Genomic DNA, 112,425 nt, shown 5'->3' with positions numbered 1-112,425 from the left:
GTTGCCGCGAGCATGCGGCCTTCGAGGCTCGGGCTTCGCCCTCGCAGCGGGGGATGGGGCAGGTCGCGCGCCGTGACGATGATGAGCCGCCGCGCGGCCGCCTCGGCGGGGCGCAGGAGCCGCAGAATGACGCGGTGGAGATGGCGGGGGAGCGTCGGGCGTTCCTCGGTGCGCTTCCCCGCCGGGTCCCCGCTGGCTGCGGCAGCGTCCCGGCCTTCTTCGCCTGTTGCGGTACCACCGGCAGGACAGCCTTGCGCCTCCGATGCAAACCGGCCGCGAAGCCCGGCCATGGCCACGAGCGTCGTCAGGATGCGCCGCAGCGCCTCCCGGTTCGTCTCGATCGCCGCACTCCAGTCCATCGCCGCCTTCTCCGGTTCACTCGGCGCGATTGTCGGGCGAGGTTTGGAGGGGGTGGACAAGTTTGGGGGGAAATGCGTGGGCACTCTGCCAAACGTTCTTGCGGTTCCTCGCGCCACTGGCCGTGCCGTTGTCTGCGTCAATTCTGCGAACCTGAACACCCCCTCCACCGCCTTCGGCGGTCCCCCTCCCCCATATATGGGGGAGGATCCAAGGTCGCGGACGGCCGCAACGCGGTTCCTCCCCTGCGAAGCGGGGGAGGGGGACCACGAAGTGGTGGAGGGGGCGTTTGTCCTCTCGGCCTTCTTTGGAAATCGGCGGCCGGCATTCACCCGCCGCTAACCACGATGCGGCAGAATGGCCTTTATGGAAGAATTCCTCGTATCCGCCCGTCCCGACCTGCAGAAGGCGCGGCAGGACTGGCTCGCCTCGCTTGTCGCGGAGCGGCGGCTTTCGGCGTTGACGGTCGATGCCTATGAGCGCGATACGCGCCAGCTTCTGCAGTTCCTGACAGGGCATTGCGGCGGGGCGCCGGGCATTGCCGACATCGCCGAACTGAAGCCCTTCGACCTGCGCGCCTTCCTGGCGCATCGCCGCAACGGCGGCGCGGGCGCGCGATCGCTGGGCCGGGGGCTGGCGGGTATCCGGTCCTTCCTGCGCTTCCTCGAAAGGCGCGGGCTGGCCAATGCCGCCGGCGCGGCCGCCATGCGGGCGCCGAAACAGCCGAAATCCTTGCCCAAACCGCTGACGGCGGTCGACGCCAAGCGGGTGGTTTCAGCCGGCGAGCAACTGGCGGAGGAGCCGTGGATCGCCGCGCGCAACGCGGCGGTGCTGACGCTGCTCTACGGGTGCGGACTGCGCATCTCCGAAGCGCTCGGACTGCCGGGCGCAGCCCTTGCCGACAGCGGGGAGACGGTGCTGCGCGTCACCGGCAAGGGCGGCAAGACGCGGCTCGTGCCGGTGCTGCCGGTGGCGCACAGGGCCGTTGCCGAATACCGGCGGCTATGCCCTTATCATCTAGGGCCGGACGGGCCGCTGTTTCGTGGCGCACGCGGCGGCGCGCTGCAGCCGGCGATCATCCAGCGCGAGATGCAGAAGCTGCGCTCCGCGCTGAACCTGCCGGACACGGCGACGCCACACGCACTGCGCCATTCGTTTGCGACGCATCTGCTTGCACGGGGCGGCGATCTGCGCACCATCCAGGAACTGCTCGGCCACGCCAGTCTGTCGACGACGCAGATCTATACCGGGGTCGACACGGCGCGACTGCTCGACATCTACGATTCGGCCCATCCCCGGGCGTAGAAGATGTGGCGCCATTTTTTTGGGTGCGTCCTTCGAGGCTCGCTCCGCTCGCACCTCAGGATGAGCGGCGTGGGTTGATCGAGCCAGCAACGCGGGGGCTCGATGTACTTCAGGAGAACAACCCCGGAACTCACCGGCTTGCGGGAGAGATGCACGACGATCCTCATCCTGAGGTGCGAGCAAAGCGAGCCTCGAAGGACGCACGGCAGCAATTTTTCCGATTGGCTTAACGGTTTGGCCGCACTTGTCTGCGAGATTCCGGCCATGAAGCCCGCCACTGCCATAACCGAGCGCGCCGCCGATCTTTCGTTGAGGCTGATCGCGGCGTTCAATCTTTTTTTCCTTATCGCGTTCATCGCGACGCTGCTGTTTGCCGCAACGCAGGCGCGGGCGGAGGACGATGCGACGGCCTGCACCGGGAGCGACATGCTCGCGGCGATGAAGCGCGACGACCCGGAAAAGCTGGAGCAGATAAGAACCGAAGCCGCTAGCGTGGCGAATGGCGACGCGGTGTTGTGGCGGATCGAGAAGGATGGCGTCGAGCCCTCCTATCTGTTCGGTACGATGCACATGTCGGACCCGCGGGTGGTTCGGTTGAGCGACGATGCGGAGGCTGCGCTCGAGGCCTCCAGGACTGTGGTCATCGAAACCACCGAAATCCTCGATCAGTCGAAGATGATGGCGGCGATGGCCGCACAGCCGGAACTGATGATGTTCACCGACGAGACGACGCTGTTTTCGCTGTTGTCGGAGGAAGACCGGGCAACGGCGGAAGCGGCGCTGAATCAGCGGGGCATACCGCCGGCCAGCGTGCAGAAAATGAAGCCCTGGATGATTGCCTCGATGGTTGCGCTGCCGGCTTGCGAGCTTGCGCGCAAGGCATCCGGCGCGAAAGTGCTCGACATCGAGCTCGCCGAGCGCGCTCAGGCCGACGGCAAGGCGCTGGAGGGACTTGAGACGATCGTCGACCAGCTCGGCGCAATGGCCTCGCTGCCGATGGAGTTCCACATGCGCGGGCTGGTGGATACGCTGGCGCTGGGAGAGCGGATCGACGACGTCATCGAAACGATGATCGTGCTCTATCTTGACGGCGAGACCGGCATGTTCTGGCCGTTCTTCCGGGCGGTGCTGCCTTCGGACGAACAGTCCACCGCAGGCTTCGCGGCGTTCGAGGAAGCCATGATAACCGCCCGCAACGACACGATGGCCGCACGCGCCGCGCCGTTCATCGATGCCGGCGGCGCATTCATCGCCGTGGGCGCGCTGCACCTGCCCGGCGACGAGGGCCTCGTCTCGCTCCTGCGCGAGGCCGGCTACGCGGTCAGCGCGGTGCAGTGATCACGGCAATCGTGATTTGGCGGCAACCGGGTCGCCTTGCTAGCCTGTGGGCGTATCGAAGCAGAGGATACGCACAATGAAGACAGCCTTGACGCTCGCAGCCGTTCTTGGACTTTCCGTTTCGGTCGCGGCCGCCTGCCCGATGAAGCGCGATACAACCGCTTCGACGGACACCAAGCTGACAGTCGCCAGCATCTCGTCGGGATCGATGTCGACCCCGGCGGACGCAACGACGGTCAAGAAAGAGAAGTAGGCCGGGGAGGCCTCTTTCTCGAAACCCTGTGAATGTTCCTTTTGCCCGCTCCGCAGCCTGCGGGGCGGGTTTTCACATATCAGGTGCCGCGGCGCACATATGTGATATCGGGCAGCCCTTCCTCATTTCCGAAGCCGTCGCCGAAGGCTTCGGCCCGAAAACCGTGCCGCTCGTAGAAGCGGCGCGCGCCGTCATTGGCCTGAAAGCAGTGAAGCCTGGAGACCGGCATGTTAGCCGTCGCGAGGGCAAGAAGGCGGCTGCCGATGCCGCGCCCGGTCCAGTCCGGATCGAGATAAAGCTGCTCGATCCATTCGCCTTCGACGGCAATGAAGCCGACGATACGGCCCTCGGCCTCGGCGACCGTCACGGTCTGGTTGGGGAGTACGCGGCCGCTGATGAAGGCCAGGTCTTCATCGGGCGTGTGCAGCATGGGCATCCATGGGAACGAGCCGAGGCTTGCCCGCATGACTCTGGCTATGTTGTCCGCGTCCGGCGTGACCGCCGGGCGCAGGACAACATTGGCCGACGTCAATTCAGGCGGCCTGCTTCTTCGGCTGGATCAAACCGCGCGCGACCAGCAGCTCGGCGATCTGCACGGTGTTGAGCGCAGCACCCTTGCGCAGATTGTCGGAGACGACCCACATGTTGAGGCCGTTCTCGACGGTCTGGTCCTCGCGGATGCGGGAGATGTAGGTCGCATCCTCGCCTGCCGATTCGAGCGGGGTGATGTAGCCGCCGTCCTCGCGCTTGTCGATGACCAGACAGCCGGGAGCTTCGCGCAGGATCTCACGCGCCTCGTCCGCCGTGATCGGGTTCTCGAACTCGATGTTGACGGCCTCGGAATGGCCGATGAAGACCGGCACGCGCACGGCCGTGCAGGTGACCTTGATCTTGGGGTCGAGCATCTTCTTGGTCTCGGCGGTGACCTTCCACTCTTCCTTGGTCTGGCCGTCTTCCATGAAGACGTCGATGTGGGGAATGACGTTGAAGGCGATGCGCTTGGTGAACTTCTTGGCCTCGACCGGGTCGGCAACGAAGACGGCGCGCGTCTGGGTGAAGAGCTCGTCCATGCCTTCCTTGCCGGCACCGGAAACCGACTGATAGGTGGCGACCACGACACGGCGGATCTTCGCGTGATCGTGGAGCGGCTTCAGCGCAACGACGAGCTGGGCGGTCGAGCAGTTCGGGTTGGCGATGATGTTCTTCTTCGAAAAGCTCTCGATCGCATCCGGGTTCACTTCCGGCACAATCAGCGGCACTTCCGCGTCGTAGCGCCAGGCGGACGAGTTGTCGATGACGACGCAGCCCTGCCGGCCGATCTTCGGAGACCACTCCTTGGAGACGTTGCCGCCTGCCGACATCAGGCAGATGTCCGTGTCGGAGAAGTCGTAGGTGGAGAGGTCCTTCACCTTCAGCGTGCGGTCGCCATAGGAGACTTCGGTGCCGACCGAGCGGCGCGAGGCGAGCGCCACGACCTCATCGGCGGGGAAGCCGCGCTCCTCCAGGATGTTGAGCATTTCACGCCCGACATTGCCCGTGGCGCCGGCGACTGCAATCTTGAAACCCATTCCCGTTGCTCCTGTTCAGCGCATGGTCCTGCAAGAAAAGCGGATTTCATCCGCAGGATCGTGCTCAAGCTCTCCGCTGGTTTTGGAAAGAACCCACCGTCGGCGGGTCGCCCCTCGGGCCGGACCCGGGGAGAGAGGGCGAGCAGGCCGAGAGACGTCAGACCGTTTTTGCGGTCGTCGTTTTGGCCATGGTTTTGGTGAAACGCGCGCGTGCGGCGACGCCGCCCGAAGCGGAAAGAAACCCGCCATGGGAGAAGAATGCCAGATATGCCGTCAAAAGGCCGCGCATCGCGTTTGTCCCGGTTCGCGCCCGCCTTTTACGCGCTTCCGGTCAAGAGTCAATGACGCCGATTGCGGGCGATCAGGCGCACGTGATTTGACCCGGCGGCTTAGCGCCATAGGGTCTTCATCATGATTGCGCGCCATTCATGAGGTCTCTTATGTCCATCCAGACATCCATCCGCCGCGCCTGCATTGCCCTGGCGCTTCTGCTGCCTGCTTCCGCCGCAGTCGCCCATCACGGCTGGTCTTGGACCGAGGACGGCTTCTTCGAACTGGAGGGGGTGGTTGCCGCGATCTATCTCGGCAACCCGCACGCCACCATGGACGTCGACGTCGAGGGCGAGACATGGCGCGTCGAACTGGCGCCGCCGCGACAGACCGAACGCTCCGGCTTCACAGAGGAATCGGCTGCGGTGGGCGACGAGGTGAAGGCGATCGGCAACCGCTCGCGCGACGAGACAGAACCGCGGATGAAGGCCGTACGCATCATCGTCAACGATATGACTTATGACATCTATCCGAACCGGGTGCCGACAAACTGACCGAGACGCTGTTCGATATACTGGCCGGCGTGGAGCGGCTGCGGGCCGTCAATGCGCTGAAGGGCTCCTATTACGCCTATCCGCTGGTCAACGCACTGCATATCCTCGCCATCGGCACGCTGGTCGGAGCCGTGCTGCTGATGGATTTGCGCATACTCGGCGTCGTGCGCTCCGTCGCACGGGAGCCGCTGCTGCATCTGCTGCGCGAGGCCGTGGCGCTGATCTTTCCGGTGGCGGTGGTTACGGGGTTGGCGATGTTCTCGATCCGGGCGCAGGAATATGCGACGAACCCCGCCTTTATCGCAAAGATGGCACTTCTGGTGCTGGCGGGCGTGAACTTCTGGGCCTTCCAGCGGTTCGCCGACTCCGGGTCTGACGCCGACGCGTATTCCACTGCCGCGCGGCTTTCGGCGGCGCTTTCGATCGTTCTGTGGGTTTCGGTGCTGGTCGCAGGCCGCTTCATCGGCTTCATCTGAGCGCCAGCGCCGCGGAACTTTCGGCGCGGCATGCCGGTTATCAGCATAAAGGAGCCGACCAATGTCAGAGCTCAAGCGGCAGAAGGAGTTTTCGGGCCGCAACGCACGTCAGGGCGAGATCATCCTGCGAACGCCGGTGCGCAAGGCGATTTTCATCGCCGGGCTTGCCGGCTGCGTGCTGCTTATGGTGGTGCTTGCGGTGGCGGGTTGCGTGCCGACGCCGTAGTCAGCGGTGCTGGTGATCGATCCGTGCAATCTCGAGCACGATTGCCAAGCGCTTTGCCGAACCACCCCTCGCCGTCCGCATGTAGTCGGCGAGGGTATCGAGTTTGATTCCCCCAACAGCGTGGGTTTCTCGATCGACCTCACAATGGAAGATCGCGCTTGGCCAGACGAAGAGCGTCAAGCAGTCTTCGCTCTGATCGATAATCACATCGACCAGATAAAGATCGAGGTCGTTGACCTTGAATTGCCGGCATGCCGCATCGCGGCCAGAAGCGTAGGCGTCCGCCTGACGAAAGGCACTTTGGTGATTGCGCTCGGCCTCAAGCTGTCTTGCTATTGCCTGACGGACGCTATCCATCGCTTATGCTGCAAGCGCCCTGAACTTCTCCACGATCGCATCGCCCATGGCGACGGTTCCGACTTCGGTCATGCCGTCCGACATGATGTCCTTCGTGCGTAGGCCATCGTCGAGCACGGCCGAGATGGCGGCTTCGAGGCGGTCGGCCTCGGCGACCATGTTGAAGGAATAGCGCAGGCACATGGCGAACGACGCGATCATGGCGATCGGGTTGGCGATTCCTTTCCCGGCGATGTCAGGCGCGGATCCGTGAACGGGCTCGTAGAGCGCCTTGCGCGAGCCGGTTTTCGCGTCCGGCGCGCCGAGCGAGGCCGACGGCAGCATGCCGAGCGAACCGGTCAGCATGGCGGCCACGTCGGACAGCATGTCGCCGAACAGATTGTCGGTGACGATCACGTCGAACTGCTTGGGCCAGCGTACGAGCTGCATGCCGCCGGCGTCCGCCAGCATGTGGGTGAGTTCAACGTCGGAATATTTCGCCTTGTGGGTGGCCGTGACGACCTCGTTCCACAACACGCCGGACTTCATGACGTTGCGCTTTTCCATCGAACAGACCTTGTTGCGGCGGGTCCGCGCCAGCTCGAAGGCGACGCCCGAGATGCGCTCGATCTCGAACGTGTCGTAGACCTGCGTGTCGATGCCGCGCTTCTGGCCGTTGCCGAGATCGATGATCTCCTTCGGCTCGCCGAAATAGACGCCGCCGGTCAGTTCGCGCAGGATGAGGATGTCGAGACCCTCGACCACCTCCGGCTTGAGCGACGAGGACGATGCAAGGGCGGGATAGCAGATCGCCGGGCGCAGATTGGCGAAGAGCTCCATCTCCTTGCGAAGGCGCAGAAGGCCAGCCTCGGGGCGCGCCTCGTAGGGAACGCCGTCCCACTTCGGCCCGCCAACGGCGCCGAACAGCACGGCATCGGCCGCCATCGCCTTGTCCATGTCGGCGTCGGAAATCGACGCGCCGTGCGTGTCATAGGCGCAGCCGCCGACGAGGCCTTCCTCGGTCTCGAAGCCGGCATTCATGTCGGCGTTCATCACCGCGATCAGTTTCCTGACCTCCGCCATCGCCTCGGGGCCGATGCCGTCGCCGGGAAGAAGGAGGAGTTTGCGCGATGCCATGGGGAAAGCCTTTCAGAAAGAGTGTTCAGCCGGCGTCTTGCTAGCCGTAGCGGAAGCTCGGTGCAAGGGGCGGAAGGCAAGGTATGGGGCCAGTATGGAGCGGAGCGTTGTCGACGATGAAGGATGCGACCACTTGCGCCCCCGGCTATTCCGCGCCTTGTGCTTTCGGCCGGAGAGAGGTTCAACCGTTGCGCGGCCCCTCATCGCCCTGCCGGGCACTTCTCCCCGTAAACGGGGAGAAGACCGCTTCCAATTCTGCTTTCGCCAATCACCGGCGTCGGGCAAGCAGCAGACTCTCCTCTCCCCGTTCACGGGGAGAAGAATGCCGGCAGGCAGGTGAGGGGCGGCTTCAGCGATCGAAGCCGGGACTCTTTGGATCGAATAAAACGCAATATGCGATAACTCCTCCCTCTTGTGGAGAGAGTGGCAGTCTAACGGTCGCGCCGGAGCGCCGTCACCTCGATCTCGATCTTCATCTCCGGCTCGTTGAGCTCGCAGACGACCATGGTCGCGGCGGGGCGGATGTCGCCGAAATGCTCGCCCAGGATCGGAAACACCTTCTGCACGAAGGCGCGGTCGGTGACGTAGTAGCGGGCGCGGACCACGTCGGCGAGGGTGAAGCCGCCTTCCCGAAGTGCCGCAGCGATGGTCGCCATGCAGTTGCGCGTCTGCGCCTCGACGGTTTCGGGCATGGTCATGGAGGCGTAGTCGTAGCCGGTGGTGCCGGCAACGAAACACCAATCGCCGTCAACCACGGCGCGCGAATAGCCCGCCGTCTTCTCGAAGGGGGAGCCAGTTGAAATGAGGCGGCGTGTCATCGGTTGCTCAGAAATCGGAGGGGATGAGGGAAGCGGCGCCCTGTGGCCACTGGTCCCGCGCCGGCCAGAAGCGCGTCTCCTCGCCCTGCTGGGCGAAATAAAGCGTCTTTTCGTTTCGGTCGACGACCATGAAGGTGTCGGAGACACCGCAGGCGTGCGGCACGCAACCGCGCGCGCTGAGCAGCCCGTCCGCTTCCTCCGGTGCGCTGGATGTGCCGAGGCCCGTGGCGACGTCGCTCAACGCGTTGCCAAGCAGTGACTGCGCTGCGGCGTAGATGGACGCGTTGCGGAACAGGTCGAGCGGATGAGGGGCGGCGGCCAGGTCGAGGCTGTCCCAATCGGTGCCGGGTTCGGGCGCGTAGGTGATGACGCCTTGCAGCCGGAAGCCGTCGTCCGGATTCCACGCGCGGACATCGGCCGTGTCGCCCGGCAGAAGGTAGGGAACGAAAAAGACGTCGTAGTCGGAGACCGCGGCAGCCGGTGTGTTGCACTCTTCGTCGAGTTTCGCGGTGGTCATCTCCGCGTCCCGCGGCTTCCAGATCATCACGGTTGCCGGAGCGCAGGCGTTGCCTCCCGGACCGACGCTGAAGAAGGCGACGGGGGTGCCGCGAACATCAGCGATCTTGTCGAGCATGACGAAATAGTCACGCGCAAGCTCGCGGCCGTCGAAGGCCAGCACCTTCTCGTAGTCGTCGTTTTCCGTGATCGTGAATTCGCCGCCGGCGAAGGGGACGGTTTCGGGCGCATCGTCCTGCGCGGCAACCGGCGACGCGGCGAGCGCGATCAGGGCTGCGGAAAGAATGGTCTTGAACGCGAAGGACATGACGGCTCCCGTGCTGTTTCGGCGGGCACCTTATCCGGCCCAAGCCGGTCGCGAAACAGGGATCGTGTGGGTCAGGTTTCCCGCACGATATGGCGCAGGATGCGGCGGACGAAGGGCGCCACCACCAAAACGGCCGGAAAGGCGAGCGCCCATGACGGCAGCCATGCCGCGAGCCAGACGGACGGCAGGCTGGCGTCGACGCCGCGCGCAATCACCGTGGACAGGCCCGAGACCAGAAACGACATCAGGCCAGACAGGAGAAGCCCGAACACGATGTGCTCGAAGCGCCGGGGAATGAAGGGCTGCATTCGTCAGCTCAGGCCCAGGGGCGGCTTTCGGTGTTGCGCTTTTCGAAGACGTCGATGGAGCCGGCCTTTTCCATGGTCAGGCCGATGTCGTCGAGGCCGTTGAGCAGGCAGTGACGCTTGAAGTCGTCAAGGTCGAAGGCGACCACGCCGCCGTCGGGGCCGCGGATTTCCTTTGCCTCGAGGTCGACGGTCAGCGTGGCGTTGGCGCCGCGGCTGGCGTCGTCCATCAGCTTGTCGAGGTCTTCCTGGCTGACGGTGATCGGCAGGATGCCGTTCTTGAAGCAGTTGTTGTAGAAGATGTCGGCGAACGAGGTAGAGATCACGCAGCGGATGCCGAAATCGAGCAGTGCCCATGGCGCGTGCTCGCGCGAGGAGCCGCAGCCGAAATTGTCGCCGGTGACGAGAATCTGCGCGCTCCGGTAGGCCGGCTTGTTGAGCACGAAATCGGGGTTCTCCGAACCATCCTCGTTGAAACGCATCTCGGCAAAAAGGCCCTTGCTGAGCCCGGTGCGCTCGATGGTCTTGAGGTAATCCTTCGGGATGATCATGTCGGTGTCGACATTGACGATCGGAAGGGGAGCGGCGACGCCTGTCAGCTTGGTGAACTTGTCCATGGTTCTGCCTGTCTTTCGGCCTTCGGATTTTCTTCCCGCCCGCTTTACACACAAAGCCCGAAAATTCAAAGCGGGCGTTGTACCGCCGCTTCCATCGGTTTCAACCCTTCTTGGCAGCCGGGCGCCAGCCTGCCGTGTATGGCAGCACGAATATGTAGACGCCGGTAACCGCGAGAAAGGCGAGCGGCAGCAACGGCATCAGGTAGAGCCACTCGGCGGGCTCCTGCCCGAGACCGAGCGCGGCGAACAGGGCCACAACGATGGCGACGAAGACAACCGAGACCCAGCGGTGGGTCTGGCGGATCCATTTGTTCCAGTTCATGAAAATCTTCCCTAGCGCTTTTTCTTCTTCGATACGTTCAGCGACACCGCGGCGTGGACGAGCGTCTTGAGTGCGTCGGCATCGACGGCCTGGCCTTCGCTGAAATCGATGGCGCGGCGGACATTGCCGTCGAGGCTGGAGTTGAAGAGGCCAGACGGATCATCGATCGCCGCGCCGTGGGCGAAGGTGAGCTTCACCTTGTCCTTGTAGGTCTCGCCGGTGCAGATGATGCCGTCGCGCTCCCAGGTCGGCACGCCGAGCGGGTTCGAGGGCTTGCGCCACTTCACCGTCTCGATGATGTCGGGGTCGGCCTGCCTGATGATGTCCCGGAGACGGCCAAGCATTGTGCCTCGCCAGTCGGTCACCTGTTCGATCCGGGCGTCGATCATCCGGGAAGGGTTCGTTTCCTCGTTCATGTGATTCACTCGTCGTTGCCTTTTCGTTTGGTTGCCGGGCGGGCGGCTACATCTTTTCGCCGGGCAGCCGGCTTGCCTGCCTCACCCAGTCGGCGAACAGGACTTCATCGAACCGGCCGTCCTCGTGGATGTGGAGGTAGCGCACATCCTTCTGCTTCGAGCCGACCGGCGGCAGCGGATAAAGCGATGCGCCCTTGAAGAAGGCGACCTTGATGTATTTCGTCATGCAGTGGAAACCGAGGAACCAGCCCTGGTTCTCGCCGCCTGCGCCATAGAAGGGCGAGTTCCATTTGACCGCCTTGCGCACATCCGGAACCGTCCGCGTGACGAGCGCGTCGAGGCGGCGGCCGACATCGCTCTTCCAGTCCGGCATGGCCGCGATATAGGCCTGTACCGGGGCGTCGCCGTAGCCCTTGGCGATCTGCGGATTGCCGCCGGAGAGAAGCACGACCTCGCCGGGCTTCGCCTTCGGCAGCGGCTTGCGGTCCTTGCCTGTCGATGGGTTTGCCATTGTGTTTGCTCCTTTGCGGGGCCTTCAATCCATCCGCGCCAGCACCTGTTCCAGCCCATCGAGGAAACGCGGCCAGCCAACGGTCGCGCCGCGGTAATAGGGCTGCTGGTCCTGACGGAAGCCGGACTGCTCCATGCGCAGGAGGGTGCCGCGGCTGGTGGGCGTTAGCGTCCAGACGACGACGCTTCTCAAGTCCTTGGTGTCCCAGGTGTAAGAAAGCGTGCGGTTCACCTCGACCGACTGCACCTGGCAGTCGACGGTGCCCCAATCGGCGCTGAGGTTGAAGCGGTGGTCGACGACCGGCTTGAACTGGTTCTTCATCAGCCACTCCTCGAGGAGGTGCGGTTGGGTGAGGGCGCGCCAGATCTTCTCCGGCGGATGGGCGATGTCGCGCTCGACGACGACGGACAGGGTTTCGGAGGACGTTTCGTTCATTGATCCATTCTTTCGAGCAGGTCTTCGAGATCGTCGAACCGGTGATGCCAGAACTGGGACATGCGGTGGGTCCAGTCGATCAGCGGGGCGAGTGCGCCGAGATGGGCGCTGTAGTGGGTCTGCCGGCCCTGGTGGCGGTCGCGCACGAGGCCGGCCCGCTTGAGCACGCCGAGATGCTTGGAGACGGCCGGCTGCGAGATGCCGGCGCGCGCGGTGAGCGCCCCGACCGTCTGTTCCCCCTCGCGACAGAGCCGCTCGAAGATGGCTCGCCGGCTCGGGTCGGCCAGCGTCCGGAAGAGGATTTCATGCGGCTGTTCGGTCACTATTCATAACCCAGTGGCTATGGTTTGGACCCATAACTGGAGAGATATGGATGTGTCAACCCGGGGGTGGGAGCGCGAACTTGAGGTTCTTCAAGAGATTCAACCGGTGCTGGAAAGGCCTTGTTCGGACGGGTAGAAATGGTGGCATGCGAATGGAGGTGGCGATGAAGATCGAGGCGTTCGGGGTCGAGATATGGATGAACCGGCATGAAAACCACTGCCGCTACAATCTCGCCGAGACATGCGTGGAATCGCTGACGGTGGCCGAGCTGCTGTCGCTGGCCGGCAAGCCGAATTCCGTGCTCGACGATCTCCTGCCGATGAAGCTGACCTATGGCGCGATCGAGGGCTCGGCGCGGTTGCGCGACGCGATCGCCGGGCTCTATGAACACCGCAGCGCGGACGAGGTGCTTGTCGCCCACGGTGCGATCGGCGCCAATGCGCTGGTCTATGCGGCGCTGGTGGAGCCGGGTGACCGTGTCGTCTCCATCGTGCCGACCTATCAGCAGCACGTCTCGATCCCCGAAAGCCTGGGCGCGGAAGTGCTGACGCTGCCGTTGCGGGCGGAAGACGGCTACGCGCCCGACCTCGACGCGCTGCGGCGGCTGGCGGGCGACAAGGCGAAGCTGATCGTGCTCGCCAATCCCAACAACCCGACCGGTGCGCTGATGGACCGGGTGGCGCTGGAGGAGGTGGTGCGCATCGCGGAAGGCTGTGGCGCCTGGGTGCTGGCCGACGAGGTCTATCGCGGGCTCGATCAGCAGGGCGAAGGCAGCACGATCTCGGTCGCCGATCTCTACGACAAGGGCATTTCCACCGGTTCGATGTCCAAGGCGTTTTCGCTTGCCGGGCTGAGGCTGGGGTGGATCGCGGCGCGGCGCGACCTGCTGGAGGCCGTTTCGATCCACCGCGACTACAACACGATCAGCGTCGGCATGATCGACGATTTGCTTGCGGCCATCGCGCTGGAGAGCCGCGACGCGGTGCTGGCGCGCAACCGCGCCATCGTGCGCGAAAACCTGGCGGTGCTCGACGCATGGGTCGCCGGCGAGCCGTCGATGTCGTGGGTGAAGCCGCGTTCAGGCACGACGGCGCTGCTGCGCTATGCGCACGACATGGGTTCGGGAGCGTTCTGCACCCGGCTGCTGGAAGAGGCCGGCGTGCTGTTCACGCCGGGGGCGGCGCTCGGTGCGGAGGGCATGGTGCGTATCGGCTATGCGAACAATGCGCGGGTTCTGCGCGAGGGGCTTGCGGCGGTGTCGGGGTTTCTCCGATCTTTCAGCTCTCGCTGAACGCCCTCCACCGCCTTCGGGTTGGCGATTTCAGCCATTCGGAAAACACGAAAGCCGCGGCGAACCGCGGCTTTTCGATGTTAGATGATTTGGAGCGGGTGAAGCGATTCGAACGCTCGACCCCAACCTTGGCAAGGTTGTGCTCTACCCCTGAGCTACACCCGCTCACGCGGCTCTCACCGCAAGCCGCGCCTATATGACCGAACTCGCTTGCGATTGCAACAAGGAAAGCTGCGAATTTCTGCAGCCTCCTTTCGTGCGGCCGAAACGCACGGAAAGTCACGGGCTGGACGGCTCGCCGCCGCCTCGGTTAAGCAGGGAAGCTACGTTTTACAGGCCTCTCCCGACCATGCCCAAGACCCCTGACGAACTGCTCGCCTTTCTCTCCGAACTCGGCATCGCCGTGAAGACGGCAACCCACCCGCCTCTGTTCACCGTCGCCGATTCCCAGGCCCTGCGCGGTCAGATACCGGGTGGCCACACGAAGAACCTGTTCCTCAGGGACAAGAAGGAGCGGTATTTCCTGCTCACGGTCGAGGAGGATGCCGAAGTCGATCTGAAAACCATCCACCAGGTCATCGGTGCATCGGGCCGCGTATCCTTCGGAAAGCCGGAGAAGCTGCTCGACTATCTCGGTGTTACCCCCGGTGCCGTGACGGCTTTCGGCATCGTCAACGATACGGAAAACAAGGTGACGATCGTACTCGACGAGGCGCTGATGCGCCATGACACGATCAACGCGCATCCCCTCACCAACGAAGCCACGACCTCGATCGGCCGTGACGATCTGCTGCGCTTCATAAAGGCCACCGGACACGAACCGCTCGTCTTGAAACTGTCGGCCTAGACGCCACATTTCAGGTCATCGCCCCTCGACCCGCGGCAAGCTTGGGTTTACAGCGTTGACGGAAAGGCGGCAAAGCAAGGATTTTCGATGAGCGTTCAGGATAATCCCTTCGGTGGCGGCTATGCCGTGCAGTACGGCAATGGCGGCGCGGAAAACGTCGACAGTCAGGGCGCGGCCGGTTTCGAAGTGAAGGACACCACGACGGCGCAGTTCACGGTCGATGTGATCCAGGAGTCGCGCCAGCAGCCCGTGCTCGTCGATTTCTGGGCACCCTGGTGCGGACCCTGCAAACAGCTTGCGCCTGCGCTCGAAAAAGCGGTGCGCGAGTCTGGCGGCCGCGTCAAACTCGTCAAGATGAACATCGACGAACACCCGTCCATCGCCGGACAGCTCGGCATCCAGTCGATCCCCGCCGTGATCGCGTTCCGCGACGGCCAGCCGGTCGACGGCTTCATGGGCGCGATCCCCGAAAGCAAGATCCGCGAGTTCATCGACAAGGTCGCCGGCGCCGATGCCGGCCAGGCGACCGCAGACGCGCTGGCTGCCGCGGCCGAGCTGCGCGCGGAAGGCGACGCTGAGGGCGCAACCCAGATTTATGCGGCAATCCTCCAGCAGGAACCCGAGAACCTCGACGCCATCGGCGGTCTCGCGGAAATGCTGTTCGACAGTGGCGACGCCGATATGGCTCGCGAGGTTCTCGCGCGCGCACCGGAAGCGGCGGCCGACGCACCGGAGCTTGCAGGCGTGCGGGCAAAGCTGGCGCTCGCCGAGCAGGTGGCCGCACTTGGCGACGCCGCGGCGCTGGAACAGCGCCTGGCGGCCGACCCGAATGATCATCAGGCACGCTTCGATCTCGCGCTGATCCACAATGCGCATGATCGACGCGAAGAGGCTGCCGACGCGCTGCTGGCGATCATGAAGGCGGATCGCGGCTGGAACGACGACGGCGCCCGCCTGCAATTGCTGAAGTTCTTCGAGGCATGGGGCATGGCGGACGAAGCGACGCTTGCAGCGCGGCGCAAGCTTTCATCGCTGCTGTTTTCCTGAGCGGCGACCGGCTGCGCCGCATATGCGGGGCGGCAAGGCAGGGAGAATCGTAAAGTGCAGGCCGGAAACGCGCGATACCGAACGGCGCGGGATCTTCCCGAAACGGTCCCCGTGTTCCCGCTCGAAGCCGCGCTGCTGCTGCCCGGCGGCCGCATGCCGCTCAACATCTTCGAGCCGCGCTATCTTGAGATGATCGATCACGCGTTGTCGCACCAGCGCCTGATCGGCATGGTTCAGCCTCGGCTCGACGGAGCGGTGCGCGGCGACGGCGAACCCGAACTGTGCGAAGTCGGATGCCTCGGTCGCCTGACGTCCTTTGCCGAGACCGGCGACGGGCGTTATCTGATTTCGCTTCAGGGCGTATGCCGCTTCCGCGTCGTTTCCGAGGTGGGCACAAAGACGCCGTTCAGGCAATGCCGGATCAAGTCCTTCATCGCGGATCTCGACATAGAGGCCGGCGCGGCGGAGATCGACCGGCCGGCCCTGCTCAAGGCGTTTCGCGCCTATCTGAAGGCGAACGATCTTGATGCCGACTGGGAAAGTGTCAGCCGCGCGGAAAACGCGATGCTGGTCAATGCGCTGTCGATGATGGCGCCCTACGGCGCGGCCGAAAAGCAGGCCTTGCTGGAGGCGCCCGACTTGAAGACGCGCGCCGAAACACTGATCGCCATCACCGAGATCGCGCTTGCGCGCGACGACGAGGATTTCGGATCGAGCCTGCAATGAGCGGAACCGGGGACCAGCGCAAGCCGATGGGCAGGGATATGGCGACCCGCACGGTCGACCCCAAGCTGCTCGAGATGCTCGCCTGCCCGCTGACCAAGGCGCCGCTGCGATGGAATGCGGAGAAGGGTGAACTGATCTCGCCGGGAGCAAGGCTCGCCTATCCGGTGCGCGACGGCGTGCCGATCATGCTGCCATCGGAGGCGCGTCAGCTCGGCGACGACGAAACTGGCCGGTGAGCAGGCGGGGCGTCGTAGCCGCTGGATCGGCTGGAAATGCCAGGCATGAACGGGCGCGCCGGCGCAAGGGCGACGCCAACCGCGAGGCGATCGCGGCGGCGGCGGCAAGCCTCTTCTGGCGCGAGGGATATGCGGCCAGCACCCTTGCCGGCATCGCGACCGCGGCCGATGTCCCGCCCGGCAATCTCTTTTATTACTTCCGCAGCAAGGCAGACATTGCCCATGCCGTCGCCGACGTGTTCTGCGCGGAGACCGAGGCAATGCTTCAGGCGACCGCCGAGGATGAGACCGAGCCGCGCCGTCGTTTGGGCGCACTGGTGTCGCGGCTTTCACGAAGCGCACCGAGCCGTGTCGCTCATGGCTGTCCGATCGCGCTGTGCGTGCGCGACTTTCGCGGCGATGCGCCCGTGGCCTCGGACCGCGCGGCAGAATCCTTCACCATGCTGATCGGCTTCATGGCGCGCGAGCTTGGCCGCACCGGTCAGCGCCCATCTCTGGCATTGGCGCAGGCGCGCGCGGCCCTTGTCGAATGGCAGGGCGGCATCATGCTCGCCCATGCGCTGAAGGACGCGACGGTGCTCTCGGAAAGCTTCCGCCGCATGGAGCGCCTGCTTGGCGCCCAGTGACGGCTCAGGCCAACCGACGGCATCTGTATGCCCCACGCAGGATTCCGGTAACCCGGCGGCTGGCCCGTGTCACGGCATTCGACACAGGATTGCGCATGTTTCGCCGACCTCTACCTCGACTGCTTCGCAGCCATATCGCTCATGTGCGAGACGGGAGAGATTGCGCCGACCGAGCCGCTTGGCCCCTTCCTCTCCCTCAAATTGGGCGCAAGACGGAGCAGGGGCTTTTCGCACGACGCTGACCTGAGTTCAGCGCCATGTTGCTGCGTCCGGCCATTCTCATCGGCACATGATGCAGCCGCTTGCGAGCGAGGTCCGGCCGATATCCGCCGCGGCAGCTGGGTGGGTTGCATGCGCGGCGCGATGCAGCGAACTCAGCCGCATGAGGGTACAGACAGCTCGACTGATCGGTTGTTGGTGACTGGCATTCTCCTGATTATCGATACCCGGGTCAGTGAAAGTTGCGCCCCTTGGGCATCAGCTTCTTCACATTGGCGGCGGGCTCGCCGCCATAGTGCCCGGCCGGCTCTCGCAGGGCTTCTCGATCGACCCCCCGCCTGTTCGGGCGGACCCGGCTGTCGTGGTCGATAGCCCGCTTGATCTCGTCCGGCGGTGAACGGAAATCGACGGTCTGGGCCGCTTCCGAAAGCGCCTCCAGCCGATGGCTCAGATCCTCGATCCGCTCGGCGACGATATGGATGACGCCCGACTCCGATTGCAGCTTCCCCGTCACCCGCACCAGCCGCCCGCCGAGGATGACCGGGCGATAGCGATCGAACACGCGGGGCCAGATGATGACGTTGGCGATCGAATTCTCGTCTTCCAGCGTCAGGAAGATCGCGTTGCCCTTGCCGGGGCGTTGGCGCACCAGCACCAGCCCCGCGACCGAGATCCGGCGCCCACCGCGAATATCGGGCAGCATCGCATTGGGTGTGACCCCGTCCCGCTCCAGCCCGGCGCGCAGAAAAGAGACCGGATGCGCCTTGAGCGAAAGCCGAAGCAGGCGGTAGTCGTGGATGACATGCTCGCCGAGCGGCATGGCGGGAAGTGTCGTCTCGGGTTCGTTGTCGGGCAGGCGGACCTCCGGCCGGTCGAACAACGGCAGGCGCTCGGCGGCACTCCTGCCGTCAAGCGCGCGTACCGCCCACAGCGCCGCGCGCCGGTCGAGGCCGATGGAGCGGAACGCGTCGGCCTCCGCCAGCTTTCTGATCGCGTCGACATGGAGGCGCGATCGCAGCCACACGTCGCGCACGGATTCGTAGCCGGCGTCGCGCTGTTGCACGAATGTCGTCATCTCCGCCTCGGACAAGCCCTTGATCTGCCGGAACCCCAGCCGCACCGCATGGCGTGTGCGAATGACACCATGCATCTCCCTGTGCCGGTGTGCGACCTTCGCGGGATCGAATGGCGCTTCCTCGAGCGTACAGTCCCAGGCGGAATGGTTGATGTCGACCGGCCTGACTTCCACGCCGTGGTCGGCCGCGTCGCGGACGAGCTGCGCCGGCGCGTAGAAGCCCATCGGCTGCGAATTGAGGATCGCCGCGCAAAAGACGTCCGGATAGAAAGTCTTGAACCAGCAGGACGCATAGACCAGCAGCGCAAACGAGGCTGCATGGCTTTCCGGAAAGCCGTAATCGCCGAACCCCTCGATCTGCTTGAAGACACGCTGCGCGAATTCCTCGGGATAGCCTTTCGCCGTCATCCCCGAGATCATCCGCTTCTTATAATCCTTTATGGTTCCAAGGCGCTTGAAGGTTGCCATCGCTCGGCGCAGTTCATCGGCCTCGCTTGGCGAGAAGCCGCCGGCTACGATGGCGATTTTCATCGCCTGTTCCTGGAACAGCGGGACACCGAGCGTCTTCCCCAGGATCGTCTCAAGCTCGGGCATCACATAGTCGGGCTTTTCCTTCTTCTCGCGACGCCGAAGATAGGGATGAACCATATCACCCTGTATCGGACCAGGCCGCACGATCGCCACCTCTATGACGAGGTCGTAGAATTCGCGGGGCTTCAGCCGCGGCAGCATCGACATCTGCGCGCGGCTCTCGATCTGGAACACGCCGAGCGTGTCAGCCCGACAGATCATGTCGTAGACCCGCTCGTCTTCCTTTTTTATGCTGTCGAGCGTCAGATTTAGCCCATAGTGCTCGTCCAGCAGGACGAAGGCGCGCTTCAGGCAGGTCAGCATGCCTAACGCCAGCACATCGACCTTGAGCATTTTCACCGCATCCAGGTCGTCCTTGTCCCATTCGACCATCTTGCGCTCGTCCATCGCCGTCTTGACGATTGGCACCATCTCGTCGAGCCGGTCCCTGGTGATGACGAACCCGCCGACATGCTGCGAGAGGTGGCGAGGAAAACCCATGATTTCGTTGGCGCGCTGCATGACTCGCACCGCAATGGGATCGCTTTCGGCAAGGCCTCCGGCCTTGGCTTCCTTCACGCCGACCTCGGACGAGGACCACCCCCAGATCGACCCGGAAAGGGCCGACTGGACGTCGTCCGAAAGCCCCATCGCCTTGGCCACCTCGCGCATCGCCGATCGTCCACGATAGGTGACGACCGAAGCCGCCAGCGCCGTATGTTTTTCACTATATTTCTCATAGATGTAGGCCATGACCTCGTCGCGTCGCTCGTGCTCGAAATCGACGTCGATATCCGGCGGCTCGCCGCGCTTTTCGGAGATGAACCGCTCGAAAAGGCAGTCGATGATGTCTGGGCCGACCTCAGTGATTCCGATGCAGTAGCAAACCACGGAGTTGGCGGCCGAACCCCGCCCCTGACAAAGGATGCCTCTCGACCGGGCAAACTTCACGATGTCGTGGACAGTGAGAAAGTAGCGCGCGTAGTTGAGCGTCGCGATGATGTCGAGTTCCTTGCGGATGAATTCCTTCACCCTTTCCGGCACGCACTCCGGGTAACGGTGCGTCGCGCCTTCCCATGCCAAGCGCTCCAGTTCCTGCTGCGGCGCCAGCCCAGATTCCGTCGGCTCGTCCGGGTAGTTGTATTCCAGCTCGCTCAGCGAGAATTTCAATGTTTCCGCAAACCGGATCGTTTCGGCAAGGGCACCGGGATACCGCTTGAACAGCCGCGCCATTTCCGCCGGCGGTTTCAGATGGCGCTCGCCATTGGCCTGCAGTGCGTAGCCTGCCCTGGCGACGGGCGTGTTGAAGCGGATCGCGGTAAGCACGTCCTGCAATGGCCGTCGTTCGGCGGCATGAAAAAGCACGTCGTTGATCGCCATCAGCCGCAGACCGGCTTCCGAGGCCATCGCCGCCGCCTGCTCGATGCGAAAGCGGTCATTGCCGTCGTACAGGGTTGCAACGGCGAGCCACACCGCATGCCGGCCGAAATGCTCCCGCAACTGCCTCAGAAGATCGCGCTCCTTTGTTACCTCTGTCGAAAGTGCCGGGATCACGGCCAGCGACATGTGCCCGCCCCATTCCAGCAGGTCGGCGAGATAGACCCTCGGGTCGCCTTTCGGGCTCTCGTCGCGAAAATTCGCCTGGGTGAGCAGGCGGCACAGGTTCCCCCAGCCCTTTCGGTCGCGCGGATAGGCAAGCACATCGGGCGTGCCGTCGGCAAAGACGAGGCGGCAGCCGGGATGGTAGGGCAGGCTCGATGCCGCCCCCTTTTCTTCCGGAAGTATCTGCTTCGACTGGCTCCAGGCGCGTACCACGCCTGCAACCGTGTTGCGGTCAGCAAGTCCCATGGCCGCGTGACCCAGCATGTAAGCGGCAACCACCAGCTCCTCCGGCCTCGACGCCCCGCGCAGGAACGAAAAGTTCGATTGCGTGGCGAACTCGATGTAGGGAACGGTCGCAGCACTCATGCGAAGACCCCTTGCATGAACCAGCGCGGCGGCGTTTCGCCCTTGTCGTAGAAGCCTTCGCGATAAAGCCAGTAGCGCCGACCGCTATCGTCCTCGACCCGGTAATAGTCCCGCGTTTCGCCCGCTTCCTTTTCCTGCCACCATTCCGGGGTGATGCGTTCGGGGCCTTCCGCCCCTGCAACGCGATAGGACGCGCGCCGCCAGCGGAAACGGGCCGGCGGCCCCTCGGGAATTTCAGCCATCACCTCGACCGGTTCAGGATGCGGGAAAAGCCTGACCGGCCGCTCTCTGGAAAGGAAATACGCTTCCCCTTTCGAAGGAGCGCCTTCCGCAGAGCCTGCAAATGGAACAAACGCAACGGCGCGTTCGGGGATGTGGCTTTGGACCATGACGGGCTGCAGGATCGAACGGTCGCCCAGCCGGGCGCGGACACGATCGGCAAAAAGCGCCAGCCCCACCTCATCCGCCTTGCTTTCGCCGGCCAAGTCGACCTGTTCCGCCGCGAAGGGTGCGGCTTCCAGTGCCGAAAGCCGCACCATTTCGAACCCGTAATCGGCATCGACGCCGCCAAGAGCCTTGAGCTTTTCGCGGAAGAGCTTGAGGATCAGCGCCGGCTCGCGCAGCGGCCGCGACGCGCCAATGGTCAGGCGATGCACGGCCCCGTCCACCCGGAAAAGGGCGAGTTGCAGCAGGCGCGCACCTTCGTCACGCCGCTCCAGATCGGCTTTCAGCGTCGCCGACAGGAGAAGCAGCAGCCGTTCGATATCCTCCTCAAGCACTACGGGCTCTGCGAGGCGGCGCTCCACCGAGAGTGGCGCGACGGGCAGGCGCGGCGACACCGCCTCCTCCAGCCGGCCGAGCGCCTGATCGAGCCGCATGACCGGTAGCCTGCCGAAACGGCGCACGAGCGGCCCGCGCGGCGTATCCATCAGCGCGCCGACGGTGCGCAGGCCCAGGCTTTCCAGCCCCTTGCATGCGGGAGGCTCAAGCCGCAGCGCCGCCGGCGGCAGGCCGGCGAGCGCCGGTGCCTCCGCGCCCGGCTCGATCGGCACAGGCCGCAGGAAACGGGCGGCCGCCCATGCCATGCCCGGCGTGGAGGCGAGCCCCGCACGGGCGCGAAAGCCCTGGCTGTAAAGCCGCTCCAGCACCTCGTCGAGCATCGCCTGTTCGCCGCCGAAGAGGTGGACGCAACCGGTGATGTCGAGGAAGAGCCCGTCCTCTCCGCACAGCGCGACCAGCGGCGTATAGCGATCGCACCAGTCGGCAAGGCTTTCCAGAAGCCTGCGGTCGGCCTCCGGCTCCGCCTCGATCACGTCCAGCCCGGGATGCATGGCGCGCGCATCGGCGACCCCCATGCCCGGCCGCAGCCCGAGGGCCGCGGCCGTCTCGTCGAGGGCGGCGATGCGTTGCGTATTGTTCTCGCGGCGGCTGATGGCAAGCGGCCGGCGGGCACCCTTGACCTCACGCCGCGCCTCTGAGCGCCAGGCCCGCCCCAGCCGCGCTCTCAGGATACGTTCCGTCGGCAGCAGCGGAAACCACAGCGCCATGATCCTGCGCCCCGCCGGGGTTGGATCGTCTCTCGTCAAAGGCGCGTTCATCGTCGTTCCATTCCAGTGTGAAGGTTGCAGGCATGCCCAGGCGGCTTCGGGAAACCGCGACGGTGAAAGCGGGCGGACCGATCGATCCGGCAAGCGCACCCGAAAGGATCTGCCGCTTCGCCGCGGGCGCGGCCGACACGACAAGCCGCACCGGAGCTGCCGTCGGCGCCGGCTCGCCGGCATGGCGCAGGAGATAGAGCGGGCGGCCCGCGGCCTGGGTGCGCCGATGCAGGCGGCGCGTGGCGGTCAGGTCGAGCTTCGGCGTGTGCCCCCGCACCTCGAGCAGCACCGCCGAAAGCGCGCCAAGCGCAGCGGCCTCCTCCGCCACCCACAGCGCATCCTCCAGCCGGCGGCCCTGCGCGACCAGCAGGGCCTCGGGCGGCAGGCCGAACCGGTGCAGGATACCGGGCGCATAAGGGCTTCCCGCCTCCGAAAACGTCTCGCTCGCAGTCACCCACAGAAGCGGTGCCTTCACCGCCGTCTGTCTGCGCGCCAGCGCGACCAGTGCCAGCGCGAAACCAGCCACGGCGCCTGCATCGCGCGTTTCCCTGCCATGGATCTCCACCAGAGCCGCGAGCGGCAACCCGCCGCCCAGCGCGGCGTCGAGGCCGTCTGCGCCCGTCGGCAGAAGTCCTGCCATGCCGTCGGCAGCGCCCTGCCGGCGCAGGACAATGCCCGCCCCGGCACTGGCCGAGCCGGCCACCTCAGCCGGCTCCAGCCGCTCCGGCAGCGTGCCCTCGATCCTCGCAATTTCCCGGCGCAAGGCACAAACAGCCTCTCGCGCCACGGCGGATGTCGCCATGATGCTGCTCTTTCGCGCTAAATGTTCCTATTATGTTCTAATGGATTCCAGAGCCGCACCGAAGAGTCAAGCGGAGTCTCGAAGAATTTATTCCTCTACTCTGGCGGCCAATCCGGCATCGCGCGCGTATGGCCCGGTAACGCTTGCGGAATCAGGGGTCGAAAGCCGCGCTGCAAAGGTCTATATGGCGGCCAAAGGACACTGCATGGCCCGCATCTATCAGACCCGCGACTGGACCGATCAGCTTTCGCCCTCGCTTCAGGAGTTTGAGCTTCTGGCGCTGGAAACCTATGCGCATCTGCCCGGCGAATTCCGCAAGCTCACCGGCGAGATCGTCATCCAGATCGCCGAATTTCCGACCGACGAGATCATGGACGACCTCGCGCTGGAGACGCCGTTCGACCTGCTCGGCCTGTTCGAGGGCCGCGGCATCGCCGAGCGCTGGAACCCTTCCACCGGAGAGGGTCCGAACCGCGTCACCCTCTATCGCCGCGCCATCCTGGATTACTGGGCTGAAAACGAGGAGACGCTGGGCGACATCGTCGCCCATGTGCTGATCCACGAGATCGGTCACCATTTCGGCCTGTCCGACGACGACATGGCGCAGATCGAGGAAAACGCCGAGACCCGGCCCTAGCGAAACCCCACAATTCCGGCGTTTCGGTAGTTGCTTGCAGACCTGTGACGCTATTCCCAGGGCGAGTCCCACAACCGATGAGGCGAAAACCGTGACCGTCCCCTCAGCGCATCCGGATGATCCGCACTACATCACCCGCAGCGGTTGGCTTCGTGCTGCCGTTCTGGGTGCCAATGACGGCATTGTCTCGGTCTCCTCGCTCATCGTCGGCGTGGCGGCAGCCGGCCCCGACCCCAAAACCGTCATCATCGCGGGAATTGCCGGGCTGACGGCCGGCGCCATGTCGATGGCCGCGGGCGAATATGTTTCGGTCTCCTCGCAGTCGGATACCGAAAAAGCGGATATTGCCCGTGAAAAGGCTGCGCTCCGAGACGACCCGGAAACCGAACTGGTCGAGCTGGCCGCCATCTACCGCGAGCGTGGCCTGAGCGAGGCGACGGCCATGCAGGTCGCCCGCGAGCTCACCGAACGTGACGCACTCGGCGCCCATGTCCGCGACGAGCTTGGCCTTTCGGAGCACCTCTCCGCCAATCCCCTTCAGGCAGCCTTCACCTCGGCGGCCACCTTCAGCGCAGCAGCCGCGATCCCGCTGGCAGCGGCATGGTTCGCACCAGATGGGACCGTCATTCCGGTCGTGCTGATTATCACCGTGGCGACACTCGCCGTTCTCGGCGCACTCGGCGCCAAAGCCGGGGCAGCACCCGTTCTGAGGGCCAGCGCGCGGGTCGTTGTCTGGGGTGTTTTCGCCATGGCGGTCACTGCGGGCATAGGCCGGCTGTTCGGGGTCAGCGTCTGATCCACCGTGTCGCCCGGCAAGCCCGGCGCGCTACTGCTCGCCGAGCTTCATGTCCGGATGATAGTCCTTGCCCTCGACTTCCTTGAAGACCGCCTGCCCACAGCGCATTGTCTTGGTCTCGGCATCGAACGCATAGGTGGGCGAGCCGTAGATGTGCCAACCCTTGTTCAGCGCCGCCGTCACCTTGTGACAGAAGCTCGAATCGTCTGGTCCGGTCAGGAATCGGTAGAGTTTCATCGCGTCTGGTCCTTTCCCAAATCCGCTTTCGCCAGCAGCCGTTCGGCCTGGTCGAGATGCAGCCGCTCGACCATCTTCCCATCCAGCGAGATGACGCCGCTGGCCGCGTTCTCCGGCAGCGCGAAGGCCGCGCGGATCGCCAGCGCTTCCGCGACCTCTTCGGCGGAGGGCGAAAATACAGTGTTGGCGGGGCCGATCTGCGCAGGGTGAATGAGCGTTTTGCCGTCGAAGCCCATGTTACGGCCTTCGCCGCATTCGGCCGCGAAGGCGTCGAGGTCGGAAAAATCGTTTTTGACCCCGTCCAGCGCATCGAGCCCGCCGGCGCGAGCCGCCAGCACGATCTGCATCAGCCAGGGCATCAGGTAGCGCCGGTCGGGGGTGGCGAGAACGCCGGTTTCCTTGACGAGGTCGTTGGTTCCGGCCACCAGGCAGGCCAGCCGCGCCCCGCGGTCGCGCCCCAGCGCGGCGATCGCGCCGATGTTCAGCATCGCCCGCGGCGTTTCGATCATCGCCCACAGCCACAGCGAGGCCCGCGCTTCCGTTTCGTCCAGCACGTCGTTCGCCTCCAGCACGTCGCGCGCCGTCTCAACCTTAGGCAGCAGGATCGCATCCGGGCGAGCCTCGCGCGCGGCCAGCAGATCGGCGTTACCCCATTCGCTCGACAGCGCATTGACGCGCACGACGATTTCCGGCCCGCCCTCGCCCCGAGCAGCGACGAACTCGCGCATGCGTTCGCGGGCGGCCTCCTTCTGCGCCGGCGCCACCGCATCCTCGAGGTCGACGACGACGCAGTCGCAGGCAAGGCTCGGCACCTTCGCCATCGCCTTTTCGTTGGCGGCGGGAACATAGAGCACTGAGCGGCGCGGGCGTGTCGGTCTGATCTGCATGGCGTCCTTTCTGGCGCAACGGATTTCCCCGCGCAAGCGCAAGCGCGCGGCAATGCCCCACTTGCAGCCCGGCGACGAAACTGTTTCTGTCCGCGCCGCATCGACAGAGGAAGAGCCGGCATGGCCAGTACCGACATCGTCATCATCGGCGGCGCGATCGTCGGCGCCTCCATCGCCTGGTCCCTGCGCGAGGAGGGCTTTGCGGGTTCCATCGCGCTGATCGAGCGCGACCCGCAATTCACCTGCTCCGCGACCACCCTGTCGGCCGCCTCGATCCGCCAGCAATTCTCGATCGCCGAGAACATCCGCCTGTCACGGTTCACCCTCGGCCTCTTCCGTGAGCTGAAAAAGCACTTCGGCGACGACGCCGACATCGGCTTTCGCGAGAAAGGCTACCTGATTCTGGCCGGCCCAGAAGGCGGCTCGATCCTCGAAGCCAACCACGCCGTGCAACTGGCCGAAGGCGCCGACATCGTGCTGGAGGACGCCGAGACGCTGCAGAAGCGTTTCGCCTGGCTGTCCGGCGAAGGTCTTTCCGCAGGCGCCTATGGCCGCTCGGGCGAAGGCTGGTTCGACGCCCATGCGCTGCTTATGCTGTTCCGCAAGGCGCTCAGGCATCGCAATGTGGAGATGATCACGGGCGAGGTCAGTTCCATCCGGCGCGAGGGCGACCGCGTCACCGGCGTCACCCTTGCCGACGGCGAAAGCATCGATGCGGGCCTCGTCATCAATGCGGCAGGCCCCAATGCCGGCCGCGTCGCCGCGCTTGCAGACCTTGCCCTGCCGGTCGAGCCGCGCAAGCGATCGGTCTTCGTCTTCGAGGCCCGCGAGCGCTTCGACGACATGCCGCTGCTGGTCGATCCATCCGGCGTCTGGGTGAGACCGGAAGGCTCGGTCTATATCACCGGGGGCGCCGAGAACGAGGACGGCGAAGGCCCAGCCGATCCGGCGGATTTCGATCCGGACTGGTCGCTGTTCGAGGAGGTGGTCTGGCCGACGCTCGCCGCCCGCATTCCCGCCTTCGAGGCGATCAGGCCCGGCCGCGCCTGGGCCGGCCACTACGAATACAACACACTCGACCAGAACGCCGTGATCGGCCCGCACCCGGAAGTTCAGAACTTCCTGTTCGCCAACGGCTTTTCCGGCCACGGACTGCAGCAGGCCCCCGCCGTGGGCAAGGCGCTGGCCGAATTAATCGTCCACGGAGCCTATCGCACTGTCGACTGCAGCCCCTTTGCCTGGCAGCGCATCGCCGATGGCCGCCCCTTCCGCGAACTCAACGTGATCTAGAGCGCGTTCCCGGCCGCCATTGACGCAGCGTCCGGCAATCCCTATGTGAGCGGCCGGGTTGGGAAGCCCCTGCCGCCCGCAGGCTCACGCCATGGTGAAGCTTCCCGGAGCATCGGACCGAAAAAGCGGAATCCGCTGCTCACGAGACGATCTCGTTTCCCTGTCATCCGACGGCCGAAACGGCAATGCGGGCTCCCGTGAACAGCATGCCGTCCACCTGAAGATAGGAGAAACGCGATGACCGATACGTCATCCGACTACAAGACCCATGCAAAACGCCTGCGCGACGCGCTCGCCGCGGACGGCATCGCCGTATCGCACGGCAAGGCGCTGGAACTCGTCGCCCGCCAGAACGGCGCACGAGACTGGAACACGCTGGCAGCGAGGGAAAACGGCACCGAAACGACCGCGCGGACGACGCCTTTCAGCGTCGGCGACCGCGTCGAGGGCACGTTCAACGACAGCCCCGCCCAAGGCCGCATCATCGGTCTTGCCGAGACCATCAAGCCGTCTCTGTGGCGCGTGACGGTGCATTTCGACCCGCCGGTCAACGCATCGACCTCGCGGCACTTCGCGGCCGAACGCCGCCGTGTCGAGATGGTCGTGGGCACCGACGGCCGCTCGCGCCGGCTCACCGGCACCGAGACCGGCGTGATGGCGCTTCACCGCGCCTGATTTGTTGGAGCGCTTGCGCCCAATCTAAAAACGCCTATCCGTCATGATTCGCATGCTTCCTCCCCCGCTTAGCGGGGGAGGAAGCATGCTGTGGCTGTCCACAACCTGGATCCTCTTCTGTTTACGGAGGACGGGGACCGCCGGGCCCGTTCGCCACGGCCGCGAGATGCCCCCGGTCACCTATTGCGACAATCGAGATTGGATCGCCGCGCGTTTCCGGCTTTACTGTAAGCTGGCGGAAGCCGTTGCCGTCGTTTGGCGAAGGTGTGGGTGAGGATGACTGTTTCGAACCGGCTGGATCTTGGTGTTTTCGACTACGTGATCGTGGGGGCGGGTTCGTCCGGGTGCGTGCTTGCGAACCGGCTGAGCGCGGATCCCGGCAAGCGCGTGCTGCTGCTGGAGGCCGGCGGTTCCGACAATTACCACTGGATCCATATTCCCGTCGGCTATCTCTACTGCATGGGCAACCCGCGCACCGACTGGGGCTATTCGACGGTCAAGGAGCCGGGACTGAACGGGCGTTCGCTTGCCTATCCGCGCGGCAAGGTGATGGGCGGATGCTCGTCGATCAACGGCATGATCTACATGCGGGGTCAGGCGGCCGACTACGACCACTGGCGCCAGCTCGGCAATCCCGGCTGGGGCTGGGATGACGTACTGCCCCTTTTTCGCAAGTCGGAGAACCACCACGCGTCCGGCGCGCCGTTTCACGGCCGGGACGGCGAGCTCAGGGTCGAGCGCCAGCGACTTTCGTGGCCGATACTCGACGCCGTGCGGGAGGCGGCTCAGGAGATGGGCGTGCCGCAGGTGGACGACTTCAATGGCGGCGATAATTTCGGCTCGTCCTATTTCGAAGTGAACCAGAAGGCCGGCCTCCGCTTCAACGCCGTGCGCGCCTTCATCCGCCCGGTGCGGCACCGCCGCAACCTGACCGTGATGCCGCATGCGCAGGCCGAGCGCATCGTCTTTAACGGGCGGCGCGCCAGCGGCGTCGACCTGAGGCTCGGCGGCAGGCCGGCGCGGGTGCATGCCTCGGGCGAGGTGATCCTCTCCACAGGCGCGATCGGTACGCCCCAACTGCTCCAGCTTTCCGGGCTCGGCGCGGGGTCGCTGCTGCAGGCGCATGGCATTCCAGTCGTGCGCGACATGCCGGCTGTCGGGGAGAACCTGCAGGACCACCTGCAGATCCGCACCGCATTCAGGATAGCGGGCGCGCAGACGCTCAACGAGCGGCAGTCGACGCTTGCGGGCAAGGCACGCATCGCGCTGGAATATGCCTTCAGGCGATCGGGGCCGATGTCGATGGCGCCGAGCCAGCTCGGCATCTTCATGAAATCGGACGCGATGTTCGACACGCCCAACATCGAATTCCACGTGCAGCCGCTTTCGCTGGAGGCGTTCGGGCAACCGCTCCACGATTTTCCCGCAATCACCGTCTCCGTATGCAACCTCCGGCCGCAGTCGCGCGGCACCGTGAAGATCGTCTCGCCCGAATTCGACCAACACCCGGAGATCGCGCCCAACTATCTTTCCACCGACGGAGACCGCCAGGTTGCCGCCGACTCGATCACAGCCGCCCGTCGCCTCATGGCCACGCGTCGCATGGCGCAGTACAAGCCCGAGGAGTTCAAGCCGGGAACGGCGATCCAGTCGCCCGAGGAGCTGGCGCGCGCCGCCGGCGACATCGCGACGACCATCTTCCATCCGGTCGGCACCGCGCGGATGGGGACGGACGAGCAGGCCGTTGTCGACCCACATTTGCGCGTTCACGGCGTCGAGGGGTTGCGGGTCGTTGACTGCTCCATCATGCCGACGATCGTATCCGGCAATACCCATGCGCCCGCCGTCATGATCGCGGAGAAGGCTGCGCAGATGATCGTCGCCTGAACGCCGGCGATCGGGAGCAGCCGCTTTGCGCCCGCCGACCAAGTTGATCTGCCTCCTCACCAACTAAAGTTGCCGGCGGCCTTGCCGTGAACACAATCGATCCCTATATCAAGTCAATCGATCTTGTTGACGAACTTTGTTTCCGCGCTACAGCGCTCCGACGATCTTCCCTCTCAATTTCGAAGACTGCGACGTTTGGCATCCGGCCAGGCGTCGATGATCTGTGCCGATTTGAAAAGGAAAATCGATATGGCTACTGGAACCGTAAAATTCTTCAACTCCACCAAGGGCTTTGGCTTCATCGAGCAGGACGGCGGACAGCCGGACGTGTTCGTGCATATTTCGGCAGTCGAGCGGGCTGGCATGTCGACGCTCGCCGAAGGCCAGAAGCTCAGCTTCGAGGTTGTCAAGGACAACCGCAACGGCAAGAGCGCAGCCGAGAATCTTCAGGCTGCATAAGGAATAGCGTTTCTGGTCTTTGACCACGGATGTACTGGCACTGGCCATCGAGACGCTCAGGAGAAGGTCGGGAATTCCCGGCCTTTTTCACTTTGAGGAGACCCGATCATGGATGACGTTTTTATCAATGCCGTTTTTCAGCCCAAGCCTTCCAAGCAGGAAAGCAAGGCGGACGTCACGACCAAGACCGCGCGTGCGATAATCGACCACGAACTGTCGGCCCGCGAGGCCAAGACCGAGCGGCTGCGTGCCGCGAGGCTGGCGCAGGAAGAAGCCGCGGCGAGCAAAGCGCCTGCCGTGAAGAAGCCGCGCAAAAAGAAGAGCTGATTTCGCGCAACGGAGACTGCGCGCGTTCGCGAGAAATCAGCCTGGACAGGGACCATGTCTATAGGCGCCGTAGCGGATGAAGCGGCTCGTTCAGCTCCTACCGCGCGGACGGGCGACGTCGTTCGAGCCTTCGGCCTCGGGTCCAAAGCCGTAGCTCATGCGCTTCATCTGCGCGATCACGCGCTCCATCTCGTCGTCGGGCAGCACTGGCGGCTCGCCCAGCGCCAGCGCCTGCACATACATGCGCGACAAAGTCTCGACCTCGATCGCCAGCCAGAGCGCGGCCTCCAGCGACGTGCCGAGCGAGATCTGGCCGTGCTGGCCGAGCAGGCAGGCAAGTCGCCCCTCAAGCGCTTCGAGTGCTGCGTCTGACAGTGCCTGGGTGCCAAAGGTCGCATAGCGCGCGCAACGGATGGTGGTGCCGCCAGCGACGCCGGTCATGTAGTGAAATGCGGGAATGGTCTTGTGATGGCAGGCCAGCGTCGTCGCGTAGACCGAGTGGCAGTGCAGCACGACATTGATGTCTTCGCGGGCCCTGAGAATATCGCGATGAAAGCGCCATTCAGAAGACGGGCGGCCTCCGACATAAGTGCCATCGAAGTCCATCTCCACGATGTCGTCCGGCGTCATGACGTCGTAGGGCATGCTCGACGGCGTTATCAGGAAGCCGTCGCCGGAGCGCACGGAGAGGTTGCCCGCCGTGCCCTGGTTGATGTCGCTGGTATTCATACGGCGGCAGATGGAAACCATCTCCTCGCGCAGCGCCTCGTTCGTCATCGTCCTCATCCTAATCCATGTGAAAAACGCGTTGCAGCGGCACGACGACCGGCTCGTTGCGGTCGCCCACCTGCATGATGTCGGCCATGAAATCCCACCAGCGGCGGTTGATCTGCGTTTGCGGCAGGTCGTCCATCGTATGGTCGTCGGCGCGCACGAGGGTGGCCAAGAGATGGTTCGTTTCCGGGTCGAGCCAGATCGTGTAGTCCGAGATGCCGGCCGCGCGAAGGGCTGCCAGCATCTGCGGCCATATCTCGTCGTGACGGTGCCGATACTCCTCGGCCTGGCCGGGATTCAGCACCATTCGAAACGCGATCCGTTCGGGCATCGGTCTATCCTCCTAGACGATACCGCCGCCAGCTGCGGCAACCGCCGGGCGCTCTGCGGTGACCTTGGCGCGGTAGCCTGCCGCGCGATAGGCGGCGACCGGATCGATCGCGCCGCCCGCCTTCAGCCGCGCCATGGCAAGGATCGGCTCGACGTCCGTGCGGTAGGCTGCCTTTAGCGTCTGCGTGGCCATCAGCGCGTCGTTGTCTTCCTGAAATGCGGTGAGCGCGTCACGATCCACCAGCAGCGCCTGCGCATAGGCGCGCTGCACTTCCGTGGCCGACAGCATCAGGCTCTCGATCGGGTCGGTGACGTTGTGGCTCTGGTCGAGCATGTGGGCGGGATGGAAGGCTTTGCCGGCGGACAGTTCGGCATCGACCAGCTCGTTGAAGACGAGGAACAGGCGGTATGGATCGATGGACCCTGCGTCGAGATCGTCGTCGCCATATTTGCTGTCATTGAAGTGGAAGCCGCCGAGCTTGCCGAACTGGATCAGCCGCGACACGACCATCTCGATGTTGACGTTGGGCGCGTGGTGGCCGAGGTCGACAAGGCAGAAGGCCTTTGGACCCAGCTCCTTCGCGATGATGTAATTGGTGCCCCAGTCCTGCACCACGGTCGAATAGAAGGCCGGCTCATACATCTTGTGCTCGGTGAAGAGCCGCCAGTCGTCGGGCAGGGCGGCATAGATGTCGGCCATCGCTTCCAGATAGCGTGAAAAAGCGCGGGCGAAGTTCACCTGGCCGGGAAAGTTGGAGCCGTCGCCGATCCAGACGGTCAGCGCCTTCGAGCCGAGCGTCCTGCCGATCTCGATGCATTCGAGATTGTGCTCGACCGCCTGCCGGCGCACGGCAGCATCGGCATGACTGAGCGAGCCGAACTTGTAGGAAAGCTTCTGGTCCGCCGCGTCGGAAAAGGTGTTGGAGTTCATCGCGTCGAAGCCGAGGCCGAAGCGCGCGGCCGCCTGCTTCAGGCGCTTCGGGTCAGCCTTGTCCCACGGAATGTGCAGCGACACGGTCGGTGTGGCGCGGGTAAGCTGCTGGACGACCGCGCAGTCCTCGATCTTGTCGAAGATGTCGCGCGGTTCGCCGCCGCCGGGAAAGCGAGCGAAGCGCGTTCCGCCGGTGCCGACGCCCCATGAAGGAATCGCGACGCTGAAGGCCTGCACCTTTGCCAGCACCGCATCGACGGCGATGCCCCGGCGTGCGAGTTGCTCGCCGAGTGCGGCATAGTCGGATTTCAGCGCGGTCTGCCTGACCTCGTTTTCCCGCGAGACGATGTCGGTTTCTATGATCGTTTCCATCTGGTCCTCCGTGCGAGGGCTCACCATGCGAAAGCCGGCAGCAGAAAGTCGGGCGGCGCGCCGTGCTCGGCAAAGAGCCGCTCGCGCTCCGCGGCGGAGCTGGCTTCCAGTATGCCGGTTGCGACCAGCGCCGTGTTCAGCCCGGCCGCCCGGCCGCCCGCGATGTCGTGCTCGATGCTGTCGCCGACACAGACGACGCGGCCCGGCGCTGGATTGCCGAGCAGCTCGAGTGCCGCCTCGTAGATGCGGGGGAAGGGCTTGCCTATCCACTCCACCGCGCCGCCCAGCTCCTCATAAAGCTCGGCGATCCGGCCGGCACCGAAGCGCGGCCCGGCACTCGTCAGCATCACCTTGTCGGGATTGGTGCAGAGACAGCGCACGCCACGGGCGGCAGCCGGCTCCAGCAGGCGGCGATAGTGGTCGAGATCGTAGCGGTCGCCCTCGCTGCCCGACAGAAGCACGATGTCGGCGTCAGCACCGCTTTCCGTAACGGTGAGGGGCAGGCCTTCGATCGCCGAGCGATCGCCGTCGCGGGCGATCAGCAGGCAGCGGGCGGATGCGCGATCGCGCAGCTCGTCGCTGAGCATGCGCCATGCGACCTCGCCGGACGACAGGAAATGGTTCCAGCTTCCCGCCTCAAAGCCCAGCCGTACCAGCCGCGCCTCGTTGGGGGCGGAGCGTTTGCCGGAATTGGACAGGAGCAGGCTTTTCTTGCCCGCCGCCTTAAGCCGCAACAGTGTCTCGACCGCGCCGGGATAGGACGCGGCGCCATCGTGCAGCACGCCGAACTGGTCGAGCACGAAATAGTCGAACCGGGCTGCGAGTTCGCTGATCCCGGAAAGCGGTTGCGGTGCGGCAGTGCTCATGCGGGCTCCCGGGCGTGTTCGAGCCCCTTCAGCGCCAGCCGCGCCGCGCCGGCGGCGGCCTGTTCGGAATGTGCCGGCAGGAAAGGAACGCCGAGCCTGCGCTGGCGGATGGCGGTCCAGACGGCATTGCCGGCGCCGCCGCCGACGCTGCGGACTGACCGAAGCGCGGGCGCGCCGAGATCGGCGAGGCGGTCGTAGCCACGCTTCTCGATTGCCGCGATGCCTTCCAGCATGCCCTTCAGGAACGCGGCGCCCGATGCCGGCCTGGGCTCGAGGCGCGGCTGCAAGGCGGGGTCCATGACCGGAAAGCGCTCGCCGGGCTCGAGTAGCGGGTAGTAGTCGAGCCCAGTTTCGTCCTCATGACCGATTTCATCCGAGAGCCGCGCGATCTCATCTCCGGTGAAATATTGAGCAAGCACTCTGCCGCCAGTGTTCGATGCGCCGCCGGCGAGCCAGAGCCCGTTGATTCGGTGGCTGTAGACGCCGAATTCGGGGGCGAAGACGGGCTGGTCGCACAGGAGTTTCAGGGTCAGCGTCGAGCCCAGCACGGTGACGCCGTCGCCCGGCTCGCTTGCGCCGGTTGCGACAAACGACGCGCAGCCATCGGTCGTGCCGGCGACGATGGCGACGTCTCCTGCGAGGCCGAAGCGTTGCGCCATGGTTGGCGCTACGGTGCCGATAGAAGTGCCGGGTGCGACCACGTGCGGCAGTAGTGCCGGCCGCAGACCGGTTGCGGCGATCCATTCCGGCCACCGCGCGGCGACCGGGTCGTAGCCGGTCTTGAGCGCGTTGTTTTCGTCGGTCGTGTCGAAGCGGCCCGAAAGCCGCCCCGCGATCCAGTCGGCCTGATGAAGCACCTTGCTCACGCCCGCAAAATCCTGAAAGACCAGCGCCTTGGCGAGCCCGGACGTCGCGCCGTGGGCCGCGCTTTTGCGCGCGATGACCGGTGCGATGCGGGCAAGCAGCGCTTCGTCCTCGACCTTGTCGCTGTACATGAGCGGCCGGGCCAGCGGCAGGCCATCGGCATCGACCGGCAGCAGCGTGCCGGAGGTGCCGTCGACGGCGATCGCGCGCACAGAAGATGGCTCCACGGCCGTCAGCACCTGCTCCAGCGCGGCCTCGACGGCGCGCCACCAGACGCCCGGATCGCGCGCGTCGGCGCCATGGTCGGACAGAGCCGATGCGCCTTGCGCGGCGATGTCGAAGGCCTGCGTCATTGCAACCGCGCGGGCGCCGGATGTGCCGAGGTCGATGCCGATGGCGAGGGGAGTCACGGATGACGCTCCGATGTGGCGACGGCGGGCGCGCAACTGTCCATGTCGGGTATCCCAAGCACCATCACGCCGACTTTCGCGCCGCCTTGCGGGCCAGTTCCTGCCGGTATTTCTCGGCGTCCCAATCGGTAAGCTGGAGGTGTTCTTCGGCAGTGAGCACACGCAGGGGCGCGCCGGGCGGGATGCGGGTCGCCACGTCGGCGAGACAGCGCGCCATGGCGTCGGCGCTCGGCGTCGCGTCCCCGCGCATCAGCACGCCGATGCCGGGGAACACGATCGAGACCGGTGTTGCGCCGATGCGCGCTACGACCGCCTGCGCATCTTCGCCGGGCCGCGCGATGGCAGAGCCCTCGCCAAGGAAAATCACATGGTCCGGGTAGAGGCTGCCATGCGCCGCGATCTCATTGCTGGCAGGATCGGTGGCGACGGCATGGGCGGCGTCGCTTTCGGGCAGACGAAACGCGACGTCTTTCGATGGGGCTGCACGCGCGCGCAGTTTTTCCATGTCGGCGGGGGGAGCGGAGCGCGGTTCGGCGGCGAGCCTTTGCGTGACTTCATTCAACAGGGCTTCGGCCGCGTCGACGGTTTCCGCGGCGACGACCAGACCGTGATTGGCCAGCACCAGAACGTCTGGCCTCTTCGAGGAATGCTCCGCTATGGCCAACGCCAGCGGCAGGCCAGGCCTTGCATAGCGCACCAGCGCCCAGTTGAGCCCGTCGAGCCTTGTCGCCAGCTCCGACCGGCAATCCGTGCGCACCGCAAGGGCGATGGTGTTGACGCAATGTACATGCAGAACCACGCGCTGTGGCATCAGCGCATGAACCGTGGTCTCGATCGAGGGACGCAAACCTGACGGATTGAGGTCAGGGATCGTGAACTGTTCGGCCCGCTCGGCGGCGGGATCGACGGATGAGACGGCGTCAAGCAGCGGTGCAATCTCCACCGGAACCATGATGTCGCGTTCCAGCGCATGGGCGAGCCATGTACCCGAAGCCTTGATCCAGAGGATGCCGTCGGCCTTCAGCGAAGTGTTGCCGCCCGCACCCTGAATGAGAAGGGGATCGGATCCGATCCGTGCCGAAAGCGCCCGCAGGTCGGCGAGCTCGACCCGTGGTGAAGCCGCTTCTCGCATGGTGCCGATCCTTTCCCTTGTCTGACTGCCTGCATCGACTGCCGGGCAGTGCGGGAGGGGTGGAACCCCTCCCGAAATCCGACCTAGGAGCAACGGGCGTTCGGACGAACGCAGCTCCGTTGCTCCAGTTTTGTTTTCCCAGCCGCATTTGTGCGACGCCAGACGATTCCGTCTGGCTGCAAAATGCTCTAGAAGTCGAAGTCGTTGATGTTGTCCTTGGTGAACACGAACGGCGCACCAAGAAGGATCTCCGAGCCGTTGATGACCTGGAGTTCACCCAGCTTGCCGGCTTCCACCGAGGTGGCGCCCGGCTCCAGCGTTCCATCGGCAACCGCGCGCAGCACGTAGGCTGCCGCATAGCCGAGGTCGACCGGGTTCCACAGCACCACCGACTTGACGCAGTCCGAGGCGACATAGGGCTTCATGGCGTTGGGCGTGGCGAGACCGACAACGGCGACGTTGCCGCACTGGCCCGCCTGCGTCACCGCATCGGCGGCAGCAGGCGTGGCGACGCTGGTCATGCCGAATATACCCTTCATCTCATCGCCATACTTGTTGATGAGCGTGTTGGCCTGGTTGAAGGACAGGATGTTGTCTTCCTGCGCCTCGACCGTCTCTAGCCACTTCATGTTGGGGTAGCACTCGCTCTGATAGGCCTCCATCTCGGCGATCCAGCGAGCCTGGTTCGGCGTGGTGAAGGTCGAGGTGACGATGGCGAAAGCGCCGTCATCGCCGATCTCGGCGGCCATCGCGTCGACCATCGATTTGGCGATGCCGTTGAACTCGGCCTGGTTGACGAACCACTGCCGCGCATCCGGCTCGGAATTGGCGTCGTAGCCGACGACATTGATGCCGGCCGCGAGGGCCTTCTTCAAAACAGGCGAGATGGCCACCGGGTCATTGGCGGCGAACAGGATGCCGTCCACGCCGCTGGTAATGTAATTGTCGATCAGGGTGATCTGGTCGTCGATATTGGCGCGGCTGGGGCCGTCGGTCTTGGCATTCATCGTGCCCATCTCGGCGGCCGCGTCGGCGATGCCCTTCGAGGTGGCGTTGAAGTAGCCGATGCCGACGAGCTTCGGCACGTCGACCACGGTCAGCGTCTTGCCCTTGCGGTCGGGGGCGTCGGTCGGCTCGCCGCCGTCATAGGGAACCGCGGCCGCCGCGGCTGCGGCACCGTCGCAGGCGAGCGGGCTGGTCGGCAGGTCGTCGCCGCCGGTCCATGTCGACTGGGCATGGCTGAGGCTGGTCGAAAACGACAAGGCCAGAATTGCAGACAGAACTATCTTACCCATGTTTTCCTCCACTGAGCGTCGAGGCACCCGCGAGCGGCGGTGCCCGGCGAAAGCGTTCCTCCTATCGGGAGCCGCTCCTCCCGAATATGTTGCTGACCAGGATGGCCATTATCAGCACGGCGCCGATCAGCATGATGGTGCCGTCACCCTTGACCCCGGCGAGCGAAAGGCCGTTCTTCAGCGCCTGGATGAGGCAGAGCCCGATGATGGTGCCGAGGATCGTGCCGCGGCCGCCGAATATAGACGTGCCGCCGAGCACAACCGCGGTGATTGCGTCGAGCTCTATGCCGGTGCCCATGTCCGAACGCGTGGTCGACACGCGCGATACGAAGATCACGGCTGCAAGCGACGCGGCGAAACCCGAGGCTGTGTAGAGCGCGAGCTTCGTCTTCTCGACCGAAAGACCGGAAAAGCGGCTGGCGACCTCGTTGGAGCCGATGGCGTAGACCGTTCGTCCCCAGCGCGTATAGGCGAGGATGATCGCAGCGATGATCGCGGCGGCGAAAAGGATCCAGAGCTGGGTCGGTACGCCGAGCACCTGGCCCTGGCCGAGCACATAGAACCAGTCGGGGTAGCCGCGCACCGAGCGAGCCTGACTGATGCCTTCGGCCAGGCCGCGATAGAGCGCGAGCGTGGCCAGCGTCGCTATCAGCGGCGGCACGCGGAAGCGGGTGATGATGAAGCCGTTCATGAAGCCGGCAAGGGTGCCGGCCGCGATGGCCGCGACGATGGCCATCGGTAGCGGCATGCCGACATTCTGCCAGAACACGCCGAGCAGGATCGCCACGAGTCCGAGGATCGAGCCGACGGAAAGGTCGATGCCGCCGGTGGCGATGACGAAGGTCATGGCGATCGCGATCAGGCCGATCTCCGTCATCAGCCGGCCCTGATTGAGCAGGTTCGAGACGGTGAAGAAGCGGTCGGACTGCCACGACAGCACGATCAGCACCAGCACGAGGAGCAGCGCCAGAAACGTTTCATGGCGGATGAGGGCGCGAAGGTTCATGGTCGCTCCCTCATGTCCGCCGGTGCCGGCGCAGCATGTCGGCCAGCACCGTCGCCAGGATCAGCAGGCCGATCACGGCCCTTAGCCAATAGGCCGAAACGTTGATGAAGATGAGCGCCGAGCCGATCGTTGCGAACAGGATGGTTGCCAGCGTCGAGCCGATGACCGTGCCGGATCCGCCAAGTATCGACACGCCGCCGATGACGGTCGCGGTGATGATCGTCAGTTCGAGGTTCGGCGGCACCGTCGACTGGATGACCTGAAGCTGGGTGGCGAACAGGATCGCGGCCACGCCGGCAAAGGCACCATGGATGGCGAAGACGGAGACCAGCCGCCGCTCGACGGGGATGCCGGTGGCGACTGCCGCCTCCGGGTTGCCGCCGATGGCGTAGATTGAGCGGCCGAAGGCCGAGTAACGCATCCACAGGAAGGCCGCGATGGTCAGCACGATCATGAACAGAAAGGGCACGGGCAGGCCGAGCAGCCGCTTCTGCGCGATCAGGAAATCGGGTGGCAGGTCGCTGATCCACGTGCCGCCGGTGACGCTGATGAGGCCGCCGCGCAGGATCGACAGCGCGCCCAGCGTAACGACGATGGAGGGGATCTTCGCGTAGGCGACGAGCACGCCGATGACCGTGTTGACCGCCATGCCCACGAAGATCGGCGCGACCAGCGCGAACCAGATCGGATAGCCGGAGACGGCCAGCGTGCCGGCTACGGTGGCGAGCACGCCGATCAGCGCGCCGACGGAGACGTCGATGTTTCCGGTCATGATAACCATGGCCATGCCGATGGCGGCGACGGCGATATAGGCGTTGCCGGAGAAGATGGTGACGAGGTTGTTGGCGTTGACGAAGCGCGGATTGACAAGCGTCACCACCACGAACAGCAGTACGATGGCGGCCAGCACCACGCATTCCTGGCCGTATTCGGCGAGGATACGGCGCAGCAGGCCGGGCCGCTTGTGGTCGGTCTGCGGGCGGACGGGGGGAAGGTTCACCGCCATGCTCATCAGGCCGCCTCCGCGCCGCGATGCGCCGTCATGGCGGCGCCGACGCGTTCCGGCGTCGCGTCGGCCCGGTCGATCTCGGCGGTGACCCGGCCGCCGCTCATCACGAGCATGCGATCGCTCATGCCGAGCACTTCGGGGAGTTCACTCGAGATCATCAGGATGGCGACGCCGCGCTTGACCAACTCGCCCATGATAGTGTGGATTTCGGCTTTCGCGCCGACATCGACGCCGCGTGTGGGTTCATCGAGGATCAGCACCTTCGGCTCGGTCTCCAGCCATTTGGCGATCACCACCTTCTGCTGGTTGCCGCCGGACAATTCGCTGACCGGCTGGTCGATGTCGCGGCAGCGGATGCCGAACCGCTTGACGGCCTCCCTCGCGCGCTCCGCCTCGGCGCGAGCCCTGATGAAGATGCCCGAAGACAGCTTCTCGATGGTGGCCATGGAGACGTTCTTGCGGATCGCCATCGGCCGCACGAGGCCCTGCAGCCCACGATCCTCCGGCACGTAGGCGATGCCGAGGTCGCGGGCCTGGCGAGGCGAGCCGATGCGCACCGGCGCGCCTTCCATGAGGATTTCGCCCGAGGTCGCCGGCGTCATGCCGAACAGCGTCAGCGCGAGCTCGGTGCGACCGCTACCGACGAGACCGGCAATGCCCAGAATCTCGCCGCGCCGGAGCCTGAACGAGATGTCCTGCACATGGCGGCCGTGATTGAGGTGCTTCACCTCCAGCACGGTTTCGCCGATTTCGGCCTCCGCCTTCGGGAAAAGGCTGTCGATGGGGCGGCCGACCATCATCGAGACGAGCTGCTGCTCGTTTACCTCGCCGATGTCGCAGGTGGCGACATGCGCGCCGTCGCGCAGGACGGTGACGCGATCCGCGAGCGCGAAGATTTCGGACATGCGGTGGCTGACATAGACGATGCCGACGCCGCGTTCCCGCAATTGGCGGACCACTTGCATCAGTCGCTGGACGTCGGATTCCACCAGCGAGGCCGTCGGTTCGTCCATGATGAGGATGCGCGCGTTGCGGCTCAGCGCCTTGGCGATCTCCACCCGCTGGCGCTGCGCGACAGACAGCGTCAGCACCTTGGCGTCGACGTCGAGATCGTGGGTGTCGAGCTGGTCGAGCAGTTCACGAGTGCGCGCGCGCACGGCCGCCCAGTCGATCCACCCGGCGCCGGTACGCGGATAGTGGCCGAGAAAGACGTTTTCGGCGACGGTCAGCTCGGGGAAAAGCAGAAGCTCCTGATAGACGGTGGCGATGCCTGCGGCGGTCGCGTCACCGGTGGCGGCGAACTTCATCTCCTCACCGTTCACGGTGATGGTGCCGCTGTCCGGCTTGTATAGCCCCGCCATCATCTTGATGAGCGTCGACTTGCCGGCGCCGTTCTCGCCGAGCAGCGCATGGACCTCGCCTTCGCGCACGTCGAAATCGACATCCTTCAGAACCTTGATGCCTACGAAGGACTTCGACATGCCGCTGAGGCTGATGAACGGCTCGCGCGAGGTCATCCGGTTGCCTCCTTGACCGGAACAGCCGAGGTCCGCGCGGCTGCGCGCCGCTCTGCGGCCAGTTCGCGCCAGCGGTCGCGATAGGTTTCCAGGCCGGGGATGCTGCTCGGCGCGACGGAGACCGTCTCGTCGCGGAAGGGCGAGAGGCCGAGCGCCTTGAAGGCGAGGGCGGCGGCACCGGTGGCCGACCCCTCGCTCATGGTCGAGCGGGCGACTGTCTGGGACGGACGAAGCTGGCCGAGCATCGCGGTGAACAAGTCGATCCTTGCGAGGCCACCATCGACGACGAGCAGGTTGTCGGAACGGATGAGGTCGAGCGAAAGGTCGGTCATCATGACCACGTAGAGCGCGGCGACGGCGGCACGCTCTTCGCCCTCGACATCGCCGCCGACGATCTCGCCGGTCGTTTCCGGAAACGGGCCGCCGGCTGCCCATGACGGCATGGCGAAGACGCTGCGCGCCATTACGCGCTCGACCGCATCCCGTGTGATGGGCTTGTCCCAGCCTCCGCTGATGACGTCATATTCGCGCCCGCCCATGAAGCGCAGCGAGGGCGCCGGCTCGCCGTTGACGGTGACGTTGGCGATCATATCGCGTTCGCCATCCAGCGCATCGAGCGGGCAGTCGAGGTTGATGATGATGACCCAGGTTCCGGTGGAGACCAGCGTGAAGCCGGAAAGTCCGGTCATCCGGTAATAGGCGAGGGCGGCGTTGGAATCGTGGACGCCATTGTGGACGTTCAATGTGCGATGCGCGCCTTCGGGAAGCGTGACTTCGGTGGTGCCGACCACTGCACCGGCTGGCGCGATCTCCGGAAAGAGATCGCGCCAGCCCAGCCGGTCTACCAGGGAGGAAAAGTCACGCTTCAGGGGAGCCCAGAGCTGGTTGTGCGCGCCGAGATAGGACCATTCGGCCAGCGGCCTGCCGGTGAAACGCCAGACCCAGTATTGCGGGAAGCACAGAATCGCCCGCGTCTTCGCGAAGCGTTCGGGCTCCTCGGTTTCGAGCCAGTGGATGTGGCGCGCGATCGAGAAGCCGAGTGGCAGGCGTGGCGTGTAGGTCTCGGAGAAATCCGGCAGGATCGGGTCGATTTTCGCGGCCACCGCATCGGGGATTTCCTGCTCGTAGTCGAGGACCGGGTGAAGCAGCTCGCCGTCGCGCACCAGCGCGAAGGCGCAGCCATGCGCCGAGATCATCAGGCCGGTGACGCCATGCATGGCGGTCACGTCGGCGAGTTCGGCGCTCATCCAGGAAAACAGCGCCTCGTCATCGAGTACGCTCCGGCCATGGAAGTCGTTCCAGACCGGCCTGGTGCGGCGCTCGTCCAGCAGCCTGCCGTCGGGCGCGAAGACGAACAGCTTCGAGTTCGTCTTGCCGAGGTCGAAGACGGCGAGCGGGCCGGCTTTCGGGGCCGGGTCCGTCACGGCCGATGCTCCGCCGCGACAAGCTCATGCTTGCGACGCGCGGTCTCCATGCCGACATCGATGAAGCGCCGCGCGTGGCGGGCGAGCTCGACATTGTCGGACCAGAGGTTGCGCCAGATCGCGGTCTTGCGCGACAGGTTCTCGTCGACGATCTCGGACGAGAAGGATTCGAAGGAAACGTCCTTTGAATAGCCGACGGCGACGAGCGCGTCGAAGATGGCCGGCCAGTCGATGCTGCCGGTGCCGAGGAAGCCGCGATGGCTTTCGCCGATATGGAAATAGCCGATCCTGTCGGCCGCGTGCCTGATGGCGAGCGCGGCGTCCGCCTCCTCGATGTTCATGTGAAACGTGTCGAGGTGCAGGAAGATATTGTCCGACCCGGACGTCTCGATATAGGCGATGCCCTGGGATGCGGTGTTGAGCAAGTTGCTCTCGAAGCGGTTGACGATCTCGACATTGAGCGAGACTCCGGCGCGTTTGGCACGCTCGGCGACTTCGGCAAGCGTGTGGGCGCTGCGGTTCCAGCCGTCCTTCGTCGGCATCTCCGTCTGCAGGCCATGGCTCGTCTGCAGGATGCCAGCAAGGACATTGCCGCCAAGATCGCGGGTGAGCGCGACCATTTCATCGAGAATCTCGACGCCGCGCGCGGCGACAGCCCTGTCGGCGCTGGAGATGTCCCCTTCCTCCGGGAGGCCGATGCTGATCGCGACGCCAAGCCCATGTTCGGCGATGCGTTTGGCGAGACGGTCGATGTCGACGTCGGCCGGATCGAGATATGAGAATTCGATCAGATCGAAACCTGCTTCCTTCGTCCGCTCCAGCGTGCGGTCGAGCGCTGACTGGTCGGATGCCGCCGACCAGACGAAGGAATGAATGCCGACATGCGCCATGGTTCTTTCCCCGTTCGAAGTGGAAGGCTTCCGGCCGCGATAGACGCGGCCGGAACGTGCGCTTTGGTTCAGCGGGCGGCGGTCCAGCCCTGGTATTCGCCGAGATTTTCGGCCGTGATCAGCTTGGGATCGAGCAGGACCGTGGGTTCCGCTGGCTTGTCGCCCGCAAGCACTGCGGCTGCCATGTCAAGCGCCTGCCCGGCCATGACGTACGGGTCCTGCGAGGCCGATGCCTTGATCATGGAATTGCCGCTGGAGAGTTCCTTCTCGATGTCCGGCGCGCCGTCGACGGCGGTGATGATGAACTCGTTGCGGTTGAGCTGGCGGGCGGCCAGCTGGGCGCCGATGCCGGTCGGATCGTTGATCGCGAAGACCGCGTCGATCTTGTCGAAGCGGGTCAGCAGCGCCTGGAAGACCTTCAGGCCGCCGTCGCGCGAGCCTTCGGCGTTCTGGTCGTCCGACAGGATGGTGATGTCGGGGTGCTGCGAAAGCACGTTCTTGCAACCCTGGACGCGGTCGATGATAGACGAGGAGGCCGGGCCGTTGAGGATGACGTAGTTGCCCTTGCCGCCCGTGTGATCGACCAGATACTGACAGGCGACTTCGCCGGCCTTGACGTTGTTGGTCATCACGGTGACGTCGGCGCCCGGCGCGGAGACGTCGAAGGCGGCAACCACGATGCCCGCTGCCTGTGCCTTCTTGACGGCCGGTTCGATCGCCTTGGCATCGACCGCGTTGAGCATGATGACGTCGACGCCGGCAGCGATGAAGCTGTCGACCTGCGAGACCTGCTTGTTGAGATCGTAGTCGGCCGACACCGACGTGACCTCCACGTTCGGGTTGATCTTTTTCGCGGCGTCCTCGATGCCCTTGATGGTTGCAACGAAAAACGGGTTGCCCAGCAGGCCGACCGAGATGCCGACCTTTTCGAGATCCTTGGCGGATGCAGGGGCGATGGCAACCGAGGCGAGCGCGGCTGCGCAAAGCAGTTTGGTGATGCACTTCATTTGGTTCTCCTCCGACTGCGCCGCGCCTCTCGCGGCGCGATGCTATGTCCGGCCGGCGGCCGGCGCGTTGAGGCCAATCATGTTCGTGCTCCTGCCTGGAGCCTGTAGCGGTCGAGGGCGACCGCGACGATGATGACCAAGCCCTTGATGATGTACTGCCAGATGTCCGAAACACCGGCGAGAATGAGCCCGTTGGACAGCACGGCGATGATGAGACCGCCGATCAGCGTGCCCCAGATCGAGCCGACGCCTCCGACGAAGCTGGTGCCGCCGAGGATGACGGCGGCGATGGCGTCGAGCTCGTAGGATTGCCCGAGCTGGAGGCCGTTCGCAGCATAAAGACGCGCGGCCGACAGAGCTCCGCCGAGGCCGGCGAGCAGGCCGGAGACCCCGTAGACGAACAGCAGAACCAGCGGCACCTTGATACCGGTGAGCCTGGCCGCCTCAGCGTTGCCGCCGACTGCATAGATCCAGGTGCCCAGCACCGTGCGTCTGAGCACGAACCATGAAATCACCACGACCAGCAGCGCAATGATGACGAGCCAGGGGACGCCGAGAAACGTGCCGTTGCCGAGGAAGGCGAACGGCAGATCGGAATTGAAGACGGTTGTGTCGTTGCCGAGCAGGCGCGCCACGCCGCGTACCGCCGTCAGCGACCCGAGCGTGACGATGAAGGGTGGCAGCTTCAGATAGGCGATGAGCACGCCATTCATCATGCCGAAGGCGAGACCGGCGAGAATTGCAGCCGGTACGCCGAGCATGCCGATTTCCGGCATCAGCGACACGATCACGGCGATCATCGCCGAAGCCGCCAGTATGGAACCGACCGACAGGTCGATGCCGCCCGTGAGAATGACGAAGGTCATGCCGGCGGCGAGAACGATGTTGATCGAGGATTGCTGCAGCACGATCAGCAGGTTCGTCTCGGTCATGAAGCGCGGATTGATGACCTGGAAGATCACCGCCAGCAGGATGAGGGCAGGCAGCATGCCGAGTGCGGCGAATGCAACGCGGAAGCGCGCCTGCCGGGCGCCGTCGGTCGGTGCGGTGCTTGTCTTGTCAGTCATGTGCCTGACGCTCCGGTGGCAAGTTCCATGATCTCTTCCTGGGTGAACCGTCGGTCTGCGCGGGCGGATACTTCGCCGACGATCTCGCCGTCGCGCATGACCAGCACGCGGTCGGCCACACCGATGATTTCCGGCAGCTCGCTGGAGATCATCAGGATGGCGATGCCGTCCTTGGCGAGGTCGTCGATGATGCGGTAGATCTCGGACTTGGCGCCGACGTCGACGCCGCGCGTCGGCTCGTCCAGGATAACGACCCTGGGCTTGGTCTCCAGCAGGCGGGCAAGCAGCACCTTCTGTTGGTTGCCGCCCGACAGCGAGCCGACATTCATGCGCGTCGAACTGGTGCGGATCGACAGATCCGACACCGCCCGTGTCGCGCGCTTGTCGGCCGCCGCAAAGTCCCGGAAGCCCAGCCGGCGTGCATCGCGCGCCATGACACCCATGTTGATGTTGTCGGCGATCGACATGTCGAGGAAAAGGCCGAGTTCCCTGCGGTCCTCGGTGAGATAGGCGATGCCCGCTTCCAGCGCGGCTCCCGGCGAGGCGATCTCCACCGGGCGTCCGCCAAGCTCCATGGTTCCGGCGGTCTTGCGGTCCGCGCCGTAGATCAACCGGGCAAGCTCGGTGCGCCCGGAACCGATCAGCCCCGAGAGCGCCAGGATCTCGCCCTCGTGCAGATCAAGCGAGCAGTCTTTCACCAGCCGCTCGGCGGACAGGCCGCGGACCGAAAGCGCGACCGGCCGCTGCGCACCGGGCGCCTGATGCTCCTTCTTGTAGAAAGACGAGATGTCGCGCCCCACCATCATCGAGACGAGGCGTGGCGCATCGAGCTCGTCGCGGTCCAGCGTGCCGACATAGCCGCCGTCGCGCAGCACGCTGACGCGGTCGGCGAGCTGATACACTTCTTCCATGCGGTGGCTGATGTAGATGATGGCGATGCCCTGCGCCTTGAGCCCGGCGATCACCTCGAACAGGCGATCGGTCTCGCGCGAGGTGAGCGATGTCGTCGGCTCATCCATGACGATGATGCGCGCATCTGTGGACAAGGCCCGCGCGATCTCGACGAGTTGGCGCTCCCCAAGCGAAAGCTGCGAAACCCGTGTGCGGGGCGAGAAGGACAGGCCGAGCCGGTCGATGATCGGCTTCGCGCGCGTCATCATCGCGCCGGCATCGACGACGCCGAACCGGCGCGGCTCGTTGCCGAGGAAGATGTTCTGCGCAACGGTCAGGTTCGGCGCGAGCGACAGCTCTTGATAGATGACCGCGACGCCGTTCGCGCGGGCCTTGATCGGGTCGCCGGTGGTGACGGGCTGCCCGTCGATGAGGATTTCGCCGCCGGGATCGGGCCGGTAGGCGCCGGACAGCATCTTCATCAGCGTTGATTTGCCGGCCCCGTTCTCGCCCATCAAGGCATGCAGTTCGCCGGCGTGGACCGTCAGTGAGACGTTGCGCAATGCCCGCACGACGCCGAACGTCTTGCTGATATCGCGCATTTCCAGGACGGGCGCGGCGCCGGCCATGTCAGCCTCCAAGCCCGTTGGCGGAGACAACGCAGAGGCTGACGCCCGCGTTCTCCAGCATCTTGGCATGCTGGTCGCTGATGCCGTCATCGGTGATGAGGGTCGCGATCCTGGAGAGCGGCAGGGCCACGTTGCGGGCGTGGATCGAGAATTTGCGGCTGTCGGCCAGCACGACGATCTGGTCGACATTCATGCTGAGCTCCTGGATCGAGCGCACCATCAGCGGGTGCGATTCCAGGAGGCCGTCGGGGCTGATGCCCTGCGCGCCGACGAAATATTTGGAAGCGAAGAACGATACCGGCTGGGCAGGCGAATAGATGACGCGCGGTTCGCGGTGGAGTTCGCCGCCGGCGACGGTCAGGCTGCATTTGCCGTGATCGCCCAGATAGGCGGCGAGCGGCATCGAGTTGGTGAACAGACGGATGTTGCGCTCGGCGAGCTTCACGCCGAGGTGGAAGCAGCTCGAGCCGCCATTGACGATGACGGAGTCGCCGTCGGCCACCATGGTGGCGGCACAGTCGGCAATCTGGCGCTTCGCGTCGACCGCGAGGTCGCGATTCTCGTCATAAGGGCGTGCGAATGCGGTCGCTTGCGCAGCTCCGTCCAGCGCCGAGATGCCGCCATAGACCTTTCGAGCGGCACCAGAGCCATCGATCTTGTCTATATCGCGCCGGATGGTGGCAGCCGACACGCCGAGACGCTCCTGAAGGTCGCGCACGGAGGCAAACGGCCTGTCCCGCAGGATCTCGATGATCTGCTTGTGGCGGCTCAGGTCGCTCACGATTCCTCCTCCCGTGGCGTCGCGAAACGCGTCGTATGAGTTAAGTTACGCAAAATAGCGTTGCGTGCAAGCGGATAATGAGAATGTTTGCTCATATCGCAATGCAAACAAAGGCTATTGCATCGCAATATGAGCAACTTCACTCTTTTTACGATTGACAAACTGCATGGCTTGGCCTGAATTGCCGGCAGCGAAGCGGCACCCCTTCGTGCCGCACCGGGAGGAGTGTGGATATGATCGGGAACAGCGCCGCGCGGCTCGAAAACCTTTGGGACGACGCCAGGGCTGCCGCGATGAGCGAGCCGGAACGTCTCGTCTACCGCTCCAACCTGCTCGGGTCCGACAGGCGCGTGACCAATTATGGCGGCGGCAACACATCTTCCACGATCACGCAGAAAGACCCGCTGACCGGTGAGGACGTCGAGGTGCTATGGGTCAAGGGATCGGGCGGCGACAGCGCCTCGATCAAGCTCGACGGTTTCGCAACCCTCTACATGGACAGGCTGAACGCGCTGAAAGGGCTCTATCGCGGGCTCGCGCATGAAGACGAAATGGTCGGCTACCTGCCGCATTGCACCTTCAACCTCAATCCGCGCGCGGCCTCGATCGATACGCCGTTGCACGCCTTCGTGCCGCACCGATATGTCGATCACATGCACCCCGACGCGATCATCGCGATCGCGGCTGCCAAGGATTCCGAAGCGCTGACGAAGAGGATCTTCGGCGACGCCATCGGCTGGCTGCCATGGAAGCGGCCGGGCTTCGAGCTCGGCCTGTGGCTGGAAAAATTCTGCCGCGAGAATCCGCAGGCCAAGGGCGTCGTGCTGGGAAGCCACGGACTGTTTACTTGGGGCGACACGCCTAAGGATTGCTACGCGACCACCATCGACACCATCAACCAGGCTATCGCCTGGTTCGAGAACGAGGCGGCGGACAAGCCGGCCTTCGGCGGAGCGGCGACCCGCTCCCTGCCCGCTGCGAAGCGCCGGGCGATTGCCGCGCGGCTGATGCCGCGCATACGCGGCATGATCTCGGCGGACGGTCCGCGCAAGGTCGGGCACTTCGACGATTCCGATACAGTGCTTGAATTCGTGAATTCCGCGGAGCTGCGGCCGCTGGCGGCGCTCGGAACATCCTGCCCGGATCATTTCCTGCGCACCAAAATCCGGCCGCTGGTGATCGAGTTCGATCCCGCGCGACCGGATGTCGATGCCGTGGTCGCGGCGCTGCCCGGGGCGCTCGACGAATACCGCGCCGGCTACCGGGCCTATTACGAAGAATGCAAGCATGCGGATTCGCCTGCCATGCGCGACCCCAACGCGGTGGTGTACCTGATGCCAGGCGTCGGCATGTTCACATTCGCCGCCGACAAGGCGACGGCGCGCATTTCCGGCGAATTTTACGTCAACGCCATCAACGTGATGCGCGGCGCGTCATCGGTGTCGAGCTATGTCGGCCTGCCGGCCCAGGAGGCGTTCGACATCGAATACTGGCTTCTCGAGGAGGCGAAGCTGCAACGCCTGCCGAAGCCGAAATCGCTGGCCGGCCAGATCGCCTTTGTGACCGGCGGGGCGGGTGGCATCGGCAAGGCAACCGCGACACGGCTGTTGCGCGAGGGCGCATGCGTGGTGCTCGCCGACATCGACGAGGCCGCGCTCGGCAGCGCACGAGACGAATTCGCCAAGGCCTTCGGAGCGGATTTCGTGCGCACCGTGAAACTGGACGTGACCGACGAGACGGCAGTCGCCTCGGCCTATGCTCGTGCCGCGGTCGAATATGGCGGGGTCGACGTTCTCGTCTCCAATGCGGGGATCTCATCCTCGGCGCCGATCGACGAAACCGAACTGTCGATGTGGGACCGCAATATGGACATTCTCGCCAAGGGGTATTTCCTCGTCTCGCGGGAAGCGTTCCGAACCTTCAAGCAGCAGGGCGTGGGCGGCAACATCGTCTTCATCGCCTCGAAGAACGGGCTCGCCGCGTCGCCCAACGCGGCGGCCTACTGCACGGCCAAGGCTGCGGAAATCCATCTCGCACGCTGCCTGGCACTGGAGGGCGCGGAACACCAGATCCGCGTCAACACGGTCAATCCGGATGCGGTGCTGCGCGGTTCCAAGATATGGACCGGCGAATGGCGCGAACAGCGCGCGGCCGCTTATGCGATGGAGCCGGATCAGCTCGAGGAGCATTACCGCAAGCGATCCATGCTGAAGCGGTCGGTATTTCCGGAGGATGTCGCCGAGGCTGTGTACTTCCTCGCCTCCGACATGTCGGCGAAATCGACCGGCAACATCATCAATGTCGATGCGGGAAACGCGCAGAGTTTCACCCGCTAAAGCGGCGCGAAGGCACCCGCAAACTGTATTTCTGAAGGACGTTCGGTCTTCGGTTTGGGATATAGCCGGAGCCGTTTCGGGCTGTGCGCGGTTTCCGGACAGGTTTCGTTTGACATTCGTTATGTTTTCGAAATAATCCCCCTTGGTTTTCATACTGCGCATTTATGCTGCATTGCGAAAGCAAGGGGAATCCTGCGTGGGCACTGCCAGCTACGACATCTTCATCATAGGCGGCGGCATCAACGGATGCGGCGTGGCACGCGATGCCGCTGGGCGCGGCTACTCGGTTTTCCTCGCCGAAATGAACGATCTGGGCAGCGGAACCTCGTCGGGTTCGACCAAGCTGATCCATGGCGGCCTGCGTTATCTCGAGCATTACGAGTTCAGGCTGGTGCGCGAGGCGTTGATGGAGCGCGAGGTGCTTTGGCGCGCCGCGCCGCATATCATCTGGCCGATGCGTTTCGTGCTGCCTTATGCCGATGGCATCCGCCCGGCATGGCTGATCCGGCTCGGACTGTTCCTCTACGACCACCTGGGTGGGCGGAAGCTCTTGCCTGCCACGCGCACACTCGACATGCGGACGGACCCGGCCGGAAAGCCGCTCAAGCCGCTTTTCCGCAAGGCGTTCGAATATTCGGACGGGTTCGTCAACGATGCCCGCCTGGTTGTGCTCAATGCGCGCGATGCCGCTGACCGCGGCGCGGTGATCCGCACCCGGACGAGGGTGGCGAGCGCGCGCCGCGAGGACGGGCTGTGGACGGTGACGATCGAGGATACGGGCACCGGCAAGACCGAAGAGGTGAAGGCGCGGCTGCTCGTCAATTCGGCCGGGCCATGGGTCGATGATGTGCTGGCGGGCACGCTGGGGCGCAACGACGTTCACAATGTGCGGCTGGTACAGGGCAGCCACATCGTGGTCCGCAAGAAGTTTTCGGACCCGCGCGCCTATTTCTTCCAGAACCGGGACGGCCGCATCATCTTCGCGATCCCGTATGAGGACGATTTCACCCTTATCGGCACAACTGACCACGATTACGAGGGCAACCCCGCCGATACGTCGATCACCGAAGAGGAGATCGATTATCTGTGTGCGGCGGCCAGCGAATATTTCACCGAGCCGGTCGAGCGAGACGACATCGTGTGGACCTATTCCGGCGTGCGCCCGCTCTATGACGACGGGGCGTCGAAGGCGCAGGAGGCCACGCGGGACTATGTGCTCGCGGCAGAAGGCGGTGACGGCGAAGCGCCGCTGATCAACGTATTCGGCGGGAAGATCACCACCTATCGGCGGCTCTCGGAAGCCATGCTCGAAAAGATCGAAGGCCTTCTCGGGGCTAAGGGAAAGTCCTGGACGGCGGATGCGGTCCTGCCTGGCGGCGACTTCCCGGCGACGGGCTATGATGCGGAGGTTGCGTCGCTTCGGAAGGATTATCCGTTTGTCGACCAGCGCATGGCGCAACGACTGGTACGCCTCTACGGCACGCGCGCCCGGGCGATTCTGGGTTCGGCAGCGTCGCTTGCCGATCTCGGGCGCAATTTCGGCGCTGATCTCTTCGAGGCTGAAGTGCGCTATCTTGTCGAGAACGAATGGGCGGTGACTGCGGACGACGTCCTGTGGCGGCGTACCAAGCGCGGGCTGCATCTGAGCGCCGAGGAGGAAGCGGGGCTCGAGAAATACATGAAGGAACTGGGAGGGCGCCGGCACACAGCCGCCGCGTGAACGAAAGCACGGCAGACGATCTCGGAGGAGGATCAATGCTCGAACTGCGCAACGTATCGAAGGTTGTCGGACGCGATACGCATATCGGCGACGTGTCGCTGACGCTGTCGCATGGCAGCCTCAACGTGCTGCTCGGGCCGACCCTTTCCGGCAAGACCAGCCTGATGCGCCTCATGGCAGGCCTGGACGTGCCAACCGCCGGCTCGGTCTGGCTCGACGGCAAGGACGTGACCGGCGTTGCCGTGCAGAAGCGCAACGTCGCGATGGTCTACCAGCAGTTCATCAACTATCCGGCGATGACCGTCTATGAGAACATCGCCTCGCCGCTGCGGGTCGCCGGCCGCGACAGGGCGACGATCGACCGCGAGGTCAGGCAGGCGGCCGAACTGCTGCGGCTGACGCCCTATCTCGACCGCAAGCCGCTCAACCTTTCGGGCGGACAGCAGCAGCGTACAGCACTTGCCCGCGCCATCGTCAAGAATGCCGGGCTGGTGCTGCTCGACGAGCCCCTGGCCAATCTCGACTACAAGCTGCGCGAGGAGTTGCGCGCCGAGCTGCCGCGCATCTTCTCGCAGTCGGGCGCGATCTTCGTCTATGCGACCACCGAGCCGTCGGAGGCGCTGCTTCTCGGCGGCAACACGGCGACGCTGTCGGAGGGGCGGGTGACCCAGTTCGGCCCGACCATCGAAGTGTTCCGCAAGCCCAACGACCTGCTCACCGCGATGACCTTCGCCGACCCGCCGCTCAACACGATGCTGCTGACCAAGAGAGGAAACCGCTTCGAGCTGGATGGCGGACTGAGCCTGCCGGCGCCGGCCCATCTGGCGGGCATCTCGGACGGCTCCTACACGATCGGCTTCCAGCCGCATCATCTCACACTCGCGCCAGCCGACGACCGGGCGGTCGCGGTGAAGGCGAAGGTGACCGTCACCGAGATCACTGGCTCGGAGAGTTTCGTTCACCTGGCCGTGGCCGATGAAAAGTGGGTGATGCTGGCGCGTGGCATTCACAATTTCGAGGCCGACCAGATGATCGACGCCTACATCGATCCGCGGCATCTGATGGTCTTCGACAGCACCGGCCGCATGGCGCAGGCAGCCTGAGGGGAAGAGATGGCACGGATCGACCTCGACCACATCCGCCACTCCTACGGGCCGAAGCCGCAGGGCCCGGCCGACTATGCTCTGAAGGAAGTGCATCACACGTTCCGCGACGGCGGCGCCTACGCGCTGCTCGGGCCGTCGGGCTGCGGCAAGACCACGCTACTCAACATCATATCCGGGCTGGTGGAGCCGTCGGAAGGTCGCATCCTCTTCGACGGCAACGATGTGAGCCGGCTTTCCACCCAGGAGCGCAACATCGCGCAGGTGTTCCAGTTCCCGGTCATCTACGACACGATGACGGTCTACGACAATCTGGCCTTTCCACTGCGCAATCGCGGTGTGCCGGCGGACGAGATCGACCGGAAGGTCCGCGAAATCATCGAAATGATCGACCTGCAGGAATGGGCACAGCGCAAGGCCCGTGGGCTGACGGCCGACCAGAAGCAGAAAATCTCGCTTGGCCGTGGGCTGGTGCGTTCCGACGTCAACGCCATCCTGTTCGATGAGCCGCTGACGGTCATCGATCCGCACATGAAGTGGGTGCTGCGCTCGCAGTTGAAGCAGCTTCACCGGCGCTTCGGTTACACCATGGTCTATGTCACGCACGACCAGACCGAGGCCCTGACCTTCGCCGACGATGTCGTCGTCATGTATGAGGGCGAGATCGTGCAGATCGGCACGCCGGATGAGTTGTTCTCGCGGCCGAAGCACACCTTTGTCGGCTACTTCATCGGCTCGCCGGGCATGAACGTGCTGCCGGTGGCGCTCGACGGCCAGCGGGCCCAGCTCGGCGGCCAGACGATCCAGCTTCCCGCCGCGCCTGCCGGCAAGCCCGCAGGCACAATCGAGCTCGGCATCCGGCCGGAGTTCGTGCGCGTGGGGCGCAGCGGCATGCCGGTCGCGATCAGCAAGGTGGAGGATGTCGGGCGCTACCGGATCGTGCGGGTCATGCTCGAAGGCCGCGAGATCGCGGCGATCCTCGGTGAGGACGACGACATTCCCACCGATCCGAAGGTGAGCTTCGATCCGGCGGGGATCAATCTCTATGCCGATTCCTGGCGGATAGCGACGGAGGGCTGACCATGGAGAAGACCTGGAACAATCGGGCCTGGTTCATGGTGCTGCCGGTGCTGCTGCTGGTGGCGTTCTCGGCCGTGATCCCGCTGATGACAGTCGTCAATTATTCGGTCCAGGACACGTTCGGCGGCAACCAGTTCTTCTGGGCCGGCACCGAATGGTTCGAGGAGATTCTCAGCTCCGACAGGTTCTGGCTGGCGATGGGTCGGAATCTCGCCTTTTCGGCCATCATCCTGGCCATTGAGATTCCGCTGGGCATCTTCATCGCGCTCAACATGCCGCGCAAGGGCTGGGGCGTGCCAGTATGCCTCGTGCTGATGGCGCTGCCGCTGCTGATACCGTGGAACGTAGTCGGCACGATCTGGCAGGTCTTCGGCCGCATCGACATCGGCCTGCTCGGGCGCACCCTCTACACGCTCGGCATCGACTACAACTACGTCAACGATCCGATCGATGCCTGGGTTACGGTCATTGTCATGGACGTGTGGCACTGGACGAGCCTCGTCGTGCTGTTGTGCTATGCCGGCCTCGTCTCCATCCCCGAGGCCTACTACCAGGCGGCGAAGATCGACGGCGCGTCGCGCTGGGCCGTCTTCCGCTACATCCAGCTTCCGAAGATGAGCCGCGTGCTTTTGATCGCGATCCTGCTGCGGTTCATGGATTCCTTCATGATCTACACCGAGCCCTTCGTGGTGACGGGTGGCGGGCCGGGCAACTCGACGACGTTCCTGTCGATCGATCTCGTGAAGATGGCGATCGGGCAGTTCGACCTCGGCCCGGCTGCGGCGATGTCGATCATCTACTTCCTGATCATCCTGGCGATGTCGTGGGTGTTCTACACCGTCATGACCAATTACGACGCGGAGAAGAAGTGATGGCCGGCGACGAAAGGACGGCCACGATGCGCAACGGCGAGGCCGTGCCCGCGACCCGGAACGCGGCCGACAAGGCGGCGGCGAACGAGCGCGTGCTGCGGCAGATGCGCCGGCGCGGCGGGGAATCCCGCTTCTGGTGGCTGGTGCCGACGCTCTACATCATCTTCCTGATGCTGCCGATCTACTGGCTCATCAACATGAGCTTCAAGACCAATCAGGAAATCCTCAACGTCTTCTCGCTGTGGCCTCAAAGCCCGACGCTGCGCAACTACGCGGTGATCTTCACCGATCCGTCCTGGTATTCGGGCTATATCAACTCGATCATCTACGTCGTGCTCAACACGACCATTTCGGTACTCGCGGCGCTGCCGGCGGCCTATGCCTTCTCGCGCTACAGGTTCCTCGGCGACAAGCACCTGTTCTTCTGGCTGCTGACGAATCGCATGGCCCCGCCGGCGGTCTTCGCGCTGCCGTTCTTCCAGCTCTATTCGGCCTTCGGCCTGATCGACACGCATATCGCCGTGGCGATCGCGCACTGCCTGTTCAACATTCCGCTGGCGGTCTGGATCCTCGAAGGCTTCATGTCCGGCGTGCCGAAGGAAATCGACGAGACCGCCTATATCGATGGCTATTCCTTCCCGCGCTTCTTCGTGAAGATATTCATGCCGCTGATCGCCAGCGGCATCGGGGTGGCTGCCTTCTTCTGCTTCATGTTCTCTTGGGTGGAACTGCTGATCGCCCGCACGCTGACGACGACCGACGCCAAGCCGATCGCCGCCACGATGACCCGCACGGTCTCCGCCTCGGGGCTCGACTGGGGCGTGCTGGCCGCAGCCGGCGTGCTGACGATCATCCCCGGCGCGCTCGTGATCTGGTTCGTGCGCAACTACATCGCCAAGGGCTTCGCCCTGGGGAGGGTATGATGACGCAAACACGCCGCTGGCAGATACCACTGGCCGTCGTCCTGGCGATCTACGTCGCGGCGGTCTGGTTCTTCATGCAGCGCCTGCCGGTCGAGGACGGCGAGCGGGACTGGTTCGCCTCGCTGTTTCCGCGGAGCTGGATGGCATGGTCATTCCCGACCGCGCTGTTCTTCTCGACCATCTTCCTGCTGCTCGCGCTGATGGCCGTGTGGGAATACGCCCGGCCCGGGGGGCATCCCCGTGTGGGCATCCTGCGCTTCGAGACGACGCGCGGCGACCGCCTTTTCGTTTCGCTGCTCGGCAGCGCCTTCATCCATCTCGCTTGGCTTGGGCTGGTCGGGCCCGGCCTGTGGTGGGCACTCGCACTTTCGGTCGTCTACGCCATCGGCGTGTTTCGATACGTGTAGCGCGGGAAACTGCGGATGCGGCACACCTGCGCCGCTTCCGGATCGCATTCAAACCCTAGGGAGGAAATCAATGCGACGGCAGCTTTTGGCATCAACGACAGCAATAGCGCTCCTGGTCGGAGCGGCGCCCGCCTTCGCCGACATGGAAGCGGCGCGGGCATTCCTCGACGCAGAGATCGGCGACATGTCCGCGCTCAGCCGCGAGGAGCAGGAAGCCGAGATGCAGTGGTTCATCGACGCTGCAGAACAATTCAAGGGCATGGACATCAAGGTGGTGTCGGAGACCATCACCACGCATGAGTACGAATCCAAAACCCTGGCCCCGGCATTCGCAGCCATTACCGGCATCAACATCACGCACGATTTGATCGGCGAGGGCGACGTCGTCGAGAAACTGCAGACGCAGATGCAGTCGGGCGAAAACGTCTATGACGCCTATGTCAACGACTCGGACCTGATTGGCACCCACTGGCGCTACCAGCAGGCCCGCTCGCTGACCGACTGGATGGCGAACGAGGGCAAGGACGTCACCAACCCGAACCTCGACCTCGACGACTTCATTGGGCTGAAGTTCACCACTGCGCCGGACGGCGATCTCTACCAGTTGCCCGACCAGCAATTCGCGAACCTCTACTGGTTCCGCTACGACTGGTTCAACGACGAGACGAACAAGGCAGAATTCAAGGAGAAGTACGGCTACGACCTCGGCGTGCCGGTGAACTGGTCGGCCTATGAGGACATCGCAGAGTTTTTCACCGGCCGCGAGATCGACGGCAAGCAGGTCTATGGCCATATGGACTATGGCAAGAAGGACCCGTCGTTGGGCTGGCGGTTCACCGACGCATGGCTGTCGATGGCCGGCAACGGCGACAAGGGCCTGCCGAACGGCCTGCCGGTCGACGAATGGGGCATCAAGGTCGACGAGAACTCGCGCCCCGTCGGCTCCTGCGTGGCGCGCGGCGGCGACACCAACGGCCCGGCTGCCGTCTATGCCATCCAGAAATATCTGGACTGGATGAAGGCCTACGCACCGGCCTCGGCGCAGGGCATGACCTTCTCGGAATCCGGCCCGGTTCCGGCGCAGGGTGAGATCGCTCAGCAGATGTTTATGTACACGGCCTTCACCGCCGACATGGTCAAGGACGGGCTGCCGGTGGTCAACGAGGACGGCACGCCGAAGTGGCGTTTCGCGCCGTCGCCGCATGGCGTCTACTGGAAGGACGGCATGAAGCTCGGCTACCAGGACGTGGGATCGTGGACGATCCTGAAGTCCACCCCCGACGATCGCGCCAAGGCCGCCTGGCTCTATGCGCAGTTCGTCGTCTCGAAGACGGTCGACGTCAAGAAGAGCCATGTCGGCCTGACGCTGATCCGGGAATCGAGCATCCAGCACGAGTCCTTCACCGAGCGCGCGCCCAAGCTCGGCGGTCTGATCGAGTTCTACCGCTCGCCGGCCCGCGTGCAGTGGTCGCCGACCGGCACCAACGTGCCTGACTATCCGAAGCTCGCACAGCTCTGGTGGCAGGCGATCGGCGATGCGTCCTCTGGCGCGAAGACACCGCAGGAAGCGATGGACTCGCTGTGCGCCGAGCAGGAGCGGGTGATGGAGCGACTGGAACGCGCAGGCGTGCAGGGCGACATCGGCCCCAAGCTCGCCGAGGAGCATGACCTGGAGTACTGGAACAAGGATGCCGTCGAGAAGGGCAACCTCGCGCCGCAGCTCAAGATCGAGAACGAGAAGGAACAGCCCCAGACCGTCAACTATGACGAGCTGGTCAAGAGCTGGCAGTAAGATCGAGCTCGTTCGATCGACAGGCAGGGGGCCGCTTTTGCGGCCCCCTGTCTTTCCACGTCTGCGAACGCGAGGGCATTACGTGATGAACCGAAAGCATTCGCAATGCGTAATCCAAGCATGGACATGCAATCGATGACCAACGGAACCTCGGCGCCATGAGCGACGCCAAGCCGGATGGCGGCGCGCCGGTGCTCGTGCTGTTCCGCCACGATCTGCGCGTCGCGGACAACGGCGCGCTGGCGGCGGCCGCGCAGGCGGACAAGCCGGTGCTTGCGGCCTATGTGCTGGATGAGGAAAGCGAAGGCGTGCGCGCGCCCGGCGGCGCGGTGCGCTGGTGGCTGCACCATTCACTGGCACGGCTGACGGAAAGCCTTGAAAAACGCGGCGTTCGGCTTGTGCTGCGCAGCGGGGCGATGCGGGATGTCGTCGACGATCTTGTCGGCGACAGCGGTGCCGACACGGTGTTCTGGAATCGCCGCTATCATCCGGCAGGAGCGGCGGCGGATGCGGCGATCAAGAGCGCGCTGCGCGAACGCGGCCTGCGTGCCGAAAGTTTCGACGGACAGCTTCTGCACGAGCCTTCTCGTCTGCAGACGGGCGCGGGGTCGTTCTACAAGGTGTTCACGCCGTTCTGGAAGGCGATGTCGGCCGGTCCCGATCCGCGCGACCCGATCGATCCACCGCGCAGGATCGCCGGCTATGACGGCAAGATCGCCTCGAAGACGCTTGACGAGCTGTTTCCATTGCCACGATCACCGGATTGGGCCAAGGCTTTCGGCGAAGTCTGGACGCCCGGTGAAGACGGCGCGCATGCGCGGCTTGAAAGCTTCATCTCGGAACGGCTGGACGATTATGCGGATGGCCGCGATTTTCCGGCCGGCGGGTCGACCTCGGGACTGTCGCCGCATCTGGCGCATGGCGAGATCACGCCCTACCAGATCTTCGCGGCGTTGCGCGCCGAGGCGAAGGAGGTCTCGAGCGCTAACCTTGCCAAGTTCCGGGGGGAAATCGGCTGGCGCGAGTTCTGCCACCATCTGCTGTTTCACAATCCGGGGCTCTGCGAGGAAAACTTCCAGCCAACCTTCGATGCCTTTCCATGGAAGTCCGACAAGGAAGCCCTGCGTGCGTGGCAGCGGGGCAGAACCGGGTATCCGATCGTCGATGCCGGCATGCGCGAACTCTGGCAGACCGGCGTGATGCACAACCGGGTGCGCATGATCGTCGCCTCGTTCCTGACCAAGCATCTGCTGATCGACTGGCGCGAGGGCGAGCGCTGGTTCTGGGATACGCTGGTGGATGCCGACGCCGCCAGCAATCCGGCAAACTGGCAGTGGGTGGCGGGATCCGGCGCTGATGCGGCGCCCTATTTCCGGATATTCAATCCGGTGCTGCAGGGCGAAAAGTTCGATCCCGACGGCAGCTATGTCCGCCGCTTCGTGCCCGAGCTGGACAAACTTCCCGATCGATACTTGCACAATCCATGGGATGCACCGGACAAGGTGCTGGCAGACGCCGGCGTGGAACTTGGGCGAACCTATCCCAAGCCTGTGGTCGACCATGCGTCAGCAAGAAAGCGCGCGCTGGCTGCATATGAGGCGGCCAAAGAAGGGCAGTAGCCCGCGCAGTCGTTCCGCTGTCCGGCCCCGCCCAATTCAGACGCACCGCCAAAAGCGGCGCCAAGCCACTCAGCCAATTGCCATCGTTCCAGTGCGCGCGTCGCCGCGCGCGCCGGTGAAACGCCTCTTGACGTAATGGCTCAAGATGGAATAAATATTTCATAACACGTGAATATGGCGCGAACATTCTGAAATGGCGATCCGGGGGAGGAATTGTCGATCCGGGTTCGCCTGTCGAGCCACGGAAGACGGGTCTGCCGTCAGGCGGCAGGTCTCCGGCTATAAATCGGTGCAGCCGGACACCGAATGTGGAGGAGAACGACAATGAGGAAGCTTCTATTGGCGCTCGGGCTGGCCGTTGCGACGGCCGCAGGAGCCGCCGGCACGGCGCAGGCCGAAGGCGAGCGGTTCGTTTTCGTCAGCCATGCGCCGGATTCCGATTCATGGTGGAACACGATCAAGAATGCGCTGAACGTCGCCGCCGAGCAGATGGACGTGACGGTCGAATACCGCAATCCACCGACGGGCGACATCGCCGACATGGCGCGCATCATCGAGCAGGCCGCTGCCTCGAACCCGAACGGCATCATCACCTCGATCGCCGACATCAATGCGCTGGAGGGACCGATCGGCGATGCGGTGGCCAAGGGCATTCCGGTGATTACCGTCAACTCCGGTACGGTCGAGCAGTCGAAGCAGCTCGGCGCGATGCTGCATATCGGCCAGCCGGAATATGACGCCGGTAAGGGCGCCGGCGAGCGCGCCAAGGAGGCGGGCGTCACCAAGTTCGTCTGCGTGAATCACTACATCACCAACCCGGCCTCGGTTGAGCGCTGCCAGGGCTTCGCGGACGCGCTCGGCGTCGAGCTTGGCAACCAGATGATCGATTCCGGCATCGACCCGGCCGAGGTGAAGAACAAGGTACTCGCCCATCTGCGCGCCAATGCCGACACCAACGGCATTCTGACACTGGGACCGAACTCGGCGGAGCCGACGCTGGCAGCCCTTCAGGAGAACGGCATGGCGGGCGAGGTCTTCTTTGCGACCTTCGACCTGTCGCAGGGCATCTCTGAGGGCATCAAGGCCGATGTCATCGACTTCGCCATCGACCAGCAGCCTTACCTTCAGGGCTATCTGCCGATCGTGCTCCTGACCAACTATGCCCGCTACGGCGTGATCCCGCCGAACTCGATCAATTCGGGTCCGGGCTACATCACCAAGGACAATATCGAGCAAGTCGAGGCGCTGGCGGGCGAATACCGCTGAGCTGCTGAACTCGTGCCGGGGGTGGATGCGCCCCCGGCCCTGAAATCCGCATCGAGACGACTTTGAATGTGCCAGACATGCGGGTCTACGCGCCCGGTCGATGGCGCGTGGGCGATCGAGGGAGCGAAAGATGAGCGAGAGCGTCCAGCCAAGCGCGCAAGGCGCGTCCGGCCAGCCACCCGAGAGAGACGAGCGGGTTCGCGAGGTCTCGCGCTTCCGCAAGGCGCTGATACGTCCCGAGTTGGGCGCTATCTGCGGTGTCATCCTCGTCTTCGTCTATTTCCTCATGGTCGCGCGCGACACCGGCATGTTCAGCGCCGAGGGCGTCATGAACTGGGGCGTGGTCTCGGCGCAGTTCATGATCATCGCCGTGGGCGCCTGCCTGCTGATGATCGCCGGCGAGTTCGATCTTTCGGTGGGTTCGATGATCGGCTTTTCCGGCATAGTCATCGCGCTGCTCTCTGTGACGTATGGCTGGCCGATGTGGGCGGCGATCATCGCCGCTTTCCTGCTGGCGATGGCGATCGGCTGGGTGAACGGATTTCTCGTCATCAAGACCGGCCTGCCGTCCTTCATCGTGACGCTCGCCTTTCTCTACATCCTGCGCGGCCTGACGATCTTCATCTCGATCTCGACGACGCGCCAGACGATCATCGGCGGCGTCAAGGAGGCGGCCGAGGGCGACTGGCTAGCGGCGCTGTTCGGCGGCAAGATCCTCGGCGGGCTGTTCGTATGGCTCGCCGACATCGGGGTGATCGGCAAGTTTGTGGCCGGAACGCGCGCCGGCCAGCCGGTGATCGACGGTATTCCCATGTTGATGGTCTGGGCGCTGGCGCTCATCATCTTCGCGCATGTGCTTCTGACCCGCACCCAGTTCGGCAACTGGATCTTCGCCGCCGGCGGCGACGCCCAGGCAGCGCGCTATGTCGGCGTACCGGTCGACCGGGTGAAAATCCTGATGTTCGTGTTCACCGCATTCTGCGCCACGGTCTTCGCAACCTGTCAGGTGCTCGAGTTCGGCTCGGCGGCGGCCGACCGTGGTCTCCTGAAGGAGTTCGAGGCGATCATCTCCGTGGTCATCGGCGGCGCACTGCTGACCGGCGGCTACGGTTCGGTGATAGGGGCGGCCTTCGGCGCGCTGATCTTCGGCGTCGTGCAGCAGGGCCTGTTCTTCGCCGGCGTCGAAAGCTCGCTGTTCCGGGTCTTCCTTGGGGTCATCCTGCTGCTCGCGGTGGTGCTCAACACCTATATCCGCCGCCTGATCACGGGGGAGCGCTGAAATGGCAGACACACCGCTCATCGAACTGCGCGACATCGAAAAGCATTTCGGCTCGGTGATCGCGCTGGCCGGCGTATCGGTCTCGGTCATGCCCGGCGAATGCCACTGCCTGCTGGGCGACAACGGCGCCGGCAAGTCGACCTTCATCAAGACGATGTCGGGGGTGCACAAGCCGACGCGCGGCGAAATCCTGGTCGACGGCGAACGCGTCGCCTTCACCAGCCCGCGCGACGCGATGACGCGCGGCATCGCCACGGTCTATCAGGACCTCGCGATGATCCCGCTGATGTCGGTGACCCGCAATTTCTGGATGGGCCGCGAGCCGAAGCGGCGCGTCGGTCCGTTCCGCTTCTTCGATTTCCAGACCGCCAACAGGGTGGCCATGGAGGCGATGCGCGAGATGGGCATCCGCCTGCGCGAGCCGGACCAGGCTGTCGGCACGCTTTCGGGCGGTGAGCGCCAGACGGTGGCGATCTGCCGGGCAGTCCATTTCGGGGCGCGGGTCCTGATCCTCGATGAGCCAACCTCCGCGCTCGGCGTTCGGCAGACCTCCAAGGTGCTTGCCACCATCGACCAGGTGCGCAAGAAGGGCATAGGCGTCGTGTTCATCACCCACAATGTGCGCCACGCCATGGCGGTCGGCGACCGGTTCACCGTTCTCAATCGCGGCCAGACGCTCGGCACGGCGAAACGCGGCGAGATCACGACCGAAGAATTGCAGGACCTGATGGCGGGCGGCGCCGAGCTTGCGGAGCTGGAGGGCTCGCTTGGCGGGACGGTCTAGGGCTTACCTGTCAAAAGCATGGATGAAAAACCGGATGGGGACGCGGGTCGCGTCCCCCGTTTTGCGAGCAAAAAGCAGATGACACTATCTTTCGCCCTTCTTGGCGCCGGCCGCATCGGCAAGGTCCATGCCCGTGCCGTCGCCTCCAACGACAAGGCGCGGCTCGTTGCCGTCGCCGACTCCTTTGCCGACGTCGCCCAGGAGCTCGCCGCCATCTACGGTGCGACGGTGAAAAGCATCGACGAGATCGAACGGGCGGACGATGTCGATGCCGTCATCATCTGCACGCCGACCGACACGCATGCCGACCTCATCGAGCGGTTCGCGCGCGCCGGCAAGGCCGTGTTTTGCGAAAAGCCGGTCGATCTCGACATCGGTCGCGTGGAGCAGTGCCTGTCGGTGGTGGAGCAGACCGGTGCCACGCTGATGGTCGGTTTCAACCGGCGCTTCGACCCGCATTTCAGGGCCGTTCGGCAGGCGATCGACGATGGAGCGGTCGGCACAGTGGAAATGGTGACGATCACGTCGCGCGACCCCGGCCTGCCGCCATTGGACTACATCCCGCGTTCCGGCGGCATCTTCCGCGACATGACGATCCACGATTTCGACATGGCGCGCTTCCTGCTGGGCGAGGAGCCGGTGACGGTCAGCGCCAGCGCCTCCGTGCTGGTCGACGAAAGGGTGGGCGAACTCGGTGACTATGACAGCGTCAGCGTGATCCTGACGACGGCCTCCGGTCGCCAGTGCACGATCTCCAATTCGCGCCGCGCGACCTATGGATATGACCAGCGCATCGAGGTGCTCGGCTCGAAGGGCATGGTGGCGGCCGAAAACCAGCGACCGGTCTCGATCGAAGTGGCAAATGCCGCGGGCTATACGCGGCCGCCGCTGCACGATTTCTTCATGACCCGATACACCGAGGCTTACGCCAACGAGATCGCGGCCTTCATTGCGACCGTTACGGAAGGCAAGGCGCCGTCGCCGAGCGGGGCGGACGGGCTTGCGGCGCTGCGGCTCGCGGACGCGGCGCTGACCTCTGCCGGGGAAGGCCGCACTGTCCGACTGTAGCCGTGTGGTCCCGCCGGTCTATGCGGCGGGGTGGGCGACGTCGATCCAGCGCCGTTCGGCATGCGAGCTGGCCATTGCATGAACGGTACGCTCGATCTCCAGCCCGGCGTCGAAATCGATGATGCGGGCATCCGCGCCGGAAAGGCACGTGATCAACTCGTGGCACTCGATGGTCTTGAGATCGTTGAACCCCAAGCCGTGACCCGGCGCGGGAATGAACTGGCCGTAGGGTTCGTGCCGGGGTGCGCTGAGGATGGTGCGGAAGCCCTGTTCGCCGGCGGGATCGGCGGTGAGATAGAGCTGCACCTCGTTGAAGCGCTCCTGATCGAACAGGATGGTGCCCTTCGAGCCGAAGATCTGGATCGCGATGCGGCCCTTGCGGCCCCATGCCGAACGGCTGACCTGCAAGGTGGCCGGGATGCCGCTTTCGAGCTGCATAAGCGCGGAGGCGATGTCGTAGGTTTCTACGTCGCGCCGCCCGCCGCCATGCACCGGCCGGTCGGGATAGGGCATCGACATGTCGCAGACCACGCGCGCGACGCGGCCAAACAGTACCGAAACGATGGAGAGCGGATGCACCGCAAAATCGTCGAGCGCGCCGTAGCCGGACCTGGCTTCATGTTTCCAGAAGAACATGGCCTCCGGGTCGGCCATGAAGTCTTCGTCCATCTCGATGCGCAACTGTGCGATCGCGCCGATGGCGCCGTCGGCGAGCAAGCGGCTTATATGCCGCATCGCGGGGCTCTGGATGTAGTTGTAGCCAAGCACCGCAACCTTGCCGCTCGCCCGTGCCGCCCGCGCCATGCGCTCGGCATCGGCGAAGGCGGGCGCCATCGGTTTCTCGCACCAGACATGCTTGCCGGCTTCGAGGGCCGCGATTACCATTTCGGGATGGAATTCATTGGGTGCGGCAATCGACACGACATCGACCTGCGGATCGGCGACGACGGTGCGCCAGTCTTCCGTCGACCGGGCAAATCCGAACTCGTCGGCGCGCCGCCCTGCCAGATCGGCATCGACCTCGGCGAGATGGGCAAGGGTGATTGCCGGCATGTCGGGGAAGACGGTGCCGACCGCCTTCCAGGCGAGCGTGTGGCATTTGCCCATGAAACCGGTGCCGATCAGGCCCACGCCGATATTCGCAACCATGCTCTCTCCCATCGCTTGGCAAGCCAATGCGAATGATTTAGTCTATTTACATCAAAAATGGAATGTTTAGTTCATTGGCGCCAGTGCGGCGCTTTATCTGCCTGTGAGGCCGGGAGACGACACTGGGATGAATGACCGATCGCCGGCCGGCGAGGCTGCCTATCCAAGAGATTATGAAACGCTGCGGGAGACGATCCTTGAGCAGCGCAGCGTCTTACCGAAGCGCATTGCGCAGGTGGCTGCCTATGCGCTGGACAACCCCGACGAGATCGCCTTCGGCACGACGGCCAGCATCGCGGCTTCGGCCGGCGTGCAGCCCTCGACGCTGATCCGCTTCGCACAGCAGCTTGGCTTCGACGGGTTCACGAGCCTGCAGTCGGTATTTCGTGAACGTCTGCGCGAGCGCAACACGACCTATGAGGAGCGGCTGGCCGCGCTGCGCGACGAGGCGCAGAACGGCGCGACCAACCGGGCGATGCTCGACGGGTTCCTCGCCGCATCGGTCCGCTCGCTGGACCTGATGGCGCGGAGTGTGGACGAGGCCACGCTCGACAGGGCGGTTGGCATCCTCGCACGGGCGGAGACGCTCTATATCCTCGCCAAAAGACGCTCTTTTCCGGTCGCCAGCTATCTCGGCTATGCGCTCGGCAAGCTGCATGTGCGCAGCCAGATCATCGAATCGGCATCCGGGCTCCAGCCGGAGATCATCGGATTCGCCACGCCGCGCGATGCGGTGATCGCGGTGAGTTTCTCGCCTTATGCGCCAGCCACGATCGACGAGGTCCGGGTGCTCCACGAGCGCGGGGTGCCGATCGTTGCCATCACCGACAGCGCCTTTTCGCCTCTGGCGCAGTTCGCTGCGGTCTGGTTCGAGGTTGCCGAATCGGATTTTTCGGGCTTCCGCTCGCTCGGCGCGACCATGGCGCTGGCGATGACGCTTGCGGTCGGTTGCGCGGAGGAACGGCGCCGTCTCGCCGGCTAGGAAACGGCATAGCCACAAAAGGAATGTCTATTCCATATTGACGTTACATTGGAATTGATATTTCGTATTGAGGATGCCGGCGGCTAGAGGCCGGCATTTCGGCCTTGCGAAAAGCTGGAGGACAACATGGCCGCCTCGGCAGGCGAACGCACCGCTGAACTCGACGTCATCACCATCGGGCGCGCCTCTGTCGACCTTTATGGTCAGCAGATCGGCGCGCGGCTGGAGGATGCGGCGTCTTTCGCCAAGTCGGTCGGCGGCTGCCCCGCCAACATCGCGATCGGCACGGCGCGGCTGGGCCTGCGCTCGGCGCTGCTGACGCGTGTCGGCGACGAGCAGTTCGGCCGTTTCATCCGCGAGCAGCTCGGACGCGAAGGTGTGAGCACCGACGGCATCGTTGCCGATCCGGAGCGGCTGACGGCGCTGGCGATCCTCTCGGTGCAGGACGACAGGTCGTTTCCGCTGCTTTTCTATCGCGAGAACTGCGCCGACATGGCGCTTAGCGAACATGACGTCGCTGCCGATTTCATCGGCCGGGCGCGCGCCGTCGTCGTCACCGGCACGCATTTTTCGCGGCCGGGAACCGAGGCCGCTCAACGCAAGGCGATGCGGCTGATGCGCGAGGCCGGCGGCAAGGTCGTGCTCGACATCGACTATCGGCCGAACCTGTGGGGGCTCGCGGGCCATGCGGAAGGAGACAACCGCTACATCGCCTCGGCCGCCGTTTCGGCAAAGATGAAATCTGTACTTGCCGAATGCGACCTGATCGTCGGCACGGAGGAGGAAGTGCTGGTCGCGTCGGGCGAGAGCGAACTGCCGGCAGCGCTGAAGACGATCCGTGTGCATTCGCAGGCCGTGATCGTGCTGAAGCGTGGCCCGATGGGCTGCATCGTCTATGACGGCGCGATCCCCGACGATCTGGAGCGGGGCATCGTCGGGCGCGGCTTCCCGATCGAGGTCTATAACGTGCTGGGCGCAGGCGACGCGTTCATGTCGGGCTTCCTGCGCGGCTGGCTGCGCGGCGAGCCGCTGGAGACGGCGGCGACATGGGCCAACGCATGCGGCGCCTTTGCCGTGTCGCGACTGCTCTGCGCGCCGGAGATCCCGACCTTCGAGGAGCTGCAATTCTTCCTGAAGCATGGCTCGCGGCATCGCGCGCTTCGCAAGGACGAGGCGATAAACCATATCCACTGGGCGACGACGCGGCGCACCGGAATCGCCTCGATCATGGCCTTCGCAGTCGACCACCGCGCGCAGTTCGAGGAACTTGCCGCGCGCCACGGGCAGGACGCGGCGCGCATCAGCGTATTCAAGACGCTGGCCGTCAGAGCGGCGGCGAAGGTTGCCGGCGGCAGACCGGGTTACGGCATGCTGATCGACGAACGGTTCGGGCGCGAGGCGCTGTTCGAGTTCGCGCGGCACGAGTTTTCGTGGCTCGGCCGGCCGGTCGAGGTGCCGGGCTCGCGCCCGCTGCGCTTCGAGTTCAGTCAGGATATCGGCTCGCAGCTCGTGGAATGGCCGGTCGACCACTGCATCAAGTGCCTGTGCTTCTACCGGCCCGACGATCCGCCGGCGCTCAAGGCGGAGCAGCAGGAGAAGCTGCGGGCGCTGTTCGATGCCGCGCGCAAGGTCGGGCGCGAACTGCTGATCGAGATTATCTGCGGCAAGCACGGGCAGCTCGCCGACGACACGGTGGCGACCGCGCTGGAGGAGCTTTACGCGCTCGGCATCAAGCCCGACTGGTGGAAGCTCGAACCGCAGGCCTCGCCTGCGGCGTGGAATGCCATTGCGTCGGTGATCGAACGCAACGACCCTTGGTGCAGGGGCGTCATGCTGCTCGGGCTGGAGGCCCCGCAGGCCGAACTTGAGGCCGCATTCGCGGCAACCGCCGATGCGCAGGTGGTAAAGGGTTTCGCTGTCGGCAGGACGCTGTTCATGAACGCGGCGGAGAGCTGGTTTGCCGGCGCAATTTCCGATGAGGCGGCGATTGCAGAGATGGCTGATCGCTTCGACAGCCTCACGCGGGCCTGGCAATCGGCAAGAGCGGACAGGGCGGCGTGACCATAGAGGGAGGAAGGACATGACGAGGACCGTGCGCCTGACGATGGCGCAGGCGCTGACGCGCTTCATGACCCGCCAGATGACCGAGATCGACGGCGCGCGCGTGCCGGTTTTTGCAGGCGTATGGGCGATCTTCGGTCATGGGAATGTCGCGGGGCTCGGCGAAGCGCTCTATCAGGTGCGCGAGACGCTGCCGACCTATCGCGCCCATAATGAGCAGGCGATGGCGCATGCGGCGATCGCCTATGCGAAGGCGAGTTTCCGCCGCCGCATGATGGCGGCAACGACGTCGATCGGCCCGGGCGCAACCAATCTGGTGACGGCGGCAGCCCTTGCGCATGTGAACAGGCTTCCGGTGCTGCTGCTGCCCGGCGACGTGTTCGCCAGCCGCATCCCCGATCCCGTTTTGCAACAGGTGGAAAGCTTTGCCGACGCGACCGTTTCGGCCAACGACTGCTTCCGGCCGGTCTCGCGCTATTTCGACCGCATCGCGCGGCCGGAGCAGATCGTGCCGGCGATGGCGCGGGCCATGCAGGTGCTGACCGACCCGGCCGACTGCGGGCCGGTGACGCTGTCGCTTTGTCAGGACGTGCAGGCAGAAGCCGACGACTATCCCGAAAGCTTCTTCGACGAGCGGCTGTGGCTGCCGCGCCGTCTGCGTCCGGATCGGGGCGAACTCGAAGGGGCTGTCGCAGCGATCAGGGCGGCGAAAAAGCCGCTCATCATCGCCGGCGGCGGCGTTCTCTATTCGGGTGCTGCCGATGCGCTGGCAGCGCTGGCGGAAGCGGGCGGCATTCCCGTCTGCGAAACGCAGGGCGGCAAATCCTCGCTGCCGGACAGTCATCCGCTCAACATGGGCGCGGTCGGCGTCACCGGAACCGAAGCCGCCAACAGGCTGGCGCGCGAGGCAGACCTCGTGATCGCGGTCGGAACCCGCCTGCAGGATTTCACCACCGGATCCTGGTCGCTGTTTGCCGATCCAGACAAGCGCATCGTCGGCCTCAATGTCCAGCCGTTCGATGCCGGCAAGCATCGCGCGCTGACGCTGGTGGCCGATGCGCGCGAGGGGCTGACGGAGTTGTCGGATGCACTCGCCGGCTGGGCCGCGCCCGCCGCCTGGACGACGGGCGCGGAGGCAGGCAAGGCCGCATGGCAGGAGGCCGCTGCGCGGGTGACGGCCGCCACCAACGCGGCGCAGCCGAGCGACGCGCAGGTGATCGGCGCGGTGCAGCGAGCGATCGGCAATGACGCGATCGTGCTGCACGCGGCAGGCGGCTTGCCGGGCGAACTGCATAAACTTTGGCAGGCCGGCGGGCCGGGTTCATATCATGCCGAATACGGCTTCTCGGCCATGGGCTACGAGATCGCAGGCGGCCTGGGCGCCAAGATGGCGCGGCCGGACAAGGAGGTGGTCGTCATGGTCGGCGACGGCTCCTACCTCATGCTCAATTCCGAGATCGCCACATCGGTGATGCTCGGGCTGAAGCTGACGATCGTGCTGCTCGACAATCGCGGCTTCGGCTGCATCAACCGGCTCCAAGTCGCCACCGGGGGTGCGAGCTTCAACAATCTGCTCAAGGACGCGCAGCACGAGGTGCTGCCGGAGGTCGATTTCGTCGCCCACGCGGCGAGCCTCGGCGCGCATGCGGTCAAGGCGGCCTCCATCGCAGAACTGGAGGCGGCGCTGCAGGCGGCGCGTGGATCCGACCGTACCAGCGTTGTTGTCATCGACACAGATCCGCTTGTGAGCACCGAGGCGGGCGGTCACTGGTGGGACGTGGCGGTGCCCGAGGTGAGCGAGCGCGAGGACGTGCGCGCCGCCCGCGCATCCTACGAGGACGCTCGGGAAAAGCAGCGCATCGGCGACTGACGGATCCGAGACAAGGCAACTGGAGATACGACCAACATGATCCGCATCGGCGCCAACCCCATCGGCTGGTCCAACGACGACATGATCGAGATCGGCGGGGACATTCCGCTGGAGCGCTGCCTTGCCGAGGCGCAGGCTGCAGGCTTCGTCGGCATGGAACTGGGCAACAAGTTTCCGCGACGCTCGGCCGAGCTGCGGCCTGTTCTCGAACGCTTCGGCCATGCACTGGTGAGCGGCTGGTGGTCGACCGAGCTGCTGGTGCGAGACGTCGACACCGAACTTGCGGCTGCGCGGGATCATGCGTCCCTGCTTGCGGAAATGGGCTGCGGCGTCTTCATCGCTGCCGAGACCTCCAACGCGATCCATAGCAACCGTGCCGTGCCTTTGTCGGCGCGCCCGGTGCTTGCAAAGGACGACTGGGCGCAATTCGGCGAGCGCTTCACGGCATTTGCCGCGGCGCTGAGGGCTGAATACGGGCTGCAACTGGTCTATCATCACCACATGGGAACCTGCGTGCAGACCGAGGCCGAGATCGACCGCTTCATGGCGGTAACGGGCGATGGCGTGAAGCTCCTGCTGGATACCGGCCACGCCACATGGGGCGGCGCGGACCCGGCGCGGCTCGCGCGGCACTACCGTGACCGCATCGGCCACGTCCATTGCAAGGATGTGCGCGAGGATGTGATGTGGCGCGCCAATCGCAAGGACTGGTCGTTTCTCGATTCGATGCTGGAAGGCGTCTACACAGTGCCGGGCGACGGCATGATCGACTATGTGCGCGTCCTGAAGGAGCTGCCGGGCTATTCCGGCTGGGTGGTCGTGGAGGCGGAGCAGGACCCGGAAAAGGCCGAGCCTGCCGCCTATGCGCGGCTCGGCCATGCAAATCTAACGCGTTTTCTTTCGGAAGCGGGGCTTTCATGAACGGCAACGATTTCTTCCGCCCGCTCTGGCTTCGTGTCGGCATCGTGCTCGCCTGTTTCGGCTGGGCGGTGCTGGAACTGGTGAACGGCCAGACCGGCTGGGCGATGCTGGCGGGGGCGGTAGGGGCCTATGGCGTATGGAGCTTCCTCATCGCCTACGAGCCGCCAAGCAAGGAGTAGAACCATGCCGCGACTGCATGTGAAACCGCAGGGACGCTCGGGCAGGGTGATCGCCGTCACCCCGGAGAACGCCGGCTGGCAGCATGTCGGTTTCGAACTCTACCGGCTGGCACCGGGCGAAACGGCCGAAGCGGAGACCGGCGGGCGGGAGGCGTGCCTCGTCTTCATCTCGGGCAAGGGCGAGACCGTGGCGGGTGGAGAGCAGCTCGGCGTGCTCGGCGCGCGCATGTCGCCCTTCGAAGGCAAGCCGTGGTCGGTCTATGTGCCGCATGGCAAGCACTGGTCGGTCACTGCAGAAACCGATGTGGTGCTTGCAGTCTGCACCGCGCCGGGTCTCGGCGGCGGGCTGCCTGTGCGGGTCATCGCGCCGGACGCGCTGGGCCAGGAGGTGCGCGGCAAGGGCACCAATACGCGTTACGTCACCAATATCCTGCCCGAAGGCGAACCGGCGGATTCGCTGCTCGTGGTCGAGGTCATCACGCCCGGCGGCCATACGTCGAGCTATCCGCCGCACAAGCACGACCGCGACGACCTGCCGCGCGAGTCGCTGCTGGAAGAAACCTATTACCATCGCCTCAACCCACCGCAGGGCTTCGCCTTCCAGCGGGTCTATACCGATGCCGACGAGACCGGCCGTCGCGAACTCGACGAGACGATGGCGGTCGAGGACGGCGACGTTGTGCTGGTGCCCAAGGGATACCACCCCTGCGCGGCCTGTCACGGCTACGACCTGTATTATCTCAACGTGATGGCCGGTCCGAAGCGCACGTGGAAGTTCCACAACGCACCGGAACATGAGTGGCTTCTCGGGTAGTGTTCCGGCGGTGGGAGGACCCTCTCCCGTTTCCGGGAGAGGGCAGGATGCGGATCAGTTCCGGCCGGCGAGCAGCGGTTCCGTCATGGCGCGGCTGTAGGCATGTGCCGTCTGGTAGTAGGCATCGTAGCTTTCCAGGACCCGGGCGACATCTTCGCTCTGGCCGCGCAGCTCTTCGCGAACCTCTTCCCAAGCGCCGCGCATCGCGTCGATCACGTCCTTGGGGAAATCAAGGAACTCGACGCCCTCATCCTTCAGCGCCTTGAAGGATTGTGCGTTGAAGTAGTCGAACTGCGCGTGCATCTCGAGCGCGGCCGCATGGGCGGCGTGCTGGCAGATGGTCTGCAGGTCGGCGGGCAGTTCGGCCCAGGCGTCCTGGTTGAAGACGACCGCGACGGCAGCGCCGGGCTCGGCATAGGCCGGCATGTAGCAGATGTTGGTGATGCGCTGCAGGCCGAAGGCCTGGTCGAGCATCGGGCCAACCCATTCGGCCGCGTCGATGGCGCCGGACTGCAACGCCTGGAAGATTTCCGTCGGCGGCAACAGCACGGCGTTGACGCCAAGCTTGCGAAGCATCTCGCCGCCGAGGCCGGCAATGCGCATGTTGAGGCCCTGGAGATCGGCCACGCCTTCGATGCGTTTCTTGAACCAGCCGCCGGACTGCGTGTTGGAATTGCCGGAATAGAACGGCTTGAGGTTGCGCTGGGCGTAGATGTCGTCCCAGATTTCCTGACCGCCGCCCCATTTCAGCCATGCGACATGCTCGGTCGAGGTAAGGCCGAAGGGAACGCCCGTGTACCAGTGCAAGGCGGGGTTCTTGCCTGCCGCGTAATAGGTCGGGCCGTGGCCCACGGGCACGTTGCCCTGCTGGACCGCATCCTCCACGCCGAAGGGTGGGACCAGCTCGCCCGCGCCGTATACCTCGAGTTGGATGCGGCCGTCGGACATGGTTGCGACCATCTCGGCGAAGCGGGTGACGTTGGTGCCGACACCCGGCGCCGCCTTGGGGAAGGCGGACGCGATGTTCCACTGCACCCGCCCCTGCGCGATGGCGGGCGCGGCAAGGCTGGTGGCTGCGGCAAGACCGGCGCCGCCGGCAAGAAAAGTCCTGCGTTTCATGGTTCCTCCCAGGGTTGATGGCAGCCCTAGCCGAAGATCAGCGAAGGCAGCCATGTCGCAAGTTCCGGTATTGCCACGAGAGTGGCAAGCGCAGCAAGCTGGAGCACCACGAATGGCGCTACGCCGCGATAGATGTCGCCGGTGGTGATCGAGCGGGGAGCCACCGACCGGAAATAGAAAAGCGCGAAGCCGAAAGGCGGCGTCAGGAATGATGTCTGCAGGTTCATCGCCAGCAGGACGCCGAACCAGACCGGCGAGATGTCGGTACCGAGGATCGCAGGCCCCATCAGCGGCACGACGATGTAGATGATCTCGACCGCCTCAAGGATGAAACCCAGTAGGAAGACCATCAGCATGATGACCAGCAGCGCGCCCATCTGGTCGCCCGGCAGGCTGCGCATCAGTTCCATGACCAGACGGTCGCCGCCGAAGCCCCGGAAGACCAGCGCCAGCAGCGAGGCGGCAATCACGATGCCGAACACCATGCCGGAAATCTTCATGGTTTCGCCAAGCGAAGGCTGCAGCAGGCCGCTGCGCCAGAGCTTAAGCGCAGCGGCAAGCGTGCCGAACGCGATCAGCGCCACGGCGACGATTGCGAACAGGCCCGCGGCGCTGTCAGTTGCGGTCCTGCCGATACCCGCCGCCCGCAGCGCAACGAGGGCGAAGGCAGCGAGCCCCGCAGCCGCGAGCAAGGTCCGGACGCTCCGGTTTTCGGTTGTAGCGAAGGCAGCCATGAGCAGTGCGCCGACGGCGCCGAGCCCGGCGGCCTCTGTCGCCGTGGCAACGCCGGCCAGGATCGAGCCGAGCACGGAGAGGATCAGCAGCATGGGCGGCAGGAAGGTGAATATCACCTCGCGCGGATGGACACGCGGCAGCGATGGCGGCTTGGCTGCCTGACGCGCGGGGCGCATCACCACGGTCAGATAAAGCGCGTAGAGCGCGACGAGGAGAAGCCCGGGGATCAAGGCACCGGCGAAGAGATCGGCGACGGAGACGGGCAGCGGCGCAAAATTGCCGGCCTGCTGCTGCGCCTCCAGATAGGTGTTGCCGATCTGGTCGCCGAGCAGCACGAGGATGATGGATGGCGGAATGATCTGGCCCAGCGTGCCGGACGCGCAGATCAGGCCGCTGGCGCGGCGCGGCGGCACGCCCGCCTCCAGCATCGGCTTGAGGCTGACGAGCACCAGCATCACGATGGTGGCGCCGATGATGCCGGTGGCGGCGGCGATCATCGCCGAAAAAAGCAGCACCGACAGGCCCATGCCGCGCGCGCTGCCGCCCATCATGCGCGCCAGAACGGTCAGCATGTTCTCCGCCAGGCGCGCCCGCTCCAGCAGCACGCCCATCAGCACGAATAGCGGCACAGCCATCAGCAGACTGTTGGACATGATGCCCCAGACGCGGGCAGGGAAGAACTTCAGGAAGGTAAGGTCAAAGACGCCAAAGATGCTCGCGATCACGGCGGTCACCAGAGGCGCGCCGGCGATGGCGAGCATGGCCGGGATGCCGCTGAGGATGCCCGCGAATAGGCTCAGCAGCAGCAGTAGCAGGAAGAATTCCTGCGCGATCACGATGAGGCCCCCGCGCCGGGCTCGCCGCGAAGCACGGCAGCTATGCCCTGGACGATGGTGAGGCCGGCGGCGATCGGCAGCGTCGTCTTGATCAGATAGAGGCCGGGCAGGCCGCCGGTCTCGATCGACGCCTCGCGAATCTGCCACGCGTAGCGCAGCTCCGGCCAATAGGCCCAGATCAGCAGGCCAAAGGCCGGGATCAGGAACAGGATCAGCGCGACGGCATCGGCGATCCTCAGATAGGACGGGCCCATGCGCTCGGAGATCACCTCGACGCGCACATGGCCGCCCTGGGCGAGACAGACCGGAACCGAAAGCGCAAGCAGGATCGCGAAGGCATAATTGGCGAAGTCCTGGAGGCCGATATAGCCAACCCCGAAGCCGTAGCGCAGCACGACAATGGTCAGTACGGCGGCCACAAGCAGCAGCACCGCGACCATGCAGGCGGCACGCGTGATGCGGTCGAGTAGAGCTGCAATATTCAGGAAAAGCCCGCGCATGGCCCTGTTTGCTCTATCCGCGGAAAGATCACAAGCGGCGTTGCGGTCCTTCGCGATGGGCCAGCGGGAAGCATGGCCACTCGGTTACCTGACCCGGTTGATCGCATGGGCTGCCTCAGACGCCAGCGGCGCGAACCGTTCGGCGAAGGCGCTGGGGGTCCATTCGCTGAGCGAGCCCGCGATATGGATGGCGCCGAGCGGTCTTCCGTTCGGGCCAAGCACGGCGACACCGACTGCCACCTCGCCGACAAGCACCTCCTCGACCGTCAGCGCATAGCCGAGCTGGCGTGCCTCCGCGATCTTCTCGCGGACTTCCTGCGGATCGGTAATCGTCTTGTCGGTGAAAGGGCGACGGTCGGACCGCGCGATGATGTCCTCGACTTCCGCATGGGGAAGACGGGACATCACGGCGCGACCGCCGGAGGTGCACAGCGTCGGCACGGAATGGCCGACCAGGGTGGCGAAGAACGTCTCGCGCTTGCTCTGCATGCGCACCGCGTAGACCATTCGCAGATCGTCGAACAGGCTGAAGTCGACGCGCTCCCGGGCGTTGCGGCGCAGGTCCAGCAGTACCGGTGTGGCGCGTTCGATCAGCGAGTTGAGCCGCAGATAGTCGTGGCTATGGTCGAGCAGCCTGATGCCCGGGATATAGCCGCGCCCGTCCTCGTCACGCTCGATGTAGCCGAGTGTCTGAAGCGTATGTACAATGCGCTGGGCCGCGCTGCGGCCGACGCCGCTCGCCTCCGCGATCGCCGTCAGGCTCAGCGGCCTCTGCGTGCGATGAAAAGCGGACAGCACCTGCATCGCGCGTGCCACCGCCTGCACGAAGAGCGGGTCTTCGCGCACGCCGTCTTCGGGGTCGCGAATTCCGTTCTCGCCGCTGACTATGTTGCGTAGCATTCCATTCCCCGCTTGCCTGTTGACGAACTGTTTGACCCTCACTACCGTTGAGTAGCGATATAACTGTATCGCCTGTCGATACAAGCTATTCTCGCACTGGGTCAATCGGGACAAGATGGTAGGTTGGATGAGCAAACGTGTTGCCATCGGCGGCTTCCTCCACGAGACGAACACGTTTGCGCCGACACTGGCCCGCTACGATAATTTCGAACAGGGCGGTGGCTATCTACCGCTGAGCCGTGGCGACGAGATCCTAGCCCGCTGCGGTGGCGTCAATCTCGGCATCAGCGGCTTCGTCGACTACGCGAAGGAGGCGGGCTGGGAGCTGGTGCCCCTGCTGTGGACCGGCGCGATCCCGTCGGCGCATGTCGAGAAGCACGCATATGAAGCCATAGCGGACGAACTGGTTGAACGGCTGCGCGCGGCTGGCCCGCTCGACGGACTTTTGCTCGACCTGCATGGTGCGATGGTCGCCGAGCATGTCGACGACGGGGAGGGCGAACTGTTGGCGAGGCTGCGCGCGGTTGCGGGGCCGGACCTGCCGATCGCGGCGAGCCTCGACCTTCATGGAAACGTGACGCGCAAGATGGTGGACCTTGCCGACGTGCTGGTCGCCTTTCGAACCTACCCGCATGTCGACATGGCCGAGACCGGCTACCGCGCCGCCGCACAGCTTGACCGGGTGATGGCGCGGGGCAAGCCGTTCGCGAAGGCGTTCCGGCAGGTGCCTTTCCTGATCCCCATCCCGTGGCAGTGCACGATGATCGAGCCGGCAGGGTCGCTCTACGAAGATGTCCGGGCGGCGGAGGCCGGGCCGGTTTCGAGCGCATCGATCCTTACCGGGTTTCCGGCGGCCGACTTCGAGGATTGCCTGCCGAGCGTGCTGGCCTATGCCGAAACACAGGAAGAGGCGGATGCCGCGGCCAATCGCCTGGAGCGGGCGTTTCTCGACCGTGAAACGCGGTTTGCCGGCAAGGCCTATTCGCCTGCCGAGGCGGTGCGCGAGGCGGCGCGCCTTGCCGCTTCCGCGATACGCCCGGTGGTGATCGCCGATACGCAGGACAATCCGGGCGCCGGCGGAGACTCCAACACGACCGGCATGTTGCGCGCCCTGATCGATGCGGGTGTGGAACGCGCGGCGACGGGCCTGATGGTCGACCCCGAGGCGGCGAAGGCCGCCCATCAGGCGGGCGAGGGCGCGGAGATCACAATCGCGCTGGGCGGACATTCCAACATCCCCGGCGACGCGCCGCTGGAGGGTACGTTCCGCGTCGAGCGCATCTCGGATGGCCGTTTTGTCGCGACAGGGCCGTATTATGGCGGGGCGCAGATGAATCTGGGACCGTCGGCCTGCTTGTCCATTGGCGGGATCAGGATCGTCGTCTCCACCTACAAGTCCCAACTCGCCGACAGGGAGATGTATCGCTTCGTCGGCATCGATCCCGAAAAGCAGGCGATCCTGGTCAACAAGAGTTCGGTACATTTCCGCGCCGATTTCGAGCCGATCGCCGAAGCAATCCTTGTGGCGACCGCACCCGGTCCGATGGCGCTCGATCCGGCCGACCTGCCGTTTACGCGGCTGCGGCCGGGCACGCGGCTGTCGCCCGGCGGCCGCCCCTTTCAAGGTGAGGAGGCCGTTCGCCGCGCGGTATGAGGCCGCTCCGTTATACCAACCGGCAACAAGACCGGACTGAACCACAGGCAAAAATCAAACGAAGAGGGAAACAGATGACACTGATGTCTCACGACTTTTCAAGGTCGGTCCTGGCCAGGGGCCGCTCGATCGCCGCTGCCGCCATGCTGGCGGCGTCCACGGCCATCATACCTGCCGGCACAGCGCTCGCGCAGGATGGCGATACCATCACCGCGGTGATGCATTCGGGCCTGCGCGTGCTCGACCCGATCATCACCACAGCGCATATCACCCGCAATCACGGCTACATGATCTATGACGTGCTGGTCGCGCAGGACAAGAACTTCACGCCGCAGCCACAGATGGCGGAATTCGCCGTCTCCGACGACGGGCTGACCTACACGTTCACGCTGCGTGACGGTCTCAAGTTCCACGATGGGGAGCCTGTGACGGCCGCCGATGCAGTTGCCTCGCTGCAGCGCTGGGGCAAGCGCGATTCCGGCGGTCAGCTCATCTTCGACGTGACCGCGAGCCTCGAGGCGACGGACGACAAGACCGTTACCTGGACCCTGTCGGAGCCGTTCGGTCCGCTGCTCGACATCGTCAGCAAGCAGTCGGCGGTGCCGCCTTTCATCATGCCTGCGCGTGTAGCCGAAACCTCCGCCGACGAGGCGATCACCGACTATACCGGGTCTGGGCCGTTTGTCTTCGTGGAGGAAGAATTCGAACCCGGCGTCTCGGTGACTTACGCCAAGTTCGCGGACTATGTGCCGCGCGAGGAGCCCGTCGACTGGATGGCGGGCGGCAAGGTCGTCAACGTCGACACGGTGAAATGGGTGGCGATGCCCGACGCCCAGACGGCGATCAACGCGCTGGTTTCGGGCGAGATCGACTATCTCGAGCAGACGCCGATCGACCTGCTGCCGATCCTCGAGGCCAGCCCGGACGTGGTGGTGGAGGTGCGCGATCCGCTTGGCTATCAGACGATGGGCCGCATGAACTTCAAGCATCCGCCGTTCGACGACGTGAAGATCCGGCAGGCGGCCCTGATGGCGATGAGCCAGGAGCCGGTGCTGGCAACCTTGATCGGCAATCCCGAGTACTACCAGATGTGCGGTGCCGTGTTCGGGTGCGGAACGCCACTGGAGTCCGCTACGGGAACGGAGAGCCTCACGGGTGCCGGAGACGCAGCCGGCGCCAAGGCTCTGCTCGAAGAGGCCGGCTATGACGGCACGCCGATCGTGCTGATGCAGCCGACCGACGTGGTGACGCTTACCGCCCAGCCTGTGGTGGCTGCGCAGCAGTTGCGCGAAGCCGGCTTCAACGTCGACATGCAGGCGATGGACTGGCAGACGCTGGTGACGCGCCGCGCCAGCCAGGCGGCGCCTTCGGAAGGCGGCTGGAACATCTTCTTCACCAACTGGATGGTGCCGGAGATTTCCTCGCCGCTGATCAACCCGATGGTCAACGGTCGTGGCGACGCTGCCTGGTTCGGCTGGCCCGAGGACCCGGAGCTGGAAGAGCTGCGCGCGGAGTTCATCGCCGCCACCTCTGCGGACGCGCAGAAGGAGATCGCGGAACGCATCCAGGCGCATGTCATCGATGTCGTGAATTACGTGCCGCTCGGTCAGTATCTGCCGGTCCAGTCGCGGCGCACGAACATCGTCAACATGATCCCCGCGCCGGTGCCGGTGTTCTGGGAGGTCGACAAGACCGAGTAAGGCCCGCTTCGTCCCCCGCCTTCGCGGCGGGGGACATCATTTCCTCCGAGTCCAGAAGGGGCCACCTCGCCGATGCTTGGCTACATCATCCGGCGCATCCTTGCCGTCATTCCCGTGATGGCGATCGTCGCGATCTTCGTCTTCCTGCTTCTGCGCCTGACGCCGGGCGATCCCGCGGCGATCATCGCGGGTGATTCCGCCACGCCCGCCCAGCTCGAGCGTATCCGCGAGTCGCTCGGCCTGTCCGAGCCGCTCCACGTCCAGCTCGTCACCTGGATCGGCCAGCTCTTCCGGGGCGATCTCGGCACCTCGATCATCTCGAACCAGCCCGTGACCCGGCTGATCGGCCAGCGCATCTGGCCGACGCTACAGATCGGCACGCTGACCATCATCCTGTCGGTGCTGATCGCCGTGCCGCTCGGCGTGCTTGCCGCTTGGCGCCACCGGACCTGGGTCGACTACGCGGTGATGACCTTTTCCGTGCTCGGCTTCTCGATACCGGTCTTCGTCATCGGCTACATCTTCATCAAGATCTTCGCGATCGACCTGCGCTGGCTGCCCGTGCAGGGCTACAGCGCGCCCAGCGAAAATCTGCAGGCTTTCTTCCTGCGAGCGATCCTGCCCTGCCTGACGCTGGCGACGATCTACGTCGCGCTGATCGCGCGGATGACGCGCGCGAGCATGCTGGAGGTGCTGGGCGAGGACTATGTGCGCACCGCGCGCGCCAAGGGCGTGAAGGAGCGTATCGTGCTGTTCCGTCATGCGCTGCGCAACGCGGCGGTGCCGATCATGACCATTATCGGCACCGGTTTCGCTCTGCTGATCTCGGGCGTGGTGGTGACGGAGAGCGTCTTCAACATACCCGGCATCGGCAGGCTCACAGTCGACGCGATCCTGGCGCGGGACTATCCGGTGATCCAGGCGATGATCCTGCTGACGAGCGCGATCTACGTGTTCATCAATCTCCTTATCGACATTTCCTACACCTTCTTCGATCCGAGGATCCGCTACTGATGGCCGGCCAACCGCAACCGACCTCCGCCATGCAGGTCGTGCTCGGCGCGATCCAGCTTCCGGCGTCCTTCCGCCTCGGTGTCGGCCCTATCATCGCGGCGGTCGTGCTGTTCCTGATCGTGCTGGCGACAGCCACGGCCTATCTCTACGTGCCGCACGACCCGATGAACATGAACGCACTGCAACGCCTCAAGGGGCCGAGCGAGACCTTCTGGCTCGGCACCGATCCCTACGGCCGCGACCTGTTCTCCCGCGTCATGATCGGCGGGCAGGTGTCGTTGCTGATCGGCATCGGCGCGGCAATCGTTTCCGTCTTTATCGGTTTGGTGATCGGCCTCGTCTCCGGTTTCTTCCGTACCGCGGACGCGATCATCATGCGCATCATGGATGCACTGATGGCGATCCCCTCGATCCTGCTGGCCATCGCGCTGGTCGCACTCAACGGGCCGAGCATCTGGTCGGTGATCTTTGCGATCACCATTCCGGAGATTCCACGTGTGGTGCGGCTGGTGCGCTCGGTCGTGCTTTCGGCGCGCGAGGAGCCTTATGTCGAGGCTGCGATCGCGCTCGGCTCGTCGATGTCGAAGATCCTGTGGCAGCACCTGATGCCGAATACGCTCGCGCCGATCATCGTGCAGGGGACCTATATCTGCGCGTCGGCGATCCTCACCGAGGCGATCCTGTCGTTCCTGGGCGCGGGCGTTTCGACCGAGATTCCCACCTGGGGCAACATCATGGCCGAGGGGCGCATGTTCTTTCAGATCAAGCCCGAACTGATCTTCTGGCCGGGGCTGATGCTGTCGCTTTGCATCCTCTCGATCAATTTGCTCGGCGACACGGCGCGCGACATGCTCGATCCGCGCCTCAAGAAGCGGGAGGCCTGAGCGATGATCTTCCGCAATCGCGATTTCTCGGACCGTCCGACGGCTTTGCAGATCAAGGGCCTCTCCGTCGCCACCGTCGGCGGCAGGACGGAAACGCAGATCCTTTCTTCCATCGACGTGACGATCCGCGACGGGGAGACCGTTTGCCTCGTGGGCGAGTCGGGTTCCGGCAAGTCGGTCACCTCGCTCGCCGTCATGGGACTGCTTCCCAAAGGCTCGCTCGAGGTCACCGGCGGCCGCATCGAGCTGGAGGGTCAGAACCTTCTCGACCTCGATGCCGGCGCGATGCGGGAGATGCGGGCGCGCCGTATCTCGATGATCTTCCAGGAACCGATGACGGCGCTGAACCCGGTCATGACGGTCGGCGCGCAGATCGAGGAGGTGCTGGACAGCCACACAAGGCTGGGAGCAACCGAGAAGAAAAAGCGCGTCATCGACATCATGGAGCAGGTGCATCTGCCCGACGTCGAACGTGTTTACGGCTCCTACCCGCACCAGCTTTCCGGCGGCCAACGGCAGCGCATCATGATCGCGATGGCGCTGATCCTCGAACCCAAGCTGCTGATTGCCGACGAGCCGACAACGGCGCTGGACGTGACGACGCAGAACCAGGTGCTCAAGCTCATCGCCGAATTGCAGGAACGCCACGGCACCGCCGTGCTCTTCATCACGCACGACATGGGCGTCGTGGCCGAGATCGCCGATACCGTGTACGTCATGCGGCATGGCGAAATCGTCGAGCACGCGCCGGTGGAAACGCTGCTTCGTTCGCCCCGCAAAGTCTATACGCGCGAGCTGCTCGCCGCGGTTCCGAGCCTGATTCCGCGCGCGGCACGCGCTTCCCGTGATGGCGCCCCGGCGCTGGACGTCAAGGGCCTGACCAAGATCTACGATACGCGCGGCGTTTTCGGCAAAGGCCGGCAGACGCGTGCGGCCGAGAATGTCGATTTCGCGATCGGCCGCGGCCGCACACTCGGCATTGTCGGCGAAAGCGGATCGGGCAAGTCGACGGTGGCGCGCTGCATCATGCGTCTCATCGATCCGACAGACGGCGAAATCCGGGTCGGGCAGGCCGACATCGCCAAGCTCAATCGCGCCGCGCTCCAGCCGCACCGCAAGCATATCCAGATCGTCTTCCAGGACCCGTTCCGGTCGCTCAATCCGCGCTGGACGATAGGCGACAGCCTCATCGAGGGACTGCTCAATTTCGGCCAGTCGCGCGACGAGGCCCTCAAGCACGCCGGCGAACTGATGGAGCTGGTCGGCCTGCCGCGCGACGCGCTCAGGCGCTACCCGCACCAGTTCTCGGGCGGCCAGCGCCAGCGCGTTGCCATAGCCCGCGCGATCGCGATGCGGCCCGACATCCTCGTCGCCGACGAGGCCGTGTCTGCGCTGGACGTTTCGGTCCAGGCGCAGGTGCTGAAGCTGCTCGACGACCTGCAGGAAAAGCTCGGCATCGCCATTCTCTTCATCACGCATGACCTGCGGGTCGCCGCGCAGATCTGCGACGAGGTGGTGGTGATGCAGCACGGCCGCATCGTAGAGCACGACACGGCCGAGAACGTGCTGGGCCGCCCGGCGCACGACTATACGCGGGCGCTTATCGAAGCGGCGCCCGGTCGAAGCTGGGACTTCGCCAATTTCAGGGAACTCGCGACGAACTGAGCGTCGCACATGCCAAGGAGACGACCATGCCAAGCCTGCCCCGGATCGAGGAATATGCCGACGAGCTGACCGCCATCAGGCGCGACCTGCACGAGCACCCGGAGATCGGTTTCGAGGAGACGCGCACGGCGGGCATCGTCGCCGAGAAGCTTCGCTCCTGGGGCATCGAAGTGCATACGGGCATCGGCAAGACCGGTGTCGTCGGCGTGCTGGAAGGCAAGGGCGGCGGTGGCCGCGCGGTCGGCCTGCGCGCCGACATGGACGCCCTGCCGATGGACGAGGAAACGAACCTGCCGTGGCGCTCGAAATCGGCGGGCAAGTTTCACGGCTGCGGCCATGACGGGCATACGACCATGCTGCTGGGGGCTGCGCGCTACCTTTCCGAGACGCGGGACTTTTCCGGCAAGGCGGTGTTCATCTTCCAGCCCGCCGAGGAAGGCCTGGGCGGCGCGCGAGCCATGCTTGCCGATGGGCTTTTCGAGCGGTTTCCCTGCGACGAAGTCTATGGCATGCACAACAATCCGCTCGCGACCCCCAACAAGGTTGGCGTGAAGCCGGGGCCGGCGATGGCGGGTTCGACCTTCTTCGACATCCATGTGAAGGGCGTGGGCAGCCATGGCGCCATGCCGCACCATTCGAAGGACCCGATCGTCGCGATTACTTCGCTGGTGCAGACGCTGCAGTCGATCGTCAGCCGCAACGTGCCGGCGGTGAAGCCGGCCGTGCTTTCGGTCACGCAGATCCACTCCGGCTCGGCCTACAATGTCGTGCCCGACAAGGCGGTGATCTGCGGCACGATCCGCTATTTCGACGACGAGGTGCGCGACCTAATCCACAAGCGGATCGAAGAGATGTGCGAGGGCTATTCGAAGCTGTTCGGCATCGAGGTGACGGCGGATCTGCGGCCGATCTTCACCGTACTGATGAACGACGCCGACCTGAGTGAGGCCTATCTCGACGCGGCTTCGGAGATTGTGGGGACCGAAAACATCACCAACGAAAACGAACTGGTGATGGGCAGCGAGGATTTTGCCGACATGCTGAAAGCCGTGCCGGGCGCCTATTGCACCATCGGCCATGGGGGCGATGTGCCGGTTCACAATCCGGGTTTCGTCTTTGATGACGCCATCCTTCCGGTGGGCGCCAGCGTCATGGCGCGCATCGTCGAGAAGCGCCTGCCGCTGAGCTGAGTTCCACATAACGAGGGCAGAACCCCGACGCATCGGCGGGGTTCGTTTGCCTATCCGGCGATTTCAGCCGATGCCGAAAGACGCATTCATGAACCTGAACGCACTCCCCTTCGACAGCGACGCCATGATTTCCGGGCTGAAGCCCTGGATCGAGTGCGAAAGCCCGACATTCGACGCGGCAGCCGTCGACCGGATGATGGACCTTGCGAGCTACGATCTGGCGGCCGCAGGCGCCGAGATCGAGCGGATCCCCGGTCGCATGGGGTTTGGCGGGTCAGTCCGCGCGCGGTTTCCGCACAAGAATTTCGGCAAGCCGGGCATCCTGATCTCCGGCCATCTCGACACCGTTCACCCTATCGGCACGCTTGAGAAGCTGCCTTTCCGCCGTGACGGCAACAGATGCTACGGCCCGGGCATCCAGGACATGAAGGGAGGCAACTACGCGGCGGTGGAGGCGATCCGACAGCTCGCGCTGGCCGGCATCGAAACGCCTCTGCCCGTGACAGTGCTGTTCACGCCGGACGAGGAGGTCGGCACGCCCTCGACCCGCGAGCTGATCGAGATGGAAGCGCGGAAGAACAAATATGTGCTGGTGCCCGAGCCCGCGCGCCCCGACGGCGGCGCGGTGACCGGCCGCTATGCGATCGCGCGCTTCAACCTGAAGACCGAAGGCCGGCCGAGCCATGCCGGCTGGGCGCTCAAGGATGGCCGCTCGGCGATCGCGCTGATGGCGCGCAAGCTGCTTGAGGTGGAGGCCATGACCAGCGACGACTGCACCTTCTCCGTGGGCGTCATCCATGCCGGTCAGTGGGTCAACTGCGTTTCGTCAGTCTGCCATGCAGAAGCCCTGTCGATGGCGAAGCGCCAGGATGATCTTGACCGGGGCGTCGAGGCGATGCTGGCGTTGACGGCGGAGGAGAACGACGTCCGGTTCGAGGTGACGCGCGGGGTTACCCGTCCTGTCTGGGAACCGGACGCGGGCACCATGGCGCTCTATGAAGTGGGCAAGGCAGTTGCTGCCGAGATCGGCTTCGACCTGACGCATGGCAGCGCCGGTGGCGGCTCGGACGGAAACTTCACCGGCGCGCTCGGCATCCCAACTCTCGATTCGATCGGCGTGCGCGGCGCGGGGCTACACACGCTGGGCGAACATATCGAGGTGGACAGCCTTGCGGAACGGGCTCGGCTGATGGCGGGTCTGCTCGCGCGGCTCGACTGAAACGAGGATGCCGGCGGTAAGCGTGGCGTCCTGACCTAGTTGGTGCGCCCGGCCTCTTCGCGGAAGCGCTTCCATGAAAGGTCTATCCGGTCCTGCACGGCGGGGTTCGGCTTGTGGACCCGCGCGATCCGGACCGAGCGTTCGACGACCGCAGCGAGGTCCGCCGGGCCTGCGCACGCACGCGCGAGAATAGCAGCGCCGGTTGCCGACGTGTCGCGTTCGGCGACGACACGCACTTCCCGGTTCAGCACGTCGGCGATGATCTGACACCATGCAGGCGACTGGGCGCCGCCTTCGGCAAGATGGACCCGCTCAAGCCCGACGCCGGCCACCTCGAAGCTTTCCAGACAGGCACGGATGTTGAAGGCGACGCCCTCGTAGACGGCGCGCACGAGATGACCGGCTCCGTGCGTGACGTTCAGGCCCGCAACGGCGGCAAACCGCGAGGGGTCGTTCCATGGCGTGCCGGCACCCTCGAGGAACGGCAGGAAAACCGCGGCGTCCGATCCGGGCTCCGTTGCCTGAACAAGGCGTTCAAGATCGTCAAAGCCGAAGGGGCGGCCGGCAAAACCGGTGCCGAGATTGCGGAGCCAGGCGATCGAGAGGCCGCCGGCGGGGATGAGCCCAAGCCATAGTTCGCGGTCGGGCGTGACGTGCGCCATCCGCCACAGGCCCGGAACCAGCGCCGGTGGCTGGTTGGGAACGGAGGCGACGATATGGCCGGCGGTGCCGAGCGTCACGGCTGCTGTACCGGCTGCGAACGCGCCGCAGCCGACGCCGAGCGCACCGGTGTCGCCCGAACCGGGCACGACGCCGAGGCCACGGGGCAGGCCGGTTGCTGACGATGCCTCGGGGGTGACATGGCCGACTATTTCGGTTGAGGCGCGGATCGGGCTGAGATGGCCGGGCGCGAGGCCCGAGAGGGTCACCAGCGCCGCGTCCCATTGGCGGCTGACGAGGTTCATCATCAGCGTTGCCGACGCCTCATTGGCATCCGTCGCGACGGCGCCAGTGAGGCGCCACAGGATGTAATCCTTGACCTGAAACACATGTCTTGCCCGCTGCATTCGCGCAGGCTCATGGCGGGCCAGCCATTGCAGCTTGGGCAGCACCGCGATCGGAGAGGTTGGGGACGAGACCTTGGCTGCAAGCGCCTCGGCATGCGAGCGCTCGAGTTCGGCGACCTCGTCGCCACAGCGCTGGTCGAGCCAGATGAGGCTCCGTCCGAGAGCCGCGCCGTCGGCATCGATCAGCACGATGCCGTTCAATTGTCCCGACAGGCCGGCCGCGATGACGCTCGCGGGGTCGATTTCCGCCATGACGACCGCGGCAGCGGTCGAAAGCGCGCGCCACCAGTCCTCGGGCTCCTGTTCGGCGCGATCCGGTGCGGGCTTGAAGGTCTCGTAGCCGCTGCTCGCGTGAGCCGCGAGCGTGCCGTCCCCACGCAGCGCCACGACCTTGACCGCGGAGGTGCCGAAATCGATCCCGAGCGTCAGGCCGTCAACCACGCCGGCCCTGCTGGTAGATGATGGCCGCAACGGCGATGACCAGACCCTGCACGATCAACTTGCCTGACTGGTCGACACCGAACACCGTCAGCAGGTTGAGGACCATGACGAGAAGGGCGGCACCCAGCACGGTTCCCACTGCGCCGCCGGCTCCGCCGCCGAACACGGCTCCGCCGAGGATCACAGCGGCAATCGAGCTCAGGACGTAGTCGGCGCCGAGGTTCAGCGAGCCGACGCCGACGAGGCCGGAAAGCAGCAGGCCGCCGCTCGCGGCAAACAGCCCGCTGAGGACATGCGAGACCAGTAGCGTACGATTCACCGGGATGCCGGAATAGGTGGCGGCAGACGGGTTGTCGCCCGCGGCGAAGATGTAGCGGCCAATCGTAAGCCGGCGCATGAGCAGATAGGCGACGATGGCGAAGCCGAGCCAGATGAGGCCGGACACGGGAACGACGCCGATGCGGCCACGGCCGAGCCACTTGATCACGTCGGCCATCGAGCTGCCCGGCGCGCCGCCGGTGTAAAGGAAGCCGATGCCGGTGATGATGGCGGCCGTGCCAAGGGTGACGACGACGGCCGATGCGCGCAGCACCGTCACCAGTACGCCGTTGACGAGGCCTATGAAAAGTCCGGCGGACAGCGCCACGGCGATGGGGACGGCTGGGTGATAACCGTTCCACATGGCGTGCGAGACGATGAGGTTGACGAAGGCGATCGTCGCACCGACCGAGAGATCGAGCGAACGATTGGCCACGACGAATGTCTGGCCGAGCGCAACGATGCCGAGCGGCGCTGCCTGACGCAGCAGGATCATCAGGAAGGGAAGCGACAGGAACTGCGGCTGGGTGAAGGCCGCAAACACGCAGACCGCTATCAACCCCCAGAAGGCAGGGGGAAGGGAAAGAAGCATCCTCTTCACAGGCCGGCCTCGCGTCTGCGGAAGAGGCTTACGGCGGCAATCAGCATCGTGCCTTTCACGACGAACTGGTAGTAGGGCGATACGCCAGCCAGATTGAGCCCATTGTTAAGAATGCCGATGATGAGCACGCCGGCAATGGTTCCGATCGGACCGCCGACGCCTCCGGAGAGGAGCGTGCCGCCGAGAGCCGCGCCCAGGACGCTATCGAGCCCCAGTGCGCTGCCGACATTGGGGTCGCCCGACGCGAGGCGTCCGGTCAGGTAGGCACCGGCGAGCGCGGCCGCCAGAGACGAGATCACATAGGTCGATACGCGGATTTTCGGCGCTGCGATGCCGCTTATCCAGGCGGCCTGCGGGTTCTGGCCCGTGGCATAGAGCTTCACGCCGTAGCCGGTCCCGTGCATCAGCCAGATCGCGGCGATGACGCCGGCGACGATCCAGTAGAAGCCGGCGGGAAGGCCGAGGAACGAACCGGACGCCAGCCCGACGAGTGCGGGCGGTGCAATGCCACCGGGCGTGGGGAGGAGGATCAGGGCGATGCCCTGCACGATCGAGCTGGTCGCCAGCGTCATAATGATCGGATGAACGCGCAGATAGACGCAGCCCATACCATTGGCGAGCCCCACGGTAGCGGCGGCGGCGAAAGCGAGCGGTATCTTGACCGGGTCGGCCAGATCCAGCGTCAGGATGGCCGAGGTCAGCGAAATGACCGCGCCGACGGAGAGGTCGAACCCGGCGCCCAGAAGCACAAAGGTCTGGCCCAGCGAGACGAGGAAGAGGGGTGCGAGCTGGCCCGCAAGGTTCGACAGGTTCGTGCCGGAATAGAAACTCTGGGGCACGATGACCGACAGCGCGACCAGCATCAACGCCAGGATGGCGAAGGACAAGGCCGCGCCGCGCTGGCGGTACCAGAACGCATCCCGCCGGAAGCGGGCAAGAAGCCTGCGCGGGGTACTCGGCGATGCGGCGCTCATGCCGCCTGGCTTTCGACGGCAGGCAAGGCCGCCCGCAGCAATTCGCTCTCGGTCGCGCCCTCGGCCGGAACCTCGGCGACGATCCTGCCGTCGCGGATGACAAGAAGACGGTCGCAGAGGCCGATAAGTTCTGGCAATTCGCGCGACGTGACGAGTATTCCGCGCCCGCCGGCGGCGAACTGCCTGAGCTGGCGGTAGATTTCGCGCTTCGCACCGACATCGACGCCGCGCGTCGGCTCCTCGCAGAGAAGGATACGGGCGCCCGCAAGCAGCCAGCGGCCAAGCACCACCTTCTGCTGGTTGCCGCCCGAGAGATCAACGACCGCCGTTCGTGCGTTCGGCGCCTTGACGGCGAGGTCCTTCATGATGCCGCCGACCTGCTGCCGCATGCCGGGAACCCAAGACAGAATCCCACGCCGCGCGATGGCGGCCGTGGCCATGTTGGCGCCGATGTCGAGCGACAGGAACAGCCCGTCATCCTTGCGGCTTTCCGGGACGAAGCCGATGCCCCCCGCCATGCGCCGACGCGCCGAGTGCCCCTCGATCGCATCGCCGCCGAGGACGAGCGAGCCGCCATCGGCTTTGTCGAAGCCCGCCAGAAGGCGCATAAGCTCCTGCTGGCCCTGGCCTTCCAGGCCGGCGATCCCGACGATCTCGCCCTCGCGGATTTCGAGCGACAGAGGATGCGGCGACGCCTCTCCGCGCAGATCTTTGGCAGACAGCAGAACTGATCCGGGTTGCGCTGCGCGGGGCTCGAAAAGCTCTTCGATGGGACGCCCCACCATGCCCTGGATAACCTCGTCGACGTTCGTTTCCGCCGCAGGCACGCAACGGACGAATGCGCCGTCCTTCATGATCGTGATGTCGTCGCAGATCGCGAAGATCTCGCTCAGCCGATGGGAGATGTAGAAGATGACCTTGCCTTCGCCGGCGAGCCTGCGGATCAACGCAAACAGGGTCTCGACTTCGTGCGAGGCAAGCGCGGCGGTCGGCTCGTCGAAGATGAAGACCGACGCGTCGGCGAGGACCCCCTTGGCGATCTCGATCATCTGCTGCTGGCCGACGCTCAGTGCGCCGACCCGCCGGTCGGGATCGATGCGAAGGTCGAGCGCGGCAAGTGCGGCGACCGTCCTCGCCTTCATCTCGCCGCGCCGGACGGCCCTCCCGTTTTCGCCGGTGCGGCCGAGAAAGAGGTTTTCTGCCACCGACAGGTTGGGCAGCAGGGAAAATTCCTGGAAAATGGTGGAAATGCCGGCGTGATGCGCATCGCTGGGATGGTTGAACTGGACCGTCTCGCCGCGAAGGCGGATCGTTCCGGCATCCGGCCTGAACACGCCCGAAAGCAGCTTCATCAGCGTCGATTTGCCGGCTCCGTTCTCGCCCATGACGGCATGAACCTTGCCAGCGTGGCCGACGAGCTGCATGTCGCGCAGGGCCTTGACCGGGCCAAAGCTCTTGCTGAGGCCTTCGACCTGGATCAGGGGAGTGGCAGCCACCATCGCATCCAAACTAAATCACAGATTTGCGCAGCGTGCCGCGCATGACATCGGCCCGGCAAGGCCGAGCCGACAGGATGATGATAGCCTCAGTTGCCGTAGAGTTCCTTCAGCTTATCGTCGGGCAGGATGGAGCCCACCCAGTAGGAATCGTTCAGATCCGGACGATAGAGCTCATCGAGGTCGGCCGAGGTGTAGGGCTCGGCGACGACCTTGTATTCGCCGTAGATGTCCTGGCCATTGAGCACGCCCACGGCGGCGGCCACACCTTCGGCAACCATCCAGGTGGGGTTCTGCGGTGCGATCGAGTCGAAGCCGGCAGACTGGTTGTCCTTCCATGCGCCGAAGAAGCCGTTATTGGCCTCACCGGTCATCGGGACGAGATCGCGGCCCAGCTCGTTGAAGACCTCGATGCAGGCCTGCGTCATGGCGCCGCCCGACGACCACACGCCGTCGATCTGCGGGTGAGCGAGCGCAAGGCTCTCGCACGCCTGGCGGCCCTGGTCATAGGCCCACTGCGCGTAGACCTCGCCGACGACCTCGATGCCCGGATGCTTTTCGAAAACCTCCGCGGCGCCCGCCCAGCGGTCGGTGTCGACCGAGATGCCGGCTATGCCGCGCAGTGCGATGACCTTACCTTCGCCGCCCATGGATTCGGCGAGGAATTCGCCGCCGTCGCGACCGAACTTGACCTGATCGGCGAGGATGCGGACGGTCGCCTTCTCCGTCTCGGCGTCGGCTGCGACGATGATTACGGCTACGCCGGCGTCATAGGCCTTCTCGAGCACGGGCACGACGGCAACCGGCGAGGTCGGGTTGATGACGATCGCGTCGACGCCCTGAGCCAGCATGTCCTCGACGTCGGCCACCTGCTTCGAGGGGTCGAAATTGGCGTCGGTGACGATATAGCGCTCGATCTCGGGAAACTGGGCGGCGCGCCATTCGGCTTCGGCAAGAAGCTGGACGACCCAGCTATTGCCGGTGAAGACGTTCGAGAAGCCGATCGTATATTTGCCGTCGCGGCGCGCTTCATAGCGCGAGACGTCGACGAGCTCGGCGCCATCGGCGGGCCCGAGACCAGGATGAAGCGTCACCTCGGTCTGCGCATGGGCAGCCTGGGTGAGAAGTGCGAGCGCCACGCCCGTGCAGATGCCGGAAAATCTCATTGCAGTTCCCCTTTGCGTTGACCGGCACCCCCGCAACGATGAGCGGCGCCAGCTTCGATCGAGGAAACTCTAACAGCCTAGCCAGAAATGTAAAGATTTTCCTTTTTGGCTAAAGACTTGACATCATTCTGAATTCACTATGTTTTTTTCATGCAAAAATTTTCATTGTTAGGACTCAGGGCTTTGGCCGCGCGCAAGGCCCGCCTTGATCTTGGCAAGAAGGCCTTCCCGGTCCAGTTCGGCCGACTGTCCGATATGGAATGCCAGCAGCCCGATGACATAGTGGTAGGCGAAGTGCGAGATCGACGGCGTGTAGATGTCGATCTCCTCGAAGACGGATATTTCCAGAAGGATGTCGGCCTTGCGCGAAAGCGGCGTGTGCGGTGCGGTCATGCAAAGCACCTGTGCGCCCTGGCGATGGGCCATGTCGGCTGCGTCGAGCACTTCCTGTGAATGGCCGGTGTGCGAAATGCAGATGGCGACGTCGCCAACGCCCAGCAGGCTGGAGGCGATGCGCATGAAATGCGAGTCGGCCACATAGGTGGCTTCCAGGCCAAGCCGCATGAGACGCATTGCCGTTTCCGAGGCGATGAGGCCGGACACCGCAACGCCGAAGGTGCGGATGCGCCTTGCCGAGCGTATCGCACGGATGGCGTCGACCAGCGCTTCCGGGTTGAGCCGGGTGAAGGTCGAGTTCAGCGAGGCAACGACCTGCTGGAGATAGAGATATTCCAGCCTGCCGCCGGCGATCTCGACCTCGTCGAGAGCCTGGATGGACTGGTGGTAATAGGGACTTTGCGCGCTCTTGGCCTGCGCGATCGACAGCTTCAGTTCACGGAAGCCTTCGACCTCGAGGAGCCTGCTGAAGCGGGTGAGCGAGGAGGCCGAGACACCGGCTGCCTCGGCGACATCGGTAATCGAGCCGCGCAGGAAGAAATCTGCATCGGCGAGGATGAGGTCGGCGATCTTCTTCTCGGCCTTCTTCAGCCCGGGATAGATCTTGGAAATGCGGCTGAAGACGTCGTTCATGGTCGGTCCTGCATCGACTTGGCGATGGGACCGATATGGACCACGTCAGGCTTCCGCGCAAATCTCGCGGACGGCGCGCGCCATGGAGTCCACGAAGATCGAGAGCATCGCCTTGCCTTTCTCGGCGGTGGCAAGCGTGGCGTCTCCGAAAACGCCGCTCTCGCTGAGCTCGCCCATGGGGCGACCGCCCTGGAAATAGCCGCGATCACGGTCGGGATATTCCCGAACCGCCTTGTCCATGTCGACAAGGTGTGGAGCGACGGCGAGCATCAGCGACGTCTCGAATTCGCAGGCATGGACGATGCCGTGCCAGGTCGGGCTTTCGCAGTGCTCGGCCATCACGGAGCCGAGGTCCGGATAGAACAGCCGCCAGACCTTGACGCCGGCATGGTCCCACAAACGACGGGAGGCGTATTTCATCGTGGCGCCGTTCGCCTCGTGCCCGTTTATCAGGAACACGTGCCGGACGCCGTGACGGGCAAGGCTTTCCGCGATCTGGACGATAACATCCTCGAGCGTGCGGGATTCGACGGTTACCGAGCCCGGTGCGTCGCGCCATACCCAGGAATAGCCGTAAGGCATCGTCGGCATCACGGTTGCGCCCGTGGCCTCGGCGACCCGGACGGCCAGCGCCTCGGCGAGGATGATGTCGACGCCGAGCGGCAAGTGATAGCCATGCTGCTCCGTTGCGCCGAGAGGCAGGATCACCGCGGGACATTGCGCGATGCGTGCGGCAAAGGCGTCGCGGGAAAGGTTCTTGGCTTCGACAGTCATGGATAGCTCGCCGCTGGTCGTTGGTTTCAAAGGCTCAGAACCGGGCGAGCCAGCGCACCGGATTCTTCTTGAAGATGGTGTCGATCACATCGTCCGAAATGCCCTCCTCGCGCATGCGGGGAATGAACTTCGTCGCGATGAAGGCAAAGCCCGGCCCGCCGCCATAGCCGGTAAGATAGGAGGCGCGCCCCATATCGCCTGAAATCATCAGGCGCGACGCATGGCCTGCCTCGACCAGCGCCTTCACGCAGGCGATGCGCACGGAATCTGGATGGTACTTGACCTTGGAGACGCCGTCGAACTGGACGGTCGCGCCGCGCCTGGCGATCGAGGCGTGATACCACGGGTCCGGATTGCGGTCGGAGTGGCCGACAACGACCGCCTCCAGGTCGACACCCTCGCTTTCGAGAATATCGAGCATCTCCAGGCCCATCGTACCGGCTTCCGTGTGAAGCCAGACAGGCGCGCCGGTTTCCTTGTGCGCACGCGCGACGGCGCGGGTCGTCTTGTCTTCCAGCGCATGGATGAAGTTGTAGGAGCCGCCGGATTTCAGGTGGCCAGCCTTGTGCGATCCGCCGTCCATGCCTTCCATAACGTCGCGCACGAGCTTGTCGGCGATGCCGTTGACCGGCGTCGTCTCGACCCAGCGCGGGAAATAGGCGGCCTTGTTGAAGCCGCTAACGGCGACGACCGGCACACCCGCCTCGGCGGACATGCGCGCCATCGCCGACGGGTCGCGGCCGTAGTCGAGCGTCGTCGCCTCGACCAGCAGCGTTCCGCCCGACTCCTTGAAAATGACCAGCTCGCGCAACGAGCATTCGTAGCTCGACAATTCGAGATCGCGATCCTTCTGGACCGCCGGAGGGTAGGTGATCAGGTGCTCGTGGGTGTAGACAAGCCCGAGCCTGTCGGTCCCGATGTCGCCCAGAACGGTGCGGATCTTGGCCATGTGCTTCTCACGGTTTGCGCTGCAAACGGCGCAGCGATGGCCAACCTACCAAAAGCGAGCGTCATTGCAATTATTTTCGTAGATGCGTGTTGTGACTTTATGATGCCGGAAAATCAGCTATAATCCTTGAGAAAACTATTTTCACAAGGATATGGATCATGGCCTTCGTTCGAACCGTGAGTGGCGACATCGACCCTTCGGAAATGGGCGTGACCTATGCGCACGACCACATCTATTGCATTCCGCAGCTCTGGAAGGAAAAGGGCGATACCGATCTCCTGCTCGACAGCCCTGAGGCCTCGCAGGCGGAACTGGAACTCTTCGCGAAGGCGGGCGGGCGCACGATCTACGACGCCACGGCGATCGACTACGGTCGCGACGTCGGCACCGTCAAGCGGATCGCGGAAGCCGCCGGCGTGCAGGTGATCGCGACGGCCGGTTTCAACAAGGCGATCATGTGGCCCGGCACGATGCCCGGCAAGGGGATGACCTTCAACCAGTGGATCGCATCGCAGAGCCGCGACGCGCTCGCGCGCCACGTGGTCGCCGAGGTCACCGAAGGCATGGACGGCACCGATGTCAGGGGCGGTGTCGTCAAGTTCGGGACCGGCTACAACACGATGAACGAGTCGGAGATCAAGATATTGCTGGCGGTGCTCGACGCCCACAAGGAAACCGGCGCGCCAATCCATTCGCACACCGAACTCGGCACGATGGCCCTCGAGCAGCTCGACCTCGTCAAGGCGGAAGGCGTCGATCCGGCGCGGCTCACCATCGCGCACCTGGACCGCAACCCGGATCCGTGGCTGCACCGCAAGGTGGCCGAAACCGGCGTGTTCTTCTCCTTCGACGGCATCACGCGGGTCAAATATTATTCCGAAGACGTGCGAACCCGCTGCATTCTGGACCTCGTGCGCTGGGGTCATGAGGACCAGATCATGGTCGGCGGCGACATCGCTCGGCGGACGATGTTCGCCAGCTATGGCGAGGGCGGGCTGGGCATGGGCTTCATCCTCGAAAAGTGGAAACCGCGCTTCATCGAGGAGGCCGGGGAAGCGGGCTTCGACGGCGAGAAGCTGGTTCACAAGTTCTTCGTCGAGAATCCCCAGCGCGCCTTCGCGTTTGCGGGCTGAGACCCCGCCCGCCCGATCAAATATCGTCCAGCGGCCAGATGGGCCGCCGGATGTGCCTGTAGGGACGAGCGAAGAAGTTCTTGGTCGACAGCGCACCGGTGTCAACCTCGATCACCCTGCGGGCGATGGGCTCGAAGGCAGCGCGGAAATGCTGCATCGACTTGACGATAAGCGTGGATTTGCGGTGCGGGTCGATGCCCAGTGACGTGAACTGCGCCAGATCTGTCGCCTGTCCGTTATTGGTGATCACCGCGACCTCGACGCCGTTGATCCGCAGAAGCGCGCTGAGGCCGTGGTTGCGCCATGTGCCGCCGCCGATCGGTCCGTAGGCGATGAAGCGACCGCTGGAGAGGGTCACGACCTCCGCGGTCACATCCAGCGGTGCGCCGCCGATGGACGGGTCGACCTTGCCGCCAAGTTTCAGGCGTACGGTATTGCCGACGCCCGCTTCCTGCGCCTTGAGCGCTGCTTCGGGGTCGCAGATGGCATGGAAACCGACATTGGTCAGCCCTGCCTCGAGGATCGCGCGAAGCAGGGTCGTCGCGTCGCCATAGGCGCCCGATCCGGGGTTGTCGGAATAGTCCGAAATCACCAGAGGCCTGTCGTCGTTCGACGGCGCGGCCGCCTCGGCAAGCGCTTCCTCGAGCGGCGTAAAGGTGATCGTCGACCAGTGCCTTTCCTGCCAGACATAGTCCATCAGTTCTTCCGCGATCTCTTGAGCCTTGCCCCTGTCCTCGGCCGTGACCAGGATCGAGGGGCCGATGTCGTGAACGTCGGCAGACGAGAAGCCTGCCTGGACGCTGACGACCAGCGCCTCTCCCGACGCTTCCAGCGCATCGGCCCGCGCGAGCAGCTCGACCATGGGTCTGGATGTGGTCCGACCGCCATCCAGTGCATAGAGGATCGGTCGACGGGCGACGGCGACCCTTGGCCGGATTTCGCCGCGCAGCGTGCGGTCGAGCAGAGCTGCCGCCTGATGCCCGCGCTCGTACTGGTCGATATGCGGATAGGTGCGGTAGGAGATCAGCGCGTCGGCATTGTCGGCCATGGCTTGCGTCACGGTTGCGTGCAGGTCGAGCACGACGACGATGGGGATGGACGGTCCGATAGCGGCCCGCATGCGCGCCAGCAATTCGCCTTCGCCATCGTCATGGCTCTCCGTGGACATGGAGCCGTGAAGGTGTAGGAGTATGCCGTCCACCTCTCCTGCGGCGGAGAGCAGGATCGCTGCAAACTCCTCGAAACACGCGTCCGTTACCCGTCCGGCCGGCGTTGCCCCGGCGACGAGGGGCGTGATGGAGGACCAGCCGTACTTGTCAGCAGCTTCGTAGCCTGCGCCCATGAATGTGTGGGTGCCCCTGAAGGCTGCGGATATCTCGTTCTCGAGATAGAGCGTGCCCTTCTCGAAGCTCGTACGGTCCGTCTTCTGGACGCTGAACGTATTGGTTTCGTGCATGAATTCGGCGATCAAGACGCGTGCTGGCATATTCAAGAGGCCTCGTAACTGGATATCTTCGGCGTCGGCTGCGACGGTGCAACTATAGCCGGAGCCAGCATCCACGCTCCAGATAGCGTTGCGCCAGAGCCGCTCGTCAACGGATGCCGGCTGCTTGATCCTGCGGTGAGGGGTGTCTGGACCGATGACGTCCTTTCCGCAACCGCTATAAAGGTGCGCCACGCGGGACAATAACAATGAACTGGGGACGGGATGGCGACAGCGCGCGAACTGGGGCTGATGATCGGGGGGCTGCCCACGGGACCTCTCAATGCGATCACGGATGTTACCGGCGTGGCGGTGGGGCATCGAACGATGTCTGGCGAAGGGATCGCCACCGGGGTTACCGCGATCCTGCCGCATAAAGGCGACCTCTTCCGGCTCAAGCCGCGTGCCGCGGTCGACGTCATCAACGGTTTCGGAAAATCGGCGGGGCTGATGCAGGTTGCCGAACTTGGCACGATCGAGACGCCGATCCTGCTGACCAATACGTTCGGGGTGGCCGCCTGCACGCAGGCGCTGATCCGCAGGGCGGTTGCGGCCAACCCGGAGATCGGCCGCAGCACATCGACCGTCAATGCGCTCGTCTGCGAATGCAATGACGGCGGGATCAGCGACATTCAGGCGATGGCGGTTATGCCCCACGATGCCGATATGGCGCTGGATGCCGCAAGGCCGGGCGGCTTCGCCCAGGGTGCGGTCGGCGCGGGGACCGGCATGACGGCGTTCGGCTTCAAGGCCGGCATAGGTACGTCATCCCGGCTGATGCAAATCGATGGCGAGGACTTCACACTGGGGGCGATGGTTCTGGCGAATTTCGGGCCGGCCGGACAACTGGTCCTGCCGGACGGCCGGCGACCTGTGCCCGCCCGCGATGCCGAGGCGGAAAAAGGCTCGGTGATCGTGGTTCTGGCGACCGATCTGCCGCTCGGCGACCGTCAGTTGCAGCGGGTGGCGCGTCGCGCAGGCGCGGGGCTGGCGCGGCTTGGCGCGTATTGGGGCAATGGCAGCGGGGACCTTGCCGTCTGCTTTACCACCGCCGATCCGGTCGAGCATGCGCCACAAGCAGCGTTCGCTCCGCAGCGGCGTCTGGACGATGCAAAGATCGATCTCGCCTTCCGCGCCGCCGCCGAGGCGACGCAGGAAGCTGTTCTGAACGCGCTGTGTGAGGCGCCTGCAACACAAGGCCGCGATGGCCGCCATTACCCCTCGCTCGCCGATTGGCTCAAGGAGAACCCGCTACGATGAAGATTTTCATTTCCGCCGATATCGAAGGCACGGCCGGCATCAACCACTGGGATGAAACGATCCACGGCCATGCCGACTGGCCCGAATATCGCGCTCTGATGACGGCCGAGGTTCTGGCCGCATGCGGCGGCGCGCGGGCCGCAGGTGCCACCGAGATCGTGATCAAGGATGCGCATGACAGTGGGCGCAACCTGCTGGTCGAGCGGCTGCCCGACGATGTGCGGGTCGTGCGCAACTGGTCCGGCCATCCCGACGGTATGATGTTCGGCCTGAACGAGAGCTTCAGTGCCGCCATCTATACCGGCTATCATGCCAAGGCGGGGACCGAGGACAATCCGCTTGCCCACTCGTTCAACCTGAAAATCTCGCGCCTGCTTCTGAATGGCGAGGTGGCGTCGGAGTTCACCGTAAACGCGCTGTGCGCGGGGCTCTACGGTGTGCCCTCGGCGTTTCTTGCCGGAGACGCAGGCATCTGCGCCGACGCGCGCGCGATGGTTCCCGGCATGGGGACGGTCGAAACGCTGTTCGGCGCCGGGCCTGCCTCCAATTCCATCGCGCCGGCGCGATCCTGCCGCCTGATTCGTGACGGGGTCGAGGCTGCTCTGACGGGCGGCGCAGGCGGCATTCCCGCGACCGAGGGACCGTGGGAGGTGGTCGTGGAGTTCGTCAATCCGGTCAACGCGTATCAGTCGCGCTGGTACCCCGGAGCGCGCGAGCACGGTCCGCGGGCAGTGGCGCTCGAGGCGCGGGAGTTCTTCGACATCATGCGTGCCCTGCGGTTCATCAAGGGTTGATTTCGGCCTTAATCTGCTCGGCTGCACGCCACATCGTCTCGACCGGTTTGGAGCGGTTGGCGTATTGGCGGTAGAGGCGGATTTCGAGATCAAGATGCCAGTCGTCCGTTGTGGTGGCGACGACGAGCCGTCCATCCGCCAGTTCCTCGGCGACGAGGCTTTCGGGCAGCCAGCTCAGGCCGAAGCCGGTCATGGCGACCTTCTTGAGCCCGGCACTGATCGTGTTCTCGTGCACGGTGCGACGCGCAAAGGGCGGGCGCTTGGCCAGAAGATGCCCGAGCGCTACCCCGAAGAAGGACGCATAGCCGTAGGACAGGCATGGCACGACGAGATCGCCGGAGACGGCACGATCGAGGATGCCCGCTCCCTTGTGCGGCGTTCCGAAGATGCGGACCTCCGGTGCCGCGACCGGGACCAGCCTGTCATGCCCGATGGTCAGGTGCTCGAACTTGGCCCGGTCGAGGCGAAGCGGCACCTCGGGATGGGCGTAGGTGAGGAACAGATCCGCGTCTTCCGTGACCATTGCCTCGACATTGGCCTCGATCCCGCCGCGGTCGGGAATGAACGAGGTGCCGAGGGGGCCTGCCACGGCCTCTAGCCGACCCAGCCATTCGGGGAAGAAGGTCAAGGTGAGCGTGTGAAGGGCGGCGATGCGGACGAGCCGCGCGCCCGGTGAAGGCCGCAGCGTTTCGCGAATGGCATAAAAAGTGCTGATGGTTTCCTGCGCGACGGGCAGAAAGGCGCGACCCTCCGAGGTCAACTGGGCTGGTACTGTGGCGCGGGTGATCAGGGTTGTCCCCAGCCACGATTCCAGCTGCCTGATGCGGCGGCTGAATGCGGACTGGGTCACGTTTCGCAGCTCCGCGGCGCGCGAAAAGCTCGAGGTCTCGGCCAGCGCCACGAAATCTTCGAGCCATTTCATTTCCAACGCAGGCACCCCTTTCTGTCGGCGGCACTATCGGCACTCCCGGAAGCGACGACAAGGATGTAACGCACACATTATGCAGATTTTGCATAGTCATTTGTCAAAAGCGAATTTGCCAAGCACCGGTCGGGGTCCCACTGTTGGGGCTCTGACAAGGGGCGCGCCAAGATGCCCCGTCACAGGAGAATAAAGGGGAATGCACGGAGGGACCGGCCGGGGCTCGGTATAAATCCATTCGGCGTCGCAGCACGCGGGGGCGTGACGCCAGTCTGAATCACTTCACGATGCATCGGCGGTTCTCCGCTGTGATCCCCTGCTTTGTTTCAGCGCCGCGGGCGTCAATTTTCGGAGGCTTTTTTGTCCAGTCGTATCTTCGCTGACCTTATCCTGATCAATGGCAACATCTGGCGCGGCTATGAAGACGGCCGCTGCCAAGCGCTGGCCGTATGGCAGGGCAAGGTGCTGGCCACGGGCACCGACGGCGAAATGATGGAGCTCAAGGGGCCGGAGACGGAAGTCGTCGATCTGCAGGGCCGCTTTGCAAGCCCCGGCCTGATCGACAATCACCTGCACCTCATCGCGACCGGCCTGACCATGGGCATGGTAGACGTCACCGCTACGGCAGCGCCGACGCTGAAAGCAATTGTCGATGCCATTGCCGAGCGTGCGCAACAGACGCCGAAAGGCGAATGGGTGCTGGCGCGCGGCTACGACCAGGTCAAGCTCGATACCGGCGTCCATCCGACGCGCGCGGACCTCGACCGTGCCGCCCCGGATCATCCCGTGCTGGTGACGCGCGCCTGCGGCCATGTCGCGATCGCAAACTCCAAGGCGCTCGAGCTGGCGGGCGTCTCCGAATCCACCCCAACGCCGGATGGCGGCGTGATCGGCATGACTGGCAACCGCCTGAACGGCCTGCTGGCCGAGAATGCCATCGGCATGGTCAGGTCGGCGATCCCGAAACTGCCGGTGGAACGCCTGGTCGACGCGATCGAGATGGGCGGCCGCTACCTGCTGTCGCTGGGTATCACCAGCACGATGGATGCCGCCGTCGGACAAGTGGGTGGCCTTTCCGAAATCCGCGCATACGAACTCGCGAAGTTGGCGGGCCGCTTGCCGGTTCGGGTCTGGCTGGCGCTTCTGGGCGATCCAGAACGGTCGATCGTCGAGGATTGCTGGAAGATGGGCCTCGTCTCCGGCGCGGGCGACGACATGCTGCGCGTTGGCGCCGTCAAGATTTTCCTCGATGGTTCGGCCGGTGGCCGCACCGCCTGGATGACCGAGCCATACAAGGACGAGCCGGAAAATCTCGGCGTCCAGATGCTGCCCGACGAGCAGGTCTATGCGCTGGTGCAGGACTATCACGACAAGGGTTATGCGCTGGCCTGCCATGCCATCGGCGACGGTGCCATCGAGCAGCTCATCACCGCTTATGAGAAGGCGCTCGCAGCCTCGCCGGATGCCGGACGCAGGCACAGGATCGAACATTGCGGCTATCCCAGCGACGAGCAGAACCGGCGCATGAAGGCTGCCGGCATCCTGCCCGCGCCGCAGCAGGCCTTCATATACGATTTCGGCGACAGCTACGTCTCGGTGCTGGGCGAGGAGCGCGGGGCACGGTCATACCCGATCGGCACGTGGATGGAGATGGGGCTGAAGCCATCGACGGGATCCGATTCTCCGGTGTGTTCGCCCAACCCCTTCCCGAACCTCTATACGATGGTCACTCGCCGGACATGGAAGGGCACGCTCCTCTCCGAATCCGAGGCTCTGAGCCGTGAGCAGGCGTTGCAGGTCTTCACCGAGTATGGAGCGTATTCGCAGAAGGCGGAAAACGTGAAGGGTCGGCTGGTGCCGGGACAGTGGGCCGACATCGCCGTCTTCAACGAAGATCTCGTGGAGACGGCACCCGAGACCTTGCGGGATGACACGCGCTGCGTGCTCACCTTGCTTGCAGGCCGCATCGTTCATGATGCACGATAAGCGGCAAAGCGGCCCCATTGCGCGGGCCGTTGCCTGAGGAGGTTACGACAAACAACGATAATCGCGCCCGAGCGTAAGGAATGGCGCGCCACCAGAGGAGAGAAAGAACGATGTTCAAGACACTTTCATTAGCCGCGGTTCTAAGCCTCGGCACTGCGACGCTGGCCTGGTCGGCAGATGAGCCGCGACATGGCGGCACGTTCAACTTCACGGCGCCCTACGGCTCGGCATTCTCGACGCTGGATACCCATTCCAGCCCCAATATCCAGGAACAGTTCCTCACCTTTGCGATCCATCGCAGCCTGTATTCGTGGGATTCCAACGCAAACAAGCCGGTGCTTGAGCTGGCGGATTCGGTCGATGTCTCCGACGATGGCACCACCTACACCTATCATCTCAAGAAGAACGCGGTCTTCCACAACGGCAAGCCGCTGACCGCCGACGACTTCATCTTCACCTATGAGCGTCTGGCGACCGCCTCCAACGCCCTGTCGGGCGCGAGCTACCTCTCCATCATCAAGGGCGTCGAGGAATTCGGCTCCGGTGCCGCGACCGAGATCGCGGGCCTCAAGAAGATCGACGACAATACGCTGGAAGTCACGCTGAACGCGGCGGGCAATCCGGGCTTCAACCTCATGGAAGCCACGACGGCGATCTATCCCTCCGACGTGCCGCTCGAGCAGCAGGCGATCAACCCTGTCGGCCTCGGCGCCTTCAAGTTCAAGGAGCACATTCCCGGCTCGCAGATCGTGGTCGAGCGCTTCGATGACTATTACGAGGAGGGCAGGCCCTATCTCGACCGGGTCAACATCATCGTCATGGCCGAGGGCTCGGCGCGCGACGTGGCCTTCCGCAACAAGGAGATCGACGTCTCGATCCTCGGCCCGGTGCAGTATTCGGCCTACCAGGCGGATCCCGAGCTGAAGGACAACCTTCTTGAGGTGGCGGAAACCTTCACCCGCAATATCGGCTTCAGCCAGACCCAGGTCGAGGCATTCAAGGACAAGCGCGTCCGCCAGGCCATCAACTACGCCATCAACTCGGATCTCATCATCGAGCGCCTGGTCAAGGGCAAGGCCGTGCGCGCCACGAGCTGGCTGCCGGTGGGATCGCCCGCCTTCGACAGCGAAGCCAAGCCCTATCCCTACGATCCGGAGAAGGCCAAGGAGCTGCTGAAGGAAGCCGGCTATGAAGACGGCTTCGAATTCGAGGTCACCGCAACACCGAACGAAAGCTGGGGCGTGCCGATCGTCGAGGCCATCCTGCCGATGCTGGCAGAGGTAGGCGTCACCGTCAGGCCGCGTCCGATCGAATCGGCGGCACTCGGCTCGACGGTGCAGTCGGGTAATTTCCAGGCCTATATCTGGTCGAACCTGACCGGGCCGGACCCGCTGACGGTGATGCGCTGCTTCTGGTCGCAGACGCCGCAGTCGGCTTGCAACTACACCGCCTATTCGAACCCCGAATACGACAAGATCTATGAGGCGGCCCGTGCCGAGCGGGACCCGGACAAGCAGTTGGAGCTTTTGAAGCAGGCCAACAACTTCATCCAGGAAGAAGCGCCGATCTGGTTCTTCAACTACAACAAGGCGGTCATGGCCCATCAGCCGTGGGTGCACGGGCTGGTACCAAACGCGACCGAACTCGCGCTCCAGCCTTATGACGACATCTGGATCGACGACACGGCTCCGGAAAGCCGCAAGTAGGCCGAAAGCGCCGTCTACGGGAAGACATGCTTCTCGTGGACGGCTTCTTTTGCGAGTGTGCATCACTCCGCAACCTGACGCGGCCTGAGACGGGACCCGCCCATGCTACGTTTCGCGCTACGGCGCATTCTCCAGATCATCCCCACCGTGATCGTCGTCGCCCTGCTGATCTTCGTGATCTTCAGTGTTGTTCCAGGCAGCTTCGCGGCTAGTCTGTTCTCCGACGGACGGACCAACGCCGATCCGCAACTCATTGCCCGGATCACCGCCCAGTTCGGCCTGGACAAGCCGCTCCACGAGCGCTTCTTCACCTATATCTGGGACTTGGCACGGTTCGATCTGGGCACCTCGTTCCGCACGCGTCTGCCGGTGATCCAGATGATCAACGAGCGGATGTGGGCTTCGCTGGAACTTGCCACGGCCGCGATGGTGTTCGCGATCGTCATCGGTGTGCCGCTCGGCTTTCTGGCCGCGCTGCGTCCCGGATCGGTCCTCGACACCGTCACGATGATCGGGGCTGTTTCGGGCCTTTCGCTGCCGCAGTTCTGGCTGGGCCTGCTGATGATGCTGCTCTTCGCGCTGCATCTGAACTGGCTGCCGAGCTTCGGTTACGGCGACGGGTCGTTCCGCAACCTCATCCTGCCCGCCATGGCGCTGGGGGTGACGCCGCTCGCGCTCCTGGCGCGCACGACGCGTGCGGGCGTGCTCGATGTGATGAATTCGGACTTCATTCGCACGGCACACGCCAAGGGAATGAGCGAGACGGCGGTGGTGCGCCGCCACGTCGCCCGCAACGCGCTGGTGCTGATCATCACCACAGTGGGGCTGCAGTTCGGCTCGCTGATCGGCCAAGCCGTCGTCATCGAGAAGCTGTTTGCATGGCCGGGCATCGGCTCGCTGCTGGTCGACAGCGTGGCGATCCGCGATATTCCCGTCGTTCAGGGCACGATCCTCGTCATCGTGCTGTGGTTCCTGGTCATCAACACCCTTGTCGATCTGCTCTATGCAGCCATCGACCCACGCATCAAGCAGGAGTAAGCGGCGATGCGTCTAGGTTTCAATCTCCTCTTCGGAGGGTTCCTCACCGCCGTGGTGATCCTCGCTGGAGCCCTTGCGCCCTGGCTTGCTCCGTTCGACCCGGTTCTGGGTGCAAACCTGATGAATGCCGAGCTCCCGCCGGACAGCGAGTTCTGGTTCGGCACGGACAGCCAGGGTAGGGACGTCTATTCCCGCATCCTTTACGGCGCGCAGATATCGCTGACGGTCGGCATCGTCTCGCAGGTCATCAATTCGGTGATCGGCGTGACGCTTGGCATGACCGCCGGCTACTGGGGCGGCTGGTGGGACGATCTGGTCAACGGCCTGACCAACGTCATGCTGGCGATACCTTCGCTGATCTTCGCGCTGGCGGTGATGGCCGTTCTCGGACCGGGCCTGGTGTCGCTGCTGATCGCGCTCGGGCTGACGAACTGGAGCTGGACGTGCCGGATCGCGCGCTCCTCAACGCTCTCGCTCAAGTCGCAGGGCTACGTGCTTGCGGCACAGTCGCTCGGCTATTCCGACCTGCGCATCATGTTCACCCAGATATTGCCCAACATGATGGGGCCGATCCTGGTTATGGCGACGCTCGGCATGGGCAGCGCGGTGCTCTCGGAGGCGGCACTGAGCTTCCTCGGCCTTGGCATCCAGCCGCCATTCCCGTCCTGGGGGTCGATGCTGACGGATGCGCGCGAGATGATCCAGCTCGCTCCATGGGTGGCCATCTTCCCCGGGCTCGCGATCTTCCTGTCGGTGCTGGGCTTCAACCTGCTCGGCGACGGCCTGCGCGACAGTCTCGACCCGCATATGAGGACGCGCAAGGCATGACCGATCCGCTTCTCGAAGTAAAAGACCTGCATGTCGGCCTGCCCGCCGGGGGCGGGCAGATGTATCCGATCCTGCAGGGCGTTTCGTTCAAGATTATGCCAGGTGAGGCTTTCGGCCTCGTCGGGGAATCGGGTTCCGGCAAGTCGGTCACTTCGCTCGCCACGATGGGACTTCTGAAGAAACCATTGCGCGCGACGGGTGGCGAAATCCTGTTCCGGGGCCGCGACCTGCTGAAGCTTTCGAAACGCGAAATGCGCAAGCTCCGGGGCGATCGCGTCGCCATGATCTTCCAGGAACCGATGACCGCGCTCAACCCGCTGGTCACCGTGGGGCGGCAGATCGCCGAGATGTTCTATCTGCATCAGGGCAAGTCTTGGGCGGAGGGAGAGAAGCTGGCGATTGAGGCGCTCGCGAATGTGCGGGTGCCCAATCCCGACCGCCGGGCGAAGAACTATCCACACCAGATGTCGGGCGGCCTGCGCCAGCGCGTGATGATCGCCATGGCGATGGCCTGCGATCCCGACCTGCTGATCGCCGACGAACCGACCACCGCGCTCGACGTGACGGTGCAGGCCGAGGTTCTGCGGCTGATCAAGGAACTCTGCACGGAGCGCGGCACGGCGGTGCTTTTCATCAGCCACGATCTCGGCGTCGTCGCCTCGACCTGCCAGCGCGTCGGCGTGATGTATGCCGGAACGCTGGTTGAGGAGAACTGGACCGAGGCGCTGTTTGCCGATCCGCGACACGAATACACGCGCGGTCTTCTGGGCGCGCTTCCACGCCTCGGCAGCCGCTCGTCGCATGGCCGTCAGCGGCTGGTCGATATCGACAGCATCATCGACGACCGCTCAAAGCTCACTCAAACGCGCTTCATCAGCCCGCGCGAGGAAGGAGCGCCAGCGTGAGCGCACCAATTCTCGAGGTCGACAATCTGCACGTCCGCTTCCCCATCACAGGCGGTGGCATGCTGGGAACCGGCAAACGGACACTTTACGCGGTGACGGGTGTCAGCTTTTCGCTGGCCAAGGGCGAGTGCCTCTCGATTGTGGGTGAATCCGGTTGCGGCAAGTCGACAACGGCGCTTTCGATCATGGGGCTGCAGGAGCCCAGCGAGGGCACGATCCGCTTCAAGGGCCAGCCCATTACAGGTCCCGGCGCGCCGAGCCGGATGGCGCGCGCCAAGGCCGCGCAGATGGTCTTTCAGGATCCCTATGCCAGCCTTAATCCGCGCCAGACGGTGAACGCGTCGCTGGCGCAGCCGCTGAAACTTCACGGGATTACCGGCTCAGAAGCAACGGACCGCATCGCCGCCATGCTCGGGAGCGTCGGCCTCACGCCCGAACAGGGCACGCGCTACCCGCATGAATTCTCAGGCGGCCAGCGGCAGCGTATCGGTATAGCGCGCGCGCTGATCCTGGAACCGGAGATCGTCGTGCTCGACGAGCCGGTCTCGGCGCTGGACGTGTCCATCCGCGCGCAGATCATCAACCTCCTGCTCGATCTGCAGGAAGAGTTCGGCCTGTCCTATGTGATGATCTCGCACGATCTGTCGGTGGTCGAGCATATGAGCGACCGGGTGCTGGTGATGTTTTTCAGCCAGATCGTCGAGCAGGGCGGCTGGAAGGAAATTTTCGAGAATCCGCAGCACCCCTACACGCGGCGGCTGATCGACGCGATCCCAGACCCAGATGTCGCGCTGGGGCATGGCGGTCTGGCGGCAGGGGCAACGCAGCCCGCCGCGCCGGCCGGCTGGCGCTTTGGCTCCGACGGCAGCGCCGCACCGAACGTGTTCTCACCGCCGGAGCCATCGGAACTGGTCGACGTTGGCCCCGAACACAAGGTCCGCCTGCTGCGCGCTTGAGCAGCCTGAAGTCCTTGTCGTGGCCATTCTGGCCGCTTCATTGATCGCCCGGCCACCGTGGATCGGCCTCACCGTAGAGGCGCACGGCTTTTTCGCTGTCCGCGTGCAATCTCTTCTCGGTCTGTGTCCCGCCGCACCTCATCTTGTCCGAACGAAGCGTACACTTGGCGCTCAGAATCCGAGATGTTCGTTTTAGCGCTTCAAGAAGCGTACCGGCAGCCGCTCATATCCCCTCAGGACGTTGTTCATCGCCAGAACAGGCTCTCCCACCTCGATGCGTGCAACCCGTTCGACTATTGCCGTGAGGATGCAGCGCATTTCCAGTCTGGCCAGTTGCATACCAGCGCAGGCGTGGATGCCGTGGCCGAAACCGACATGGTCGATCAGGACGCGTCCCACGTCGAACCTCTCCGGGCGATCCCATTGCCGCTCGTCCCTGTTCGCAGAGGCATAGAGGATCAGCACCCGGTCGCCAGCCGGTATCGCGACGTCGCCGACGACCGTGTCGCCCGCGACCGTCCGGGTAAACCCGCGAATGGGCGATTCCAGCCGGACCGCCTCGTTGATCGCGTTGGGAACGAGCTTGGGTTCTTCCACCAGCCGTTCCCATTGGTCCGGGTTCGTGCCGAGCAGGTAGAGAAGGTGGCCGGTCGCATAGATCGTCGTGTCGAGGCTGGGTCCGAGATAGTCGCGCATCAGCATCTGGACCTGTTCGGGCCTTATGAGGCCTTGGTCGGCAGCGTCATAGAGCATCGCCACCCAGCCGCCCGGCCGCACGTTTTCGCGCGTCGCCTCGTTGACCGTGTAGGCGCGCATTTCCGTGATCACGGGAAAGGCGGCCTCCGCGCGTTCGTTGGCGCCGCCGAGCATGTCGAACACGGCGCTGGCCCAGCGCAGCATGTTTTCCCGGCCGTGTTCGGGCATGCCGACCAGTTCCGACACGATCGACACGGGCAGGTACTGGGCAAGATCGGCCATTCCGTCGAAGCTGCCCCGCGCCACGAGGCGCTCGACGAGGGCGTCGGCGGTCTTTGTGATGCGGTCCTTGACTTCGTTGAGGGCGCGCAGGCTGAGCGGCGCGGCGACGATGCGACGAAGCTCCTCGTGGAGCGGCGGATCGGAAGCGAGCAGGTTGCCCGGAGCGATGCCGTTGGCCCTGTCGTTTCCGGCTACGCCCATGCCGGAACGAAACGTGTCGTGGTCTGAAAGACATGCGCGAACGTCGGCGTGCCGCCCGATCGCCCACATGCCGTTGGCCGGCAGCCAGACCGCCGCGCCGAGATCGCGAATGCGGGAGTAGTGCGGGTAAGGGTCGCGGATCACCGCGTCGGAATAGATGTCTACGTCGTAGGCGGGAACGTCGTCCCGAACGACGGATGGCGAGGTTGCTGCAGTCATTGGCTCCTCCGACGGTTCGTTCATTCAGGCCACGGGCAAGGTCAAAGGCAATTGCCCAGCCCGTCGTGTTCATGGAGCGGACAGTTGCAGCCGCGCGGTGTCGCGGTGTGATGCCTGGCCTAGGCTGGTATCGTTCACCTTGCCGCGACGCCGCATTCCCGGATTACGGTGAGCGACGAGTTTCGAATGGACGCCAGGTCGAGGAGCGCAAATGAAGCCGAAGCCGAAGAACATCCTGTTCGTCATGTTCGACCAGCTTCGCTGGGACTACCTGAGCTGCTACGGGCACCCGCACCTCAAGACGCCCAACATCGACCGGCTGGCTTCGCGCGGAGTGCGGTTCACGCGGGCTTACGTGCAATCGCCGATCTGTGGTCCCTCGCGGATGTCGACCTATACGGGGCGCTATGTCCACAGTCACGGCGCGTCATGGAACGGCATCCCGCTCAAGGTCGGTGAAATGACAATGGGCGACCATCTGCGGGCGGCCGGCATGGGCTGCTGGCTGGTGGGCAAGACCCATATGCGTGCGGACGCCGAAGGCATGCGTCGGCTTGGCCTCGATCCGGATAGCATCATCGGCGCCCGTGTGGCCGAATGCGGTTTCGACGTGTTCGAGCGCGACGACGGAATGGTCGCCATCGGGCCTGACGGACCGCTCGAAAACCCCGATGAGCATCGCTATTCGCATTATCTGCGAGAGCGGGGCTACGCGGGCGACAACCCCTGGCATGACCACGCAAACTCCGGCGTGGATGCCGCTGGAAACGTGCTGTCCGGCTGGTTCATGAAAAACGCCGCGGAAGCGGCGAACATCGAGGAGCCCGACAGCGAAACGCCTTATCTCACGCGTCGGGCGATGGAGTTCATCGAGCAGGCTTCCGCGCCGTGGCTATGTCATCTCAGCTACATCAAGCCGCACTGGCCATACATCGTGCCGGCCCCGTATCACGCGATGTACGACACCTCGCACATCAAGCCAGCCGTGCGGACGAAAGAGGAGTTCGACAACGCACATCCCGTGCTCAAGGCATTCATGACGTCGCCCGTCGGCAAGGCATTCAGCCGCGACGAGGTGCGTGAAGCGGTGATCCCGGCCTATATGGGCCTCATCAAGCAGTGCGACGACCAGATCGGCCTGTTGATAGAGTGGCTGGATCAGACCGGACGGATGGACGACACCATGATCGTGCTCACCTCCGATCATGGCGATTTCCTCGGCGACCACTGGATGGGCGAAAAGACCTTCTTTCACGACACCTCGATCAAGATCCCCCTCATCATCTTCGATCCATCCAGCGATGCGGATACGACGCGCGGCACGATGTGCGACGAGCTTGTGGAAAGCATCGACCTGTTGCCCACATTCCTTGAAATCGCGGAGGGCGATCCGCAAGCCGTCGGCCACATCGTGGAAGGCAAGTCGCTGGTGCCCATCCTGCATGGCAAGGCGGACGGCGCGCATCGCGACCGCGTCATCTGCGAATATGATTACGCTGCCACTCCCATCGCCGAGCGATTGGGGGTTGGTGCGCGCGAGGCGGTCATCTTCATGGTCGCCGACAGGCGGTACAAGCTGATCCACTGCGAAGGCGGGTTCCGGCCGATCCTCTTCGACCTCAAGGCCGACCCAGAGGAACTTCACGACCTGGGCGACAGCGAGCAGCACGCCGCAATCATTGAGGAGATGTACGAACGCCTGTTCGCATGGACGCGCCGCATATCGCAACGGACGACGCGCAGCGAGGCTCAACTGCAGGAGATGCGCACCGCGATACGGCGTCGCGGCGTGGTGCTCGGCGCCTATGACGAGAACGACATGCCGCTGGAATTGACGGTGCACTATCGCAACCGGAAGGCCGCGATCCGCAAGCCGGCCGGCTAGCCGGCCACGAGCCAGGCTTTCGCTTCGCCGAGTACGCGATCCGCCTCGGGCGAGCCGTCGACGACGATGTCGGGCCGCAAGGTGCGGCCGCCTTCGACGAGCCGGTAGCCGAGATAGCGATAGGCTTCGGGGATGGACAAAAAGTCCGTCTCGTTCATGAAGCGATCGAATGCAGGCGAGGGGACGACCGGATCAAGCCGATCCTTCTCATAGATGGCGATGCGTTCGGCAATACGCCAGATGCCGTCCTGGCGGATCAGGCGATCGAGGAAGCGGGCGTAGCTCGTGTTGTCGACCGTGACGCCGGACAAGGTGGCGCGACCTAGAATCTGGACGCTCGTCTCGGCCAGAGCCCTGCCTTCCCCCACCTGCACGAAGGGTGTTCCGATCAGGTGCTTGCTGCGCGGCGAGGTCTTCTTGTGGGTCGCACGGCAACGCGCGATGAAATCGTCATGAAGGCCGGCAAACCACGAGACGGAGATTGTGCCGTCGCGCGCGAAGGTCTCCTCCAGTCGATCCCAATGGCCCTGGTCGCGCCATAGACCCCAGGCCTGGACGAGCTGGGTGATGAGCAATGTGTCTTCGGCGCGTGTCATGGAGGCCTCCTGCTTTTCCTTACGGCCCATTCTGTCGCTCGCTACGGCGGGCGCAGCTTCGCGGCGCAAGCTGTCCGCGATGCGGACGGCGGGATGCGGAGCGTGGACGCGTTGCGGGCGCGCGCTTTAAGTCGCTCGAGTTAGGTCAGGAGAAGGTAGGAGAACGCTGGCAATGTCGACATACCCGGCCAAAGTTCCGGTGGTGATTGTCGGAGCAGGCCCCACGGGCCTGACCGCCGCAAATCTGCTTGCCGCCTATGGCGTGGAGGCCATCGTCCTCGACCGCGAGCCCGGCCCCATGAACCTGCCGCGCGCAATCGTGATCGACGACGAGGGCGCGCGCACCATGCAGGTGTTCGGTCTCGATCGGACCTATATCGCAAACACCACGCCGGCGATCGGCTCCAAGTATTTCGCCGACGACGGAACGTGTTTCGCCGAGACGGGCGCCGGTGTGCGGAGCTACGGCTTCCCCAAGCGCCAGTATATCTATCAACCCGAATTCGAAGCGGCCTTGCGGGACCGGCTCGAGGAGCAGGCGCCGGGCAGCCTGCGATTTTCATCCAACGTCGTGGACGTGGAAACCAGTTCCGACGGCGCGGTGGTGACCGTCGAGGCTGCGGACGGGAAGCGCCACCGAATTGCAACCCAGTGGGTGCTTGCCTGCGACGGCGGCCGCAGCCCGATCCGTGAGCGTCTCGGCATCGCGCTCAGCGGCAACACCTATCGGCAGGACTGGATCGTCATCGACATGAGCGACGATCCCGACCGTTCGCTGTTCTCGAAATTCTTCTGCAGCAGCATCCGCCCCGCAGTCAGCGTGCCGGCACCCAATGGCGGCCGGCGTTACGAATTCATGGTGCTGCCGGGAGAGGATCGCGAAAAGGTCCTGACGCCGGATTTCCTGGCAGAACTGCTGAAGCCGTTCCGGCGCTACGATGAGCGCGACGTGCTGCGCAAGACCGTCTACACCTTCCATGCACGCATTGCCGAGCGCTTCCGGCATGAGCGCATCCTGCTGATGGGAGACGCCGCACACCTGACGCCACCGTTCGCGGGACAAGGCATGAATGCCGGCCTGCGCGACGCACATAACGTTGCCTGGAAGATCGCGGCGGTGGTCGGCGGCGCCGATGCGGCGATGCTCGACACCTATGACGCCGAGCGCCGCGGCCCCGCCTGGGACATGATCCTTCTCGCGGTGACGATGGGCAGCTTCGTCATGCCGTCGAGCAGCGAGGAGCTGAAGTTCCGCGATTTGCTGCTGAAGGCGCTCGAACCGTTTCCGGGGGT

General features: G+C 64.6%; 109 protein-coding genes and 1 tRNA gene (2 of these 110 running past the window's edge). 57 read left to right on the top strand and 53 right to left on the bottom strand.

Features of this window, described 5'->3' with window-relative positions:
- Positions 1-359, bottom strand: partial view of a serine/threonine-protein kinase gene (locus ACVJNE_RS06910; RefSeq protein ID WP_499564110.1) — the beginning only. 526 nt of this gene lie to the left of the window's left edge; the window shows 359 of its 885 coding nt (coding positions 1-359); it begins with the start codon at positions 357-359; the stop codon falls past the left edge of the window.
- A gap of 364 nt (positions 360-723) precedes the next feature.
- Between ACVJNE_RS06910 and ACVJNE_RS06905 the strand changes: the two genes are divergently transcribed.
- From ACVJNE_RS06905 to ACVJNE_RS06895, 3 genes are all read left to right on the top strand, one after another.
- Positions 724-1,662 carry a tyrosine recombinase XerC gene (locus ACVJNE_RS06905; RefSeq protein WP_499564185.1) on the top strand — a complete coding sequence of 313 codons (939 nt, stop codon included), beginning with the start codon at positions 724-726 and terminating at the stop codon, positions 1,660-1,662.
- A gap of 264 nt (positions 1,663-1,926) precedes the next feature.
- Positions 1,927-3,000, top strand: coding sequence for a TraB/GumN family protein (locus tag ACVJNE_RS06900; RefSeq protein ID WP_499564108.1), 1,074 nt, complete (start codon positions 1,927-1,929; stop codon positions 2,998-3,000).
- Between the two features lie 76 nt (positions 3,001-3,076).
- Entirely contained in the window at positions 3,077-3,253 is a 177-nt protein-coding gene (locus tag ACVJNE_RS06895) for a hypothetical protein (RefSeq protein ID WP_499564106.1), read from the top strand.
- A gap of 79 nt (positions 3,254-3,332) precedes the next feature.
- Here the strand turns inward: ACVJNE_RS06895 and ACVJNE_RS06890 are convergent, their stop codons facing one another.
- Both ACVJNE_RS06890 and ACVJNE_RS06885 read right to left on the bottom strand, forming a co-directional pair.
- Complete coding sequence (locus tag ACVJNE_RS06890) at positions 3,333-3,683, bottom strand: GNAT family N-acetyltransferase (RefSeq protein WP_499564104.1); 351 nt, start codon at positions 3,681-3,683, stop codon at positions 3,333-3,335.
- A gap of 103 nt (positions 3,684-3,786) precedes the next feature.
- A complete protein-coding gene (locus ACVJNE_RS06885) occupies positions 3,787-4,821 on the bottom strand; it encodes an aspartate-semialdehyde dehydrogenase (protein ID WP_499564102.1) in 1,035 nt (344 codons plus the stop codon).
- Between the two features lie 5 nt (positions 4,822-4,826).
- Here ACVJNE_RS06885 and ACVJNE_RS06880 point away from each other — a divergent pair, with 5 nt between their 5' ends.
- From ACVJNE_RS06880 to ACVJNE_RS06865, 4 genes are all read left to right on the top strand, one after another.
- Positions 4,827-5,201, top strand: a complete 375-nt coding sequence (locus tag ACVJNE_RS06880; RefSeq protein WP_499564100.1) for a hypothetical protein — start codon at positions 4,827-4,829, stop codon at positions 5,199-5,201.
- A gap of 60 nt (positions 5,202-5,261) precedes the next feature.
- Positions 5,262-5,645, top strand: a complete 384-nt coding sequence (locus ACVJNE_RS06875) for a DUF6152 family protein (RefSeq protein ID WP_499564098.1) — start codon at positions 5,262-5,264, stop codon at positions 5,643-5,645.
- A 29-nt stretch (positions 5,646-5,674) separates the two neighbouring features.
- Positions 5,675-6,121: a DUF6644 family protein gene (locus ACVJNE_RS06870; protein WP_499564096.1), complete on the top strand. Its 447-nt coding sequence runs from the start codon at positions 5,675-5,677 to the stop codon at positions 6,119-6,121.
- A gap of 61 nt (positions 6,122-6,182) precedes the next feature.
- Positions 6,183-6,347, top strand: coding sequence for a peptide ABC transporter permease (locus tag ACVJNE_RS06865; RefSeq protein WP_499564094.1), 165 nt, complete (start codon positions 6,183-6,185; stop codon positions 6,345-6,347).
- On the opposite strand, the gene ACVJNE_RS06860 is transcribed toward ACVJNE_RS06865, so the two are convergent.
- The 11 genes from ACVJNE_RS06860 to ACVJNE_RS06810 form a co-directional block, all read right to left on the bottom strand.
- Positions 6,348-6,704 (bottom strand): hypothetical protein, encoded by a 357-nt coding sequence (locus tag ACVJNE_RS06860; protein ID WP_499564092.1) that lies wholly within the window; start codon positions 6,702-6,704, stop codon positions 6,348-6,350.
- Between the two features lie 3 nt (positions 6,705-6,707).
- Positions 6,708-7,820, bottom strand: a complete 1,113-nt coding sequence (leuB, locus tag ACVJNE_RS06855) for a 3-isopropylmalate dehydrogenase (RefSeq protein WP_499564090.1) — start codon at positions 7,818-7,820, stop codon at positions 6,708-6,710.
- A 431-nt stretch (positions 7,821-8,251) separates the two neighbouring features.
- The gene (locus ACVJNE_RS06850; RefSeq protein ID WP_499564088.1) at positions 8,252-8,638 is read right to left on the bottom strand and encodes a RidA family protein; all 387 of its coding nucleotides are present in this window, start codon (positions 8,636-8,638) and stop codon (positions 8,252-8,254) included.
- 7 nt (positions 8,639-8,645) lie between these two features.
- Complete coding sequence (locus ACVJNE_RS06845) at positions 8,646-9,461, bottom strand: Ivy family c-type lysozyme inhibitor (protein ID WP_499564086.1); 816 nt, start codon at positions 9,459-9,461, stop codon at positions 8,646-8,648.
- A gap of 71 nt (positions 9,462-9,532) precedes the next feature.
- Entirely contained in the window at positions 9,533-9,769 is a 237-nt protein-coding gene (locus tag ACVJNE_RS06840; protein WP_499564084.1) for a DUF2798 domain-containing protein, read from the bottom strand.
- A gap of 8 nt (positions 9,770-9,777) precedes the next feature.
- Positions 9,778-10,383, bottom strand: coding sequence for a 3-isopropylmalate dehydratase small subunit (gene leuD / locus ACVJNE_RS06835; RefSeq protein WP_499564082.1), 606 nt, complete (start codon positions 10,381-10,383; stop codon positions 9,778-9,780).
- Between the two features lie 100 nt (positions 10,384-10,483).
- Positions 10,484-10,705, bottom strand: a complete 222-nt coding sequence (locus ACVJNE_RS06830) for a hypothetical protein (RefSeq protein WP_499564080.1) — start codon at positions 10,703-10,705, stop codon at positions 10,484-10,486.
- Between the two features lie 11 nt (positions 10,706-10,716).
- On the bottom strand, positions 10,717-11,121 hold the full coding sequence (locus ACVJNE_RS06825) for a DUF1801 domain-containing protein (RefSeq protein WP_499564078.1): 405 nt from the start codon (positions 11,119-11,121) through the stop codon (positions 10,717-10,719).
- A 46-nt stretch (positions 11,122-11,167) separates the two neighbouring features.
- A complete protein-coding gene (locus tag ACVJNE_RS06820) occupies positions 11,168-11,632 on the bottom strand; it encodes a DUF1801 domain-containing protein (protein WP_499564076.1) in 465 nt (154 codons plus the stop codon).
- 24 nt (positions 11,633-11,656) lie between these two features.
- Positions 11,657-12,067: an SRPBCC family protein gene (locus tag ACVJNE_RS06815; RefSeq protein ID WP_444726373.1), complete on the bottom strand. Its 411-nt coding sequence runs from the start codon at positions 12,065-12,067 to the stop codon at positions 11,657-11,659.
- On the bottom strand, positions 12,064-12,390 hold the full coding sequence (locus ACVJNE_RS06810) for an ArsR/SmtB family transcription factor (RefSeq protein WP_173188795.1): 327 nt from the start codon (positions 12,388-12,390) through the stop codon (positions 12,064-12,066). Before ACVJNE_RS06810 ends, ACVJNE_RS06815 begins: the two co-directional genes overlap by 4 nt.
- A gap of 164 nt (positions 12,391-12,554) precedes the next feature.
- Between ACVJNE_RS06810 and ACVJNE_RS06805 the strand changes: the two genes are divergently transcribed.
- The gene (locus tag ACVJNE_RS06805) at positions 12,555-13,682 is read left to right on the top strand and encodes an aminotransferase (protein ID WP_499564073.1); all 1,128 of its coding nucleotides are present in this window, start codon (positions 12,555-12,557) and stop codon (positions 13,680-13,682) included.
- A gap of 90 nt (positions 13,683-13,772) precedes the next feature.
- Here ACVJNE_RS06805 and ACVJNE_RS06800 read toward each other — a convergent pair.
- Positions 13,773-13,847: transfer RNA gene (locus ACVJNE_RS06800), tRNA-Gly, on the bottom strand.
- A 184-nt stretch (positions 13,848-14,031) separates the two neighbouring features.
- Between ACVJNE_RS06800 and ACVJNE_RS06795 the strand changes: the two genes are divergently transcribed.
- The 5 genes from ACVJNE_RS06795 to ACVJNE_RS06775 all read left to right on the top strand — a co-directional run bounded on the left by ACVJNE_RS06795 (position 14,032) and on the right by ACVJNE_RS06775 (position 17,164).
- On the top strand, positions 14,032-14,529 hold the full coding sequence (locus tag ACVJNE_RS06795; RefSeq protein WP_499564071.1) for a prolyl-tRNA synthetase associated domain-containing protein: 498 nt from the start codon (positions 14,032-14,034) through the stop codon (positions 14,527-14,529).
- 87 nt (positions 14,530-14,616) lie between these two features.
- Positions 14,617-15,576: a thioredoxin gene (gene trxA, locus ACVJNE_RS06790; protein WP_499564069.1), complete on the top strand. Its 960-nt coding sequence runs from the start codon at positions 14,617-14,619 to the stop codon at positions 15,574-15,576.
- 54 nt (positions 15,577-15,630) lie between these two features.
- On the top strand, positions 15,631-16,302 hold the full coding sequence (locus ACVJNE_RS06785) for an LON peptidase substrate-binding domain-containing protein (protein WP_499564067.1): 672 nt from the start codon (positions 15,631-15,633) through the stop codon (positions 16,300-16,302).
- Positions 16,299-16,538: a Trm112 family protein gene (locus tag ACVJNE_RS06780; protein WP_444726381.1), complete on the top strand. Its 240-nt coding sequence runs from the start codon at positions 16,299-16,301 to the stop codon at positions 16,536-16,538. Before ACVJNE_RS06785 ends, ACVJNE_RS06780 begins: the two co-directional genes overlap by 4 nt.
- Positions 16,535-17,164: a TetR/AcrR family transcriptional regulator gene (locus tag ACVJNE_RS06775; protein ID WP_499564064.1), complete on the top strand. Its 630-nt coding sequence runs from the start codon at positions 16,535-16,537 to the stop codon at positions 17,162-17,164. Before ACVJNE_RS06780 ends, ACVJNE_RS06775 begins: the two co-directional genes overlap by 4 nt.
- A 451-nt stretch (positions 17,165-17,615) precedes the next feature.
- On the opposite strand, the gene ACVJNE_RS06770 is transcribed toward ACVJNE_RS06775, so the two are convergent.
- Genes ACVJNE_RS06770 through ACVJNE_RS06760 form a run of 3 tightly spaced genes read right to left on the bottom strand, consistent with a single transcriptional unit; the run spans position 17,616 to position 23,396 of the window.
- Positions 17,616-20,996: an error-prone DNA polymerase gene (locus tag ACVJNE_RS06770; protein ID WP_499564062.1), complete on the bottom strand. Its 3,381-nt coding sequence runs from the start codon at positions 20,994-20,996 to the stop codon at positions 17,616-17,618.
- A complete protein-coding gene (locus ACVJNE_RS06765; protein ID WP_499564060.1) occupies positions 20,993-22,543 on the bottom strand; it encodes a DUF6504 family protein in 1,551 nt (516 codons plus the stop codon). Before ACVJNE_RS06765 ends, ACVJNE_RS06770 begins: the two co-directional genes overlap by 4 nt.
- A complete protein-coding gene (locus ACVJNE_RS06760) occupies positions 22,458-23,396 on the bottom strand; it encodes an ImuA family protein (RefSeq protein WP_499564058.1) in 939 nt (312 codons plus the stop codon). The genes ACVJNE_RS06765 and ACVJNE_RS06760 overlap by 86 nt, the downstream gene beginning before the upstream one ends.
- A gap of 205 nt (positions 23,397-23,601) precedes the next feature.
- Between ACVJNE_RS06760 and ACVJNE_RS06755 the strand changes: the two genes are divergently transcribed.
- Positions 23,602-24,033: a metallopeptidase family protein gene (locus ACVJNE_RS06755; protein ID WP_173188802.1), complete on the top strand. Its 432-nt coding sequence runs from the start codon at positions 23,602-23,604 to the stop codon at positions 24,031-24,033.
- 91 nt (positions 24,034-24,124) lie between these two features.
- Positions 24,125-24,829 carry a VIT1/CCC1 transporter family protein gene (locus ACVJNE_RS06750; protein WP_499564056.1) on the top strand — a complete coding sequence of 235 codons (705 nt, stop codon included), beginning with the start codon at positions 24,125-24,127 and terminating at the stop codon, positions 24,827-24,829.
- A gap of 30 nt (positions 24,830-24,859) precedes the next feature.
- Here ACVJNE_RS06750 and ACVJNE_RS06745 read toward each other — a convergent pair whose 3' ends face one another.
- Complete coding sequence (locus ACVJNE_RS06745) at positions 24,860-25,066, bottom strand: DUF1737 domain-containing protein (RefSeq protein ID WP_173188799.1); 207 nt, start codon at positions 25,064-25,066, stop codon at positions 24,860-24,862.
- A complete protein-coding gene (locus tag ACVJNE_RS06740; RefSeq protein WP_499564054.1) occupies positions 25,063-25,953 on the bottom strand; it encodes an HpcH/HpaI aldolase/citrate lyase family protein in 891 nt (296 codons plus the stop codon). Before ACVJNE_RS06740 ends, ACVJNE_RS06745 begins: the two co-directional genes overlap by 4 nt.
- 120 nt (positions 25,954-26,073) lie before the next feature.
- On the opposite strand from ACVJNE_RS06740, the gene ACVJNE_RS06735 reads away from it, so the two are divergent.
- The 5 genes from ACVJNE_RS06735 to ACVJNE_RS06715 all read left to right on the top strand — a co-directional run bounded on the left by ACVJNE_RS06735 (position 26,074) and on the right by ACVJNE_RS06715 (position 30,591).
- On the top strand, positions 26,074-27,243 hold the full coding sequence (locus ACVJNE_RS06735; protein ID WP_499564052.1) for an NAD(P)/FAD-dependent oxidoreductase: 1,170 nt from the start codon (positions 26,074-26,076) through the stop codon (positions 27,241-27,243).
- A gap of 237 nt (positions 27,244-27,480) precedes the next feature.
- Positions 27,481-27,918 (top strand): glyoxalase superfamily protein, encoded by a 438-nt coding sequence (locus ACVJNE_RS06730; RefSeq protein WP_499564050.1) that lies wholly within the window; start codon positions 27,481-27,483, stop codon positions 27,916-27,918.
- A 276-nt stretch (positions 27,919-28,194) separates the two neighbouring features.
- Complete coding sequence (locus tag ACVJNE_RS06725; protein WP_499564048.1) at positions 28,195-29,805, top strand: GMC family oxidoreductase; 1,611 nt, start codon at positions 28,195-28,197, stop codon at positions 29,803-29,805.
- A 249-nt stretch (positions 29,806-30,054) separates the two neighbouring features.
- On the top strand, positions 30,055-30,264 hold the full coding sequence (locus ACVJNE_RS06720; protein WP_173188817.1) for a cold-shock protein: 210 nt from the start codon (positions 30,055-30,057) through the stop codon (positions 30,262-30,264).
- 108 nt (positions 30,265-30,372) lie between these two features.
- Positions 30,373-30,591, top strand: a complete 219-nt coding sequence (locus ACVJNE_RS06715) for a hypothetical protein (RefSeq protein WP_499564046.1) — start codon at positions 30,373-30,375, stop codon at positions 30,589-30,591.
- Positions 30,592-30,681: 90 nt separating this feature from the next.
- Here the strand turns inward: ACVJNE_RS06715 and ACVJNE_RS06710 are convergent, their stop codons facing one another.
- The 16 genes from ACVJNE_RS06710 to ACVJNE_RS06635 all read right to left on the bottom strand — a co-directional run bounded on the left by ACVJNE_RS06710 (position 30,682) and on the right by ACVJNE_RS06635 (position 47,786).
- Positions 30,682-31,368 carry a class II aldolase/adducin family protein gene (locus tag ACVJNE_RS06710; protein WP_444726386.1) on the bottom strand — a complete coding sequence of 229 codons (687 nt, stop codon included), beginning with the start codon at positions 31,366-31,368 and terminating at the stop codon, positions 30,682-30,684.
- A gap of 10 nt (positions 31,369-31,378) precedes the next feature.
- The gene (rhaM, locus tag ACVJNE_RS06705; RefSeq protein WP_444726387.1) at positions 31,379-31,696 is read right to left on the bottom strand and encodes an L-rhamnose mutarotase; all 318 of its coding nucleotides are present in this window, start codon (positions 31,694-31,696) and stop codon (positions 31,379-31,381) included.
- 12 nt (positions 31,697-31,708) lie between these two features.
- On the bottom strand, positions 31,709-32,998 hold the full coding sequence (gene rhaI, locus ACVJNE_RS06700; protein WP_499564043.1) for an L-rhamnose catabolism isomerase: 1,290 nt from the start codon (positions 32,996-32,998) through the stop codon (positions 31,709-31,711).
- Between the two features lie 20 nt (positions 32,999-33,018).
- On the bottom strand, positions 33,019-33,864 hold the full coding sequence (locus ACVJNE_RS06695; protein WP_499564041.1) for a TIGR01459 family HAD-type hydrolase: 846 nt from the start codon (positions 33,862-33,864) through the stop codon (positions 33,019-33,021).
- Positions 33,861-35,138 carry an FGGY-family carbohydrate kinase gene (locus ACVJNE_RS06690; RefSeq protein WP_499564039.1) on the bottom strand — a complete coding sequence of 426 codons (1,278 nt, stop codon included), beginning with the start codon at positions 35,136-35,138 and terminating at the stop codon, positions 33,861-33,863. Before ACVJNE_RS06690 ends, ACVJNE_RS06695 begins: the two co-directional genes overlap by 4 nt.
- Before the next feature lie 64 nt (positions 35,139-35,202).
- Positions 35,203-36,270: a class II aldolase/adducin family protein gene (locus ACVJNE_RS06685; RefSeq protein ID WP_499564037.1), complete on the bottom strand. Its 1,068-nt coding sequence runs from the start codon at positions 36,268-36,270 to the stop codon at positions 35,203-35,205.
- A gap of 188 nt (positions 36,271-36,458) precedes the next feature.
- Positions 36,459-37,565 (bottom strand): autoinducer 2 ABC transporter substrate-binding protein, encoded by a 1,107-nt coding sequence (locus tag ACVJNE_RS06680; protein WP_499564035.1) that lies wholly within the window; start codon positions 37,563-37,565, stop codon positions 36,459-36,461.
- 61 nt (positions 37,566-37,626) lie between these two features.
- Positions 37,627-38,571 (bottom strand): ABC transporter permease, encoded by a 945-nt coding sequence (locus tag ACVJNE_RS06675; protein WP_499564033.1) that lies wholly within the window; start codon positions 38,569-38,571, stop codon positions 37,627-37,629.
- Positions 38,572-38,581: 10 nt separating this feature from the next.
- Positions 38,582-39,577 (bottom strand): ABC transporter permease, encoded by a 996-nt coding sequence (locus ACVJNE_RS06670; RefSeq protein WP_499564183.1) that lies wholly within the window; start codon positions 39,575-39,577, stop codon positions 38,582-38,584.
- Positions 39,578-39,582: 5 nt separating this feature from the next.
- Positions 39,583-41,097, bottom strand: a complete 1,515-nt coding sequence (locus ACVJNE_RS06665) for a sugar ABC transporter ATP-binding protein (protein WP_499564031.1) — start codon at positions 41,095-41,097, stop codon at positions 39,583-39,585.
- A complete protein-coding gene (locus ACVJNE_RS06660) occupies positions 41,094-42,521 on the bottom strand; it encodes an FGGY-family carbohydrate kinase (protein WP_499564029.1) in 1,428 nt (475 codons plus the stop codon). Before ACVJNE_RS06660 ends, ACVJNE_RS06665 begins: the two co-directional genes overlap by 4 nt.
- Positions 42,518-43,411, bottom strand: coding sequence for a sugar phosphate isomerase/epimerase family protein (locus tag ACVJNE_RS06655; RefSeq protein WP_499564027.1), 894 nt, complete (start codon positions 43,409-43,411; stop codon positions 42,518-42,520). The genes ACVJNE_RS06660 and ACVJNE_RS06655 overlap by 4 nt, the downstream gene beginning before the upstream one ends.
- A gap of 68 nt (positions 43,412-43,479) precedes the next feature.
- Positions 43,480-44,418 carry an ABC transporter substrate-binding protein gene (locus ACVJNE_RS06650; RefSeq protein WP_499564025.1) on the bottom strand — a complete coding sequence of 313 codons (939 nt, stop codon included), beginning with the start codon at positions 44,416-44,418 and terminating at the stop codon, positions 43,480-43,482.
- Between the two features lie 77 nt (positions 44,419-44,495).
- Positions 44,496-45,485: an ABC transporter permease subunit gene (locus ACVJNE_RS06645; RefSeq protein ID WP_499564023.1), complete on the bottom strand. Its 990-nt coding sequence runs from the start codon at positions 45,483-45,485 to the stop codon at positions 44,496-44,498.
- The gene (locus ACVJNE_RS06640; RefSeq protein WP_499564021.1) at positions 45,482-47,005 is read right to left on the bottom strand and encodes a sugar ABC transporter ATP-binding protein; all 1,524 of its coding nucleotides are present in this window, start codon (positions 47,003-47,005) and stop codon (positions 45,482-45,484) included. The genes ACVJNE_RS06645 and ACVJNE_RS06640 overlap by 4 nt, the downstream gene beginning before the upstream one ends.
- Before the next feature lies 1 nt (position 47,006).
- Positions 47,007-47,786, bottom strand: a complete 780-nt coding sequence (locus tag ACVJNE_RS06635) for a DeoR/GlpR family DNA-binding transcription regulator (protein WP_499564019.1) — start codon at positions 47,784-47,786, stop codon at positions 47,007-47,009.
- 233 nt (positions 47,787-48,019) lie between these two features.
- Here ACVJNE_RS06635 and ACVJNE_RS06630 point away from each other — a divergent pair, with 233 nt between their 5' ends.
- From ACVJNE_RS06630 to iolG, 13 genes are all read left to right on the top strand, one after another.
- Positions 48,020-50,122 (top strand): bifunctional rhamnulose-1-phosphate aldolase/short-chain dehydrogenase, encoded by a 2,103-nt coding sequence (locus tag ACVJNE_RS06630; protein ID WP_499564017.1) that lies wholly within the window; start codon positions 48,020-48,022, stop codon positions 50,120-50,122.
- Positions 50,123-50,318: 196 nt separating this feature from the next.
- Positions 50,319-51,842 carry a glycerol-3-phosphate dehydrogenase gene (gene glpD / locus ACVJNE_RS06625; protein ID WP_499564015.1) on the top strand — a complete coding sequence of 508 codons (1,524 nt, stop codon included), beginning with the start codon at positions 50,319-50,321 and terminating at the stop codon, positions 51,840-51,842.
- Positions 51,843-51,877: 35 nt separating this feature from the next.
- Positions 51,878-52,945 (top strand): ABC transporter ATP-binding protein, encoded by a 1,068-nt coding sequence (locus tag ACVJNE_RS06620; protein ID WP_499564013.1) that lies wholly within the window; start codon positions 51,878-51,880, stop codon positions 52,943-52,945.
- A 9-nt stretch (positions 52,946-52,954) separates the two neighbouring features.
- Complete coding sequence (locus ACVJNE_RS06615; RefSeq protein ID WP_499564011.1) at positions 52,955-54,025, top strand: ABC transporter ATP-binding protein; 1,071 nt, start codon at positions 52,955-52,957, stop codon at positions 54,023-54,025.
- Positions 54,026-54,027: 2 nt separating this feature from the next.
- Positions 54,028-54,897 (top strand): carbohydrate ABC transporter permease, encoded by an 870-nt coding sequence (locus ACVJNE_RS06610; RefSeq protein ID WP_173188853.1) that lies wholly within the window; start codon positions 54,028-54,030, stop codon positions 54,895-54,897.
- Positions 54,898-55,001: 104 nt separating this feature from the next.
- A complete protein-coding gene (locus ACVJNE_RS06605; RefSeq protein ID WP_368801966.1) occupies positions 55,002-55,820 on the top strand; it encodes a carbohydrate ABC transporter permease in 819 nt (272 codons plus the stop codon).
- Positions 55,820-56,227 (top strand): DUF2160 domain-containing protein, encoded by a 408-nt coding sequence (locus ACVJNE_RS06600; protein WP_421929427.1) that lies wholly within the window; start codon positions 55,820-55,822, stop codon positions 56,225-56,227. The genes ACVJNE_RS06605 and ACVJNE_RS06600 overlap by 1 nt, the downstream gene beginning before the upstream one ends.
- 70 nt (positions 56,228-56,297) lie before the next feature.
- A complete protein-coding gene (locus tag ACVJNE_RS06595; protein WP_499564008.1) occupies positions 56,298-58,019 on the top strand; it encodes an ABC transporter substrate-binding protein in 1,722 nt (573 codons plus the stop codon).
- A 158-nt stretch (positions 58,020-58,177) separates the two neighbouring features.
- On the top strand, positions 58,178-59,638 hold the full coding sequence (locus tag ACVJNE_RS06590; protein ID WP_499564006.1) for a cryptochrome/photolyase family protein: 1,461 nt from the start codon (positions 58,178-58,180) through the stop codon (positions 59,636-59,638).
- Positions 59,639-59,962: 324 nt separating this feature from the next.
- Positions 59,963-60,904 carry a sugar ABC transporter substrate-binding protein gene (locus ACVJNE_RS06585; RefSeq protein WP_499564005.1) on the top strand — a complete coding sequence of 314 codons (942 nt, stop codon included), beginning with the start codon at positions 59,963-59,965 and terminating at the stop codon, positions 60,902-60,904.
- A gap of 130 nt (positions 60,905-61,034) precedes the next feature.
- On the top strand, positions 61,035-62,183 hold the full coding sequence (locus ACVJNE_RS06580) for an ABC transporter permease (protein WP_499564003.1): 1,149 nt from the start codon (positions 61,035-61,037) through the stop codon (positions 62,181-62,183).
- A gap of 1 nt (position 62,184) precedes the next feature.
- Positions 62,185-62,967, top strand: coding sequence for an ATP-binding cassette domain-containing protein (locus tag ACVJNE_RS06575; protein ID WP_444726405.1), 783 nt, complete (start codon positions 62,185-62,187; stop codon positions 62,965-62,967).
- A gap of 78 nt (positions 62,968-63,045) precedes the next feature.
- Complete coding sequence (gene iolG, locus ACVJNE_RS06570; RefSeq protein WP_499564001.1) at positions 63,046-64,035, top strand: inositol 2-dehydrogenase; 990 nt, start codon at positions 63,046-63,048, stop codon at positions 64,033-64,035.
- An 18-nt stretch (positions 64,036-64,053) separates the two neighbouring features.
- Here iolG and ACVJNE_RS06565 read toward each other — a convergent pair whose 3' ends face one another.
- Positions 64,054-65,184, bottom strand: a complete 1,131-nt coding sequence (locus ACVJNE_RS06565) for a Gfo/Idh/MocA family protein (RefSeq protein WP_499563999.1) — start codon at positions 65,182-65,184, stop codon at positions 64,054-64,056.
- 127 nt (positions 65,185-65,311) lie between these two features.
- On the opposite strand from ACVJNE_RS06565, the gene ACVJNE_RS06560 reads away from it, so the two are divergent.
- From ACVJNE_RS06560 to iolB, 6 genes are all read left to right on the top strand, one after another.
- Positions 65,312-66,166, top strand: a complete 855-nt coding sequence (locus ACVJNE_RS06560) for a MurR/RpiR family transcriptional regulator (RefSeq protein WP_499563997.1) — start codon at positions 65,312-65,314, stop codon at positions 66,164-66,166.
- Positions 66,167-66,292: 126 nt separating this feature from the next.
- Positions 66,293-68,227 (top strand): bifunctional 5-dehydro-2-deoxygluconokinase/5-dehydro-2-deoxyphosphogluconate aldolase, encoded by a 1,935-nt coding sequence (locus ACVJNE_RS06555; protein ID WP_499563995.1) that lies wholly within the window; start codon positions 66,293-66,295, stop codon positions 68,225-68,227.
- 19 nt (positions 68,228-68,246) lie between these two features.
- Entirely contained in the window at positions 68,247-70,097 is a 1,851-nt protein-coding gene (gene iolD, locus ACVJNE_RS06550; protein WP_499563993.1) for a 3D-(3,5/4)-trihydroxycyclohexane-1,2-dione acylhydrolase (decyclizing), read from the top strand.
- Between the two features lie 36 nt (positions 70,098-70,133).
- A complete protein-coding gene (iolE, locus tag ACVJNE_RS06545) occupies positions 70,134-71,018 on the top strand; it encodes a myo-inosose-2 dehydratase (protein WP_499563991.1) in 885 nt (294 codons plus the stop codon).
- Entirely contained in the window at positions 71,015-71,197 is a 183-nt protein-coding gene (locus tag ACVJNE_RS06540) for a DUF3329 domain-containing protein (protein WP_173188874.1), read from the top strand. The genes iolE and ACVJNE_RS06540 overlap by 4 nt, the downstream gene beginning before the upstream one ends.
- 4 nt (positions 71,198-71,201) lie before the next feature.
- Positions 71,202-72,011 (top strand): 5-deoxy-glucuronate isomerase, encoded by an 810-nt coding sequence (iolB, locus tag ACVJNE_RS06535; protein ID WP_499563988.1) that lies wholly within the window; start codon positions 71,202-71,204, stop codon positions 72,009-72,011.
- Positions 72,012-72,065: 54 nt separating this feature from the next.
- On the opposite strand, the gene ACVJNE_RS06530 is transcribed toward iolB, so the two are convergent.
- The 4 genes from ACVJNE_RS06530 to ACVJNE_RS06515 form a co-directional block, all read right to left on the bottom strand.
- A complete protein-coding gene (locus ACVJNE_RS06530; RefSeq protein ID WP_368801264.1) occupies positions 72,066-73,130 on the bottom strand; it encodes a TRAP transporter substrate-binding protein in 1,065 nt (354 codons plus the stop codon).
- A 26-nt stretch (positions 73,131-73,156) separates the two neighbouring features.
- Positions 73,157-74,701, bottom strand: coding sequence for a TRAP transporter large permease (locus tag ACVJNE_RS06525; protein WP_499563986.1), 1,545 nt, complete (start codon positions 74,699-74,701; stop codon positions 73,157-73,159).
- Entirely contained in the window at positions 74,698-75,201 is a 504-nt protein-coding gene (locus ACVJNE_RS06520) for a TRAP transporter small permease subunit (protein ID WP_499563984.1), read from the bottom strand. The genes ACVJNE_RS06525 and ACVJNE_RS06520 overlap by 4 nt, the downstream gene beginning before the upstream one ends.
- Before the next feature lie 84 nt (positions 75,202-75,285).
- A complete protein-coding gene (locus ACVJNE_RS06515) occupies positions 75,286-76,101 on the bottom strand; it encodes an IclR family transcriptional regulator (protein ID WP_499563982.1) in 816 nt (271 codons plus the stop codon).
- 127 nt (positions 76,102-76,228) lie between these two features.
- Between ACVJNE_RS06515 and ACVJNE_RS06510 the strand changes: the two genes are divergently transcribed.
- From ACVJNE_RS06510 to ACVJNE_RS06480, 7 genes are all read left to right on the top strand, one after another.
- Positions 76,229-77,755: a M81 family metallopeptidase gene (locus ACVJNE_RS06510; protein ID WP_499563980.1), complete on the top strand. Its 1,527-nt coding sequence runs from the start codon at positions 76,229-76,231 to the stop codon at positions 77,753-77,755.
- A gap of 83 nt (positions 77,756-77,838) precedes the next feature.
- The gene (locus ACVJNE_RS06505) at positions 77,839-79,455 is read left to right on the top strand and encodes an ABC transporter substrate-binding protein (RefSeq protein WP_499564181.1); all 1,617 of its coding nucleotides are present in this window, start codon (positions 77,839-77,841) and stop codon (positions 79,453-79,455) included.
- Between the two features lie 72 nt (positions 79,456-79,527).
- Positions 79,528-80,469, top strand: coding sequence for an ABC transporter permease (locus ACVJNE_RS06500; RefSeq protein ID WP_499563979.1), 942 nt, complete (start codon positions 79,528-79,530; stop codon positions 80,467-80,469).
- A 29-nt stretch (positions 80,470-80,498) separates the two neighbouring features.
- The gene (locus tag ACVJNE_RS06495) at positions 80,499-81,353 is read left to right on the top strand and encodes an ABC transporter permease (RefSeq protein WP_499564179.1); all 855 of its coding nucleotides are present in this window, start codon (positions 80,499-80,501) and stop codon (positions 81,351-81,353) included.
- Between the two features lie 3 nt (positions 81,354-81,356).
- Positions 81,357-83,018, top strand: a complete 1,662-nt coding sequence (locus tag ACVJNE_RS06490) for an ABC transporter ATP-binding protein (RefSeq protein WP_499563977.1) — start codon at positions 81,357-81,359, stop codon at positions 83,016-83,018.
- Positions 83,019-83,044: 26 nt separating this feature from the next.
- Entirely contained in the window at positions 83,045-84,208 is a 1,164-nt protein-coding gene (locus ACVJNE_RS06485; RefSeq protein ID WP_499563975.1) for a M20 aminoacylase family protein, read from the top strand.
- Between the two features lie 88 nt (positions 84,209-84,296).
- On the top strand, positions 84,297-85,427 hold the full coding sequence (locus tag ACVJNE_RS06480) for a M20/M25/M40 family metallo-hydrolase (protein ID WP_499563973.1): 1,131 nt from the start codon (positions 84,297-84,299) through the stop codon (positions 85,425-85,427).
- Between the two features lie 35 nt (positions 85,428-85,462).
- Here the strand turns inward: ACVJNE_RS06480 and ACVJNE_RS06475 are convergent, their stop codons facing one another.
- The 8 genes from ACVJNE_RS06475 to ACVJNE_RS06440 form a co-directional block, all read right to left on the bottom strand.
- Entirely contained in the window at positions 85,463-86,935 is a 1,473-nt protein-coding gene (locus ACVJNE_RS06475; protein WP_499563971.1) for a xylulokinase, read from the bottom strand.
- Complete coding sequence (locus ACVJNE_RS06470; protein ID WP_444726711.1) at positions 86,928-87,845, bottom strand: ABC transporter permease; 918 nt, start codon at positions 87,843-87,845, stop codon at positions 86,928-86,930. Before ACVJNE_RS06470 ends, ACVJNE_RS06475 begins: the two co-directional genes overlap by 8 nt.
- A gap of 5 nt (positions 87,846-87,850) precedes the next feature.
- A complete protein-coding gene (locus ACVJNE_RS06465) occupies positions 87,851-88,828 on the bottom strand; it encodes an ABC transporter permease (protein ID WP_499563970.1) in 978 nt (325 codons plus the stop codon).
- The gene (locus ACVJNE_RS06460) at positions 88,825-90,324 is read right to left on the bottom strand and encodes a sugar ABC transporter ATP-binding protein (protein ID WP_499563969.1); all 1,500 of its coding nucleotides are present in this window, start codon (positions 90,322-90,324) and stop codon (positions 88,825-88,827) included. Before ACVJNE_RS06460 ends, ACVJNE_RS06465 begins: the two co-directional genes overlap by 4 nt.
- Positions 90,325-90,413: 89 nt before the next feature.
- Positions 90,414-91,490, bottom strand: coding sequence for an ABC transporter substrate-binding protein (locus ACVJNE_RS06455; protein WP_499563967.1), 1,077 nt, complete (start codon positions 91,488-91,490; stop codon positions 90,414-90,416).
- Between the two features lie 168 nt (positions 91,491-91,658).
- Complete coding sequence (locus tag ACVJNE_RS06450) at positions 91,659-92,519, bottom strand: MurR/RpiR family transcriptional regulator (RefSeq protein WP_173188906.1); 861 nt, start codon at positions 92,517-92,519, stop codon at positions 91,659-91,661.
- A gap of 45 nt (positions 92,520-92,564) precedes the next feature.
- A complete protein-coding gene (locus ACVJNE_RS06445) occupies positions 92,565-93,293 on the bottom strand; it encodes a creatininase family protein (protein WP_499563965.1) in 729 nt (242 codons plus the stop codon).
- Positions 93,294-93,327: 34 nt separating this feature from the next.
- Entirely contained in the window at positions 93,328-94,242 is a 915-nt protein-coding gene (locus ACVJNE_RS06440) for a phosphotriesterase family protein (RefSeq protein ID WP_499563963.1), read from the bottom strand.
- A 158-nt stretch (positions 94,243-94,400) separates the two neighbouring features.
- Between ACVJNE_RS06440 and ACVJNE_RS06435 the strand changes: the two genes are divergently transcribed.
- Positions 94,401-95,375, top strand: a complete 975-nt coding sequence (locus ACVJNE_RS06435; protein ID WP_499563961.1) for a phosphotriesterase family protein — start codon at positions 94,401-94,403, stop codon at positions 95,373-95,375.
- A 16-nt stretch (positions 95,376-95,391) separates the two neighbouring features.
- On the opposite strand, the gene ACVJNE_RS06430 is transcribed toward ACVJNE_RS06435, so the two are convergent.
- Positions 95,392-96,861, bottom strand: coding sequence for a M81 family metallopeptidase (locus ACVJNE_RS06430; protein WP_499563960.1), 1,470 nt, complete (start codon positions 96,859-96,861; stop codon positions 95,392-95,394).
- A 222-nt stretch (positions 96,862-97,083) separates the two neighbouring features.
- On the opposite strand from ACVJNE_RS06430, the gene ACVJNE_RS06425 reads away from it, so the two are divergent.
- Both ACVJNE_RS06425 and ACVJNE_RS06420 read left to right on the top strand, forming a co-directional pair.
- Positions 97,084-98,118 carry a DmpA family aminopeptidase gene (locus tag ACVJNE_RS06425; RefSeq protein WP_499563959.1) on the top strand — a complete coding sequence of 345 codons (1,035 nt, stop codon included), beginning with the start codon at positions 97,084-97,086 and terminating at the stop codon, positions 98,116-98,118.
- Complete coding sequence (locus ACVJNE_RS06420) at positions 98,115-98,912, top strand: M55 family metallopeptidase (protein WP_499563957.1); 798 nt, start codon at positions 98,115-98,117, stop codon at positions 98,910-98,912. Before ACVJNE_RS06425 ends, ACVJNE_RS06420 begins: the two co-directional genes overlap by 4 nt.
- On the opposite strand, the gene ACVJNE_RS06415 is transcribed toward ACVJNE_RS06420, so the two are convergent.
- A complete protein-coding gene (locus tag ACVJNE_RS06415; protein WP_444726431.1) occupies positions 98,902-99,840 on the bottom strand; it encodes a LysR family transcriptional regulator in 939 nt (312 codons plus the stop codon). The genes ACVJNE_RS06420 and ACVJNE_RS06415 overlap by 11 nt on opposite strands.
- Positions 99,841-100,194: 354 nt before the next feature.
- On the opposite strand from ACVJNE_RS06415, the gene ACVJNE_RS06410 reads away from it, so the two are divergent.
- The 6 genes from ACVJNE_RS06410 (at position 100,195) to ACVJNE_RS06385 (ending at position 107,253) form a co-directional block, all read left to right on the top strand.
- Positions 100,195-101,820: an amidohydrolase gene (locus ACVJNE_RS06410; protein WP_499563954.1), complete on the top strand. Its 1,626-nt coding sequence runs from the start codon at positions 100,195-100,197 to the stop codon at positions 101,818-101,820.
- A gap of 110 nt (positions 101,821-101,930) precedes the next feature.
- A complete protein-coding gene (locus tag ACVJNE_RS06405) occupies positions 101,931-103,526 on the top strand; it encodes an ABC transporter substrate-binding protein (RefSeq protein ID WP_421927780.1) in 1,596 nt (531 codons plus the stop codon).
- A 102-nt stretch (positions 103,527-103,628) separates the two neighbouring features.
- The gene (locus ACVJNE_RS06400; protein WP_173188924.1) at positions 103,629-104,564 is read left to right on the top strand and encodes an ABC transporter permease; all 936 of its coding nucleotides are present in this window, start codon (positions 103,629-103,631) and stop codon (positions 104,562-104,564) included.
- 6 nt (positions 104,565-104,570) lie between these two features.
- The gene (locus tag ACVJNE_RS06395) at positions 104,571-105,392 is read left to right on the top strand and encodes an ABC transporter permease (RefSeq protein WP_173188926.1); all 822 of its coding nucleotides are present in this window, start codon (positions 104,571-104,573) and stop codon (positions 105,390-105,392) included.
- The gene (locus ACVJNE_RS06390) at positions 105,389-106,297 is read left to right on the top strand and encodes an ABC transporter ATP-binding protein (RefSeq protein WP_499563951.1); all 909 of its coding nucleotides are present in this window, start codon (positions 105,389-105,391) and stop codon (positions 106,295-106,297) included. The genes ACVJNE_RS06395 and ACVJNE_RS06390 overlap by 4 nt, the downstream gene beginning before the upstream one ends.
- Complete coding sequence (locus ACVJNE_RS06385; protein ID WP_379014097.1) at positions 106,294-107,253, top strand: ABC transporter ATP-binding protein; 960 nt, start codon at positions 106,294-106,296, stop codon at positions 107,251-107,253. The genes ACVJNE_RS06390 and ACVJNE_RS06385 overlap by 4 nt, the downstream gene beginning before the upstream one ends.
- A gap of 192 nt (positions 107,254-107,445) precedes the next feature.
- On the opposite strand, the gene ACVJNE_RS06380 is transcribed toward ACVJNE_RS06385, so the two are convergent.
- Positions 107,446-108,651: a cytochrome P450 gene (locus tag ACVJNE_RS06380; protein ID WP_499563949.1), complete on the bottom strand. Its 1,206-nt coding sequence runs from the start codon at positions 108,649-108,651 to the stop codon at positions 107,446-107,448.
- 211 nt (positions 108,652-108,862) lie between these two features.
- Here ACVJNE_RS06380 and ACVJNE_RS06375 point away from each other — a divergent pair, with 211 nt between their 5' ends.
- On the top strand, positions 108,863-110,536 hold the full coding sequence (locus ACVJNE_RS06375) for a sulfatase-like hydrolase/transferase (protein ID WP_499563947.1): 1,674 nt from the start codon (positions 108,863-108,865) through the stop codon (positions 110,534-110,536).
- On the opposite strand, the gene ACVJNE_RS06370 is transcribed toward ACVJNE_RS06375, so the two are convergent.
- Positions 110,533-111,132 (bottom strand): nuclear transport factor 2 family protein, encoded by a 600-nt coding sequence (locus ACVJNE_RS06370; protein WP_499563945.1) that lies wholly within the window; start codon positions 111,130-111,132, stop codon positions 110,533-110,535. The genes ACVJNE_RS06375 and ACVJNE_RS06370 overlap by 4 nt on opposite strands.
- 172 nt (positions 111,133-111,304) lie before the next feature.
- On the opposite strand from ACVJNE_RS06370, the gene ACVJNE_RS06365 reads away from it, so the two are divergent.
- On the top strand, positions 111,305-112,425 hold the 5' portion of the coding sequence (locus tag ACVJNE_RS06365) for a bifunctional 3-(3-hydroxy-phenyl)propionate/3-hydroxycinnamic acid hydroxylase (RefSeq protein ID WP_499563943.1). It continues 493 nt past the right edge of the window; the window shows 1,121 of its 1,614 coding nt (coding positions 1-1,121); its start codon is at positions 111,305-111,307; its stop codon lies off the right edge, out of view.

This window comes from Mesorhizobium sp. DxT, assembly GCF_058448885.1.
This window is presented reverse-complemented; position numbering and strand designations above follow the sequence as displayed.

Excerpts from the sequence above, each read along its gene's own strand:
- ACVJNE_RS06715 (WP_499564046.1), top strand. The coding sequence starts at position 30,373 with ATGGATGACGTTTTTATCAATGCCGTTTTTCAGCCCAAGCCTTCCAAG.
- ACVJNE_RS06650 (WP_499564025.1), bottom strand. The coding sequence starts at position 44,418 with ATGAAGTGCATCACCAAACTGCTTTGCGCAGCCGCGCTCGCCTCGGTT.
- ACVJNE_RS06485 (WP_499563975.1), top strand. The coding sequence starts at position 83,045 with ATGCCAAGCCTGCCCCGGATCGAGGAATATGCCGACGAGCTGACCGCC.
- ACVJNE_RS06395 (WP_173188926.1), top strand. The coding sequence starts at position 104,571 with ATGCGTCTAGGTTTCAATCTCCTCTTCGGAGGGTTCCTCACCGCCGTG.
- ACVJNE_RS06530 (WP_368801264.1), bottom strand. The coding sequence starts at position 73,130 with ATGAAACGCAGGACTTTTCTTGCCGGCGGCGCCGGTCTTGCCGCAGCC.
- ACVJNE_RS06605 (WP_368801966.1), top strand. The coding sequence starts at position 55,002 with ATGCGCCGGCGCGGCGGGGAATCCCGCTTCTGGTGGCTGGTGCCGACG.
- ACVJNE_RS06520 (WP_499563984.1), bottom strand. The coding sequence starts at position 75,201 with ATGCGCGGGCTTTTCCTGAATATTGCAGCTCTACTCGACCGCATCACG.
- ACVJNE_RS06490 (WP_499563977.1), top strand. The coding sequence starts at position 81,357 with ATGATCTTCCGCAATCGCGATTTCTCGGACCGTCCGACGGCTTTGCAG.
- ACVJNE_RS06770 (WP_499564062.1), bottom strand. The coding sequence starts at position 20,996 with ATGAGTGCTGCGACCGTTCCCTACATCGAGTTCGCCACGCAATCGAAC.
- ACVJNE_RS06640 (WP_499564021.1), bottom strand. The coding sequence starts at position 47,005 with ATGGCCGGCGCCGCGCCCGTCCTGGAAATGCGCGATATCAGCAAGACG.
- ACVJNE_RS06820 (WP_499564076.1), bottom strand. The coding sequence starts at position 11,632 with ATGGCAAACCCATCGACAGGCAAGGACCGCAAGCCGCTGCCGAAGGCG.
- ACVJNE_RS06675 (WP_499564033.1), bottom strand. The coding sequence starts at position 38,571 with ATGAACCTTCGCGCCCTCATCCGCCATGAAACGTTTCTGGCGCTGCTC.
- ACVJNE_RS06540 (WP_173188874.1), top strand. The coding sequence starts at position 71,015 with ATGAACGGCAACGATTTCTTCCGCCCGCTCTGGCTTCGTGTCGGCATC.
- ACVJNE_RS06495 (WP_499564179.1), top strand. The coding sequence starts at position 80,499 with ATGCAGGTCGTGCTCGGCGCGATCCAGCTTCCGGCGTCCTTCCGCCTC.
- ACVJNE_RS06450 (WP_173188906.1), bottom strand. The coding sequence starts at position 92,519 with ATGAACGACGTCTTCAGCCGCATTTCCAAGATCTATCCCGGGCTGAAG.
- ACVJNE_RS06615 (WP_499564011.1), top strand. The coding sequence starts at position 52,955 with ATGGCACGGATCGACCTCGACCACATCCGCCACTCCTACGGGCCGAAG.
- ACVJNE_RS06760 (WP_499564058.1), bottom strand. The coding sequence starts at position 23,396 with ATGGCGACATCCGCCGTGGCGCGAGAGGCTGTTTGTGCCTTGCGCCGG.
- ACVJNE_RS06710 (WP_444726386.1), bottom strand. The coding sequence starts at position 31,368 with ATGACGAACGAGGCGCTGCGCGAGGAGATGGTTTCCATCTGCCGCCGT.
- ACVJNE_RS06730 (WP_499564050.1), top strand. The coding sequence starts at position 27,481 with ATGACCGATACGTCATCCGACTACAAGACCCATGCAAAACGCCTGCGC.
- ACVJNE_RS06500 (WP_499563979.1), top strand. The coding sequence starts at position 79,528 with ATGCTTGGCTACATCATCCGGCGCATCCTTGCCGTCATTCCCGTGATG.
- ACVJNE_RS06505 (WP_499564181.1), top strand. The coding sequence starts at position 77,839 with ATGTCTCACGACTTTTCAAGGTCGGTCCTGGCCAGGGGCCGCTCGATC.
- iolE (WP_499563991.1), top strand. The coding sequence starts at position 70,134 with ATGATCCGCATCGGCGCCAACCCCATCGGCTGGTCCAACGACGACATG.
- ACVJNE_RS06455 (WP_499563967.1), bottom strand. The coding sequence starts at position 91,490 with ATGAGATTTTCCGGCATCTGCACGGGCGTGGCGCTCGCACTTCTCACC.
- ACVJNE_RS06840 (WP_499564084.1), bottom strand. The coding sequence starts at position 9,769 with ATGCAGCCCTTCATTCCCCGGCGCTTCGAGCACATCGTGTTCGGGCTT.
- ACVJNE_RS06510 (WP_499563980.1), top strand. The coding sequence starts at position 76,229 with ATGAGCAAACGTGTTGCCATCGGCGGCTTCCTCCACGAGACGAACACG.
- ACVJNE_RS06575 (WP_444726405.1), top strand. The coding sequence starts at position 62,185 with ATGGCAGACACACCGCTCATCGAACTGCGCGACATCGAAAAGCATTTC.
- ACVJNE_RS06865 (WP_499564094.1), top strand. The coding sequence starts at position 6,183 with ATGTCAGAGCTCAAGCGGCAGAAGGAGTTTTCGGGCCGCAACGCACGT.
- ACVJNE_RS06680 (WP_499564035.1), bottom strand. The coding sequence starts at position 37,565 with ATGGGTAAGATAGTTCTGTCTGCAATTCTGGCCTTGTCGTTTTCGACC.
- ACVJNE_RS06555 (WP_499563995.1), top strand. The coding sequence starts at position 66,293 with ATGGCCGCCTCGGCAGGCGAACGCACCGCTGAACTCGACGTCATCACC.
- ACVJNE_RS06860 (WP_499564092.1), bottom strand. The coding sequence starts at position 6,704 with ATGGATAGCGTCCGTCAGGCAATAGCAAGACAGCTTGAGGCCGAGCGC.
- ACVJNE_RS06850 (WP_499564088.1), bottom strand. The coding sequence starts at position 8,638 with ATGACACGCCGCCTCATTTCAACTGGCTCCCCCTTCGAGAAGACGGCG.
- ACVJNE_RS06745 (WP_173188799.1), bottom strand. The coding sequence starts at position 25,066 with ATGAAACTCTACCGATTCCTGACCGGACCAGACGATTCGAGCTTCTGT.
- ACVJNE_RS06670 (WP_499564183.1), bottom strand. The coding sequence starts at position 39,577 with ATGGCGGTGAACCTTCCCCCCGTCCGCCCGCAGACCGACCACAAGCGG.
- ACVJNE_RS06765 (WP_499564060.1), bottom strand. The coding sequence starts at position 22,543 with ATGGCGCTGTGGTTTCCGCTGCTGCCGACGGAACGTATCCTGAGAGCG.
- ACVJNE_RS06755 (WP_173188802.1), top strand. The coding sequence starts at position 23,602 with ATGGCCCGCATCTATCAGACCCGCGACTGGACCGATCAGCTTTCGCCC.
- iolG (WP_499564001.1), top strand. The coding sequence starts at position 63,046 with ATGACACTATCTTTCGCCCTTCTTGGCGCCGGCCGCATCGGCAAGGTC.
- ACVJNE_RS06620 (WP_499564013.1), top strand. The coding sequence starts at position 51,878 with ATGCTCGAACTGCGCAACGTATCGAAGGTTGTCGGACGCGATACGCAT.
- ACVJNE_RS06885 (WP_499564102.1), bottom strand. The coding sequence starts at position 4,821 with ATGGGTTTCAAGATTGCAGTCGCCGGCGCCACGGGCAATGTCGGGCGT.
- ACVJNE_RS06665 (WP_499564031.1), bottom strand. The coding sequence starts at position 41,097 with ATGACCTCGCGCGAGCCGTTCATCAGCCTCAGCGGCATGTCGAAGTCC.
- ACVJNE_RS06565 (WP_499563999.1), bottom strand. The coding sequence starts at position 65,184 with ATGGTTGCGAATATCGGCGTGGGCCTGATCGGCACCGGTTTCATGGGC.
- ACVJNE_RS06405 (WP_421927780.1), top strand. The coding sequence starts at position 101,931 with ATGTTCAAGACACTTTCATTAGCCGCGGTTCTAAGCCTCGGCACTGCG.
- ACVJNE_RS06390 (WP_499563951.1), top strand. The coding sequence starts at position 105,389 with ATGACCGATCCGCTTCTCGAAGTAAAAGACCTGCATGTCGGCCTGCCC.
- ACVJNE_RS06445 (WP_499563965.1), bottom strand. The coding sequence starts at position 93,293 with ATGACTGTCGAAGCCAAGAACCTTTCCCGCGACGCCTTTGCCGCACGC.
- ACVJNE_RS06420 (WP_499563957.1), top strand. The coding sequence starts at position 98,115 with ATGAAGATTTTCATTTCCGCCGATATCGAAGGCACGGCCGGCATCAAC.
- ACVJNE_RS06900 (WP_499564108.1), top strand. The coding sequence starts at position 1,927 with ATGAAGCCCGCCACTGCCATAACCGAGCGCGCCGCCGATCTTTCGTTG.
- ACVJNE_RS06425 (WP_499563959.1), top strand. The coding sequence starts at position 97,084 with ATGGCGACAGCGCGCGAACTGGGGCTGATGATCGGGGGGCTGCCCACG.
- ACVJNE_RS06435 (WP_499563961.1), top strand. The coding sequence starts at position 94,401 with ATGGCCTTCGTTCGAACCGTGAGTGGCGACATCGACCCTTCGGAAATG.
- ACVJNE_RS06480 (WP_499563973.1), top strand. The coding sequence starts at position 84,297 with ATGAACCTGAACGCACTCCCCTTCGACAGCGACGCCATGATTTCCGGG.
- ACVJNE_RS06780 (WP_444726381.1), top strand. The coding sequence starts at position 16,299 with ATGAGCGGAACCGGGGACCAGCGCAAGCCGATGGGCAGGGATATGGCG.
- leuB (WP_499564090.1), bottom strand. The coding sequence starts at position 7,820 with ATGGCATCGCGCAAACTCCTCCTTCTTCCCGGCGACGGCATCGGCCCC.
- ACVJNE_RS06430 (WP_499563960.1), bottom strand. The coding sequence starts at position 96,861 with ATGCCAGCACGCGTCTTGATCGCCGAATTCATGCACGAAACCAATACG.
- ACVJNE_RS06610 (WP_173188853.1), top strand. The coding sequence starts at position 54,028 with ATGGAGAAGACCTGGAACAATCGGGCCTGGTTCATGGTGCTGCCGGTG.
- iolD (WP_499563993.1), top strand. The coding sequence starts at position 68,247 with ATGACGAGGACCGTGCGCCTGACGATGGCGCAGGCGCTGACGCGCTTC.
- ACVJNE_RS06370 (WP_499563945.1), bottom strand. The coding sequence starts at position 111,132 with ATGACACGCGCCGAAGACACATTGCTCATCACCCAGCTCGTCCAGGCC.
- ACVJNE_RS06515 (WP_499563982.1), bottom strand. The coding sequence starts at position 76,101 with ATGCTACGCAACATAGTCAGCGGCGAGAACGGAATTCGCGACCCCGAA.
- ACVJNE_RS06795 (WP_499564071.1), top strand. The coding sequence starts at position 14,032 with ATGCCCAAGACCCCTGACGAACTGCTCGCCTTTCTCTCCGAACTCGGC.
- ACVJNE_RS06875 (WP_499564098.1), top strand. The coding sequence starts at position 5,262 with ATGTCCATCCAGACATCCATCCGCCGCGCCTGCATTGCCCTGGCGCTT.
- ACVJNE_RS06400 (WP_173188924.1), top strand. The coding sequence starts at position 103,629 with ATGCTACGTTTCGCGCTACGGCGCATTCTCCAGATCATCCCCACCGTG.
- ACVJNE_RS06895 (WP_499564106.1), top strand. The coding sequence starts at position 3,077 with ATGAAGACAGCCTTGACGCTCGCAGCCGTTCTTGGACTTTCCGTTTCG.
- ACVJNE_RS06685 (WP_499564037.1), bottom strand. The coding sequence starts at position 36,270 with ATGCGAGAAGCGGCTTCACCACGGGTCGAGCTCGCCGACCTGCGGGCG.
- ACVJNE_RS06580 (WP_499564003.1), top strand. The coding sequence starts at position 61,035 with ATGAGCGAGAGCGTCCAGCCAAGCGCGCAAGGCGCGTCCGGCCAGCCA.
- ACVJNE_RS06720 (WP_173188817.1), top strand. The coding sequence starts at position 30,055 with ATGGCTACTGGAACCGTAAAATTCTTCAACTCCACCAAGGGCTTTGGC.
- ACVJNE_RS06805 (WP_499564073.1), top strand. The coding sequence starts at position 12,555 with ATGAAGATCGAGGCGTTCGGGGTCGAGATATGGATGAACCGGCATGAA.
- ACVJNE_RS06830 (WP_499564080.1), bottom strand. The coding sequence starts at position 10,705 with ATGAACTGGAACAAATGGATCCGCCAGACCCACCGCTGGGTCTCGGTT.
- ACVJNE_RS06380 (WP_499563949.1), bottom strand. The coding sequence starts at position 108,651 with ATGACTGCAGCAACCTCGCCATCCGTCGTTCGGGACGACGTTCCCGCC.
- ACVJNE_RS06560 (WP_499563997.1), top strand. The coding sequence starts at position 65,312 with ATGAATGACCGATCGCCGGCCGGCGAGGCTGCCTATCCAAGAGATTAT.
- ACVJNE_RS06825 (WP_499564078.1), bottom strand. The coding sequence starts at position 11,121 with ATGAACGAGGAAACGAACCCTTCCCGGATGATCGACGCCCGGATCGAA.
- ACVJNE_RS06815 (WP_444726373.1), bottom strand. The coding sequence starts at position 12,067 with ATGAACGAAACGTCCTCCGAAACCCTGTCCGTCGTCGTCGAGCGCGAC.
- ACVJNE_RS06845 (WP_499564086.1), bottom strand. The coding sequence starts at position 9,461 with ATGTCCTTCGCGTTCAAGACCATTCTTTCCGCAGCCCTGATCGCGCTC.
- rhaI (WP_499564043.1), bottom strand. The coding sequence starts at position 32,998 with ATGGAAACGATCATAGAAACCGACATCGTCTCGCGGGAAAACGAGGTC.
- ACVJNE_RS06645 (WP_499564023.1), bottom strand. The coding sequence starts at position 45,485 with ATGACTGACAAGACAAGCACCGCACCGACCGACGGCGCCCGGCAGGCG.
- ACVJNE_RS06695 (WP_499564041.1), bottom strand. The coding sequence starts at position 33,864 with ATGAGCACTGCCGCACCGCAACCGCTTTCCGGGATCAGCGAACTCGCA.
- ACVJNE_RS06440 (WP_499563963.1), bottom strand. The coding sequence starts at position 94,242 with ATGGCCAAGATCCGCACCGTTCTGGGCGACATCGGGACCGACAGGCTC.
- ACVJNE_RS06630 (WP_499564017.1), top strand. The coding sequence starts at position 48,020 with ATGATCGGGAACAGCGCCGCGCGGCTCGAAAACCTTTGGGACGACGCC.
- ACVJNE_RS06585 (WP_499564005.1), top strand. The coding sequence starts at position 59,963 with ATGAGGAAGCTTCTATTGGCGCTCGGGCTGGCCGTTGCGACGGCCGCA.
- trxA (WP_499564069.1), top strand. The coding sequence starts at position 14,617 with ATGAGCGTTCAGGATAATCCCTTCGGTGGCGGCTATGCCGTGCAGTAC.
- ACVJNE_RS06375 (WP_499563947.1), top strand. The coding sequence starts at position 108,863 with ATGAAGCCGAAGCCGAAGAACATCCTGTTCGTCATGTTCGACCAGCTT.
- ACVJNE_RS06740 (WP_499564054.1), bottom strand. The coding sequence starts at position 25,953 with ATGCAGATCAGACCGACACGCCCGCGCCGCTCAGTGCTCTATGTTCCC.
- leuD (WP_499564082.1), bottom strand. The coding sequence starts at position 10,383 with ATGGACAAGTTCACCAAGCTGACAGGCGTCGCCGCTCCCCTTCCGATC.
- ACVJNE_RS06470 (WP_444726711.1), bottom strand. The coding sequence starts at position 87,845 with ATGCTTCTTTCCCTTCCCCCTGCCTTCTGGGGGTTGATAGCGGTCTGC.
- ACVJNE_RS06655 (WP_499564027.1), bottom strand. The coding sequence starts at position 43,411 with ATGGCGCATGTCGGCATTCATTCCTTCGTCTGGTCGGCGGCATCCGAC.
- rhaM (WP_444726387.1), bottom strand. The coding sequence starts at position 31,696 with ATGCCCGAACGGATCGCGTTTCGAATGGTGCTGAATCCCGGCCAGGCC.
- ACVJNE_RS06600 (WP_421929427.1), top strand. The coding sequence starts at position 55,820 with ATGACGCAAACACGCCGCTGGCAGATACCACTGGCCGTCGTCCTGGCG.
- ACVJNE_RS06465 (WP_499563970.1), bottom strand. The coding sequence starts at position 88,828 with ATGAGCGCCGCATCGCCGAGTACCCCGCGCAGGCTTCTTGCCCGCTTC.
- ACVJNE_RS06590 (WP_499564006.1), top strand. The coding sequence starts at position 58,178 with ATGAGCGACGCCAAGCCGGATGGCGGCGCGCCGGTGCTCGTGCTGTTC.
- ACVJNE_RS06890 (WP_499564104.1), bottom strand. The coding sequence starts at position 3,683 with ATGCTGCACACGCCCGATGAAGACCTGGCCTTCATCAGCGGCCGCGTA.
- ACVJNE_RS06725 (WP_499564048.1), top strand. The coding sequence starts at position 28,195 with ATGACTGTTTCGAACCGGCTGGATCTTGGTGTTTTCGACTACGTGATC.
- ACVJNE_RS06905 (WP_499564185.1), top strand. The coding sequence starts at position 724 with ATGGAAGAATTCCTCGTATCCGCCCGTCCCGACCTGCAGAAGGCGCGG.
- iolB (WP_499563988.1), top strand. The coding sequence starts at position 71,202 with ATGCCGCGACTGCATGTGAAACCGCAGGGACGCTCGGGCAGGGTGATC.
- ACVJNE_RS06735 (WP_499564052.1), top strand. The coding sequence starts at position 26,074 with ATGGCCAGTACCGACATCGTCATCATCGGCGGCGCGATCGTCGGCGCC.
- ACVJNE_RS06595 (WP_499564008.1), top strand. The coding sequence starts at position 56,298 with ATGCGACGGCAGCTTTTGGCATCAACGACAGCAATAGCGCTCCTGGTC.